Raw genomic sequence first — 115343 nt, 5'->3', positions numbered from 1 at the left:
AGTCGACCCGTCGCTCGGACCGGAGATGAAATCGACCGGAGAAGTCATTGGAACGGACCGGACACTCGAAAAAGCACTTTATAAAGGGTTGTTGGCGTCCGGCATGGCGATTCCGGAACACGGCCGGGTCTTACTGACTGTCGCTGATCAGGATAAACAGGAGATGCTGGATCTCGCCAAACGATTTACGGCACTCGGCTTTACACTTCTCGCAACTGCCGGAACAGCAAGTGTCTTGGCGGAGCACGGTCTGCGTGTGCAAATCGTCGGTAAGCTCGGTTCGGAACAAGGATCGATGCTTGAATGGATTGAAAAAGCGGAAGTCGAATATGTCATCAATACGATGAGCCGGGATTCGCAAGTCACGAAAGACGGCTTCATCATTCGCCGGGCAGCAGCCGAAAACAATGTCGTCTGCCTGACTTCTCTTGATACCGCGGAAGCCTTGTTACGGGTCATTGAAAGTCTGTCCTTCGAAGCCAGCGCCATTCAACCGTTTGACTATATGAAAAAGGCGGTGACTCGATGATTCAACTCTTGACGGTCGTGACACGACGACAAATTGCTTCAGGCGCGACAGAATTAGTCTGTCGCCGGCCTGACGCGACGGCGATCGAACCAGGTCGGTTCATGCATTTACGGGTCGGTCCGTTGTTACGTCGCCCCATTTCAATCGCCAACGTCGAAGGAGATCTGATCACGTTTTTGTTCAAGGAAATTGGTCAAGGCACAAAAGAACTGGCTCGTCTTCGGGCAGGCGATCAAATCGATGCACTCGGTCCACTCGGAAACGGGTTTCCGGTCAAGCATGTCGCGAGTGATGCCAAGATTGTCTTGGTAGGAGGCGGCATCGGAGTTCCTCCTCTCTACTATACGATGCGTCAGTTGGTCGAACGGGGAATTTCCTGTGAAGCGATTCTTGGATTTGATACGGCGGAAAGCGTTTTTTATGAAGACGAGTTTCGGGAACTCGGTCCGACGACGGTGACGACCGTCGACGGGACAGCGGGAATCCAAGGATTCGTGACAGCAGCGCTCGACAGCAGCCGGTTCGATACGTTGTTCGCCTGTGGACCGGAACCGATGTTACGCTCCATCCAGCAAATTCCGATCGAACACAAGTTTTTATCGATTGAAAACCGGATGGGATGCGGCATCGGAGCGTGTTTCGCCTGTGTCTGCCCGACACCGGACGGACATTATGTCAAAACCTGTTCCGATGGTCCGGTCTTCCGGGCAGAAGAGGTGATCCTATGAATCGTCTGAACGTGACATTACCCGGTTTGAATTTAAAAAATCCAATCATCCCGGCGTCCGGGTGTTTCGGATTCGGGGAAGAGTTTGCCAAACTGTATGATTTATCGATGCTTGGCGGCATCATGATCAAAGCAGCGACCGGAGAAGAACGGTATGGCAATCCGACGCCGCGGGTTGCAGAGAGCGGGATGGGCATGCTGAATGCGATCGGTTTACAAAATCCCGGTGTTGACGGGATCATCGCGCAAAAGTTACCGTTTCTCAGTCAGTTTGATACAGAAATCATTGCAAATGTGGCCGGCTCGACACCAGAAGAGTATGAAGAAGTCACAAGACGGATCAGCCGGGATCCGGTCGTCAAAGCGATTGAATTGAATATCTCTTGTCCAAACGTCAAATCCGGCGGACTGCAGTTTGGAACGGATCCGAAGATGGCGGCTGAGCTGACACGACGCGTCAAAGCAGTTTCCGAAAAACCAGTCTACGTTAAATTGTCTCCAAATGTCACGTCAATTGTTGAGATGGCCCGAGCGGTTGAACAGGCGGGGGCGGATGGACTGACGATGATTAATACACTTGTCGGGATGCGGATTGACGTCCGGACAGGTCAACCGATTCTTGCCAATCGCATCGGTGGTTTGTCCGGACCAGCCATCAAACCGGTCGCCGTCCGGATGATTCATGATGTCGCTCAAGTCGTCACGATTCCGATTATTGGAATGGGAGGCGTCATGGAGGTCGATGATGTGCTCGAGATGATTTATGCGGGCGCGTCCGCAGTAGCGATTGGAACGGCAAATTTCGTGAATCCCTTCATCTGTCAGGAACTGATTGCGGCATTACCGAATCGAATGGACGAGTTAGGCATTGAACACATCTTGGACATTAGGGGGAGAGCATATGGAGCAACTTTACATCGCGCTTGATTTTCAATCAGCCGATCAGGTCGAACGGTTTTTAAAGAAATTGGCACCACACCGTCCGGCGGTCAAAATTGGGATGGAGCTTTATTATGCAGAAGGCCCCGCCTTTGTTCGTCATTTGGTAAGTCAAGGACATGATGTCTTTTTGGATTTAAAAGTACACGACATTCCGGAGACTGCCCGACGGACGATGCGTGTCATTGGTCAGCTCGGTGTTGAACTGACGAACGTCCACGCGGCAGGCGGGAAAGCGATGATGCAGGCGGCACTGGAAGGGTTGCGCGAGACTTCAACGGATACCCGGCTGATTGCCGTCACCCAATTGACATCGACGGATCAAGATATGTTAACTGATTTGATGATTCCACACGCGATGAACGACGTCGTCGTTCACTATGCACACGAAGCAGAACACGCGGGTCTCGACGGGGTTGTTTGCTCAGCCCTGGACACAGCACACATCAAGGCCATCTGTCGATCCGGGTTCGAATTGGTCACTCCGGGAATTCGACCGAACGGGACGGATGCGAACGATCAAAAACGGATTGCGACAGTAACGGATGCACGCTGGAACGGGGCAACGGATCTTGTCATCGGACGTGCCATCACTCAGGCAGAGGATCCAAAAGTCATCTATGAAGCATTGCTCTCAGAATGGAAGGGGATCAAACAATGAATCAACTCGCAAAGGCTTTACTCGAAATCGAAGCGGTCACGTTAGCACCGGCTACACCTTACACATGGGCGAGCGGACTCCGGTCCCCGATTTATTGTGATAACCGGCTGACATTATCCAATCCAACGGTCCGCACCATGATTGCTGATCAGCTGGCAGAGCGAATCCGACCATTGAACGTCGATGTCATCGCCGGGACGGCGACAGCCGGTATTCCGCATGCGGCGCTCGTCGCGGAACGACTAGCTCTCCCAATGATTTATATCCGGGGAAGTGCAAAGGGACACGGGAAAGGAAATCAGATTGAAGGACGATTGCAAGCCGGTCAACGCGTTGTCGTCGTAGAAGACTTATTGTCGACGGGGCGGTCTTCGATTGAAGCTGCACAAGCGGTCGAAGCAGCAGGTGCAACCGTCGTCCGGATTCAGGCCATCTTCTCTTACGGCATGACACGACTTAAGGAAAATTTGGCGGCGGCCGAGGTGGAGGCGGATGCTTTACTGACGTTTACGGAATTACTGGAGACTGCCGTCGAGACGGCTTACATTTCAACAGAAGAGCAGGACGGATTACGGACCTGGTCTGTCGATCCGGTAAAATGGAGTGAAGGGTTCCTGACAGGCACGAAGCAGAATTAATGGCAGAATACCGATTAAGTCATACGAGCATGGCGGAAACGATCAGAATCGTCCGTCATGTGTTCTTTTTTTTGATACACTGAAAACAAAGAAAAGGAGCTGTTTTCAGATGTTGACCCATTATCGTGATTACGAGAGTTTTAAGCAGGTTGCGGTTCCATTGCTTGAACGACGTCCAAATGTCCATCAGTTACCTCTTGGCATACTGGAGCGGGGAGATGTACCGATTTTGATGGCGATTGCGAAAGAGGATGACCGTACAATCGTCGTCCTGCAAACGATTGAAGAGCAGGCAATCCTGGCAGGTGATGCTTTTACATACGAAGGAATTCGACAGTTATCGCGGATTTTGAACTGTCCCGGATATGTCGGTGAACAAGCCATCATTGAGCCATTGCTTGCTTCTCACAGTCCGTTTCAAACGAAGATGGATCAAGGGATTTATGCGCTGACCACCGTCATTCCTCCGATGAGGCTCGACTACGAATTCCGCTTAATCGAGGAACGATTTGCAGAGCAGGCCGTTGCATTTGGATGGTCGTTCATCCAGGAGACCGGTGCCCTGCCGGCGACAGAACGAAGTCGCCTGAAAAATGAACAAACGATTCGAAAACATATTCAGGCAGAAACTTTGTTTGGTTTGTTCGACAATGATCAGTTGCTCGCAATGGCTTCTTCGAGTCGGCCGACTGCTTCCGGTGTGACGATTTCATATGTCTTTACCCCTCAAAAATGGCGGAAACAAGGGATTGCCTCTTACCTAGTAGCTTCTTTATCCGAACATTTGTTACAACATTATCCGATGGTGTCCCTGTACACGGATTGGTCGAATCCGACGTCGAATAAGATTTATCAAGCAGTCGGCTTTGAACTCGTCGGACGTTCGATGCAAATTACGAAACGTCCGAAATACCAATGACTTGCTGATTGCACGACAAAGCAGATGCGTTTTCCTGACTCACCAGGAAGCGCATCTGCTTTGTATTTGAAAATCGGATGATTTAAAACGTTGCAATGATTTTTCCGCGGACATGCCGCTTCGATAACAGTTCGAGGTACTCAGCAATCTCCGATCCGGCAACGACTTTTGTGACAAGCGGATCGAGTTGTTTGCTTGCGACAAGCTGTAACAGTTCCGATGCCATCAGCCCCAGATTGCGGATCGCGCGGTCATTTTCACTCGCATAGGCAGCAGCCAGTGCGACTTCGTGGATCGACGGCGACAACGTGAACGGTGTGACGACGGACAGATCGGGACCTCCGGCGATGTAAGCCAACTGACCGGAAAATGCGAGACGGTCCAAATCATCGGTTGCTTCCTGACGGCCGACCGTATTTAAGATCAAGTCGACCCCACGGCCGTTCGTCCAGTCGCGGATTACCTGCGTAACGTCTTCGTTCCGGTAATCAATCGCAAGATCGGCACCTAAACGTTTGACCCAGTCATGATTGTCAGCAGAAGCAGTGGTCGCGACCTGTAGCCCGAGGCGTTTCGCGAGCTGAATTCCAAAACCACCCACACCACCGGCACCGGCATGAATCAGGATCGTTTCTTTATCCGTCGTATTCATCTTTTGGAAAATCGCTTCATAAGCCGTCATCCCGGCACACAGAATGGCGGCTGCGTCCGTGAAACTGACAGCTTCTGGAATTTTAGCCAAAGCCCGGGCGTCAACGGTGACATACTCTGCGAAGGCCCCGTTTTTTTGCAAGTTTGTATGGATGGCCACACGATCTCCGACCTGAACGTCCGTCACGTCCGGTCCAAGTTGTTCGACGACACCGGTCAAATCAACGCCCGGAATATGCGGATAGGTCCAAGCGGGATTTTTTGTCGCTTTATAGTCGACTGGATTCAAGGCGACCGCTTGGACACGAATCAAGGCTTCGCCTGTCATCGGTGTGGGCGTATCGACGTCTGTGTAAATCCAGTTTTCGACCGTCGTTCCTGTTTCATTGAGCCATGCTTTCATGATTAATATGCTCCTTCCGAATACGTGAGTTCATACGAGTGGGAATAGAGTTCGACGAGATTGCCGAACGGATCTTCACAGTACACCATGCGGTATGGTTTTTCGCCCGGATAATATTCACGGATCGGCATCCGTTGTTTGCCGCCGTGTGCGACGATTTTTTCGACCATGCCTTCGATGTCCGGATCTTGGATGGCGTAATGGAAAATACCTGTTTTCCAGAATTCAAAGTTGTTTTCCGGCTGTTCATTGTTCGGGAACTCAAATAACTCGATCCCGACCCGGTCACCCGTCGCCATGTGCGCGATCCGGAATTTCTCCCAGCCTGCTCCGAATACATCCGTGCACATGACGCCGATCGGCGAATCATCCTCCACGACATCAGATGGTTCCATGATGATATACCAGCCCATCACCTCTGAGTAAAAAGAAATGGCTTGTTCTAAATTCGGAACGGACAGTCCGATGTGTGAAAAATTACGTGGATAGGTCATAACATCGATCTCCTTTGCATTTTGATTTACGACAACGATAACTTACGATACACTCGACTGCATAGTACGCACTTTGAAGTAACTACTTGAAGGAGAGACAGAAACAATGACGACAGAACAATTTCCAGTCAATCGGGCGCTCGCCATCATCGGCGGAAAATGGCGTCCACAATTATATTGCACGTTAGAGGACGGTCCGAAACGTTTTTTAGAGTTACAACGTGCGATTCCGGGTATTTCACGTAAAGTCTTGACCGATCAATTAAAGGAACTCGAACGGCTCGGAATGGTCGAACGGATTGAATTCGACGAAGCCGTCTTACATGTCGAGTACCGGTTGACAGACGCCGCTTACACGTTACAACCGGCGATGAAAGGTTTATGTGCGTGGGGAGAAGGGAACTAATCATTCTGTTGATATCATTAATCTCAGGAGGTTATTTCACATGAAGTTGACGTATCACGGGCAATCTACCGTCACAATCGAAACGAACGGACAACATATCGTCATTGATCCTTTTTTCAGCGGTAACGATCAAGCGATGACAAAACCGGAAGACGTCAAAGCGGATTTCATTTTGCTGACACACGCGCATGCTGATCATATGTTGGATGCAGAAGCGATTGCGAAAGCAACGGGGGCGACGATTGTCGCAACACACGAACTGGCGACCTATCTCAGTTTTAAAGGATTAAACGTCCATCCGATGAACCTCGGCGGACAGTTTGAATTTCCGTTTGGCAAGGTCAAGATGACACAAGCTTTCCATTCTTCGAGCATCATCGATGAAGAAAAGCAAACGATCACGTATATGGGGATGCCGGCCGGATTCTTATTAACAATCGAAGACAAAGTCATCTATCACGCGGGAGATACGGCACTATTTGGTGATATGGCGCTTTATGGTGCCCATTATGACATCGATCTCGCCTTCTTGCCGATTGGGGATAACTATACGATGGGACCTGAGGATGCGTTAGTTGCAGCGGACATGCTGCAGGCGAAAGCCGTCGTTCCGGTCCATTACGATACGTTTGATTTAATCAAGCAGGACGCTGAAGCGTTTTGTGCGAATCTCGAAGCGCAAGGACAGACGGGTCATGCGTTAAAAATTGACGCATCGATCGAGCTCTAACATACAGCGGGGGCTGCAACACGAAGGATCTTTGATTATCAAAACGGACACTTTTTCTGATGAAGCAGGAAGATGTGTTCGTTTTTTTGCTGTGCTCCATCTTCCGCCCGATGGCAATATGTGAACATTTTCGTATGATAGAGATGGAATGTTGACAGACGAATCCTATATTCGGAATAATGGGAGAGAATTGGATGGAGGTAAACCGATGGACGACAATACAAGCAGAACGGAACGAAAACGGAAACAATCATCATTTACACGCTTGAAGGATAAACGACGGAAAGTGGCCGCATCTTTCGACCGGATTGGGACGCGTAAACCGATCCGACGTCCGGTCATCGTGTATGGATCAGTTGTCTTAAGTCTTATCCTGTTATATACCGTGACATTATTTTTGACAACAGATTCTTTATCACGGGGAGAATCGTTTAAAACGACGAATCGGTATAAAACACTACAGATCGATGCCCCGAACGCAACGGTCACATTCGTCCGAAGCACGGACGGAAACGTTCAATTGAAGCTGATTGACAGTGCATCGAGTCAAAAACGGTTAAAAATCGGGACGTCCGGCAATACCTTGACGGTCACCGGCCGGGATGGATTCACGGCACGACTCGGCAACCGTCCAAGTGAAAAACCGGGAGATTATGCGATTCAAGTCGGCTTGCCGAGCTATATGAATCAGATCGATGTCGAAGCCGAGCGGTTAAAAGGGATGGGTCTCTTTGCCAAAACCATTCAGCTGACGGCTGAGGCGATGGAGTTAAATAAAATCGATGCCGATGAGATTACCTTGACCGGTCGAGGCGATGTGAAAGTCACCAATTTGAATGCTGTTCATGCCACAGTGACCGCTGACTCAGTTAATTTAGCAGAGTATGGCGCGAAACTCGATTTAGCGGTATCGACAATCGATGGAGCCATCCGGTTAAAACCAACAAAAGCAGCCGGAACGATTGCCGTAACGACAGAAGGGGACATCAAAGCATCAGACCGCTATACGAAACAAAAAGATGACGAAGTGGCTTTGTTTGAATTGTCCAAACAAGAAAAACCGGAAGTGACTGTCGAGAGTGAAGTCGGGCAGGTGACGCTCGAGTGAAATTTCAGTTTCGCATCGGTCTTCGGACGATAAAAACCGGAATTGCAGTCGCGATCGCGCTTAGTTTTTCGTGGTATGTGTTCGGAATTTACTCTGGGATGGGGGCCGTCGCGGCCATCGTCGCGATGCAACCAACGATTCACCGTTCGTTTAAAATCGTCTTCAATCGGATTTTAGGGACAATTCTCGGCTTAGTGTGTGGACTGGCCGTCGTCGCAACGCTCGGAGCCAATCCGTTGACGATTGGGCTTGCCGTCATCGTGTCGCTTGTGTTTAATTCGATGATTGGACGGACGGACATGTCGACGTTTGCGGCATTTGCGATTGTCTTGATGTTTGAAAGTCCGACGGCCGACTATGCGCATTATGCGCTGACCCGTTCTTTATTGACGGTCGTCGGTGTCTTATCCGCTGTCGCGGTCAACTATATCGTCTTTCCACCACACTACGAAGACCGTTTGTTGTTGTTCGTCAAAAAGACGACCAAACAATTGATGGAGGATTGGCGCAGCCTTGTCAAGGATGATTCGAAACTGCTGGCTGTTCGAAAACAAGTCTTAAAACATGAAGAAATGATCATCATGTTACAGGAAGATCAAAAATATCCACTTGTTGCAAGTGGTCAAAGTGAGGCTTTTATTCAATTGAAGCAGCTTGTGGACTTGGAAGATAAGTTGCTGTTGTTACTCGAAAGCATCGCCAGTCACCGGGACGTACCGATGGCAGAAGAACAAGAAAAAAGACTTGGACAAGAAATTGATTTTCTACTCAGTCATCATTATGATGTAATTTTTTCACATGACCGGACTCAACCGATGTTTACATTTGATGAAGAAGTCAGTGAGGCAAAGGACATCATTAATGGGCATCTGTTGGATTACCGGGAGCAACTCGAGAAAATGAAATAAAAATGTCGTCCCTGTCACTTCTTTTCAAAAGAAGCAAAGGGACGACATTTTTTCTTAAGTTGCCCGAAGAGACTGAACAAGATCAGCGTCTGGTGTGACGTAAAGCGTCGTTTGATCCGTGTAGATGACGAAACCGGGTTTAGCACCGCTTGGTTTCTTGACATAACGTAATTCGGTGAAGTCGACTGGAACCTGACTGGATTCACGTGCTTTCGAATAGTAGGCGGCAACGATTGCTGCTTCCTTTAATGTGGTCTCATCCGGTTGTTCGCTGCGGATGATGACGTGTGAACCGGGAATGTCTTTTGTATGAAGCCATGTTTCCGAACGTCGAGCAAACTTGAATGTCGCATAATCGTTTTGTTTATTGTTTTTTCCGACGAAAAACGGAATGCCGGTCGAAGACTGATACGCTTCAAGCTTCGGAACGACGGGTTTCTTTTTCTTTTTGCTCCGTTCCCGCACGTATCCTTCTTCGACGAGTTCTTCACGCATCTCACGGATATCATCCGGAGACGCGACGTCGAGTTGCGCGAGTAACGATTCAAAGTAATCAATTTCACGCTGGTTTTTCTCAAGTTGTTTGGCGACTTCAATCTTAGCCGTCTTTAGCTTATTGTAGCGTTTGTAATACCGTTGGGCGTTCTCGTTTGGTGAGAAGCGGGGATCAAGAGTGATTGTAATTTCTTTCCCGTCTTCATCATAATAATCGACGACTGTCGCTTCTTTCATACCGCGTTCAAGCTGGTACAGGTAAGTTGTCAACAGTTCCCCTTTGTGTTTCAGTTCATCCATCTTTTCCGTTGCGGCGAGATCACGTTCGAGCTTAGTTCGTTTGAGAATGTTTTTATCGTATTCACTTTTAATGAACCGTTCGACATCCGCTGCCTGCTGTTTCACTCGGTCCCGATTGGATTTCTGATGGAAAAAAGCATCGAGGACCTCGCCGCTCGTAGTGAAGGTTTTTTCATCGACGATTTCCCCGTGATGCAATGCGACGGGAGAAAATCGTTCTTTCCCATTCGCAAGGCGTTGGAAATAATAAGGCCCCGTCAATTCACCAAGAACGGATTGAATGGCCTGAGTGAGTGACGTCCGGTTTGCGAGACCAGCCCGGTGAACGATTTCTGCCGTAAGTTGGGGCGAGAAACCACTGAATAAACTCAGTAATTGACGATCGAGTTTTCCCGCATTCCAGTCAATCCGGTGAAGGGTCTTCTCGATGTCTCCAGTTAAGGGATCGACCTTATCTTGTTCCGGCGGCAACTGGTATTGGACCCCCGGCATGATTGTCCGAAACGTATTTTGACTGAGTGGAAGATGCTTGATGGCATCCAAAATTTTATCCTGTCCATCGGTTAACAGGATGTTGGAATGGCGTCCCATCAGTTCGATATATAGTTTTTTCGCTTCTTCATCACCGAGTTCATTACGTGAGCGGACGCGCATCAGAATGACCCGGTCTCGTCCCAGCTGTTCAATCGATTCGATGAAGCCACCTTCGAGATGTTTCCGGAGCATCATACAGAACATCGGCGGTTCGCTCGGATTGCTTGTTGACTCTGCTGTCAGATGAAGGCGGGCATACATGGCGTTCGCTGATGCGAGTAACATCACATTTTTCCGTTCCGCCCGAACGCTGAAAATTAAATCGAGTGCATACGGTTGATGTATTTTATTGATACGAGCTCCGACGAGCGGTTGGAGTTCGCGGACGACCCGTGTCGTCATTAGTCCATCAAAAGCCATGATATTACCTTCTTTCTTGATTTCGTTTCCACTTTCTAAAGGTAACAGAAAGTGCATGGATATGGTATGATTAAGCAGTCGAGCTGAAAAGACCACTTGCGAACTTCCTGTCTCTACTGCTAATATGAAACAATGTGAAGTTTGTTAGATGGAGGGGTTCTGAAGTGATTTTTAAAGAGCGTGGCTTATTACTCGTATTATCTGGTCCAAGCGGTGTTGGTAAAGGAACAGTTTGCCGGGCATTACGTGAAGATGAGGACAACAATTTACATTATTCCGTGTCATGTACGACACGAAAACCACGTGAAGGAGAAGTGGACGGTGTCCATTATTTCTTCAAGACACGTGAAGAATTCGAAAGCATGATTGCCAACAATCAATTGTTGGAGCACGCGGAATTCGTTGGAAATTATTATGGAACACCTGTCGAATGGGTCAATAAGATCTTGGATGAAGGAAAAGATGTCATCTTAGAAATTGAAGTGCAGGGTGCGATGCAGGTCAAGGAACATTTTCCTGAGGCTGTTTTTCTGTTCTTGGCGCCGCCAAGTCTACAGGAACTCCGCAATCGCCTCGTCGGACGTGGGACGGAATCGGAAGAAGTCATCAAACAACGTCTTCTCGTCGCTAAAGAAGAGATTGAAATGATGGATGCTTACGACTATGTCGTGACGAACGATGAAATTCATAAAGCATGTGACAGAATTCAAGCCATCGTCACAGCAGAACATTGTAGCCGGGAACGCGTTGCGTCCTTGTATAAAAAAGCCATGGAGGTCAAATAACATGTTATATCCATCAGTAGACAAGCTTCAAAAGACAATTCCTTCAAAGTACACAATCGTGACGGTCGCAGCGAAACGGGCGCGTCAACTCCAAGACGGGAAACGCCTGAAAGTCGCGAACCCGAAATCATACAAACCAGTCGGGAAAGCACTCGAAGAACTCTTTTCTGGTGAAGTCGTGGTTACGAACCAACCGCAAGACTAATTTTGAAGCAGCCACTCCTCATTGTGGCTGTTTTTTTCAATAAGGAGGAACTCATCATGCTAACGAATCGAAAAATCCTTTTGTGTGTTGGAGGAGGCATCGCCTCGTATAAAGCGGCGGCCTTAGCTTCAAAACTGGTTCAGGCGGGAGCGAGTGTTCAAGTCGCCATGACGAAGAATGCCCAACAATTCGTTGGGAAAACGACGTTTGCGGCACTAACACGCAAGCCGGTCTATGATGATGTCTTCATCGAACATGATGCATCTAAAATTGCCCACATTGATTTAGCGGATGAAGCCGATTTGATTGTCGTGGCACCCGCAACAGCCAATTTAATCGCAAAACTCGCTCACGGAATCGCGGATGACTTCATCACGACGACGATTTTGGCAGCAACCTGTCCCGTCGTCGTTGCGCCGGCGATGAATGTCAATATGCTCGAACATCCGGCGACGGTGCGAAACATGGAACGGCTGATGGCAGACGGAGTCCAGTTAATCGCCCCGGGAGTCGGAAACTTGGCATGCGGCTGGGTCGGAAAAGGCCGGTTGCCTGAACCGGAAGAACTTGTCGAAACATTATCCGGTTTGTTTCAAGTCAAACCACTTGTAGATCGACATGTCCTGATCAGTGCCGGACCGACCGTCGAACGTATTGATCCGGTTCGTTATTTGACAAACGACTCATCCGGTAAGATGGGTATTGCGCTTGCTGAAGCCGCCCGTGATGCCGGTGCGACCGTCACACTCGTCCACGGTCCGATCCGTGAGACTTTGCCGGCCGGTATGACAACGATTGCTGTCGAATCCGGAGACGAGATGCTCGAGGCGATGTTAGCAGTGTATGACAAGCAAAATCTTGTCATCATGGCAGCGGCGGTGGCGGATTACCGTCCGACCATTCAGTACGACCGGAAGCAGAAAAAAATCGATGGACCTTTACGAATTGAACTGGAAGAGACTACAGACATCTTACGGACGCTCGGCGAACGTAAAACACAGCAGATTCTTGTTGGGTTTGCCGCTGAAACGGAAAATCTGGAGAAACATGCCCAGCAAAAATTGGTGCGGAAGAAGGCTGATTTTATCGTAGCCAATGACGTATCCCGAGCAGATATTGGTTTTTCAAGCAATGAAAATCAAGTGACGGTTTACGGAAAAAATCAAGAAACTGTTCATTACGATCAACAGTCAAAGACACAGTTGGCTGTGGAATTGATTAAACAATTTACCGAGGCCATACGATGATTGCGGAAGTTATCGTCGACGTTGCCGCGGCAACGGTCGATCGTCCGTTTGATTATGAAGTTCCGGAACTTTGGCAAAATCTCGTCGTTCCCGGTATGCGTGTCGAAGTTCCATTCGGACCAAGGGCATTACTTGGAATCGTTGTCGGAGTCAAGCCGGAATCGGAACTGGACCGCATCAAGCCAATTGTCCGGGTACTTGACGAAACCCCGACCTATACGGAAGAGTTGCTCCGTTTGTCGTCTTATCTATCTGAAACGACACTATGTTATCAGGCGACTGCGCTTCTTGCGATGTTACCTGCTGCTCTGAAAGTCAGCTATGATAAACTGATTTTGACGGAAAGTCCGAAATGGGCAAACTGGAATCATAAGAAAATTAGCCAGTTTCCGAGTGAAGTCCAACAAAAGATTTTATTAGCTGCGCAAACAGGAGACATACACCTTCAACCGGTCGTCAAAGAAAAAAAGACGTCCAAAACCGATAAGCGAATCCGGTTACTGGACGCAACGATTGAATTATCAAAACAAGCAACAAAACAGATGATGCTTCGGGAACACCTGCTGGAACGACCGGAAGTGCTGTGGAGTGAAGTCATGCATGAACTTGACTTAACGGTCAGCATTCTGAACAGTCTCGAGAAAAAAGGTGTGATTACGGTTGAAACGATTGACGTGAACCGTAATCCGTACGAACATCTGGTTCAAGATATTTTTGTTCCTTCCACATTGACGACGCATCAGCAGGATGCTGTCGACGCCATTACGGCACCGGATGAGACAAACACGTTTTTACTGCACGGGGTGACCGGAAGCGGAAAAACAGAAGTGTATTTAGAATCGATTCACACGATGCTTGAACGGGGACGGCAAGCTATCCTGCTCGTACCGGAAATCAGTTTAACGCCGATGATGGTCAAACGGTTTAAAAGACGGTTTGGTGAACGGGTTGCTGTTCTGCACAGCGGTCTGTCCTTAGGCGAAAAATATGATGAATGGCGGAAAATTGCTCAAGGTGAAGTAGAGGTCGTCGTCGGAGCACGTTCGGCGATTTTTGCTCCACTGACGAACATTGGTCTCATTATTTTGGATGAGGAGCATGAAACAACCTATAAACAAGAAGAAAATCCGCGGTACCACACACGGGATGTCGCGACGTGGCGGGCCGCGTATCATCGCTGTCCTGTCGTGCTCGGCAGTGCGACGCCAATTCTTGAGACGTATGCACGTGCCCAAAAAGGGGTATACCGCTATTTGCCGTTGACCGAACGGTTTGGAGGCGAACTGCCTCCGGTCGATATCATTGATATGCGAAAAGAACTGGAACGCGGCAACCGAACTCCATTCAGTCTGCCGCTCATCGAAGGCATAAAACAACGGATTGAACGCGGGGAACAGACGGTTTTACTATTAAATCGCCGAGGGTATACGACGTTCGTTCTTTGTCGGGACTGTGGGGAAACACTTCAGTGTCCGCACTGTGCCGTCAATTTGACCTACCACCAGCAGCAAGATTGTTTGAAGTGCCATTACTGCGGATTTGAAGCGGCGATGCCGAAAACCTGTCCTTCCTGCGAATCCCAAAAGATTCGTCAATTCGGTACCGGTACACAAAAAATTGAAGAAGAATTGTCCCATTTGATTCCGGAAGCTAAAATCATCCGAATGGATCAAGATACCACGTCCCGTAAAGGGGCTCATGAGAAGTTGCTGAATGCCTTTGAACGGGGAGAAGGCAATATTTTGCTCGGGACACAAATGATTGCGAAAGGACTCGATTTTCCTAACGTGACACTTGTTGGTGTCATCGCGGCGGATGCCACTCTCGGAATTCCCGATTTTCGTGCCAGTGAACGAACGTTTCAACTGATCACACAGGTTTCGGGGCGTGCCGGTCGTGGAATCCTTGCCGGACAATCGATTATCCAAACGTATAATCCGGAGCATTACGTCATCCAAACTGCAAAGCGGCATGATTATGAAGCATTTTATCAGCGGGAAATGCAATTACGAAAACTCGGGGGGCATCCACCGTTCTGGTTTTTGGGGCTGGTGACCGTCTCGGCGGCACACCCACTCGAAGCCCAGGCGGAAGCCGAGGCAGTGGCGGATCAACTCCGCCATCTGGAATCAGATGATTTGGTCATCAATGGACCGCTCGAAGCCCCGCTGGCACGGCTGAAAAATATGTATCGATATCAAGTGATTTTGAAACATAAAGGACAGGAAGAAGTCCGGGAGGCGCTCCGGGCGATGCTTGCGTTACGCATCAAACAAAAAGTCCAAGTAACAGTGGATCTGAATCCATTTGTATTTATGTGAGGTGGCAAAAATTATGTATAAAGTAGTAGAGGTACCAAACGATGTGTTGCGTCAAACATGCCAACGGGTCACAAAATTTGATAAAAAACTCGGGAAGATGATTGACCGGATGTTCGATACGATGTACGAATATGACGGGGTTGGACTGGCGGCCCCGCAGATCAATCAGCCGATTCGTGTAGCGGTCGTTCATACAGATGACGAGACGGGACCAATCGAGCTGATCAATCCGGAAATCATCGAAGCAAGTGGTTCACAAATCGACGATGAAGGGTGTCTGAGCATGCCGGGTATTTTTGGACCTGTCGAGCGATTCGAACAGATTGTCGTCAAATCGCAGGATCGTCTGGGACGGAGTGTCAAAATCAAGGCAACCGGATTTTTTGCACGTGCGATTCAGCACGAGATGGATCATTTGGACGGTGTCTTATTTACGGATAAACTGGTCGACACTTCACGATCAACGCGTATTGTCTTCATGGGGACACCGGAGTTCGCCGCGAATACGCTCCGTGAAGTCATCGATGCCGGATATGATGTCGTTGGTGTTGTTTCGCAACCGGATAAACCAGTCGGGCGAAAACGTGAAATCAAGCCAACACCGGTCAAGGAAGTTGCGCTTGCGCATGACATTCCGGTACTGCAACCGGTTAAAATCCGTGAAGACTATCAAGAACTGCTCGACCTGAAACCGGATTTGATCATCACGGCCGCTTACGGTCAAATTGTTCCGTCAGCTGTACTCGAAGCACCCCGGTACGGTGCGATTAACGTTCATGCTTCCTTGTTGCCGAAATACCGTGGCGGTGCACCGATTCATCAGGCAATCATCGATGGTGAAACGGAAACCGGTGTGACGATCATGTATATGGTCGATAAGCTGGATGCGGGTGATATGTTGTCAAAAATCATTGTCCCGATTGAAGAACGCGATACAGTCGGATCGATGTTCGACAAACTCAGTGCAGCCGGTGCAAGATTATTAATCGAAACGTTACCACAGTTGATTGCCGGAACGTTGACGGCAGAAGCTCAACAGGAAGAGAATGTCACGTTCTCCCCGAACATCAGCCGGGAACGCGAACGGTTGGACTTTTCGCGACCAGGTGAAGACTTGTACAATCAAATCCGCGGAATGAATCCATTTCCAAGTGCGTATACGATGCTTGGTGCTGATCGCCTGAAAGTCTACTTTGCGGAAAAGGTGTCCGGTCGCGGAGCGGCTGGAGAAATCATTGCTCTTGAAGCGGACGGTCCGGTCATTGCGACAGGTTCAGACACTGCCTTGAAATTGGTGGATGTTCAGCCGGCAGGAAAAAAACGAATGGATGGTGCGACGTTTATGCGCGGTGTCGGACAAACTTTGACGATTGGACAGAAAGTGGGCGATGACGCATGAATGTCAGAGATGCAGCAGTAACGACCTTATTGAAAATTGGACAAGGTGGAGCATTCTCGACGATCTCGGTTCACCAAATGCTTGAAAAACGAGCCATCTCAAAGGCCGACATCGGTTTATATACGGAACTGGTCTACGGAACACTCAGTCGGGAATTGACACTTGATTACATTTTGGCACCGTTTCTGGCCTCACAAAAAAAATTAGAGCCATTTATGCGTCCGTTGTTACGCATGAGCGTCTATCAACTGTTTTATTTGGACCGGATTCCGGATCACGCGGTCATCAATGAAGCGGTCGAGATTGCGAAGACCCGGGGGAAACCGCATATTGCCAAAGTCGTCAATGGTGTACTGCGCAACGTGTTGCGAAAAGGAAAACCGGACTTTTCTATAATTTCATCCGTTGTCGAGCGGATCAGTATTGAAACGAGTCATCCGGTCTGGCTTGTCTCGCGTTGGATGGAACTGTTCGGAGAAGACGAGACATGGCAGATGTGTCGATTGAACAATGAACCGGCACCTGTCACGGTACGCGTCAACCGGACACGTACCGACAGACAAGAAGCGGTTAAGTTGTTAGAAGAACAAGGTGTCATCGCCAAACCGACGCCTACTGCACCGGATGGTTTAGAAATCATCAGTGGCAGTGTCCAGCAGACGGATTTGTTGGAGCGGGGTTATCTGTCGTTACAAGATGAAAGTTCGATGCTCGTGGCACTGGCTGTCGGCGCACAACCGACAGATCACATCCTAGACAGTTGTGCCGCACCGGGTGGTAAAGCGATGCATATCGCGGAAGGATTGACGACGGGATCCTTGCAGGCACTCGATTTACATGCACACAAAGTAAAGTTGTTGCAAAAACAAGCTGACCGGCTTGGTTTACAAACCGTTCAGGCTGAAGCACTTGATGCCCGGAAAGCCGGTGAACGGTTCGAAACCGGCTCTTTTGACCGGATTTTAGTGGATGCGCCGTGTTCCGGTCTTGGTGTTATTCGCCGGAAACCAGACATCAAATGGACGAAACGACCGGAAGATTTGACACATCTACCGGTGATTCAACGGGAAATCATTGAGTCGGTTCTTCCGCTTGTCAAATCCGGGGGCACATTCGTTTATTCGACCTGTACGATTGATCCGCTTGAAAATGAACAGCAAACTGATTATATCCTCAGTCAGGGATTTGTTTTTGACGAATCGTTTAAAACACGGATGCCGGAAATCGTCCAGTCTTTAATCGGAGAACGGGCAGAACTGAAGTTATTGCCGACAACCCTTGGAACGGACGGGTTTTATATCGCCGCTTTCAGAAAAAACGATTGACGAAACAGCAGCATCAAACACGGTAGAGGAGGACGGGTATGGAGTTAGCGTATTTGACGACGACCGGCAAGGTCCGTTCAAAAAACGAAGACACGGTCTTATTAGTAGGCGATGCGAAGCAAGGGTTGGCTGTAGTCGCCGATGGTATGGGCGGTCACGCGGCCGGAGAAACCGCGAGTGCCATCGTAAGGCAGCTTTTTGCCGAAGCGTATCCCGACATGCCGAACCGCCCGATGGAATTATCTGCGTGGATCGAGCACTTGGTGAAAGAAGCCAACACACAAATTTTACATTTTTCTCAGAGCGAAAATTTATCGATTGTCGGTACGACGATGGCCTGTGTCTGTTGGTCGGATGATTTACTGGTCATTGGTCACGTAGGAGACAGTCGGGTGTATGCGTTAGAAGAAGGACGCTTGACACAACTGACGGATGACCATTCGTATGTCAACATGTTAAAACAATTAGGCGAATTGTCGGAAGCAGAGCTTGAAAATCATCCGCGACGCAACGTCATCACACGTTCAGTCGGCTCCAATGAATCTGTTGACGTGGATATTCAAGTCCGGGATGCACCGGATTATGATATCGTGTTAGTGTGCAGTGACGGTTTGTCGGATGAAGTCCCTCATGATGTCATGCAACGACTGCTTCAAGAAGACGCATCGCTTGATACAATCGTTGAACGTCTTGTAACCGAGGCAAATGACCGGGGGGGCGCAGACAATATTACAATTGCTGCAATCCGTTTTAAAGAAAGAGAGAGGATCTGAATATGCGATACGGAGATCGATTGAACGACCGCTACCGCATAGAACGGTTAGTTGGAAATGGCGGGATGGCAAACGTTTATCAGGCATATGATGAAATCTTGAACCGCATGGTGGCAATTAAAGTTTTACGCACCGAGTTTTCACATGATGAACAATTTATCCGTCGATTTGAACGAGAAGCCCATGCCGCAACAAGTTTAAACCACCCGAACATCGTTGCCGTGTATGATGTGGGAGAAGAAGAAGCGATTTATTATATCGTGATGGAATATATCGACGGTATGACACTGAAGACGTATTGTGAAGGCCGGGCATTACCGGTCACAAAAGCGATTGATATCATCAGTCAAATTTGTGATGCGATCGATCATGCCCATGCCCATCGAATCATCCATCGGGACATCAAACCGCAAAATATGCTGATTCGAGAAGACGGAACGGTGAAGGTAACCGATTTTGGAATCGCCGTCGCCATGTCGAATGCCACATTGACCCATACGATGTCTGTACTCGGATCTGTGCATTACTTTTCGCCGGAACAGGCAAAAGGAAAATTTGCAGACGAAAAATCCGATATTTACTCTCTTGGAGCAGTTCTTTATGAACTCGTGACCGGACAAGTTCCGTTTGAAGGTGATTCGCCGGTTGCGGTTGCCTTAAAACATTTACAAGATACAGCCCGTCGTCCGACGTCGTTAAACCCTGCCGTGCCACAAGCTTTAGAAAATTGTATCATGCAGGCACTTGCCAAGGCTCCTCACGATCGCCAACAGTCGGTAGCAGCATTTAAAGAAGATATGGTGACGGCAATGTCGACTGAACGTGCAAATGAAGGTATCCGTGGGGATGATCAGATGGAGCAAACGATGGTTCTCCGCCCTGTGTCGTTGCCGGATGAAATGATGGAACAAACTGCACCTGTCCCGAAAGTCGCGACGGTCACACCTAAACCGGAAAAGAAGAAGAAGCGGACTTGGTGGATCGTCTTGTTGGTACTTTTGGTGATGGGAGGAGCGGCGACGACTTTTGCGATGTGGCCCGATCCCACTGTTACGGTGCCGGATGTGACGGGAAAAGACGCAGATGCAGCGGAAACGTCGCTTGAAAAAATCGGTTTTGTCGTCGAAACGACGGAACGGGCAAGCGATACAGTAAACGAAGGACTGGTCATCAGTCAATCTCCGAGAGAACAGGCATCGGTCAAAAAAGGCTCAACAGTGGATTTGATCGTCTCGACAGGAAGCGACCCAGTCGAGGTGCCGGATGTATCGGATGAGACGGAGAAAAAAGCCATTGCCATCCTGAAGGACAGCGGATTTAAAAAAGTAGATGTTGAACGTGAAGATTCAGAAGATATCAGTCGCGGCAACGTCATTCGCCAGTCGATTTCGGCAGGAACGGAAGTCATTGCAAAAGAACAGACCATTACCATTACCGTCTCAAACGGATCATCGACGTTTGTGTTAAAAGATTTGACTGATTTATCGAGTGACGATGCCAAAGCATATTTGGATAAAATGGGTCTTGATGGAACATTTGAGCAAGAGTACTCAAGCGACGTTAAACTTGATCAAGTCATTCGACAGTATCCACAGGCGGGTGCTCAGGTGGAACCGAACGATTCCGTCACCGTCTTTATTTCTCGCGGGGAAGAAGAAAAAACCGTGACAGCGACTTTCCCGGAAAAAGTAGTCTATGACGGGGTTAGTGAGGACGAAGAACCTGCTCCGCGCCAAATTGTTCGGATCGAGACGGAAGATGCGAAAGGAAAGCGAACGGTTATCGAAGAATCGATTGATCAAGATGAGACATTTGATGTTCCGTTGACGATTGATCCCGGTGACGAAGGCAAGATTACGATTTACAAAGATGATGAAGTGTACCGGGCAAAAACGATTACGTATAATCAGGCAAAATCACAAGAGTAAGCAGCGTTATGCTGAAAAAAGGAGTGCACAGGATGGCAGAAAGTCGAATCGAAGAAAACCGGGACGGGACGATTATTCGTCTGCAGGGTGGATTTTATGATGTCATGACACCTCAAGGAGAAATTCGGTCACGCGCACGCGGTAATTTCAGAAAACGTGGGATCAGTCCTGTCGTAGGCGATGAGGTTGTGTTACACATCGAAAGTGAGACCGGCTACATCTTGGAAGTAAAGGAACGTCAAAATTTCTTGGTCCGACCACCGGTTGCGAATATCGATCAAGCGCTACTGGTTGTCTCAGCGGCGGAACCCGATTTTTCTGCCCATCTGCTTGACCGGTTTCTTGTACTGATTGAAGCGAAGGACATCCAACCGATCATTATTTTAACGAAAATGGATCTGTTGCAAGGGACAACCGAACAGGCGGTAAAAGAAGCTATCGCGGCGTACCGAAAAATCGGCTACCCCGTCGTTGAGACTTCGAGCGAGACGCTTGTCGGAGTGGAGCTCGTCCGCCCCTTGCTGAAAGATAAGACCAGCGTACTGGCGGGACAATCCGGTGTCGGGAAAAGTTCGTTGCTCAATGCGCTCGAACCCTCATTGGCTCTTGAGACGAGTCATATTTCGAAGTCACTTGGACGCGGTCGACATACGACACGTCATGTCACCTTGATTCCGCTCGGTGAAGGGTTGATCGCAGATACACCAGGTTTTTCAAATCTCGATTTCCCGCATGAAATGGAACTCGAAGAATTGCGTTGGTGTTTTCCTGAATTCGTCGCTTTGCAAGACGACTGTAAATATCGGGGATGTCTGCATTTGAATGAACCGGGATGTGCCGTCAAAGAATCGGTTGAAGCGAACGAAATCATGCTCTCACGGTATACGAATTATGGTATGTTTGTAGAGGAAATCAAGAATCGAGCCCGGAGGTATTGAGATGATTAAAATTGCACCATCAATCTTATCAGCAGATTTTGCAAACTTGGAGCGGGACGTCAAAGCCGTCGAGGCGGCAGGCGCCGACTATATTCATTTTGATGTCATGGATGGTCAGTTTGTCCCGAACATTTCCTTTGGTTTACCGGTCTTAAGCAGTTTACGCCAAAAAACAGACATGGTTCTCGACGTTCATTTAATGATTGATCGGCCGGAAAACTTTGTGGAAGCTTTTGTTGCAGCAGGTGCTGACATCGTGACCTTCCATGTTGAGGCGACGAACCATGTGCATCGTGTCCTCCAGCAAATCAAAGCAGCGGGTGCGAAGGCGGGGGTTGTTCTGAACCCGCATACACCGCTGACGACGATTGAACATGTCTTAGAAGAGGTCGATATGGTCTTGTTGATGACGGTTAATCCTGGATTTGGCGGTCAAGCCTTCCTGCCGGGTGTCATGACGAAACTGAAGCAACTTGCAGACCTAAAGGCAGAGCGTGGGCTGACATTTGAAATTGAAATTGATGGTGGTGTGAATGCGGAGACAGCGAAGCTGTGCATCGAAAACGGGGCGAACGTCCTTGTTGCCGGATCCGCCATTTACAATGCACCCGATTATACGGAAGCAATCACTAGTATTCGCAGTGCCGCTCACGTATAATAAAAAGGCAAACAAAACTTAATGAAGACCGCAAGGGGTGTCGCGTCAAGCGGCTGAGAGAAGTGATTGGACTTTAACCCTTCGAACCTGTTCCGTTCAGACGGACGTAGGGATGTGGCGCACGCAGGCAGTACGGCGTCCGTCGTACTGCCTTTTTGCCGTCCTGCGATTTTATTTTTAGGAGGAAACAAGTATGAAACGGCTACAAATGTTAATGGAAATTGCAATTTTTGCAAGTCTCGGGGTGGTATTTGATTTATTGATTCCCTTTAAGATGCCCCAAGGAGGTTCTGTCAGCTTAGCGATGCTGCCGATTTTTGTGATGGCGTTCCGTCACGGCGTCGTGGGTGGTGTCGTGACAGGAGCTCTCGTCGGAACGATTCAGCTGATGTTCGCGCCGCAAATCTTGACGGTCGTCCAACCGTTGCTCGATTATACGATTGCATTTGGTGTTGTTGGACTGAGTGGTTTATTTGCCCGTCAAGTCAAAAAGGCGGCAGCGGCTGGGAAAAACGGACGTTTGATGGCCATCGTTTTGATGGCAACGTTCCTTGGTGCCGGATTACGGTATGTCTGCCATGTCATCAGTGGAATCGTCTTCTTTGCTGAATACGCGGAAGGTAGTCCGGTCGTACCGTACTCCTTGATTTACAATGCGACGTACATGGTTCCATCGTACCTGTTATGCGGCATTGTCGCAGGGCTCTTATTCACGACGGCGCCACGACTCCTCCGGTACTCGGCGCGAGGTGTCTGATGCGCGCTGTAATCGTCGCAGCAGGACCGGTCGAGGACGTACCGTCCCTGACGCCGTTTATCGATGAGAATACGGTGGTCATCGCTGTCGACGGCGGTGTCGCTACGCTAGTGCAACAAGGTCTCACGTTTGACTTGGCAATCGGGGACTTTGATTCGCTCGGATATACGCCGGAAGGGGCGGTGATTCATCCGGCTGAAAAAGATGAAACCGATTTAGAACTCGCTTTGCGTCATGTCAGCGAACGGTATGAAGTGACGGACGTGTTGATTTTCGGGGCGACAGGTGGTCGACTGGATATGACCCTGCAAAACGTCTATCTATTGAAACAGTTCCCGACAGCGCGTCTTATGACGAAGCGCGAAGAGGTGCGTTTCTTACAGGAAGGACATTATCAAATCAAGGCGGATCAGTATCATTACCTGTCCTTCATCCCACTCGTTCCGACGCGTTTGACGCTTCGAGGTGTCAAGTATCCGCTGACCGATCATGACGTGCCCGTCGGCGGTTCCTTAACCGTCAGCAATGAATGGACGGATCAGCAGATCGCCGATGTCACGGTCCACACGGGTGAAGTAATCGTATTACGAAGTCTGGCTGATCAATAAAAAATGACTAAAAAAGAACGTGACGGCCAGGGAATCAATCCCGAAGCCGGTCACGTTCTTTTTGATTATGGCTCTAAGGTCGAACTGGCTGCTTGTCGTTCCGTTTGGGCAGCGAGATGTTTTCCTTTGACGAACCAATGATAAGACGCCCATGTCAAGAGGAAGAAGGGGACACCGATATATAAGGCGATCCGTTGATCCGCTTGGAAGGCAAGACTGATCAGGACAAGCATGTTTAAAGAAAACGAGATGATCGGTAAGACCGGGAAGAACGGTGTTTTGAACTTCAACTCGCTAACAGAGTGTCCGTCCTTGATGAATTGGCGACGGAAGGCGATCTGTGAAGCAGAAATCGAAATCCATCCGACCTGCGCCCCGAGTCCTGCGAGTGACAACAACCAGATGAAGACGGTGTCTTCCGCAAAAAAGGCGGTCAGGAGTGATAACATGGCGAATAACATCGTAAAGCACAACGCCCGCATCGGCACACCCCGCGAATTGACGATTGCCAGTTTTTTTGAGATCATGCCTTCTTGTGACATCGACCATAACATCCGTGTCGCCGCATACAATCCTGAGTTTCCGACGGATAATAGGGCAGTCAAGACAACGATGTTCATCAAGTCAGCCGCATAAGGAATTCCGATGGCATCAAATACCATGATGAACGGACTGCTGATTCCGCTTGCTGTTTCATAGGGAATCAAGGCACCGACGATTGTGATCGAGAGGACAAAAAAGATGAATGTTCGCCAGACGGTATTACGGATGGCTTTTGGAATTGATTTTTCGGGGTCGTTTGACTCGCCTGCAGCGACACCAATCAATTCCGTACCTTGAAACGCAAAGTTAACGGCGATCATTGTCGTCAACACCCCAATAGCACCATTCGGAAATAATCCATTTGAGGTAAAGTTGGCGAACAAACTCTCCGGACGGGCTGCCGTCATATCAATCCAGCCAAACCAAGCGGCTCCCCCGAGCACGATGAAAAAGAGAATGGCGAGAACTTTCAGACTCGAAAACCAAAATTCAGCCTCCCCAAAGGCTTTTGCAGATATAGCATTGAGACCAAACAAAATGATGGTAAAGATAGCACACCAAATGACGATGGGTGTATCCGGAAACCATCGATCCATCAGACTTCCGGCTGCCGTAATTTCGAGTGCTACCGTGACAGCCCAACCGAGCCAGTAAATCCAACCGACCGCAAAACCGATGCCTGGTCCGATGAACCGTGTCGTATACGTCTGGAATGATCCGGAGACCGGCATATGGACGGCCATTTCTCCTAAACATAACATCGTCAGATACATGATGGTCCCACCCACGATGTAACTGAGTACTGCCCCGAGCGGTCCAGCTTGTGATATCGTCAATCCGGAACCGAGGAACAGTCCCGTTCCGATGATGCCGCCGAGCGAAATCATGAAGAGATGCCGGCTTGTCATTTCTCTTTTTAACTGCATGTTGACCCTTCCCCCTTGAAAAAAATAACTGCTCACTCATTGTAAGCGTTTTCAATTATTCAGACAATTAGTTTAGAAGAAAAATAAAAAAAGAACAAAAAAAAGAACCGGAAGGGAAGATTCCCATCCGGTTACTGCGCCTTATACGCGTTCGACTTTACCTGATTTGAGCGCTCGAGCTGAAACCCAAACCTTTTTAGGTTTACCGTCAACGAGAATACGTACTTTTTGTACGTTGATTCCCCAAGTGCGTTTCGTTTTGTTCAATGCGTGTGAACGGTTGTTTCCCGACTTCGGCGATTTCCCAGTAACGTAGCATTTACGTGCCATGTGTTCCGCCTCCTTTTATGTTGTTTTGCGTTCGTCCTAATAGACACTTTGCTATCTTAGCATGCTGTTAAGACGGTTGCAACATAAAAAAAGTAGCTGACAAGAAAAAAACTTGACAGACAACCTCAAAATTTAAAATAATATATGAGGATGATGGTAAAAGTTCATTTGACCGCTACTATTTTTCACATATTCATTGTATAGTCAGTACGGCGACTTTTCAATAGTAGGTCCTTATAGTAGAATTATGAGAAGAACACAATTAATAAAGGGGGCTACTCAAGTGGCGATCGAGATGAAAACGACTTATGGAAAAATTGATGTAGACAATGATGTCGTTGCGCAACTTGCAGGCGGAGCGGCAATGGAATGTTTTGGTGTCGTTGGTATGGCATCCCAGTCGCAAATCAAAGACGGACTGGCTGAACTGCTCAAACGTGAAAACTTTGCGCGTGGCGTTATCGTTCGACAAGCGTCGGAACAGGTTCATATCGATATGCATATCATCGTGAGTTACGGTACAAAAATTTCAGAAGTCGCAAACAATGTCCAGAGCCGTGTGAAATACTCACTCAGCCAGGCACTTGGTTTAGAAGTAACATCTGTGAATATTTTTGTCCAAGGAGTCCGCTTGACGAATGTCTAAGGCGGGAATAGAGGAGGAAACTTTAGTGAGCGTAGATCGTTTAACAGGAGCGCAACTGGTCAAGATGATCCAGAACGGCGCAGCGAATCTCTATCAAAATGCGGATTTCGTTGATTCGCTGAACGTTTTTCCGGTCCCAGATGGTGACACGGGAACCAACATGAATTTGACGATGACTTCGGGTTCAAAGGAAGCATCGAAAACAACATCCGATTCTGTCTCAGAAGTTGCCACGGTGTTTGCACGTGGTCTTTTAATGGGCGCACGAGGAAATTCAGGTGTTATCTTAAGTCAATTGTTCCGCGGTTTCTCAAAATCAATCGAAGGAAAAGAAACGATCGATACACAGGAATTTGCGGATGCCTTACAAAAAGGAGTCGACACAGCCTATAAAGCGGTCATGAAACCGGTAGAAGGAACAATTTTGACGGTGGCACGCGAGACGGCTGTTGCAGCCATTGCCCAATCAGAAACGACGACGGATTTACTCGAGTTGATGCGCGGTATCGTCGAAGCATCAAAAGTATCACTCGAAGGCACACCGGATTTACTGCCTGTACTTAAAGAAGTCGGCGTCGTCGACTCCGGCGGTCAAGGACTCGTCTGCATTTATGAAGGATTCCTCGCGACACTTGAAGGCAAAGAGTTAGAGAAGCCCCACGCGCCGGTCATGGAAGCGCTCGTCGAAGCAGAGCATCATAAATCGGCTCAGAGCTTCATGTCGACAGAAGAAATCCATTACGGTTACTGCACGGAAATCATGGTTCGTTTCCAAGACGATAAATTGGCGGACACACCATTCAGTGAAGAAGCATTCCGCAATGAATTGGCGGAATTCGGTGATTCCTTACTCGTCGTCGCAGACGAAGAATTGTTGAAAGTCCATGTTCACGTTGAAACACCGGGCGAAGTCATCACCAAAGGACAACGTTTTGGTGAACTTGTAGCGGTCAAGATTGAAAACATGCGTCAACAGCATTCGACGATTCTTGAAGAAGAGGGCGTTAATCAAGTGGCCGCCCCGGTTGCAAAAAAAGCAAAAGCCCAGTCGGCACTTGTCACAGTAGCGATGGGCGAAGGGATCAGTGAGCTCTTCAAATCGCTCGGCGTCAGTGTTGTCATCGAAGGCGGACAAACGATGAACCCGTCAACGGAAGACATTGTCAAAGCCATTGAGGATGCGCACGCGGAACACGTTTATGTCTACCCGAACAACTCAAACATCATCATGGCGGCAGAACAAGCGGCATCGGTTGCGTCTTGTGGTGTAACTGTCGTGAAATCGAAGACAGTTCCCCAAGGATTGGCGGCGACGATCGTCTACAATCCGGAAGCGACCGTCGAAGAAAACGAACGGCATATGATGGATGCAATCGCAGCCGTCAAATCCGGTCAAGTGACATATGCCGTCCGTGATACAAGCATTGATGGTGTCGAGATTAAAAAAGACGATCACATGGCGATTGCCGAAAAACAAATTATCGCAACGGATCGTTCGAGTCTTGGTGCTGTCAAGAAATTGGTTGATACACTGGTTACACCAGACGATGAGATCATCACTGTCTTGTTCGGTGAAGGTGTGGCTCAAGAAGAAGTCGACGAACTGGTCGCCTATATCGAATCAGTCAACCCGGACGCAGAAGTAGAAGTGCACGATGGCAAACAGCCGCTCTACTCGTATATCTTAAGCGTCGAATAATATAAAACGTGAACGTACCTTTTCACACATCCCACCATCTGCGATAATAGAGGTGGGATTTTTGTTTGATTTGGAAAGAGAGGGGAAAAAAGATGAAGTACCGAAGTGTATTTGATATCATCGGTCCGATCATGGTCGGACCATCCAGTTCGCATACGGCAGGGGCGGCGCGAATCGGATTAATGGCAGGGAAATTGTTTGGTGAACAGCCAACGGATATTACGATTACGTTTTATGGGTCATTTGCCGACACGTACCGGGGACACGGAACAGACGTCGCCATCATCGGCGGCGTTCTCGGCTATGATACGTTTGACGACCGGATTCCGGAATCGATTAAGATTGCGGAACAACAAGGAATCCGGATTCATTTTGAAACAAGCGAAGCGCTGACAGACCATCCGAATACGGCACGCGTTCATTTGACGGATGGACAGGCGGAATTTGAGTTGGTAGGCATCTCGATTGGCGGGGGAACGATTGAGATTACCGAACTGAACGGAGTACCATTACGTTTGTCCGGCGGAGGTCCCGCATTGATCGTCTTGCATCATGACCGCTTCGGGGCAATTGCGGCAGTCACGAGCATCTTGGCCGATTATGAAATCAACATCGGACACATGGAAGTATCGCGTCATGAAAAAGGTAAGCAGGCATTAATGGCCATTGAAATCGATGACCGGATGCCAACTGCCGTACTTGAAGAAATTAACCGGTTACCACAAGTCGAGCGTTCTGTCATGATGGGAGAGTGAAGAGATGTTTAAATCCGTAAAAGAACTTGTCGCACTGGCGACTGAAAAAAAGGTACCGATTTCAGAAATCATGATTGAGCAGGAAATGACGGTTCGTCACCTCGAACGGGACGAAGTACTCGGGATGATGGAACGAAATTTAGAAGTGATGGAAGCGGCAGTCGAACGTTCTTTGACAGGGGACGGGGTCGAATCGGTCACCGGTTTGACAGGCGGTGATGCGGTCTTGTTACAACGTTACCGCGCGAGTGGTCGGGGATTGTCCGGTGATTTGTTGTTGGACGCTGTCAGCAAAGCGATTGGAACGAATGAAGTCAATGCCGCGATGGGTAAAATCTGTGCGACGCCAACCGCTGGGAGTGCCGGGGTCGTACCGGGAACACTATTCGCTGTCAGAGAACGCTTAAATCCGAGCCGAGAGCAGATGCTGCGTTTCTTGTTTACTTCCGGAGCATTCGGTTTCGTTGTCGCGAACAATGCTTCGATTTCCGGTGCAGCGGGCGGATGCCAAGCAGAAGTCGGCTCGGCAACGGCAATGGCTGCTGCCGCAATCGTTGAAATGGCAGGTGGAACACCGGATCAATCTGCCCACGCCTTCGCCATCGCGCTTAAAAATATGTTGGGGCTCGTGTGTGATCCTGTCGCTGGACTGGTCGAAGTACCGTGTGTGAAACGAAATGCCATGGGTGGGGCAAATGCGCTGGTCGCTGCTGATATGGCACTTGCCGGAATTACATCACGAATTCCGTGTGATGAGGTCATAGGGGCCATGTATGAGATTGGACAGATGATGCCGTCCGCCTTACGGGAAACGGCAAAAGGTGGTCTTGCGAACACTCCAACGGGGCGCTGGCTGGAATCTAAAATTTTTGGGGAACTCTCGAATGAATCCATCAAGTAACGTAACGACTTTAAAAGGAATCGGGCGTGATTTAGCCCGTAAACTTGAAGAAATGAATATTTTGACGATTGCGGACGTGCTTGAGCACGTCCCGTTTCGTTATGACGACTTCGTGACGGGCAGTTTAACAGAAGCGATCCACGAGGATAAAGTCAAGTTCACCGGTCAGGTGCAATCGGAAGCCTTGGTCCGCTATTACGGAAAAGGAAAAAACTGGTTGACGTTCCGTTTGCTTGTTGAAGACCGGTACAGTGTTACCGTCACGATGTTTAATCGTGCTTTTTATAAAGACCAGTTGAAACTGGGAGAAGAAGTGACGGTCAGTGGAAAATGGGACCTGCACCGGATGACGATTTCCGCGACGGAACTCCAATTCGGAGCAATCGAAGGCGAATTAACACCGGTTTATTCGTTAAAGGGAGACATGCGGATGAAAACGTTCCGACGTGTCGTCGAACTGGCTTTCGCGGAAAGTAAGCCGCTTGACGAACGGATTCCGGAGCCGATTCGCAAGACATACCGTTTACTGGATCGGATGACGATGTTGAAACGGTTACATTTCCCGGCGACCCGTCAAGACCTGACGACGGCACGGCGCAGTTATGTGTATGAAGAATGTCTGTATTTTCAATTGAAGTTACAGACGTTACGCCTTGGAAAACGTAAAGGACAAGGGATTGCTTTACCGCTCTTTCAACCAGAAATGGAGCAATTCATTCAAAACCTGCCTTTCCCTTTGACAGGCGCCCAACAGCGTGTGACGGAAGAAATCTTAAACGATATGCACCGTGCGGAACGAATGAACCGACTCCTTCAAGGAGATGTCGGGAGCGGGAAAACGGTCGTTGCGGCGATTGCCTTATACGCCACAGTTCGTGCGAACAAACAAGGCGCATTAATGGTCCCGACTGAAATTTTAGCCGAGCAACATGCGTCGTCGCTTGCACCGTTGCTTGAGCCGCTCGGCATCAAGGTCGGCTTATTGACAAGTTCCGTCAAAGGGAAAAATCGGGTTCTATTGCTCGAAGCCCTGCGGCAAGGCGAAATTGATGTGTTGGTCGGAACACATGCGTTGATTCAAGACACGGTCGTCTTCAAGGATCTTCATCTCGTCATCACGGATGAACAGCATCGGTTCGGGGTCGAACAGCGGAAACGACTCCGGGCAAAAGCCGATCAGGCAGACGTGTTATACATGACGGCTACACCGATTCCGAGAACACTTGCCATTTCCGTTTTTGGTGATATGGATGTCTCAATCATTGACGAGATGCCGGCAGGAAGAAAAGAAATTGAAACATACTGGGCGAAACCGGAACAGATGGAACGTGTTTTCGGCTTTGTCGAAAAAGAGTTACTGCTCGGTCATCAAGCTTATATCATCACGCCGTTGATTGAGGAATCTGAATCACTGGATGTGCAAAATGCGATCGAACTGCACCAGCTTTTGACGGAACGCTTTTCGACACATCAAGTCGGTCTGATGCACGGGCGACTCAGTTCGTCTGAAAAAGAGGATGTCATGCAGGCCTTTAAAGAAAATCAAGTCCAGATTCTCGTCTCGACGACTGTCGTCGAAGTCGGGGTCAACGTCCCGAACGCGTCGATCATCGTCATCTATGACGCGGAACGGTTTGGTTTAGCCCAACTGCACCAATTAAGAGGTCGTGTCGGACGGGGAGATGCCCAGTCTTTTTGTATTTTAATTGCCGATCCTTCTTCTGATACAGGGAAAGAACGCATTAAGACGATGACAGAGACAAATGATGGCTTTAAGTTGGCTGAAAAAGATTTGGAATTACGAGGAGCAGGGAACTTTTTCGGAACGGAACAGAGTGGTCTGCCCCGCTTTGTGCTGACGGATCCGGCACTCGACATTCACGTGATGGAAACCGCACGAAATGACGCGGTCCGTCTATTGCGTTCAGATGCCTTTTGGCAACATCCGGAGTACATGGTTTTACGGCAATACATCGAACAGCAAGGACTGCTTGATGGAGAAAGAATTGAATAATACTTGAAAGTGAACAACAGGGGATATATACTACTATTAGTACCAGGTAATAATGGTAGTTATCCTTCTTGTAGGAGGAACGTACATGCGGGTACCTAAAAAGGAACGACAAACAGAATTACAGCATACAATTGAACAAAATCCTTTCATCACCGATGAAGCGCTGGCGACACATTTCAACGTCAGCATCCAGACGATTCGATTGGATCGAATGGAGATGAAGATTCCCGAATTACGTGAACGCATTAAACATGTGGCGACGGAACGACTGGACGATGTGCGTACATTGACTGAAAATGAAGTCATTGGTGATATGATTGACCTGAAACTCGATACATCAGCCATTTCCATTTTGGAAATTTTACCGGAACACGCATTCAGCCGAAATGCGATTGCTCGTGGACACATCTTGTTTGCGCAAGCCAACTCACTTGCGATTGCCTTGATTGACGACGAATTGGCCTTAACGACAAAAGCCAATGTCCAGTTCACACGGTCTGTTCACGTCGGTGAACGTGTCGTGGCGAAAGCCTTCGTCAGTTCGCACCGGCAGGATGGACGCTCGGACATCAACGTCGAAAGTTTTGTTGGCGATGAGTGTGTATTCATTGGTGAATTTACGGTGTACCGAAGTAGTAAGGAGGAGTCAAAATGATTTTAGCAGTAGACGCAATGGGCGGCGATCATGCACCGCGCGCCATCGTGGAAGGTGTCGTTCAGTTTTTGGCGGAACGTCCAACTGAACAATTGGAGATTCGTCTGGTTGGTGATGAATTAAAGCTCCGTTCGTATGATATCAAAGACCCGCGGGTGACGATTGTGCATGCGGCATCCGTCATTACCGGAGAAGACGAACCGGTCCGGGCAATCCGTCGCAAGAAAGACAGCTCACTTGTGGTGGCTGCAAACCTGGTGAAATCAAAAGAAGCAGATGCTCTGATTTCAGCAGGCAACACAGGTGCTCTCATGACAGCAGGATTGTTCGTGATTGGTCGAATCGAAGGAATTGACCGTCCGGCATTAGCGCCGACTTTCCCAACACGAAATGGAAAAGGGGTCGTCATCTTAGATGTCGGTGCCAATCCAGATGCAAAAGCAGAACATCTTTTGGATTATGCAATCATGGGATCGGTCTACGCAGAACAAGTCAGAGGAATTAAACAACCGAAAGTGGCATTACTGAATATCGGATCAGAAGCCGGCAAAGGGAATGCCCTGACGAAAGAGACGTATCCTCTGCTTGAGACCGCTCCAATCCATTTTGTTGGGAACGTCGAGGCGCGAGAAGCGATGAGTGGTGAAGTAGATGTCATCGTGACAGAAGGTTTTGCTGGAAATACGCTGCTAAAGAGTACAGAGGGCGCTGCCAGCATGATCATGGGTGTCATGAAGGAACAATTCATGAGTTCGTTCAGTTCCAAAATCGCGGCATTGATTTTAAAGCCGAAACTGAAGAAAATGAAACAATTGCTTGCCTACGAGGAATATGGCGGAGCCGGGTTGTTCGGGATTGCCGCTCCAGTCATCAAAGCGCACGGCTCAAGCAACGCCTATGCGTTCAGTCGGGCGTTGGCACAGGCGCAATTGATGGTCGACCAACAAGTCGTCGCCAAAATCATTGAGGCGAAGGCAACAAAAGAAATCTAAAGGAGTGAGGCGGATGGGTAAAACAGTTTGGATGTTTCCTGGTCAAGGCTCACAAATGCCGGGCATGGGTCAAACACTCGTACAACAGGACGATACGCGTCAGGCATTGAAGGATCTAGGTACACGGATCGGACTCGATTTGACGGATTTATTGACGACGGGTACAAAAGAGGACTTGAAGCCGACCGAAATCGCGCAACCGGCCATCGTTGCTCACAGCACGTTGTTAGCAGAGCGTTACGCATCACTTGGTCACCGACCGGACTTCGTACTCGGACACAGTGTCGGAGAGTACAGTGCACTCGTTGCGGCTTCCGTTTTGACTGCCAGTGAAGCAGTATATTTGGTGCGTGAACGTGGAAATCTGATGAATCAGGTCACCGGCGGAACGATGGCGGCTGTCATTGGTTTAAACGATGTCGAAGCCGCACATCATGCCGTTGAGTCCATTGCGGCGACCGGAGAAATCGTTCAAATCGCAAACTACAACTGTCCGGGACAATTCGTCATTTCGGGACAAGTTGCTGCGGTAGAGACGGCAACTGCGAAATTAAAAGAGTTGGGTGCTAAACGTGTCTTGCCGCTTGATGTATCCGGGGCATTCCATTCGTCCTTGATGACACCATTCGCTCCCCGTTTTGAAGACATCTTAGTTTCGTCCCCTTTTCAGGCGGCGAAAACGAAATTTATTTCAAATGTCGACAGTGATTTTCACGATCAGCCGGACGAATTGATTCGTTTGCTTGTCCAACAGTTGTATTCACCTGTCCGGTTTGAAGCATGTGTGGAGAAACTGATTGCAGAAGGTGCCGATACATTTATTGAATTCGGACCGTCTTCGCCACTCAGCGGACTCGTCAAACGGATTAAAAAAGATGTCAAGATCGTCAGTATTACGACGCTTGAACAATTAGAAGCGGAGGCCGTTCAGTGAGTAAAGTAGCCCTTGTGACCGGCGCTTCACGCGGAATCGGAGCTGCGATCGCCAAACGTCTTGCGGCAGACGGGTTCCGGATCGTTGTGAACTATGCCGGTAATACAGCAAAAGCAGAAGAAGTCGTTTCAACCATCGTTGATGCGGGTGGTGAAGCCATCGCCGTTCAAGCAGATGTTGCTGATGCGGATCAAGTAAAAGCGTTATTGAAAACGACACTTGATACGTACGGACAATTGGATTGTGTGGTCAACAATGCGGGGATTACGCGTGATGGTTTATTGATGCGTATGAAAGAGGCAGATTTTGACGCTGTTCTGAATACGAATCTAAAAGGTGCGTTTCTTGTGACACAAGCAGCGACGCGACCATTGTTGAAATCGAGCGGCCGTATCATCAATATTGCTTCTGTCGTTGGAATTACCGGAAATCCCGGTCAAGCCAATTATGTAGCCGCAAAAGCGGGTCTGATCGGATTTACGAAGTCGGTGGCACGTGAGCTGGCAAGTAAAGGTGTGACGGCAAATGCGATTTGTCCTGGTTTCATTGAAACCGATATGACGGATGAATTGACAGAAGCACAACGCAATCAGACATTGGATCAAATTCCGTTAAAACGATTTGGTCAAACGGAAGATATCGCATCGTTAGTTAGTTTTATCGCGTCAGACAATGCTCGTTACATCACGGGTCAAACCTTGGCTGTTGATGGCGGCATGACAATGTAATTAAACAGTGGTAGTACTTTGCCAAATTGGCAATCATCTTATATACTCAACTCATGGAGGGATTTTCAAATGACAAAAGAACAAATTTTAGTAGACGTGCAAGAAGCAATCGCAGAGAAGTTAGGCAAAGAACAAAGTGAAATCACACTCGACAAATCGTTTAAAGACGATCTCGGTGCAGATTCACTTGAAGTCATGGAACTCGTTATGGATCTCGAAGACAAATTCGAAATCACAATCGAAGATGACCAAGCAGAAAACCTAAAAACAGTCGGCGATGTCGTCAGCTACATCGAAACACAAGTCTAATACATGAAGCTGGACCCACCGCTGTTTTTGCGGTGGGATTTAGCTGTTTAGGAGGCATTATGACGAATCAAAAAGGGCGTCGTGTCCGAAAAGGACCCTATGTAAAGCGACGTAAAGACTCTCGGGCTATGGCGCAGATTGAACAAAAGTTTGAGCAGCTTCAGGAGCGTCTTGCTATTCATTTTTCCAATGTGGAGCTACTGAAGCAAGCGTTTACGCATTCTTCTTTTGTGAATGAACAACGTGAATCAGATGGAGATAACGAACGTCTTGAATTTTTAGGCGATGCGGTACTTGAACTTACTGTCTCCCGCTATCTCTTTCAGCACTATCCGGAACGTTCCGAGGGGGAATTAACAAAGCTGCGTGCGGCCATCGTGTGTGAGCCGTCACTGGTCCAGTTCGCGAATCATTATCAGTTCTCTGAAATGATTCTACTTGGTAAAGGGGAGGAACTGACAGGGGGAAGAAATCGTCCGGCACTATTAGCGGATGTGTTTGAAGCCTTCATCGGTGCCTTGTACCTCGATCAAGGGATCGAAGCTGCAGAACAATTCCTCGCCGAAGCGGTTTTTCCGAAAGTGGCATCCGGATTTTTTGAAGAACAGACAGATTTTAAAAGTCAGCTCCAAGAAGCAATTCAGCGTGTCGGACTGGGACAAATTGAGTATGAAATCATTGAAGAACGCGGTCCGGCACACAGCCGGGAATTCATCTCGCGTGTCCATGTTGCGGATAAATTAGAAGGCATTGGGACCGGCCGGTCAAAAAAAGAAGCCGAACAGCAAGCTGCAAAGCAAGCCTTACTCGTCCTAAAAAACAGTGTATGAAAAAAAGGCATCCATTTTAAATGGAGTGCCTTTTCCTGCGTTTTAGACGGTTTTTAAGGATTTTAACTCGTCGACAATCGCATCCACTTCTGCAAGGGATAAAGAATCGCGCATCATGACAAATTCATAAATCTCTTTTAAGTCGTCATTTTTTGTACCGTCAAATTGATCCGCCTTGATGACACCTTTGTTAATAATGTTTAATTTATCCAAAATTGCTTCAATCATTTGTTCAATCGTCATGTCTGATATGCTCCTCTTCAGTTCTTTATGCTTAACATTACCATAAAAGCTACCATTTTGTAGACCTCTCGGCTATGGTAAACTAAAAGAAAATCAAAAGAAATTTAAACATATGGGTGGTCAAGATGTACTTAAAACGAATTGAAATCAATGGCTTCAAGTCATTCGCCAGTCGGACGGAGCTCGACTTCCTACCGGGAGTCACGGCCGTCGTTGGTCCGAATGGCAGCGGGAAGTCGAATATATCGGATGCAGTCCGCTGGGTGCTCGGTGAGCAGTCGGCTAAATCATTACGTGGTGCGAAGATGGAGGATGTCATCTTTGCCGGCAGTATATCGGAACAACGGAAACAATTTGCGGAAGTCACCCTTGTGCTCGACAATGAGTCGGGAACGGTCGCTTTGCCGTATCAAGAAATCAGTGTGACACGACGTGTGACGCGAAACGGGGACAGTGACTACTTTTTAAACAAAAAACCATGCCGTTTAAAGGATGTGCTTGATTTATTTCTCGATACTGGATTATCACGTGACGCGTTTGCCATCATCGGTCAAGGCCGGGTCGAACAAGTCATTTCCGGAAAACCGGAAGAACGACGTTCCGTTATCGAAGAGGCGGCTGGTGTCTTGAAATACCGGAATCGCAAAAAACAAGCTGAACGAAAATTAACGGATACGGAAACGAATTTATCGCGTATCGACGATATTTTGTTTGAACTCGGCGGGCGAATCGAGCCGTTACGGGAACAAGCATCACTGGCAAAGGAATTCTTAGTCGCACGGGAGCGTTACGACTTTTTGGAACGCGGTATCATCGCAACAGAAATCCAACACTATATGACGCAGCTTGCTGACGTGTCGACGGAGATTGAAGCATGCCAAGCACAATTGCTGGCAGAACAGGACCGGTTACAAGGTACGATCGATACACGGGAAACGCAAGAAGCGTCATTAGAAGAGACACGACGGCTAGAGACGGAGATGCAAGATCGTTTACGGCATGTATCAACGAAACTCGTTGAGATCGAAGGGGCTTTGAATCTGGCCAAAGAACGGGAAAAACACGGGACGGAAATGAAAGAGCGTCTTGAGCAAGAAGTGACGGTTGCGGAACAACGGGTCGCGCAAATCGAGCAAGAGGAACAGACGATACTAAAACAACAGCAACAGACACACCAACTGTACCTTGATACTGTCGCGCAACGGGAAAAAGCTGATGCTGCCTTATCTTACTCTGACCGGGATTTTGAAAAAGAAGCGGAACAATTGCGTTCGGAAGCCTTTGAAGTAGCCAGCCGTTTGGCGGCGACGACCAATGCGTACCACCGTGCCAAACAAGATCTTCTTCATGCAGAAGAACAGCAACACAGCTTTTCGGAAAATGTCGGTTCAAAACAAACGGACCGTTCAACGTATGAAGCTGAAACGATCCGTCTAGGGCAACAAGTGGAAGAGTTGCGCGATCGTTTGGAAACATTGCGTCAAGAAGAACAAGCACAACAGGAACGGAATCGGCAACAACAAGAGACATTACGCCAAATGGAACAATCCATCCTGGATCTGCACCGGCGTCGTGATAAGACAGAAGACCGGATTGAGTTTTTAGAATCCGTCAAAGCCGACTACAGTGGTTATTTCGGTGCCGTCAAAACAGTCTTGAAACAACGGGACCGGATGGCAGGCATCCACGGTGCTGTCGCGGAACTGATTACCGTTCCGGCCCGTTTTGAGGCGGCGATCGAAACCGCATTAGGCGGAGCGATGCAAAATATCGTCGTCGATACAGATGCGACAGGACGAAAACTGATTCAAGAACTGCGTCGATTAAACGCCGGGCGGGCGACATTCATGCCGCTCTCATCCATTCAGCGTCGTGAACTGAGTACGTCCGTTCAAGAAAGTCTGTCAAGTATGCCGGGCTATCTTGGCGTCGCGAGTCATCTGGTCACGACACGAGAAGACTTCACAAAGCTGAAAGATAACCTACTGGGCACGACACTCGTCGTCGAATCGCTTGAGCAAGCCAATACGATTGCCCGTTCAACAGGGCATCGTTACCGGATCGTGACGCTCGAAGGTGACGTCGTCAACGTCGGAGGATCGATGACGGGAGGCAGCCGGAAGAAAGGAACACCTCTCTTCAGCCAGTCTCGTGAACTGGAAGAATTAAAAACAGGCTTAAAGCAAGGTCAGGCCGTCATTCGTGAACAAGAGCGACGTCGTGATGAAATGAGAACAGCGGTCAAACAACTCGGCGAATCGCTTGAAGAAAACGTCCGCGACATTCAACTTGTCCAGGCGCAATTGGAAAGTGTTCGTGAAGCCTTTACAGAGGCGAAGCGTAGTCTCGCCGTCACCTCCTCTGAATTATCGGTTAATGATGGTCAATTGAACCGTCTCGCGGAACAAGCGGCAGAAGCCAAAACCATCATCGCGACATCGGAGCAGGACATGGAACTGTTGACGAACCGTCAAGGGGAACTGCGGCAGGCACTCGATCAGCTGAAAGAAGCGCAGTCACGCGGAGCGGTTGCGGTTGAAGAATTGAAACAACAACAAGCGGAAGCGTTACTTGAGGAACGGACCGTCAGTATGACACGGGATCAAATTGACCGTGAAGTTATGCGTCTGCGGGAGACGCTGAGTCATGCGAAATTAGAAAGAAGTCATAAACGACGTGACTTGAAGCACGTTTTGGAAGGATTCGACGAAGCGAAGATAGATGCCCTGCACGCAGAAAAAATGCAGATGGAGCAAGAACAAACTGCAGTTGAACGTGAGTTAACGCTTGTGACGAACAAAATCAAGCAGGCAGCGGAATCTCTACGTCTGCTACGGATTCAGGAAGCGAAGTTGACGGAAGCACGTCAGGGGACGACGCAACGTCTCGATCAAGCCCGCCTTGCCCAAGGACGACTCAGTACACGTCTTGAGACGCGTCATGAAATACTGGAGGAAATGGGACTGATCGTGGACTTGATTCAACCGTTGACGACCTCATTCGAGGAAGCCAAGGAAGAATTGCATCTCTTAAAGCGCCAACTCGAGGAAATTGGGATTGTCAATCTCGGTGCCATCGAGGAATTTGCCGAAGTTGATCAACGCTTTACGTTTTTATCGGCGCAACGTGACGATTTAGTCAATGCGAAAACGGATTTGTATGCCGTCATCGAAGAAATGGACCGGGAAGTCATCCGATTGTTCAAACAGACATATACAGCCGTCCGGGAACATTTCCGGGAGACTTTCCAGGAACTGTTCGGCGGTGGGGAAGCTGATTTGATTTTAGTGGATCCAACTGATCTCTTGACGAGCGGTATCGATATCGTTGCCAAACCACCCGGGAAGAAGTTACAAAATCTGTCCTTGTTGTCCGGTGGGGAACGTGCTTTGACTGCGATTGCTTTATTATTTGCCATCTTAAAAACCCGACCGGTTCCCTTCTGTGTCCTCGATGAGGTCGAAGCAGCGCTCGACGAGGCGAATGTCGCCCGATTCGGAGAATTTGTCCATCAACTGGCACGCGAAACGCAGTTCATCATCATCACACACCGAAAAGGAACGATGGAATCCGCCGATGTCCTTTATGGTGTTACGATGCAACAAAACGGGATTTCTGAAGTATTGTCCGTTAAACTGGAAGAAGCAAGACGGACACTTAATGAAGAAGCAGAACCAAAGGAGATAAAAAAATGAGTTTCTTTAAAAAATTAAAAGATCGTCTGACGACATCCACGCAAGAAGTGACGTCGAAGTTTACGGAAGGATTATCGAAGACACGGGATGGATTGGCAAACGCTGTCAACGATCTCGTCTACCGTTTCCGGGAAGTGGACGAAGATTTCTTTGAAGAGTTGGAAGAAGTATTGATTCAGGCAGATGTCGGTGTCACGACGACGATGGATCTTGTTGAGAAGTTAAAGGTCGAAGTCAAACGTAAAAACGTCAAGGATACAAAAGAAGTTCGTGACGTACTGGTAGAAGTCGTAGCCAACATGTTAATCGAAGAAGAGGAGACAGAACTGGATCTCAGTCATGAACTCAATGTTATCTTATTCGTCGGTGTCAACGGTGTCGGAAAAACGACGACAATCGGCAAATTGGCGAACCGGCTAAAAAACGAAGGGAAGACGGTCATGCTCGCAGCCGGAGATACGTTCCGGGCTGGGGCGATTGACCAACTTCAAGTTTGGGGCGAACGCTCCGGCGTTCCCGTCATCCGTCAAGGCGAAGGGTCGGATCCGGCTGCTGTGATCTACGATGCCGTTCAAGCCGCTAAAGCACGGAAAGTCGACGTCTTGATTTGTGATACGGCCGGACGTCTGCAAAACAAAGTTAACCTCATGAACGAGCTCGAGAAAGTCAAACGCGTCATCGAACGGGAAATCCCCGGGGCGCCGCATGAAGTGTTACTCGCGCTTGACGCGACGACGGGACAAAATGCAATGGTTCAAGCAAAAGCTTTTAAACAAGCGACCGATGTCAGCGGCATCGTGTTGACGAAGCTGGACGGAACAGCGAAAGGTGGAATCGTCCTTGCGATTAAGAACGAGTTGGATTTACCGGTGAAATTCGTTGGTCTCGGTGAAAAAATCGACGACCTGCAACCGTTTGATGCGGAACAATTCGTCCACGGATTATTCGGGGATGTCTTTGAAGAAAAAGAAACAGTCGAAGAAGTCCGAGAAGAGGACTGACCACGATTTCCTTGTAAAGAAAAAAACTTGACAACACACTGTGAGGGCTGTACTATACTATCTGTAAAGGAATTTCACTTAACAACCGTGGAGGTGTTCAAATGACACTTGATAAGACGAACCGGATGAATTATCTGATTGACTTTTATCAGGAGCTTTTGACGCCGAAACAACGGAATTATATGTCACTCTATTATTTGGATGACTTTTCGTTAGGTGAAATCGCCGATGAGTTTGAAGTCAGCCGACAAGCAGTCTACGACAACATAAAACGTACGGAAGCGATGCTTGAACAATATGAAGAACGACTGGGTTTGTTCGAAAAGTATGAACAGCGAAAGTTACTTCTTGATCAGTTGAAGCAACTAGACCTTCCGAGCGAAGCTCACGTGACCATTACGGCACTCGAGCAATTAGAGTAGGGGGCAATTTCATGGCATTCGAAGGATTATCGGAACGGCTTCAAGCCAGTCTCGCTAAAATGCGGGGTAAAGGTAAGATTTCTGAAGCGGACGTAAAAGAAATGATGCGTGAGGTTCGCCTTGCGTTATTAGAAGCTGACGTCAACTTCAAAGTCGTCAAACAATTCGTAAATGATGTGAAAGAACGTTCAGTCGGGCAAGATGTCATGACGTCTCTCACGCCAGGTCAGCAAGTCGTCAAAATCGTCCATGACGAATTGACGAAACTGATGGGGTCAGAAGTTTCTCCATTGACGTTATCGAACCGTCCGCCAACCGTCATTATGATGACCGGTTTGCAAGGGGCAGGTAAGACGACGACGGTCGGAAAACTTGCGAATCATTTACGGAAGAAACAAAATCGCAGTCCACTGCTTGTTGCAGCGGATATTTACCGACCGGCTGCGATCAAACAGCTCGAGACGTTAGGGAAACAACTCGAACTGCCTGTTTTCTCGATGGGAGATCAGGTCAGTCCACAAGAGATTGTCACTAACGCCCTCGACTATGCAAAAGAGCATCACCACGATATCGTGTTGATCGATACGGCGGGACGCTTACATATCGACGAGGACCTCATGCAGGAACTGGTTGATGTGAAAGAAATCGCCAAACCGAATGAAATCTTCCTTGTCGTCGATTCGATGACGGGTCAGGATGCCGTCAATGTCGCGGAAAGCTTTAATGAAAAGCTCGGCGTGACAGGTGTCATCTTGACGAAGCTCGACGGGGATACTCGAGGCGGAGCAGCACTCTCCATCAAGGCAGTCACCGGAGCACCGATTAAGTTCGTCGGTCTTGGAGAGAAGCTGGACGCAATCGAGCCATTCTATCCGGAGCGGATGGCGTCACGAATTCTCGGCATGGGAGATATGCTGACGCTGATTGAAAAAGCGGAGTCTCAAATGGACGCGACACGCGCCAAAGAGCTCGAAGGCAAAATGCGCGATGCATCGTTCACGTTTGACGATTTCATCGAGCAGTTACAGCAAGTGAAACAGATGGGTCCTTTGGATGAGTTGTTAGGAATGATTCCGGGTGCCGGTAAAGGAAAGATGAAGGGTCTGAAAAATGCCCAAATCGATGAAAAGCAACTTGTTTATGTCGAAGCGATTATTCAATCGATGACAAAACGAGAGCGGACTGAACCGGAAATTCTCAATGCGAGTCGTCGGAAACGGATTGCGCGCGGCAGTGGTCGTAGCATTCAAGAAGTGAACCGATTGATCAAGCAATTTGAAGACATGCGGAAGATGATGAAACAATTCTCCGGCCAAATGGGCAAAGGGAAAAAGAAAGGCGGCTTTGGCCTCCCATTCTTCTAAAAGTCTTTTCACTTTTGCTGGAACGTTGTATACTAGTGAAGTTGTCAATTTGACTAAACGAAAAAAAATTATTTATTATCTGGAGGGACTTACGAATGGCAGTTAAAATTCGTCTTAAGCGCATGGGCGCAAACAAATCACCTTTCTACCGTGTGGTAGTAGCAGACTCACGTGCACCACGTGATGGTCGTTTCATCGAGCAAATCGGATACTACAACCCGGTTGCTAAACCAGAAGCAGAAGTAAAACTTAACGAAGAGCTCGCTCTTAAATGGCTCGCTGAAGGTGCTAAACCTTCGGACACAGTTCGTAACCTCTTCTCAAAAGCTGGTATCATGGAGAAATTCCACAACGCGAAACTCGCGAAGTAAGACGATTGGAGGTGGGCGAAAGCTTACCTCCTTTTTTCTATGGCAAAATAACGAGGAAGAAAGTCAGTAAAAAGAGAAGGAAGTGAAACAAATGGAATGGTTGGAAGTTGCTAAAATCGCCAATACCCATGGTTTAAAAGGAGAACTCAAACTTCTGGCGAGCACTGATTTTCCGGAAGAACGGTTCAAAGTCGGACATGATGTCTTTTTGGAGTCAAACGGGACATATACACCGTTTACAATCAGCAGTTATCGGAAACATAAACAATTCATCATGGTGACGTTCAAGGGAATGCACCACATCAATGATGTCGAGAAATATAAAGGCTTGAAACTGTATGTTCAGCCGGAAGCCTTACAGGAGCTTGGGGAACATGAATTTTATTATCATGAAATCATCGGCTGCACGGTCTTCGACGGTGAGGACGAAATCGGTGTCGTCTCTGATATTTTAGAAACCGGAGCCAATGACGTCTGGACGATCAAACGTCCCGGCAAAAAAGATGTCCTGATTCCATATATCGAACAAGTCGTTGCCTCGATCGACGTCGAAGCGAAACGGATTCAAATCACACCGTTGCCGGGTTTGATCGAAGGATGAAGATTACGGTCTTGACGTTGTTCCCGGAAATGTTCACGGCGCTCAATCATTCGATTGTCGCCCGGGCCCAAGAGGAGAAGCGAATCGAGTTGAACTATGTCAATTTTCGCGATTATTCCACCAATCGCCATGGTCGGGTCGATGATACTCCATACGGTGGGGGCGCAGGCATGTTACTTACGCCGCAACCGGTGTTTGACGCGGTCGCTGCATTACCTGAAGCGAACCGACGAATCATTGCGTTGACACCGACCGGACGCCGGTTTGACCAACGTCTTGCGGAAGAATGGTCACAAGAAACGGAACTTGTTTTTTTATGCGGTCATTATGAAGGATTCGATCAACGGATTCATGATGAACTGGTGACGGATGAAGTTTCACTTGGTGACTTTGTTTTGACCGGAGGAGAGCTTGCGGCGATGACAATGATTGATGCGACCGTCCGTTTATTGCCGTCGGTTCTAGGCAAAGCAGCCAGTCATGAAGACGATTCTTTTTCAACGGGATTGCTCGAATATCCTCATTATACGCGTCCCGCCGACTTTCGCGGACTTGTCGTTCCGGAAGTGTTATTGTCCGGCAATCATGCCCGGATTGAAACGTGGCGACGCGAGCAGGCATTGAAACGAACGCTTGAGCGGCGACCGGATCTGCTCGAAGAGGCCGACTTGTCCGATGCTGACCGTCGTTACTTACAATCAATTTCAGGATTGTCAAACGACTGAAACTGTGATAAGTTAAAACATGTGGCAAAAGCCACCTATTAACGATGTTCCGCTGTTGGATGCCAAGGGCAAATGAAGATACGAACATTGGTGAAAAAAGGAGAAATCATTCATGAACACACAACAATTGTTCCGTGAAATTACACAAGAACAAATCAAGTCAGACGTCCCTGCATTCCGTCCTGGTGATACAGTCCGCGTCCACGTTAAAGTCGTCGAGGGAACGCGTGAGCGGATCCAGCTTTTCGAAGGCGTAGTCATCAAACGTCACGGTGGCGGCATCAGCGAAACGTTTACAGTTCGTAAGATCTCTTACGGAGTTGGCGTTGAGCGTGCATTCCCGCTTCACTCACCACGTGTTGCGCAAATCGAAGTCGTTCGTTACGGTAAAGTCCGTCGTGCGAAACTTTACTACCTCCGTAACCTTCGTGGTAAAGCGGCTCGTATTAAAGAAATTCGTCGTTAATCATGTGAAAAAGTGGCTTGTCTCCGGACAAGCTTCTTTTTTTTAGCGTTTATGCGTATACTAGGCATAGGCAAGAGATTGAGTTGAAGGAGTGGAACGTGTGAAGGAGTTATTTAGTTGGATTAAGGCATTGGTCGTGGCGCTTGTCATTGCGTTCATCATCCGGACGTTTTTATTTGTTCCGGTCATCGTGGACGGTGAATCGATGATGCCGACCTTACACAATTCTGACCGCATGATTGTCAATAAGGTTCCTTATTATTTTAACGAGCCGGAACGCGGCGATATCGTTGTTTTCCATGCGACGGAGACGCGGGACTATATTAAACGTGTCATTGCTGTTCCAGGAGATACGATGTATTACAAGGATGACACATTATATGTCAATGATAAAAAAGTCGAAGAGCCGTATCTGAATGAGTTCAAGGCACAGATGAACGGTGTTCCCTTAACAGAAGATTTTACGTTGGAAGAAAAAACGACGCAAACGACCGTCCCGACAGGAAAAGTATTTGTTATGGGCGATAATCGTCAAAATTCAAAAGACAGCCGCGATATCGGTTTCGTGGATGAAGATCAAATCGTCGGTACGACGAACTTCGTCTTCTATCCTTTTAGTGACGTCCGGTCTGTTGATTAATCTGATCTAACGAGGAGCGAGGTTCACACATACGTGAGCTTCGTTTTTTCGTTCCTGCCGAGACAGGGTTCTTTTCTTTCCGGAAGTTGCGTATACTAGAAAGTGGATCGTTTCTCTCGAACAAACAGTGTACCGGTCCTTCCGGATATACGTTGAAGCAATCGTTCATTATTAGCAGTCCAAGCACTATGAAAATTTGAGGTGGAAGAAATGACAATACAATGGTTCCCGGGACACATGGCGAAAGCCCGCCGTGAAGTGACGGAAAAATTAAAATTAATTGATGTCGTCATCGAGTTGGTGGACGCTCGCTTGCCGATGTCGAGCCGCAATCCGATGGTCGAACAAATTACGGCAGGGAAACCGCGTTTGATTGTCTTAAACAAATCAGACATGGCAGATGCCCGACTGACCGAAAAATGGATGCAGGCACTGCGCAAGGATGGCGTTGACGTCATTGCCGTCGATGCGAAACACAATAAAGGACTCGGTCAGATTCATGAGGGTGCTTTACGCCTGATGAAAGACAAGCATGACCGGATGCGGGACAAGGGACGTAATCCAAGCGCGATCCGAGCTTTGATCATCGGGATTCCAAACGTCGGGAAATCGACATTGATCAATCGCTTGGCAGGTCGAAACATTGCGATCACCGGTGACCGTCCGGGTGTGACGAAGCGTCAACAATGGATCAAGATGAAGACCGGTGAGATGGAGTTGCTTGATACACCGGGTATTCTCTGGCCGAAGTTTGACGATCAGCTTGTCGGATACCGTTTAGCTGCGACAGGTGCCATCAAAGATGACATTTTAAACATTGATGATATTGCTTTATTTGCGATTCGAGAGCTGAAATCGCGTTATCCGGAACAGTTGAAAGCACGTTACCGTATACAGGACGTATCAGGTGAGGCTGTTGAGGTGCTTGAAGCGATTGGAAAAAACCGTGGATTCGTTACGGGAGGATATGTCGACTTTGAACGGACAAGTGAAATGTTGCTACATGAACTCCGGACAGAAAAGATTGGTCGTGTGACACTTGAAACCGTCGAAGAATGGGCGACGGTAGCAGAATAAGACAGGCTTGGACTTCTCAAAGATGAGAATTCCAAGCTTTTTTCAAAAAGGAGTTTGAATATGAAGATTACAGAGTTAAAAGAACAATTAGCTGATGTATCTAAACCGGAATTCGATGCGTTGAAAGCTGCCTTTTCCGACGATACCCGAAAAGGTGTCGAGGTCGCCTTTTTACAAGCCGAACGACGATTGCAGCTCGAAGCACAGCAACGTATCGATTTTCAAGAACGGATGTTGTTCGAAAATCAGTACCGGGCACAAGGATATGACCGGATTGCAGGTGTCGATGAGGTCGGTCGGGGACCGCTGGCCGGTCCTGTCGTCGCAGCAGCCGTCATTTTACCGGTCGACTTTTATCATCCCGGGTTAACGGATTCGAAACAGATGTCGAAAAAACAGCGACTCGTTGCCTATCAGCATATTCAGGAGGTCGCAGAAGTCGCAATCGGCATCATCGAACCGGAGGAAATTGATCGGATTAACATCTATCAGGCATCCAAACAGGCGATGCAGCAGGCAGTCGCTCAGCTGAGACCGGATGCGTTATTGGTGGATGCCATGACACTCGCTGTTGAGCTCCCGCAAGAATCATTGATTAAAGGGGATGCCCGCAGTGTTTCGATTGCGGCCGCGAGTGTAATTGCCAAAGAAACGCGGGATACGATGATGGAGCAATACGCCCGTCTCTATCCGGAGTACGGCTTTGAAAAACATGCCGGATACGGAACGGCGCAACACCTACAGGCGCTTGACAGTGCAGGGGTGACGCCGATTCACCGGAAAACATTTAAACCGGTCCTGGACCGACTTTAGGAGGTGAACCGTCGTGCAGATTGAGCATCGTGCTTTGTTACCCTTCAAAATCATTGATCCAACCAATCAACCGTTACGTGAAGGGGCGAATGTCATCGGGAAAGTGTTGAAATTACTTCCGGATGGTCTGATGGAGTTGCAGGTCGGACAACGTGTTTTAACGGCAGGGACAACCGCTGAACTAAAGGAAGGGGCGACTTATCGGTTTCTCGTCACGAGTACAGATGGACAGCCTGTTTTAAAAATCGTCTCACAAGAAACCAATCTTCCGAAATTACCGGCGCTTCCGACATTTGATCGAATCGCTCAACTTTCAACGGAATCCGTTCCACAAACGACACGCGATCTGTTGCAACAAGTTGGTCAAAAAATGCTGGAAGGGTCGGGTCCGGCATTAAAACAGGCCATCTTGGACATTGTTCAACTCGCCCGACAAGCAGACGGGACGGCGGAGGGACAACTGGATCGGAAGACGAGTGATCAAGTACTTACCCAACAGATTGTGCAAGCAACAAATGAAACGGGTCGTGGTGTGTTTTTGTTTCAATTACCGCAATTCGGTCCATTTGAAGAAGTCGATGTCACGATGGAGGGACCATTTGATCAAAAAGAATTTAATCCAGATCACGCCCGGATGGCCTTTTACTTAAAACTGCCGCAACTTGGTGAAATTGCACTGGATATTTTAATTACAGATCGGAAAATTGCCATTTCTGTTTTTCATCCGGATGAACGGATTGCATCGTTCATGTCATACTATCAACCGACGATTGAACATCGTCTGCAAGAGCAGGGGTATGATTTGATTCGATTCGAACAAGTGGAATCCGAAAAAGAACGCATTGCCTTTCAGCCGACGGATCGAAACGGAAGGGTGGACTATCAAATATGAAAAAAGCGATTGCTTTATCGTATGAAGAACAGATGCAGGCCCCTAAAGTCGTCGCCAAAGGATCAGAGCGGGTTGCGGAACGAATTCTCGAAGAAGCCTTACAGCACGATATTCCGATCCGTGAAGATGCGACGTTAATCACGTTGCTTGATGCCGTTCAAGTCTCGGAACAAATTCCGAACGAATTATACGGCGTCATCGCGGAGTTATTTGCCTTTTTGTATCAACTCGATCAAAACGGCATTTCGAAGAAATAAAATGCTTTCGGTCGATAACGATAGACAGCGCTTCCAATTTTAACTACAATGAAAGAGCCGAAACTAAAGGGGTTAAGGGGGATTTTTTCATGAATGTACATGAATATCAGGCAAAAGAGTTACTTCGTTCGTACGGTGTACCCGTTCCGAACGGAATCGCAGCATTTACGGTTGAAGAAGCAGTCGATGCAGCAGAACAATTGTCAGGTCCAATCAAAGTCGTAAAAGCACAGATTCACGCAGGGGGGCGCGGTAAAGCCGGTGGTGTTAAATTGGCGAAATCGCAAGAAGAAGTGAAAGAATTCGCGACAGAGTTACTCGGCAAAACACTCGTCACGCATCAAACAGGTCCAGAAGGTAAAGTCATCCAACGTCTTCTTGTTGAGGAAGGTTGTGCGATTGACAAAGAATACTATCTCGGAATTGTCCTTGACCGTGTAACGGGACGTGTCGTCATCATGGGTTCAAGTGAAGGCGGAATGGATATTGAGGAAGTAGCAGAAGCAACTCCGGAAAAAATCATCAAAGAAGTGGTTGATCCGGCAGTAGGTCTTCAAGCCTTCCAAGCCCGTAAACTGGCGTTTGCAATGGGTGTTCCGGTTAAGCTTGTCAATAAGTTCGTCGGTATGGTCACGAAATTATATACATTCTTCGTCGACAAAGACTGTTCAATTGCTGAAATCAATCCACTCGTCACAACAAAAGACGGGGATGTCTTGGCACTTGATGCGAAACTCAACTTTGACTCAAACGCCTTATACCGGCATGCGGATGTCGTCGCACTTCGTGACGAATCAGAAGAAGATCCACGTGAAGTGGAAGCTTCTAAAAATGACTTAAACTATATTGCTCTTGACGGTAACATCGGATGTCTCGTCAACGGTGCAGGTCTCGCGATGGCGACGATGGATATCATCAAGCATTTCAGTGGTGATCCGGCAAACTTCCTTGATGTCGGTGGTGGTGCGACGAAAGAGAAAGTAACAGAAGCCTTCAAACTGATTTTATCGGATGAGAACGTCAAAGGAATTTTTGTTAACATCTTTGGTGGAATCATGAAATGTGACGTCATTGCAGAAGGTATCGTTGCAGCAACAAAAGAAGTGGGCTTAGAATTGCCACTCGTCGTCCGTCTCGAAGGTACAAATGTCGATGCCGGGAAACAAATTCTCAAAGATTCAGGTCTAGCGATTACAGCAGCTACATCAATGGCAGACGGCGCAGAAAAAATTGCTGCGCTCGTGAAGTAAGGGGGAGCTAAGGATGAGTATTTGGGTAAATGAATCAACAAAAGTCATCATTCAAGGAATTACAGGGAATCAAGGGATGTTCCATGGCGAACAGATGATTGATTACGGAACAAACCTCGTCGGTGGTGTGACACCAGGTAAGGGTGGAACTGAAGTATTAGGTGTGCCGGTCTTCGATACAGTCGCTCAAGCGGTTGAAAAAACAGGTGCTAATGCTTCAATCATCTACGTACCGCCTGCATTCGCAGCTGATGCGATCATGGAAGCGGCTGATGCGAACATCGCATTGATCATTTGTATCACGGAAGGGATTCCGGTTCTTGATATGGTCAAAGTCAAACGTTATTTGGATGGAAAACCAGTCCGCTTGATTGGACCAAACTGTCCGGGTGTCATTACGCCAGGCGTTGCGAAACTTGGTATCATGCCAGGATACATTCATACACCAGGTCACGTCGGAATCGTTTCGCGTTCTGGGACGTTGACGTATGAAGCAGTTCATCAATTGACGACAGCGGGAATTGGTCAATCAACAGCAGTCGGAATTGGTGGCGATCCAGTTAACGGAACGGATTTCATTGATACGCTCAAAGCGTTTAATGAAGATCCGGAAACAAAAGCTGTTATCATGCTTGGTGAAATCGGTGGAACGGCAGAAGAAGAAGCGGCAGAGTGGGTCAAAGCCAACATGACGAAGCCGGTCATCGGATTCATCGGTGGACAGACAGCACCTGAAGGCAAACGGATGGGTCATGCCGGTGCCATCATTTCAGGTGGTAAAGGAACAGCAGCAGAAAAAATTAAAACACTTCGTGCCAACGGGATCGAAGTGGCTGAAACACCAGCTATCATTGGTGAGACGTTGATTCGTGTCATCAAAGAAGCCGGTATTTACGACGAATGTGTTACAGGTTCGACTGTAAAATAAACAAGACGTCAGCTGTCCTGATATAATCAGGACGGCTTTCTTCTATATAAAAGGAGCGTAATGAATGGACAGAGAACTGTATGCACGTTTTGCGACTTGCCGGGTTCCGTATTCAATCGTTGTTTTGATCGAGCAGTACGGTCTTTTGCCGGTAGAGGATTTACCTGTGTCAAGGTCCATCAAAAACCGTTATCAGCATGCCTTACAATTGGATCAAGTTCCAACGAACCTCCTTGTTCCCGGAGATCCATATTTCCCAATGCAGTTACTTCAGATTCCTCAGCCCGTCTATGGTCTCTTCTTCCGTGGTGATCCTTCCTTATTGAAACAGCCGATGATCAGTATCATCGGAAGTCGTCAACCCTCTCCTTCTTATTCCAAGCGTTTGTCTTTTTTACGTCCGTTTTTCCAATCTCCGTTCGTCACTGTGTCGGGCGGTGCCCGTGGTATCGATTCTCTGGTACATCGTCTTTCCCTGAAACATCATCAAGCGACGATTGCCGTTTTAGCGAGCGGATTTGATTCGCTGTATCCTGCTCAGCATGAAAAACTATTTCAGCAGATCCAGCAAGCAGGGCTGCTTTTATCCGAGTACGCTGCTCCGACACCCGTCAAAAAACATCAATTTTTGGAACGAAACCGGATTATTTCTGGGCTGACGTCAGGACTGATCATCGTCGAGGCAGCACATAAAAGCGGGACGATGAATACGGCCGGTCACGCGTTGGAACAGGGGAAAGATGTGTATTGTATCCCGGGTTGTCCGACGGAAAAACACTTTCAAGGAACAAATCAACTGATTGCGGAAGGGGCGATTCCGCTCTTGAATCCGCAAGAAGTTTCAAAAAGTATCTTGATGAACGTTGACAAATGGGAATCGAGACTACTATGATAAGTGAGATTAAAATACGAGTACGCCTCTAATAGGGAGCGATTGTAATGGCAAAATATTTAGTAATTGTCGAATCACCTGCAAAGGCAAAAACCATCAAACGTTATCTCGGTTCAAACTATACCGTGAAAGCTTCGATGGGGCATGTCATCGACTTACCGAAAAGTCAAATGGGTGTTGACGTAGAACATGATTATGAACCAAAGTATATTACGATTCGTGGTAAAGGTCCGGTTTTAAAAGAATTAAAAACGGCCGCTAAAAAAGCACAAAAAATCTATCTCGCAGCCGACCCGGACCGCGAAGGGGAAGCGATCGCCTGGCATTTAGCGAAAGCCCTCGGTGTCGATGAATCGACAGAATGCCGGGTTGTCTTTAATGAGATCACAAAAGACGCCATCAAAGATTCGTTCAAGAGACCCCGCAAGATCAACTACGATCTTGTCGATGCACAGCAGGCACGGCGTATCTTGGACCGTCTCGTCGGCTACAGCATGAGTCCATTGCTTTGGAAAAAAATTAAAAAAGGATTGTCAGCAGGACGTGTTCAATCGGTTGCTGTGAAGATGATCATTGACCGCGAACAGGAAATCAATGCGTTTTTACCGGAAGAGTACTGGACGATCAAACTCGAGTTGGACGCAAATGGTGAAAAGCTCGAAGCAAACTTTTACGGGATTGACGGAAAAAAACGTGAACTGCATTCAGAAGAAGAAGTCAACGAAGTATTGGCAAAACTCTCCGAGTCCTTCACTGTCGATTCTGTTACGAAAAAAGAACGACGCCGGAATCCGGCTCTGCCGTTTACGACGAGTTCTTTGCAACAAGAAGCAGCCCGTAAGCTGAACTTCCGTGCGAAGAAGACGATGATGATTGCCCAGCAGTTATATGAAGGAATCGAGCTCGGAAAAGAAGGGACAGTCGGTTTGATTACGTACATGAGGACCGATTCGACCCGGACATCCGAAACCGCCAACATTGAAGCACAAGGATTCATCGAAAATGCGTACGGGAAAGAATACATCGCTGTTGAAAAACGGAAAGAGAAAAAATCAGCGAATTCACAAGATGCCCACGAAGCGGTTCGTCCGACATCGACAATGCGTGACCCGCAACTCGTCAAATCATATTTATCCCGCGACCAGTTCCGATTGTACAAATTGATTTGGGAACGGTTCGTCGCCAGTCAGATGGCTCCGGCTATTCTGGACACGGTAAAGGTTGACTTGATCTCAAATGATGTCATGTTCCGGGCAAACGGTTCGACGGTCAAATTTGCCGGATTCATGAAAGTCTACATCGAAGATACAGATGATGAGACGGTAACGGACGTCAAAGACGGGTTGTTGCCGCCGCTTGAAGATGGTGAAGTTTTAGAGCAGGAAATGATTGAGCCGAAGCAACACTTTACGCAACCACCGCCACGGTATACAGAGGCCCGCCTCGTCCGGGCGATGGAAGAACTCGGTATCGGTCGTCCGTCGACCTATGCACCGACACTGGATACGATTCAAAAACGTGGATATGTGACGCTCGAAGAGAAAAAATTCCTGCCGACTGAACTCGGGGAACTGGTCATTGACATGATCAGTGATTACTTCCAAGAATTTATTACGGTTCAATTTACGGCTGACATGGAAGCCTTGCTTGATGCGATCGAAAAAGGAGACATGCAGTGGACGGAAGTCGTCGATCCGATTTATAAATCATTCGAAAAACGTCTGACACGTGCAGAAGCTGAAATTGAAAAAATTGAAATCAAAGATGAACCGGCTGGAGAAGATTGTGAAGTCTGTGGTCACGCGATGGTCATCAAGATGGGGCGTTATGGAAAATTCATGGCGTGCTCCAACTTCCCGGAATGTCGGAATACCAAACCGATTCAAGTTGAAATCGGGGTTAAATGTCCGACGTGTGGAACAGGTGAAATTGTGGAACGCCGGAGCAAAAAAGGACGCTTGTTCTACGGCTGTTCGAATTATCCGGAATGTGAATTCGTTTCTTGGGATAAACCAGTGGAAGAACCATGTCCGGTTTGTAGCAGTATGATGGTACAAAAGAAAATTAAGAACGGTGTGAAAGTAGAATGTACGTCGTGCGGACATCATGAAACACGCATCGATCAGGAGCAAGAGGAGGAATGACCGATGAAACGGGTAACCGTAATCGGCGCCGGACTCGCAGGTTCAGAAGCAGCATGGCAACTTGCGAAACGCGGTGTACAAGTAGATTTATATGAAATGCGACCAGTCAAGCAGACACCTGCTCACCATACCGATCAATTTGCAGAACTCGTCTGTTCGAATTCACTTCGAGCCAATCAACTGACAAATGCAGTCGGTGTATTAAAGGAAGAGATGCGTCAACTCGACTCGCTGATTATGAAAGCAGCCGATCTTGCCAGTGTACCAGCTGGTGGAGCACTGGCTGTCGATCGGCATGACTTTGCCGGATACGTGACGGAAACGTTAAAAAACCATCCGAATGTCACTGTGCATCATGAGGAACTTGAAGCGATTCCAGATGGTCCGACCATCGTCGCGACGGGTCCGTTGACAAGTGCTGCGTTATCCGAGTCACTCAAGCAGTTCACCGGTGAAGATTATCTGTACTTCTTCGATGCAGCAGCACCAATCCTCGACGGTGATACGATTGACCGGGAGAAGGTGTACCTGAAATCACGGTACGACAAAGGCGAAGCCGCTTACTTGAATTGTCCGATGACCAAAGAGGAGTTTACACATTTCCATAACGAATTGATTCAAGCGGAAGTCGTTCCTTTAAAAGAGTTCGAGAAAGAAATCTACTTTGAAGGCTGTATGCCGTTTGAAGTGCTCGCATCACGCGGACCGAAAACTCTTTTATTTGGACCGATGAAACCGGTTGGACTTGAAGATCCGAAGACTGGTGAACGTCCTTATGCCGTCGTTCAACTTCGTCAAGATAACTCAGCAGGGACACTGTTTAATCTCGTTGGATTCCAGACCCATCTAAAATGGGGCGAGCAAAAACGGATCATCCGGTTGATTCCAGGTCTTGAGAATGCTGAAATCGTCCGTTATGGTGTCATGCATCGCAACACGTTCGTCAATTCCCCGAATCTGTTGCAACCGACCTATCAGACACGGACGCGCCATGACTTATTCTTTGCCGGTCAGATGACCGGTGTCGAAGGATACGTCGAATCAGCCGCATCCGGTTTGACGGCAGGAATCAATGCGGCACGCCTCGTCAATGAGGCAGAGCCGGTCGCGTTTCCGAAAGAAACAATGATGGGTGCGATGGCACATTACATCACGACGACGGAAGGCAAGAACTTCCAACCGATGAATGCGAACTTTGGTCTTGTACCGACATTGGTCGGTCATCCGGTTCGAATGAAGAAACCGGAAAAATATGCCTTGCTGGCCGAGCGGGCATTGGAAGCAATCAAAGACTTTACCGATATGTAAGGCGAGATGGGAGAGAAGGCGCGATTTCGCGTTCTTTTCTCCCATTTCTTAATTTGTCATAAAAGCGTGATAATTTTGTTATTTTTCCGGTTTTTGGTCTATTGTCAGACTACTTACGGTGTGCTATGCTAAGGGCGATTCGAGTATGAAATGGTTAGAAGGGGGCTCACTGATGGGAGTAGACTCAGAGTTTGACGTACTGCGAAAATCTTTTTTACGGTATGTACACATCGAACGTCAATTATCTCCAAACACAGGCCGCTCTTATGATCAAACACTTCGACAATACGCCGCTTTTTGCCTCGATCATCAGTTGAGATCGATTGAATTGGCAACTGCACGGCGTTATTTGTTTGCTCTTTATGATCAAAAAGCTTCTAAATCGACGATTGCTCAAAAAGTTTCCTGCTTAAAACAGTTCGGGCGATTTGTGACACGTGATACGGATGAGCTGAATCCGTTTGAAGGATTAAAAGCACCGAAACGCGATCACACATTGCCGACGTTTCTAGTCCCTTCAGAGTATGAGCGGTTTTTGGAAGTATTTCGGACAGCAGATGCGTTCGGTACACGAAATGTGGCTTTGATCGAGGTTCTATATGCGACAGGAATGCGCGTCAGTGAACTGGCAGGACTGAATCTTTCAGACTTGGATTCAGATTTGGAATACGTCCATGTGTATGGAAAAGGGAGAAAAGAGCGGATCACGCCAATCGGTTCGTTTGCACGTAAGGCGCTGGCTTGTTACTTGGATGAACGGTGTCCATTTGAAGACGGTGAACAAGCCGTTTTCCTATCGCGATCAGGTCGTCGCTTGACGACAGATGGAATCCGGAAGATTTTAAAAAAGAGTGATCCGTATGTATCAAAACATGTGACACCACATGCCTTACGACATAGCTTCGCAACAGATTTGCTTGAGCGGGGAGCTGATTTGCGGGCAGTCCAAGAGCTGCTCGGACACGCTTCGCTCTCGACGACAGGACAGTACACACACGTCACGACGGAGCGGCTACGACATGTTTACCAACAAGCGCATCCGCGTGCCTAAGGGAGGAAACAGCATGTTTCATGCAACGACGATTTTTGCGATTCAACATAACGGACAATCCGCGATGAGCGGGGATGGACAGGTGACCTTTGGAAATCAGGTCATCATGAAGAAAAGTGCGAAAAAAGTACGACGTCTCTATGGCGGCAAGGTAATTGCCGGTTTTGCCGGAAGTGTGGCTGATGCGTTCACCTTATTTGAGAAATTTGAAGCGAAACTCGAAATGTACAACGGAAATCTTCAACGGGCAGCTGTCGAACTGGCAAAAGAATGGCGCGGGGACAAGATGTTACGGCAACTCGAGGCACTGTTACTTGTAATGGATGGCTCACATCTGTTGCTCGTATCAGGAAACGGTGAAGTCATTGAGCCCGATGATGGAATTTTGGCCATCGGTTCAGGCGGGAACTATGCACTCGCGGCAGGTCGTGCGCTCGCCCGGCATGCCAGCCAGATGACAGCAGAAGAAATTGCCCGTGCAGCTCTTGAAACAGCCGGAGAATTGTGTGTATTTACGAATGATCAAATTATTTTGGAAACGATTGGGGGAAGTGCAGATGCATGAATTTACACCGAGACAAATCGTGGAGAAATTAAATGAACATGTCATTGGTCAAGCAGACGCGAAACGTGCCGTTGCCATTGCGCTTCGAAACCGTTATCGCCGTCAACTGCTCGATCCGAGTCTACGTGATGAAGTCACACCCAAAAACATTCTGATGATCGGGCCAACAGGTGTCGGAAAAACGGAAATTGCGCGCCGACTGGCGAAACTCGTCCGGGCTCCATTCGTCAAAATTGAAGCAACCAAATTTACGGAAGTCGGTTATGTCGGTCGAGATGTTGAATCGATGGTCCGCGACTTGGTTGAAGCGTCGCTTCGTCTCGTGAAAGATGAGAAAAAGGAAGCTCTCCGGGAACGGGCTGAAGCCGTCGCGAACGAACGAATCGTCGATGCGCTGGTCGGTAAAAAATCTTCCGCAGGTTTAGGGGGAGGGAATCCGTTCGAGATGCTGTTTGGTGGAAACCAAAAACCGCCTGAACAAGAAACTGCCAATGATACAGCAGACCGTTCGGTGATCCGTCAGCAGTTATTCCAAGGTCAACTAGAAGACCGCATGATTGATGTTGATATCGAAGAACGGCAAATGGATCTGTTCTCCGGACAACAAGGGATGGAAGGACTGGCTAATCTGCAGGACATGCTTGGACAGGTCATGCCGAAAAAAACGAAAAAACGGCAGTTGACCGTTAAAGAAGCACGTCCGATTTTAACAGCGGAAGAAGCGGAACGATTACTTGACTTAAATGAAGTCCATGATGAGGCCGTACGGCGTGCAGAACAGATGGGGATCATCTTCGTCGATGAGATCGATAAGATCGCAACGAAAGGTCAGGACAGTGCCGGTGTGTCCCGTGAAGGCGTACAGCGTGATATCTTACCTATTGTCGAAGGATCGACGGTTGTCACGAAATACGGTCCTGTGAAGACGGATCATATGTTATTCATTGCAGCAGGAGCATTTCATATGGCGAAGCCATCCGATTTGATACCGGAATTACAAGGACGTTTCCCGATCCGTGTGGAACTCGACAGTTTGACAGAAGATGATTTCGTCAAAATTTTGACTGAACCGAATCAAGCCTTGCTTAAACAATACAAAGCGTTGCTTGGGGCAGAACAAGTTCATGTCACCTTTACAGAAGATGCGATTCGTCAAATCGCACGAATCGCAGCACAAGTAAATGATGAGACGGATAATATCGGTGCCCGTCGTTTATATACAATCATGGAACGTGTGTTAGAAGAATTATCGTTTGAAGCGGCAGAGATGCCGGAAACAGATGTCACCATTACACCACAATATGTTTTGGAACGCGTCGGAAAAGTAGCAGATGATCGTGACTTAAGTCAGTTCATCTTATAAGTGGAGGAAGAAAATCATGAATTTACTGGCAAAAACACGAAAGCTCAACACGATGTTACAACAAGAAGCAAGCACACATGTCGACTTTAAGGTCATGGCGGATCGCTTAAGTGAAGTCATGGAATCAAATACTTTTATCGTCAGTCGCCGTGGGAAGCTGTTAGGGATCGCCATTAAACAACAAATCGAAAATGCCCGGATTCGCGGCTTCCTCGAAGAGCGTCAGTTCCCGGAAGATTACACAAAAAAATTGTTCAATGTTACGGAAACAACAGCGAACATCGCAATCGACAGTGAACATACCGCGTTTCCAATCGATAACCGTGATATGTTCGAGACGTCTAAAACGACGATTGTTCCAATTATCGGTGGCGGAGAGCGGCTCGGGACACTTGTTCTTGGTCGGATGATTGAAGATTTTAATGAAGAAGATTTAGTTTTGGCGGAATACGGAGCAACGGTCGTCGGAATGGAAATTTTACGTGAAAAAGCGCATGAGGCAGAAGATAAAGCACGTAAAAAAGCTGTTGTCCAAATGGCAATCAATTCGCTTTCCTACTCGGAACTTGAAGCAATTGAGCACATTTTTGAGGAATTGGATGGAAACGAAGGATTACTTGTCGCTTCTAAAATCGCCGATCGTGTCGGGATTACTCGTTCGGTCATTGTCAACGCATTGCGTAAATTGGAAAGCGCTGGAGTCATTGAATCACGTTCACTTGGTATGAAAGGAACGTATATCAAGATTTTAAATGACAATTTCTTGTATGAATTGGAACGAATTAAATCAAACTAAAAATAAAATGTTAAAATTTTGAAGGAGATCTGGCGGAATGCTAGTTCTTCTTTTTTTTATAGGTAATATTTATCATTTTTATCAAAAAAGGGTTTGAAAAGCAAAAAAACAACATCTCATTACCCTCATTTTCAAAAAACTTCTTTTCAAACATTGACCTATTTGTTTCAATTATTTCAGATATGTTACTAACCGCTTACGATATAATAATAAGTTTTCTAGATAATGTATGTGGAGGTTGAAAAAAATGAATTGGCTTGGATCAGATTATGCAACAATGACACAGGCAGTTAATCGAACAGTGGCAGCTCAAAAAGTCATTTCAGCAAATATCGCGAATGTCGATACGCCCGGTTATAAAGCAAAGCGTCTTGTTTTTGGTGATGTACTGGATTCAGAGATGAAAATGAGTTTAAAACGGCATGCGACCATCGGTTCTTCCGGCAGTGTCGTCGAGCAATCCTCCACGATGCGCAACGATGGAAACGGAGTCGATATTGACCTTGAGATGTCTGAATTATCGCGCAATCAAATCGAATATGAAGCATTGGTTGAGCAACTGAACCGGAAATTCTCCGGTATTCAATCTGTTATCCGGGGAGGACGGTAATCGATGAGCATGTTTTCAGGCTTTCATACATCAGCAACAGGATTAACGGCACAACGCTTACGTTTAGATACGGTCTCAGCTAATATCGCAAACGCGCAAACCACGCGTGGTGAACTCGTCAATGGAGAATGGCAACCGTATGCACGTAAACTCGCTGTTTTAAAAGAAACGGGTAATGGTGTGACGGTCAGCGAGATTCGGAAAGATCAAGAACCGTTTAAATTAGAATACAATCCGAATCATCCGGACGCCGACGATTTAGGGTACGTTAAGATGCCGAATGTCGATCTCTTAAAAGAGATGGTAGATATGATGGGGGCGACCCGTTCTTACGAAGCCAATGTCACGGCATTGAATGCAACAAAAGCTATGTTGGTCAAAGCGATGGAAATCGGTAAATAACGAGGAGATGGAAAAATGGCGATTCAACCGATACAAAGTATGCAGATGGTCCTGCCATCTCAATCTGTAGCCAAAACGACACCAAGTGACTTCAGTGAAGTATTAAGTCAAGCTATGAACGGTTTAAATGAGGCGCAACAAGCGTCATCGCAAGCCCGTGTGGATCTTGCGACGGGAAAAACGACTGACTTGCATAACATCATGATCAAAACAGAAGAAGCATCGCTTTCTATGCAACTCGCTATCGAAGTTCGTAACAAAGGCATCGAGGCATACCAAGAAATGATGCGTATGCAACTGTGATTGTTAAGGAAAGCGTGGGAGATGTTGAATGAATGAAGGTCTTAAAACGCGTTTTGGCGCTGTAAAAACAACTTGGCAAGAGTGGTCACTGACAAAAAAAGCAACCATCATCGGACTTCTGCTTTTAGTCATTGCAGCTATCATTGTAGCTGCGATTTGGTTAAGTAAACCAACGATGACACCACTGTATTCAAAACTTTCTCCGCAAGAAGCGGGTCAGGTTACGGAGAAGTTAAATGAAGATGGGGTGAAATCGGAAGTCGTCAGCAATGCGGATGGTGTCACCATCCTTGTTCCGGAAGAAAGTTCAGAAAACTTAAAAGTTGAACTGGCGACAGCCGGTATTCCGAAATCCGGTCAAATCGATTATTCATTTTTCAGTGAAAATGCCGGTTTCGGAACAACGGATAAGGAAATGAATATTTTAGAACGCGATACGATGCAGACAGAACTTGAAAATTTAATTACACAAGTGAATGGAATTGATGCAGCGAAGGTCATGATTACCTTACCGGAAAAAAGTGTTTTCTTGTCTGATCAAGAAGAGACGTCAACCGTGTCAGTCGTTTTGACATCAAGTGCCGGCAGTGACTTAAATCAACAGACTGTTCAAGGGTTATACCACTTGATTGCAAAAAGTATTCCGAACCTAAAAGAAGAAAACATTACCATCATGGATCAATACTTTACGTATTATGAGCCGGGTAAAGGGGCACAGACTGCGGGTGGAAGTGATCCAATGCAGTTGAAGAAAACAACCGAGACAGACTTACGCAAACAAATCCAGCAAATGTTATCAGTTGTACTCGGACCTCAAAAAGCACTTGTTTCGGTTACGGCGGATGTGGATGTCACGCAACGTCAAGAAGAACAGAAGTTGGTTGAGCCTGTAGATGAAGATAAGATTCAAGGAATTGTCACGTCAGCAGAAAAAGTGGCGGAAGCATACACCGGAGCAGCCAACGAAGGAACGGCTGGAACAGGCGAAAATGAAACCGTCAACTTCCCACAAGGTACTGGAACGACGGGAGATACAAGTGAAAAAACACATGACATCATCAATTACGAAGTCAATCGAATTACAAAACAGATCAAAGGGGCGCCTTACGAAATTCGTGATTTAGGAATTCAAGTGATTGTCGAACCACCTAAAGGACAAAATCAAATTGACCCTCAACTGCAAACAGATCTGCAGACGATGATGTATTCGATTATCCGGACATCCTTAACAAAAACGGATGCGAAGACGACCTTAACCGATGCCGAGCTGGCAAACAAGGTAGTAGTCATGTCACGTCCGTTTGCTGAAACACCAAAACAAACCGTAACGACAGAAACAACACCGATGTGGGTCTGGTTCGCACTTGGAGCAGCAGGATTGGTTGTTGCGATTGCCGTCTTCCTCTTAGTACGACGGAGACGTCGGACCGATGAAGTCGAGGAGCTAGAGGAATGGACACCGATTGAAACGGATATTCCTGAACTGTCAACGGAAGACACAAGCGAAGGTGCAGTGAAACGGAAACAGCTTGAGAAGCTTGCCGCATCTAATCCTGATGAATTTGCTAAATTATTACGCACCTGGTTAGCGGAGGATTGATGACATGAAGAAACTAGAGATGAACAGTCGCGAAAAAGCAGCGATTTTAATGATCTCACTTGGACCGGAAGTAGCGGCGAGTGTATACAAACATTTATCAGAAGAAGAAATGGAATGGTTAACGTTACAAATTTCAAGTATGAAGCGGATTGATCCGGAAGAAAAACTTGAAGTAATGGACGAATTTCATGAACTGGCGACAGCCCAAAACTACATCACGCAAGGTGGAATCGGATTTGCGAAATCAGTGCTTGAAAAAGCGCTTGGTGAAGAAAAAGCCATGGAACTCATCTATCGTTTGACATCGACTTTACAAGTCAGACCGTTTGAATTCGCAAGAAAAGCAGATCCGAAACAGTTGCTGAATTTCATTCAAAATGAACACCCGCAGACAATTGCGTTAGTACTAGCCCATCTGGATCCGGCTAAGTCCGGACAGATTCTATCAGAACTTCCGGCTGAAGCACAATCCGATGTCGCGCGACGTATTGCGACGATGGACCGGATGAATCCGGAAATCATCAGTGAGGTTGAGCAAATTCTAGAACGGAACCTCTCGCAGGCCGGCATGCAGGATTATGCACAGTCGGGTGGTATCGAAGCTGTCGTTCAAGTCTTAAACGGTGTAGACCGGACAACAGAACGAACAATTTTGGATACGCTCGAAATTCAGGATCCGGAATTGGCAGAAGAAATCAAGAAACGGATGTTTGTCTTTGAAGATATCGTTACGCTGGATGCCCGAGCGATTCAACGTATTATTCGCGAAGTTTCGAATGAAGACTTGTTGCTGTCGCTTAAAGTGTCTTCAGACGACGTAAAAGAAATGGTTTACCGCAATATGTCCCAACGAATGGTCGAATCGTTCAAAGAGGACATGGAGTTCATGGGACCCGTGCGATTGCGTGACGTCGAAGAAGCTCAAAGTCGAATCGTCGGCATCATTCGTCGCCTAGAAGATATGGGAGAAATCGTCGTTGCCCGCGGTGGAGGAGATGATATCGTTGTCTAACGTCATAAAACGTCAAATTGTTTTTGAACGGGATCACCGGACAATCGTTCATCGTACTCCAGAACAGACTGTTGATCCGGAGCCACTTACGACATACGATGACATGATGAATGAAGGTCAAAGACAATTAAAACAACAGCAGGAGTTGTTGGAACAACGTGAACAATCACAACGGCTGGCTTTGGAACAAGAACGGATAACGGTATTAGAAGAAGCAAGACAACAAGGATATCAAGAAGGGTACCAAACGGGTCAACATGACGGTCAAGCCTCGTATCAACAACGAATCGAGGAGATCAATCAATTCGCAAGTCGTCTCGAACAGATGTTTTCTGACCGGATCGAAATGATGGAAGACGAATTGTGTGCTCTGTCACTCCAATTGACACATCAATTTTTAGAGCATTTACATGATACGGATGAAGAAGCGTTGTATCAAACGATTCATAAACTGATACTTCAATTCCGGGACCGTGAAAAATTAGTCGTGTATACATCAGCGGAAGACTTTGAACGGGTCGTATTATTGGATGAACGACTTCAAACGATTTTAGGTGGAACAGCGACAATCAGCTTCAGAATAGACGCTGAACTGGCAGCGCGTGATTTCCGTGTTGATTCAGAAAATGGAGCCATTACAGGCGGTCTGACTTCTAGTTATGACATGTTATTGAAACAGTTATCCGAGGTGCTGCAAGATGTATAAACTGAAACCACTGCAAGCCGCGATTCGGGATGTTCGTTCAGAAGATTTGGTTCAACATTCCGGGAAAGTCGTTCAAGTCATTGGTTTGATGATTGAATCACGTGGTCCGACAGCAGTCGCCATCGGAGAACGATGCTTGATTCGGATCCATCGTGGAGACGAAATCGAAGCGGAGGTCGTTGGTTTCAGAGAAGGACACGTCCTGCTGATGCCGTACGGTGAGACAACGGCAATCGCACCAGGATCGATTGTCATCGCAACCGGGAAACCACTTCACGTTCCGGTTGGGGATGAGTTGATTGGAAAAGTACTGGACGGTTTGGGACGGTCGTTAGACGGAGAGGGATTGACACATTTACGGACAACCTCGATTGTCCGTAAACCCCCAAGTCCACTAGATCGTCCTCGAATCGATCAAGTGTTGTCGACCGGGATTCGTGCCATCGATGGATTATTGACAGTGGGTCAAGGGCAACGGGTCGGATTGTTCGCGGGTTCCGGAGTCGGGAAATCGACATTGCTCGGAATGATCGCCAAACGTTCGACAGCCGACATCAACGTCATCGCACTGATTGGTGAACGGGGACGTGAAGTGAAAGAATTCATCGAGGCAGAACTCGGCGAAGAAGGGATGAGTCGATCGATCATCGTTGTCGCAACCAGTGACCAACCACCACTCGTTCGGCTTAAAGGCGCCTATACGGCAACAGCGATTGCGGAGTATTTCCGGGATCAAGGCAAAAATGTCGTCTTAATGATGGATTCCGTCACACGTTTTGCGATGGCTCAGCGCGAGATTGGTCTTGCGACCGGTGAACCACCTGCATCAAAAGGTTATACACCGAGTGTGTTCGCCTTACTCCCCCAGTTATTAGAACGAAGCGGGAAAACTACAGAGGGTTCCATTACCGCTTTTTATACGGTACTGGTTGATGGAGATGACATGAATGAACCAATCGCAGATGCGGTGCGTGGGATTTTAGACGGTCACTTTGTTTTAGATCGAAACCTAGCTAATAAAGGGCAATATCCAGCCATTCACGTATTACGCTCCATCAGCCGGGTAATGAATCAAATTACATCGATGGAACATAAAGACAGTGCCATCACGTTTCGTCAATTGCTTTCCACGTATCTCGATGCAGAAGATTTAATCAATATCGGGGCTTATAAAAGCGGGACAAACCCTGAAATCGATCGAGCCGTTGAAAAATATCCGGAGTTAATTGGTTTCTTGAAACAGCGTGTCGAAGAAAAAACGCATTTTGAAGAAGGTATGGAACGATTGATCTCAACAATCCGTTAAAGGAGGTTCATCTGTGAAAACGATATACGAACGCATCATTCCTTTAGCGGAAGCGGAGAAGGATCGTGTTTCAAAGCATACTGCTGAAAAAAAGAAACAATATGAAGTGGAAGTCGAGAAATTGTACCATTTACTCGTCCGATACGAAGCTTTTTTGAAAGCTCAAAATGAGACCGGCGATGTGGAATTACTGGCATCCCAATACCGGGAACGGGCACGGGATGTCGTCAAACAGCAAATTGAACGTCAACAACTGTACGTGACACAAGCAAAAAATCAATATGAGCGTGCGCAGGTGGACTTAAAAGAAGCTTTGATTGAAGAAAAGAAGTTTACCCGCCTTCAATCGAATCAATTGGAAGAAAATCGTCGGTCCCTTGCACTGGTCGAGCAAAATCAAATGGATGAATTGGCTTTATTACAGTTTGGAAGAAGGCGAACAACATGAGTGATCAAAAATCATCAAAACAATGGATCTTACCTTTGCTGATCATTCCATTATTATTGTTATTATTTACGGCTTATTTGGTCTTAAACTATGCAAATGGTCGTCCGATTTTTTCGTTACCGTTTTCGTCGGAAAAGCCGGCTACACAAGTAGGAAAAACAAGCGAAACGACAGACTTAGAAAAACGTTTGAAGTTGGCAAACGAAGAAATTAAGAAATTACGGTCACAATCGACTGAACAAACAAATACGTTAAAAGCCAAGGAACAAGAAGTGACGCGTTTAATCGCGGAACGTGACCGCTTGAAGAAAACACCTGCTACACCGGCTGCGACAAGCAGTGAGACAGAAAAGAAAAAAAAGACGGCGAACGTGACGGATGTATACGCAGAGATGCCGCCAAAAGAAGCAGCTAACATTTTAAATGAGTTGAGCCCGACGGAAGTAGTCGCAATCATTCGGGACATTGACGCGGAACAACAGGCAGCCATTATTGCGAAAATGGACCCTAAAAAAGCAGCCGCATTGACTCAGCTACTGGCAGTGGAATGAGGGGTGAAAAAACGAAATGAATTTGATGGATATCCAGCAATCACAGTCACTGAAGGCTAATACGAAGATAAACGGGAAAGACGTTTTAGGAAACGGCGGAGATTTTGCGGCGTTGCTTCAATATTTAGTGCAACCTAAAACGGATCTTTCTCAAGACGCCCTATTGGCCGACACCGGAATTCTCAATACAGGAGAAAATCAAGTCGATGTGAAACCAATCGTCGAACAGTTACTGGCACAACCGGAAAAAATCCTTCAGCTGTTAGATCAACCGGAAATTGAAAAATTAACAGATGATCCTAAGAAGGCGATGGAAGTGATCCAGTTCATCAAAATCATTCAAGCCGGACAGGTGGAACAGGCGGTCGATGCTTTTCAACAATTGCCGACAACTGTCCAGCAAACGATTGTCACGTCAGTAGCTTCCGTACTCGGAGTTCCGAAAGAAAACTTTTTATCAGCAGTAGATGTGACAGCAAAGAAAACAGCAACGGCTGATCCTTCTGATGTCACCAAGCTAATATCACAGAAGCCACTCGCCGGTTCTTTTAATACAGCACGAACCGAAACAGTGGGAACGGTTGCGAGACCGGAAAGTGGAAGTGACTTTAAAAAGAATCTGGAGCTGTTGAAAGTACCGTCTGAGCCGGAAGGAAAAGAACTGGTCGCAGCATTAAATGGATTGAAATTGAATCGCTTAAATAGTGCGATGCCGGTCCTGTCCCGTGCCTCTCATCCGACTTCTGGTGTTGACGAACAATTAGCCAACCGGATCGAAGCAGCGCTGAAGCAAGCACCGTTCTTAAAAGGTGCCGACGGTTCAACCCGGATGTCGATTCGTCTGTATCCGGAGCAACTGGGAGAAGTGGTAGTTCAACTCGACCGGAAAGAAGGTGTGTTGACCGTCAAATTGTTTGCTGCGACAGAACAAGCCAGACAGCTGATTGATCAACAACTCGGTAAACTGCACACTTCGTTGCAACCACAAGCACCATTCGTCAAAATTGAGACAGGAATGCTCGCTGCCAGTCTGAAAGAGTTCGATCAGGGGCTGCCGCAAGAACGACAGGAGCGGCAGCAGGAAGAACCTGTGCCATACGAAGAAGAACCAGAGGAGGATGAAGATGACTGATTCAATCAAAAATGATACATCGTCTTTCCAATTACCGGAGAAAACCAAAACACCTTCCAGTAATTCGATGGATAAAGACATGTTCATGAAAATCTTAATCGCCCAACTCTCCAACCAAGATCCGACGGCACCGATGGAGGATAAAGAATTCATTTCTCAGATGGCTCAGTTTTCTTCCCTTGAGCAAATGCAAGCAATCGGCAAAGGGATCGATACGATGATGTTGAACCAACATGCAGGTGCATTGATGACATACAGTAATTTGATTGGAAAAACAGTCAGTTATGAAAGTGAATCGACGGAAAAGGATGCATCAGGAAAAAACGTGTCTTCCACTGTGAAAGAAACGGCAAATGTCTTGAGTGTCAAACGAGACGGAGCAGACGTCATCGCTGAATTGTCAAACGGGAAAAGCGTCAGTGTCTATGAATTGACAGAGATTAAAACAAAGGAGGAAAAATAATGTTACGTTCAATGTATTCAGGAATCAGTGGGTTAAAGAACTTCCAAACGAAACTAGACGTCGTCGGGAATAACATCGCGAACGTCAATACGTTCGGTTACAAAAAAGGCCGTGTCACGTTCAAGGATTTAGTTAACCAATCGGTTGGTTCTGCTTCAGGTAATGGCGGCGGAGTCGGGGGAACAAACCCGAAACAGGTCGGTCTCGGGGCATCGATGTCGACGGTCGATAACGTCTACAACCAAGGCGCACTTCAAAATACAGGCCGGACACTCGATGTCGGGATTTCCGGTGAAGGATTCTATCAGGTGATGACTGCGGAAGGCGTTCGTTATTCCCGTTCAGGAAACTTTTATACAGATTTACAAGGGAATCTCGTTACTGGAGATGGAAACTATGTAATTGGTAGTACAACGGCTAATGCAAATTTAGGGGCAGTACCCGCTACTCTACCAAATGGTTCGTATAAAGTGCTTAACATTCCTCCAGGAGCAAGAAACTTGGCTATTGGAAAAGATGGATTAGTTACTTATATAAATCCAACAGGTAACTTGGAAAATGTTGGATATATCACGTTATCAAACTTTGCTAACCCGGGTGGTCTTGAAAAGTCAGGCGTAAACTTATTTTCCGCTTCGCAAAACTCAGGTCCAGCAGTAAACGGAACGCCTAGTTTGAATGGTCTCGGTCAATTGACATCCGGGACACTTGAGATGTCAAACGTCGATTTGTCGGAAGAATTTACGGAAATGATCATTGCGCAACGTGGATTCCAGGCCAATACGCGGATCATCACAACATCTGACCAAATTTTAGAAGAACTCGTCAATCTCAAACGATGATTACCTTAACGACATTACGTGATGCACCGCTCGTCTTGAATGCGATTTTAATCGAAGCGGTCCGGTCGACACCTGATACGACGATTCAGTTGGTCGGTGGACAGACATATGTCGTAAAGGAAACGTTGGAAGAGGTAAAAGCAGCGACCATCGACTTTTACCGACAAGTCGGATTAACGGGCTTGAACAGTGTTAGGAGGCTCGAAGATGGAAGAAGAAAAGAAAAAGAGTAAATTAAAACTCCCGATCATCATGATTGTAGTCGCATTGATGATGGTCGGAGCGGGCTATATGCTCTCGAAGTATCTACTGGCGAGTGACCCGACGGAAGCCAAAGTCGAACAGCCGACCGGTGCGGAGCTGGAAGAGCGAAGTTTTCAAACGGACGACCTAACGACAAATATCGCGGACGAACGGTTCTTAAACGTCCAGTTCACGATCGTGACGGATGACGTCACAACGCGGGAAGAACTCGAATTACGGAAATTCCAAATCAACAACATCATCTTAGGCGATTTGGCTTCGATGAAAAAACAAGATTTGGATTCTAAACAAGACATGGCAAAGCTGGAAGAAAAATTACGGGGGCAATTCAAAAAGCTTCTGCAAGAAGGCGATGTTCAACGTGTCTATACAACGAAAAAAATCATCCAGTGAGGTGGGCGCATGAGCGAAGTATTATCACAACATGAAATTGACGCCCTGCTATCAGCCATTTCAAGTGGAGATATGGAAGTTGAAGAAATACGCAGTCAGGAAGAGGAACGACGGGTAAAAGTATACGACTTTAAACGTGCGTTACGATTCTCGAAAGATCAGATGCGTAACCTGACGCGAATTCATGAACAATTCGCACGGGTTCTGACGACTCATTTCTCCGCACAGCTCAGAACATATGTCCAATTTACCGTCAATACAGTGGAACAACTACCGTACGACGAATTTATCCATTCGATTCCGAACATGACATTGATCAATCTTGTAAATCTTCATCCACTCGACGGACGGGTTATTTTTGAAGTAAACCCGAATATTGCCTATGCGATGCTGGACCGCCTGCTTGGCGGACCGGGTGAAGGAATGAACAAGATTGAAAATTTGACGGAAATCGAAACACGGATTTTGACACAATTGTTTAAACGCGCTTTTGTTCAATATGGGGCGGCATGGGAGTCAATCGCTGAGATTGAAGCCGAATATGACGATTTGGAAATCAATCCGCAATTTCTGCAACTCGTTTCACCGAATGAAACCGTCATTCTTGTCTCAATTTACGTGACGGTCGGTGAAGTGAGTGGCACGTTAAATGTCTGTTTGCCGTTTGTGACACTCGAACCGATCATTCCGAAATTATCGAGTCATTTTTGGATGCAACAGGAAAAAAGAAAGTCAGCCGATAACCAAGAGTCAGAACATATGCAAACACAGTTGATGGGATCAGTCGTCGATTTGAAAGCAGTGCTCGGCCAGACGGAACTGTCGTTTGGAGAATTGTTACACCTCGAGGTAGGCGATTGCCTGTCCCTCCAGACACGTACATCCGATCCGGTTGAATTGTTCGTCGATGATCGGAAAATGTTTAAAGCGCGACCTGGTCTGAATGGGAAGCATCTCGCTTTACAAGTCTTACAACGAATTGAGGAGGAATAACATGAGCGATATGCTTTCGCAAGATGAAATCGATGCGTTATTACGCGGGACCCCATCATCTGAAGAACCCATGGACACAGATTTGGAAGATGAACTTAGTCAATTAGACGATATGGAGATTGATGCGCTTGGTGAAGTCGGGAATATTTCGCTTGGCAATTCAGCGACAGCTTTGTCGGCTTTATTGAATCAAAAGGTTGAAATCACAACACCGCATGTCCGGATGATTTCGATGGAAGAGTTACGGAGCCGGTATCCGATTCCACACGTGGCTCTTCGTGTCGGGTATACCGAAGGGTTCAAAGGAGAAAATGTGCTGATCTTGACACAACGGGATGCGTCCATCATTGCGAATTTAATGATGGGTGGAGACGGTGTCATAGATGAAAGCTTAGAAATGGAACCGATTGCGTTATCAGCGGTTCAAGAAGCGATGAACCAAATGATGGGTGCAGCCGCAACGTCGATGTCGACGGTCTTCTCGATGCGCATCGATATTTCACCGCCCGCGGTTGAAATTTTTGATTTCTCTCAAGAAAAAAGTATCGTTGACAGCTTCTCTTTGTGGGAAAATATGGTTATTATTGAGTTTGATTTAAAAATCGGGACATTGATCGATTCGAAAATCGTCCAATTGGCTCCACTTGAGTTTTCAAAGCAGCTGATTCAAAAGTTGTTTAATGCGAGTACGACAACGACAGAGGCAGCACCAAGCGCACCAATCGAACCGGTACGGGAACAGCCGGCAGCACCTCAGCCGCAACCCCAACCGGAACCACGATACGAAGCACCACCGGCACCTAAAAAAGAACCGGTTGGAGTCAGTCCGGTTCAATTTGGTCAGTTTTCTGATGTGCAACAGGAAGGACCTCCCGGAAATATCGGAATGTTGTATGATGTTCCGCTAAACGTAACGGTTGAACTCGGACGAACGCGCCGGTCAGTCCGAGATATTTTGGAACTCACCCAAGGTTCCATCATTGAACTGGATAAATTAGCAGGTGAGCCTGTTGACGTATTTGTGAACAACACGTTGATTGCAACAGGAGAAGTAGTAGTCATCGAAGAAAACTTCGGTGTCCGGATTACAGAGATCGTCAATACAAAAGAACGTCTGCGGATGTTCTAAGGAGGAAATAGGATGAGTGCAAAAGTTTTGATCGTAGATGATGCAGCTTTCATGCGAATGATGATTAAGGAAATTTTATCGAAAAACGGATATGACGTAGTAGGAGAAGCGGAAAACGGTCGCGAAGCCGTTGCGAAGTATAAAGAATTATCACCGGATCTCGTTACACTGGATATCACAATGCCGGAAATGGACGGGATTTCTGCCTTAAAAGAAATTAAAGCCTTTAACCCGGCTGCTAAAGTCATCATGTGTTCTGCGATGGGACAACAATCGATGGTTATTGATGCGATTCAAGCCGGAGCAAAAGACTTTATCGTTAAACCGTTCCAAGCAGACCGTGTACTTGAAGCCGTTTCGAAAACTGTTTCGTCATGAAAAGACTGACCTGTTTGACCTGTCTTTTTCTGTTATTGCTGATGCATCATGTCGGTGCCGAAACAGTGGAAGAGAAGCTTAATCCATCTAAGAAAAATGAACCTACAACACAACAGGTCGACGGGTCATCGAATGTAGTCACGGGGATAAAAGTCGTCGTGTCTCTCGTAGTCTTAATCGGCGGATTTCTTTTGGTCGCCCGTTTCATCAATGAACGAACGAGAGGCGTCCGTCAATCAAGCCGTCTGTCTCATCTTGGAGGCATTCCGCTTGGAAAAGACCGATCCGTTCAGCTGGTAAAGGTTCAGGGCAAGATTTATGTCGTCGGTGTCGGTCAAAACGTTGAGTTGCTCGACACGATTGAAGAAGAGGATGAATGGGCATCGACAACTGATGTACCAGACCAATCACATACGTCACATGCATCTCCGTTTTTGGAATCGTTTAAGCAACAGCTTGACCAGTTCCAAAAGAATCGAGGGCAATCATGACAACGATTGAAAATCTGATTTCACTGGATACGCCGTCGGGAACGGCGACCTCGGTTAAATTATTAGTATTACTTACTTTATTATCGTTAGCACCGTCCTTATTAATTTTAATGACTTGTTTTACGCGTGTTATCGTCGTATTATCGTTTGTCCGTTCGGCACTTGGAACACAACAAACTCCACCGAACCAATTACTCGTGGGTCTTGCATTATTCATTACATTATTCGTCATGGCACCCGTTTTGACGGAACTGAATACGACTGCGTTACAACCGTATATGGATGAAAAGATCAGCCAAGACGAAGCGTTTGATAAAGCGGGTGGAACGATGAAACGGTTCATGTCTCAATACACACGAAGTGACGATTTGGAACTATTCCTGAAGTATGGAAATTATGAGAAACCGGAAAAGGTAGAAGATATTCCACTCGTCGCCCTTGTGCCGGCTTATGCAATCAGTGAACTGAAGACAGCTTTTCAGATCGGCTTCATGATTTTTATTCCGTTTCTTGTCATTGATATGGTAGTTTCAAGTGTTTTGATGTCAATGGGAATGATGATGTTGCCGCCGGTCATGATCGCCTTACCGTTTAAATTATTGTTATTCATTTTAGTGGATGGTTGGCATTTGATTGTCGAGTCACTGCTGGTCAGCATGCGATAGGGGGGGAAGACATGACGCAGGAAATGATCATTCAATTAGCCAGTTCGGCTGTTTGGACTTTATTAAAAGTTTCGGCGCCGCTCTTGCTGGTTTCACTCGTCGTCGGTCTTCTCGTCAGCATTCTGCAGGCGACGACCCAAATTCAAGAGCAAACCTTATCGTTTGTTCCGAAAATTGTTGCTGTTTTTTTAGCACTTGTCTTTTTCGGACCATGGATTATGGAAGAATTAAAAACGTTCACGATTGAGATTTTTAAACAGATTGCTGAGGTCTCAAGAAAATGACGTTACTGTCTTTTGTCAGTGTCTTTTTACTGGTATTTGGCCGGATTGTTGGATTTCTTGTCGCGGCACCTTTGTTTTCCTCGAAGCAATTACCAGCCCAACATAAGTTGGCAATTGCTGCCGGACTTGCGTATTTTGCCAGTTATGCCGTCAAAACTAGTGTTCAGGTGGATGATATCGATTTCTTCTTTCGGATGGGAACGGAAGTCGTCATCGGTTTAGCTCTCGGTCTGCTTGCGAGTTTCTTATTGTATGCGCCGCAAATTGCCGGATCCATCATCGATTTACAGATGGGGCTTGCCATGGCTTCTGCCTACGATCCGATGTTCGGTGGACAATCCCCGATTGTTGGGCGATTTTATTACATGCTGACACTGTTGGTACTACTTGCTTCCGATATGCATTTGATTTTACTGGACGGAGTCTATACGAGCTTTCAAATTTTCCCGCCTGGGAGCGCAATCGGAGTGTCGGGAGAAGCAGGGATGAGTCTAGTCGTCCAAGTAATCGGACTCGCGATGCTGACAGCATTGCAAATGGCCATGCCGTTGGTCGTGTCCTTGTTTTTAGTCGACTTAGCGCTTGGATTTTTAGCGAAAACGGCTCCGCAGTTCAATATCTTTGCGATTGGTTTTTCGGTCAAGCTATTGATGGGGTACGCTATTTTATTTGTACTCGCTGGGGCTACGATTACGGGGATTTCCCGATTCGTTCCTTTATTGCAGGAAGTATTGTCGGATGCGATTCAATTACTAGGAGGTTGAGATGGGAAAATACACTTTAACGCTTGACCTCCAGTATTTCGCAGGTGAAAAGACGGAAAAAGCGTCCCCGCGTAAACGCGATGATTCCCGGAAAAAAGGTCAGGTGGCAAAATCAGCGGATTTAACAAGCAGCTTGATGTTGTTTGGAATGTTTCTGATTTTATTTTTCTTTGGTCCCTTTTTAGGAAAACGTTTTGTCATGGTATTGGAAGAAGGATTAAGTGCACAAACCGTCCTAGTCGCCGTCGAAGAAGGACGGGTCCAAGAAATCATGGTCGAAATGTTGGTTCAGATGGGTATTCTTGTGGCACCGTTCTTTTTAACGGCGGTCGTCATCGGTATTCTAGGGAACTTTGTACAAATCGGGGCATTGCTCAGTTCGGAATCGATTCAACCGAAACTCGATCGTATCAATCCCCTGCAAGGTGTCAAACGAATCGTCAGTATGAAAGCGTTGATTGAATTTTTAAAATCAGTGTTTAAGTTACTTGTCATTGGTACGACAAGTGGCATGGTGTTATGGAACAACAAAGTTGAAATTTCGCGGCTGACGTCGGAGCCGATTGGTGACGCGTTGGCAATCATCGGTCATTTAACTTTTTTACTGGGTATCTCGGTCAGTATTGCGTTGATTGTTCTTGCCGTGCTCGATTTTGCTTATCAAAAGTTCGATTTTGAGAAATCCATTCGGATGAGTAAACAAGATTTAAAAGATGAGCATAAGAACACGGAAGGTGATCCGCAAATCAAAGGGAAAATCAAACAACAGCAACGGGAGATGGCAATGCGGCGAATGATGCAGGAAATACCAAATGCCGATGTCGTCATTACGAATCCGACTCATTATGCAGTGGCGATTCAATATGATGATGGAAAACATGCCGCACCGATTGTCGTTGCCAAGGGAGTGGATGCTGTCGCATTCCGAATTCGGGAGAAGGCGACAGCAGCTGAAATCCCAATTATTGAAAACAGACCGCTCGCACGAGCATTATTCGCAAAATCAGAAATAGGAATGGCAGTGGATGAATCATTTTATCAGGCACTCGCTGAAACACTCGCCTTTGTCTATCAAATGAAACAAGCGAAATGAAAGGATGAAGCATCATGACCATTTCAACACGAGATTTATCTGTCCTGCTAGGCGTCATTATGATTGTCTTCATGCTCGTCATTCCACTGCCAGGATTTTTACTCGATTTTCTCATCATCATTAATATCTTAATTGCTTTGATGGTCTTACTTGTCGCAATGAATGCGAAGGAAGCGTTGGAATTTTCCGTCTTCCCGACCCTACTCTTAATTGTGACCTTATTCCGTCTGGCACTGAACGTCTCGACGACACGGGCGATTCTCTCGAACGGGAACGGGGGAGAAGTCATTGAAGCCTTCGGCAGTTTCGTTGTCGGAGGAAATGCCCTTGTCGGATTCGTTGTCTTCTTGATTCTTGTATTGATTCAGTTCCTTGTCATCACAAAGGGATCGGAACGTGTTTCGGAAGTATCGGCCCGGTTTACGCTCGATGCGATGCCCGGGAAACAGATGGCAATTGATGCCGATTTGAACTCCGGTATGATCGACGAGCTACAAGCGCGGACCCGGCGGCAAAAGATCCAATCGGAAGCGGATTTTTACGGAGCGATGGATGGAGCTTCTAAATTCGTCAAGGGAGACGCAATCGCTGGGATCATCATCGTCATCATCAACTTGATTTTCGGAATGATCATCGGGGTTGTGCAACAAGGACTCCCGATGACAGAGTCGATCAAATTGTACACACTTTTGACCGTCGGGGATGGTCTTGTCAGTCAAATTCCAGCGCTGTTGATTTCTGTCGCGACGGGTATCATCGTCACCCGCTCGACCTCTGACGGGAATTTGGGAGAAGACATCGTCGGACAGCTCTCACGGACACCGTTGCTTGTCATGATCGGAGCCGGTGCGATCTTCTTGTTAGGGTTATTCACGGCGATTCCAGATTACGTGACGATTCCTGTCGCGGGGGCAGCAGCCTTCTTTGCTTGGCAATTGACACGAACGTCAAAAGCGACCAAAGAAGAGGTGGCGGTCGAAGAGGCACCAACCGAAAATCTCCGATCCAGTGAATCGGTCATTTCTCTTTTAAATGTCGACACGATTGAATTCGAATTCGGGTATGGATTAATCCCTTTGGCGGATGAGGCGCAGGGCGGAGACTTGCTCGACCGGGTCGTCATGATCCGCAGACAGCTAGCGCTCGAACTTGGGTTCGTTTTACCGACGGTCCGAATTCGAGATCACTTGCAACTTCCGCCAAATCATTACCGGATTAAAATCCGCGGTAGTGAAATGGCGACCGGTGAACTGTTGCTTGATCATTACTTAGCGATGAGTCCAGGGGTTGATGACCCGGAAATTCAAGGTATCGAGACGGTTGAACCAGCGTTTGGTATGCCGGCCCTTTGGATTGATGAGCGGACACGGAGCCGGGCTGAAATGTCCGGATACACAGTCGTCGATCCGCCGTCTGTCGTCGCGACGCACTTGACGGAGCTGTTAAAAAAACATGCGGCCGACTTATTAGGACGAGAAGAAACGAAACAGCTGGTCGATCACTTGAAGGAAACACATCCAATCTTAGTGGATGAAGTGACCCCACAATTGTTATCGATCGGAGAATTACAAAAGGTATTCGTTCAGTTGTTAAAAGAAAAAATTTCGATTCGGAATTTGCCGCTGATTTTCGAGACACTTGCCGATTATGCTGCTGTCACGAAAGACAGTGATTTGTTGGCAGAATATGTGCGTCAAGCCTTAGCGCGGCAAATTACCGAACAAGTCATGCAAGGCGAAGTCCTGCATGTCGTGACAGTATCCAGTGAACTGGAGCTCGATATTCAAGGCGCCATTCAAAAAACTGAATTCGGAAATTATTTAGCGCTTGATCCGGATAAAGCGACACAATTCATTGAATCATTAAACGAGTTGACGGCAGAGTTTGAACGTTATGGTGCGCAACCAATCGTCTTAGCATCTCCAAGCATTCGGATGTTCGTTCGTCAATTGACGGAACGTTATTTCCCAGATGTGCCTGTTCTGTCTTATAACGAATTAATTCCGACAATTGAAGTCAAGAGTATTGGGGTGATTTAACACATGATGGTCAAACGAATCATTGCGAATTCCGTCGGTGAAGCGATGGAATTGATTAAAGAAGACTTAGGTGAGGAAGCCATTATTTTAAATACACGCCATATTAAAGTAGGCGGATTTTTAGGAATGTTTGCTCAAAAAAAAGTGGAACTCGTCGCTTCAGTAGATGAGCATGCTGTACCGCAACCGAAGGAGGACGTATCGGTTAAACCGACACCTCACGTGCCGCGGCCGATTGCTCGGATTCAGCCTGATAAGAGCGGAACGAAGTCTGAACCATTACAGCCGACGATTGTGTCCTTTGCTTCTCGACGGTTACCGGAAGCGTTACGTCGGTATGAGTTTTTGTTAGCGGAACCGGCGTTGCATCTGCAGGCAGAAGCGTTGTACGAATTGATGTCTGCCACGTATTACAAAACAAATGATGTTGCGGAAGTCGAGCGACAATTGATCCAAGCCGTCGGAAACAACATTCACATGACGGCAACCGACTCGCGTTTTGTGATGGTAACAGGACCAACCGGAGTCGGTAAAACGACAACAATCGCAAAACTAGCAGCCCATTATCGGTTAACGGAGCAACAGACTGTTGGGTTGATTACGACGGATACATATCGGATTTCGGCTATCGAACAACTGCGGACTTACGCGGAAATCATTGATATTCCAATGCGGGTTGCGTATGACTTGGAAGGATTTGAACAGGCAAAAGTCGAGCTGGCTTCATGTGATGTCATTTTAATTGATACAGCAGGACGAAACTTCCTTGATGCAGGATATGTCGAACAATTAAAAGCACGGCATGACTTTTCCAATACGGATGTCTTTCTTGTTCTCAGCTTGACATCAAAATATCGAGATTTGGAACATATTCTGCAACAATTTGATCAAGTACCACTTACTGGTTTTATCTTTACAAAAGTAGATGAAACGACTGAACTATGGTCGATTTATGGTTTGACGGCAAAGTCACGTCTTCCTGTATTTTGTCTGACGACAGGGCAAGAAGTGCCTGAAGACATCATCTGGCCCACTCGTCCAGAAATTTCCCGAATGATTGTAGAAAGAGGGTTAAGATGATGTCAGAAGATCAAGCACGATCCTTACGTTCAAGATCGATCCTTCGACAGACTAAGACGATTGCAATCGTCAGCGGAAAAGGTGGCGTCGGCAAAACGAATGTGGCTGTCAACTTAGGTGTGGCCCTGTCGCTGCAAGATAAAAAAGTATTGATCATTGACTTAGATATCGGAATGGCGAATGTCGGTGTGTTACTAGGGAAATCGTCAAAAACTTCTTTGATGGATTGCGTCAAAAAACGTGAACCGCTAGTAAAAGCCATTGTTGAATCAACACCGGCATTACATTTTATCCATGGTGGAAGCGGATTTACAGAGTTGATGAATTTAACGGATCATGATGTTGAATTCATGATGAGTGAGTTTCGATTCTTTTATGACTATGATTTTGTCTTACTGGATTTAGGGGCAGGTGCCACGCATCAAACATTCGATTTTATCAGCAGTGCGGATGAAGCATGGTTGATCGTAACACCGGAACCGACTTCTATCATGGACGGATACGCATTTGTTAAATTAGCCCATCATCATGCAAAAGAATTGCCGGTTGCCGTTGTTGTGAACCGGGCGATAAATGGACAAGAAGCAATTGAAACATTTGACCGCCTTCAGAAGGTCAGTCAGAGTTTTTTAGAAAAATCCTTACGGTTCATCGGCTTTTTGCCGGACGATCCGACCGTCATGAAAGCGGTCAAAGCACAACGACCATTTTATTTAGTGGACCGAACGAGTGATGTCAGCTGGCGGCTCGATCATATTACGACTTCTCTTACAGGACTTCAGGTACAAGAACAGAAATTTTTAGACCGGTTATTGAATCGTTTGAAAAAACGGCATAACCGTGTCCGCTAATCACGAAGGAGGATGCGATTCATGGATTTAAATGAATACTTAGGATTGTTTTTAGATGAGTCGATTGAGCATTTGCAAGCGATTAACTCAAGTCTACTAGTGTTTGAACAACGTCTTGATGACGAAGCCGTAATTGATCAGATTTTTCGTTCAGCACATACGTTAAAAGGAATGGCCGGAACAATGGGATACGATGCCATCGCTGATCTAACACATGAGATGGAAAGCGCCCTTGATTTAGTTCGTTCAAAGACTCAACCGGCAACACCCGAGTTGATTGACGTTTTGTTCGTAGCAGCAGAACAACTTGAAACGATGGTCGAGGACATCAGCCAGGGTGGAACAGGAAAACTGGACGTGGCAACGACAGTCGTTCGTTTAAAACAGTTTATTCAACCTGACGCAGAAGTAAAAGCAGTCACAAAAGATCCTGAGCCAACCGTCGTGAAGAACTTTGAATGTGACGTCTACTCTGAATCGGTTGTCCGTCAATCGATGGCTTCCGGATACCAGGCATACGTCATCACAGTCGAGTTGTCGGCAGATGTCATTTTAAAGGCGGCCCGGGTGTATATGGTCTTTGACCGGTTGCAACACCTAGGAGACGTCATCTTATCAAACCCTACTTCAGACGAACTCGAACAAGAACAATTTGAAACGAGTTTTGATGTCTTATTTGTAACGATGAAGTCCGAGCAGGACATTCAAGAAGAAATTAAATCCGTTTCGGAAGTGGCACAAGTCTTGATTCAACCATTTGAAGTGTCAGTCGAACCGGCTACTGCGGCGACATTACTTGAGCCCGTCAAGAAAGCAGACGATACGCCAAGTACACCTGTCGAAACAGCAAACGAGTCACAAACACCCGTTGCAGCAAAAACAATCCGGGTTAATTTAGAACGAATTGACCGATTAATGAATTTATTTGAAGAGTTCATCATTGATCGCGGTCGTTTAGAGCGGATTGCGGCGGAAGTCGGTTCTTCTGATTTGACAGAAACGGTCGAACGAATCAAACGTGGGACAAACGAACTGCAATCCCTCGTCTTGACGTTACGAATGATGCCGATTGAACAAGTGTTTAACCGTTTTCCACGGATGGTGCGTTCTGTTTCAAAAGATGTCGGAAAAAATATCAAACTCCATATTACCGGGGCAGAGACGGAGCTTGACCGTACAGTCATCGATGAGATCGGCGATCCGCTTGTTCACTTGATCCGCAATGCTGTTGATCATGGAATCGAAAACAAAGCAGACCGGATTTTGGCAGGAAAACCGGTTGAAGGAAATCTGTCCCTTCGTGCATACCACTCAGGAAATCGGGTGTTCATCGAAATTGAAGATGATGGCGCGGGCATCAATCATGAACGAGTAACAAAAATCGCGCTCGAAAAAGGGTTATTGACAGAGGAAGAAGCTGCTTTGTTGACACCGGAAGAAGCTTCGATGCTGTTATTTGCACCAGGTTTCTCGACGGCAGAAACGGTAACTGACTTGTCAGGTCGCGGTGTTGGACTTGATGTCGTAAAATCAAAAATCGAATCATTGGGCGGGGAAGTTTTTGTTGAAACAAGACGAGGAGAAGGTACCATCTTCAGAATCAGTTTACCTCTGACGTTATCCATCATTTCCGCGATGCTCGTTAAACTAGGAGAAGAAACCTATGCGATTCCGTTGACAGCGATCATCGAAACGACAGCATTAAAACAAGATGTCATCTTACAGGCGCATCGCGAAAAAGTCTTTGATTTCCGCGGACAGTTGGTTCCGTTGATTTCTTTAAACGAAGTATACGGCTTACCGCAAGTTGAGTCGGAAGCATATTCAGTCGTCGTCGTCAGAAGCGGCGAAAAATTAGCCGGTTTAATGGTGTCCGAGCTGATTGGTCAGCAGGAAATCGTCATGAAACCGCTAGGCAGTTATTTGGAGGGAATCCGTGCCATTTCAGGCGCGACGATTCTTGGTGACGGGCAAGTCGCGTTGATTATTGACAGCAATGCACTGTTACGAAAGTGAGGGAATATAAATGGAACAAAAATGGGTCGTTTTTCAACTAGAGGAAAATGCGTACGGAATTGATGTTCAATCCGTACGTTCGATTGAACGTATTATCCCGATTACACGTATTCCAAATGCTGCATCTTATGTCAAAGGTGTTATTAATTTACGCGGTGTCGTCACACCGGTCATCGATTTACGGACACGTTTAGGTTTCGAAACGATTCAGGAAACAGAAGAAACGCGAATCATCATCGCAACGCTGGAACATGGAGATGCAGGTTTTATCGTGGATCGGGCAAATGAAGTCGTTGAGGCCGCGGACGTTCGAATCGAACCGTTAACCGATCAAAAACAAGATGAGACAAACTACTTGACGGCGATTGCCAAGGGTGAAGATCAATTGTTTTCACTGTTGGAACCAAACCGATTGTTTGAAGAGATTGTCCATGCTTGATCGAATGAAACAAGATATTTTCCGAGAAGTCGGGAATATCGGAGCCGCCCACGCAGCAACGGCACTGTCGACATTGTTAAATCAACCTGTCGAAATTGAAGTACCTTCGGCGGATTTGCAATCCTTTTCCACCATCATTGACCGTGTAGGTGGTGCTGAAGCCTATACGGCAGGTGCATTACTACGTTTTTCAGGTGATATTAAAGCGTGTCTGCTGTTTTTAATGCCGCTTGAAGATGCTGAGAAATTAGTAGCACAATTGATTCAACAACCCTTTCAATTTTTCTCAGACAACCATGCATTAGGTGTTTCAGCATGGGAAGAAATTGGGAATATCTTGATTGGAGCCTATGCACGCTCCATTTCAGATTGGCTGAATCTTTCTGTACACGTCACCGTACCTGCTTCTGCTTTCGATATGGTCGGAGCAATTTTGGAAGTAGCCTTACTAGAGTCGACAAAATTTGGTAATATGGCAGTATACATCGATACGCGTCTAACCAGTTCAGGTAATGATTTAAACGGTCATCTGCTTTTATTACCTGAAGAAGGCGCGTTTACATCCGTATTCGAACGATTGGGTGTGGATATTGATGGATGAGGTCGTTCGGATCGGAATAGCAGAATATGCCGTCAGTCAAAAACCGATCATTCTTCGAACAGCTGGTTTAGGATCTTGTGTTGGTGTCATTATTTACGATCAAGAACGGGGTCTTTCCAGTATGGCACACGTCATGTTGCCGGATTCGGCCATTAGTCGGAACATTGCACTTGAAGTCGGTAAATTTGCCGACACGGCGGTCGTTGAACTGACAAATCGTTTACGGGCTGGCGGTGCCGTCCGCCTGCGGGCGAAAATTGCCGGTGGTGCTCAAATGTTTCAGTTTAAATACGAGCATGAATCGATGCGAATCGGGGAACGAAACATTGCAGCCGTTAAACTAGCTTTACGAAAAGCGAACGTCCCACTCGTTGCGGAAGACGTCGGGGGAACTAACGGTCGGACGATCGAATTTCACTCCACTACTGGCCGACTGGTTATTCGGACAGTGAACGTCGGAACGCTGGAAATTTAGAGGAGGAATGGTCATGCGTGAGGAATTACAACAACTTTGGGATCAATGGCTATCGACGCGTGATATAGCGGTAGCTGACCGGTTACTTCTGAATTATGAACCTCTAGTTCAATACCACGTTCAACGTCTCAGTGCGACACTTCCAAAAAGTGTTGACCGTGATGAGTTAAAAAGTCTTGGCATGATGGGGCTGTACGATGCCTTACAAAAATTCGACCAAAATCATAATAATAAATTCGATACGTACGCCGCTTTTCGGATTCGTGGTGCCATCCTCGATGGACTTCGGAAAATTGATTGGCTGCCACGCTCGTTACGTGAAAAATCAAAACGGGTGGAAGCCGCTGTTGAAATTCTAGAGCAGAGCCTTCAACGGACACCAACGATTGATGAAGTTTCTTCCATCGTTGAAATGAGTCCGGAAGAAGTGAAAACGGCACTTGCTGAAAGCTATTTTGCCAATGTGCTATCCATCGATGAAGCGGTGACGCTTCAAGATGAAGGCAAAGCGATGGCGGTCTCTTATCTGGATCCGGACGCGGCAACACCAGAAGATACATTGTTGATGCGGGAACTGATTTCGAAACTGGCAGAAGAAGTGGAGCAATTATCTGAAAAAGAACAATATGTGGTATCGCTCTTTTACTTTGAAGAGTTGACGTTGACGGAAATCGGAGAAGTACTGGGGTTATCAACCTCACGGATTTCACAGATTCATTCCAAAGCCCTCAGAAAATTGAAACAAGCGCTAGGGAGCGCTTATCTTTCTGATCGTGTCGCGATGTGAAAGGAACTATCATGACAGTTTTTTATATTTTACTAGCTGCCCTCATTTGTTATGGTCTTCTATTATTGTTTAAACAACAGGCACTTTTGAAAGATCGTATTTCGCGTCTCGAGCGGCAAAAACAAGAAACGGAAGAAATGTTGTTACAGTTCATGCAACAAGTGAACGGTTTGACGAAAACCGATGAACCGCCATCGATCCTTCAGTCGAAAGAAAATAACGAGAATAAAGAAAATGCAGAACGGATCATTCTGGAGGAGAAAACAGAACGGTCCGTTCAACAAAGTATGCCAAAAGAACAAAATGTCCTAGAAGAACCGGTCATTCCTGTTCAGGAAACGGCTTTGTTGGACGTCAAAGATCAACTGGAGAATGGGGCCGATTTAGATGCATTGGCCCGTTCGTTAAACCGGGGAACCGGTGAAGTCGCATTGATCGCTAAACTTTCTCAAAAAACGAAGGTTGCCCGCCGGTAAACTTTATGCTATATTTGTCTACGGTGTTAATTACGCACGCATGTATCGCCGGCTGCGGTGCCTTTAATAGGTTAGCCGGAAGAACGATCATCGCGGAGGACATCCAAAACCCAAAAGGAGGAATTCATCATGGCAGTAATCTCGATGAAACAATTGTTAGAAGCTGGTGTACACTTCGGTCACCAAACACGCCGTTGGAACCCAAAAATGGCAAAATACATCTTCACAGAACGTAACGGAATCTACATCATTGACCTACAAAAAACGGTTAAAAAAGTAGACGAAGCTTACAACTTCATTCGTGAAGTAGCATCTGAAGGCGGAAACGTTCTTTTCGTTGGTACGAAAAAACAAGCTCAAGATACTGTGAAAGAAGAAGCGATCCGTGCAGGTCAATACTTCATCAACGAACGTTGGTTAGGTGGAACTCTCACGAACTTCTCAACAATCAAAAAACGTATCAACCGTTTAAAACAACTCGAAAAAATGGAAGAGAACGGTACATTCGAAGTTCTTCCTAAAAAAGAAGTCATCATTCTTAAAAAAGAAATGACTCGTCTTGAGAAATTCCTCGGCGGTATCAAAGATATGCCAGGCGTTCCAGATGCACTGTTCATCGTTGACCCACGCAAAGAGCGTATCGCGATTGCAGAAGCACACAAACTCAACATCCCAATCGTTGCGATCGTTGACACAAACTGTGATCCAGACGAAATCGACTACGTCATCCCAGCAAACGACGATGCGATCCGTGCAGTCAAATTGCTTACTGGTAAAATGGCTGACGCAATCCTCGAAGTTAAACAAGGCGAAGATAACGTAGCACCTGAAACTACTGAAGAAGTAGTAGCAGACGCTGAGTAATTCGTGATGCCAGGTGATAAAGGGAATCGACCTTTTATCACCTTTTTTTTGAAAATAAGGACGTTATAAGGAGGAATATCGAATGGCTATTACAGCAGCTATGGTAAAAGAACTTCGTGAAAAAACTGGTGCAGGGATGCTTGACTGCAAAAAAGCACTTGTCGAAGCAGATGGGGATATGAACGCAGCAATCGATTTCTTGCGTGAAAAAGGAATCGCGAAAGCAGCAGCTAAAGGTGACCGGATTGCAGCAGAAGGCTTAACAGCTGTCGCAGTTAACGGAAACAAAGCAGCACTTGTTGAAATCAACTCAGAAACAGACTTCGTTGCGAAAAACGAACGTTTCCAATCACTCGTTCAAAACATTGCGGATGCAGTACTCCGTAACGGTTCTGAAACGGCTGAAGCAGCACTTGCTTCTGAATACGAAGCAGGAAAAACAATCGACACATACATTTCAGAAGAAGCATCGACAATCGGAGAGAAAATCTCACTTCGTCGTGTAGCGCTCTTCGCTAAAGAAGACAACGCAGCATTCGGTTCTTACCTCCACATGGGTGGTCGTATCGGTTCTGTCGTCGTCATCGAAGGAACAACAGATGAAGCAGTTGCAAAAGATGTCTCTATGCACATCGCAGCAGCACGCCCACTCTACGTTGACCGTTCTTCTGTCACAGAAGAAGAAAAAGCACGTGAAGAAAAAGTCTTGACGGAGCAAGCACTCAACGAAGGAAAACCTGCTAACATCGTTGAAAAAATGATTGCTGGCCGCATGAACAAATTCTACGAAGAAATCTGCCTTGTTGATCAAACGTTCGTCAAAGATCCAGATTTCAAAGTCGGTAAATATGTAGAATCTAAAGGCGGAAAAATCGTTTCATTCGTACGCTTCGAAGTTGGAGAAGGTATGGAGAAACGTGAAGAAAACTTCGCTGAAGAAGTAATGAACCAACTTAAAAAATAAGAATCAGGATTTCCTGATGACAAGAGAAGGAACACGTATGCTTCAATCCACTTTCGCGTGGAAGTGGGTCGTGTTCCTTTTTTACGGAATTTAGCAAGGAGGACATAGTCATGCAAACGAAATATAACCGGATTGTGTTAAAATTGAGCGGAGAAGCGCTCGCTGGTGATCAAGGGTTCGGAATTAACCCCGCAATCGTCAATTCCATTTCCAAACAGATTCGTGAATTGATTGAATTGAACGTACAAGTGGCCGTTGTCGTAGGTGCAGGTAACATTTGGCGTGGTAAAACTGGGGCAGAACTTGGAATGGACCGAGCAAATGCCGATTATATGGGAATGCTTGCAACAGTGATGAACTCACTTGCCTTACAAGACAGTTTGGAATCGGTTGGTGTCGAAACACGTGTCCAGACGTCGATTGAAATGCGACAAGTGGCCGAGCCGTACATTCGTCGCCGGGCAATGCGTCATTTAGAAAAAGGCCGTGTCGTCATCTTTGCCGCTGGAACGGGTAATCCGTACTTCTCAACTGATACGACAGCCGCACTGCGTGCAGCTGAAATTGAAGCAGAAGTTATCCTCATGGCAAAAAATAACGTCGATGGTGTCTACTCTGCCGATCCAAACCTTGATCCGGAAGCGAAGAAATTTGAGACGTTATCTTATCTCGACGTATTAAAAGACGGTCTCCAAGTTATGGATTCGACAGCAACGTCGCTTTGTATGGATAATGATATCCCACTCATCGTCTTCTCATTAATGGAAGAAGGAAATATTAAACGTGTTGTCATCGGTGATGAAATCGGGACACTCGTAAGGGGGAAATAAGATGTCACAGGCAATCATGAAACAAGCAGAAGAACGGATGGAGAAAGCGCATCAGTCACTAAAAAAAGAATTAGCTACGCTTCGTGCAGGTCGGGCGAATGTTGCCATTTTAGATCCTGTTCAAGTCGAATATTACGGCGCACCGACTCCGCTTAACCAAGTCGCGAACGTCAACACACCAGAAGCACGTTTAATTTTGATCACGCCATGGGATAAATCAATGGTGACAGAGATCGAAAAAGCGATTCAACGCGCTGATTTAGGATTGGCACCATCTTCTGACGGAACGGTCATTCGATTGGCTATTCCACCATTGACGGAAGAACGCCGGAAAGAACTCGTGAAACTTGTCAAAAAGTACACGGAAGAAGGCAAAGTGGCACTTCGAAACATTCGTCGTGATACGAACGAACAGTTGAAAAAGCAAGAAAAAGACGGAGAGTTGACAGAAGACGACCTTCGCGGCTATACAGAAGACGTCCAAACATTGACGGATAAATTCGTGAAACTGATGGATCAAACAGCGACGGATAAAGAACAAGAAATCATGGAAGTATGACACAATACGTTGTCAGGTTGGGGACTCTTTGTCACACGAAGAGTCCCTTTCTTCTTAAACGAATCGAGGGGAGGAAGAGGTAAATGTTTCAATGGTTAAATCAGACGAAAGAAGTGATTGAACAACAAGCTCCTGCACACATCGCGATTATTATGGATGGAAACGGACGTTGGGCAAAAAAACGAGGCCTTCCCCGTATCATGGGTCATCGTGAGGGCATGAAATCTGTCCGGGAAGTCGTTCGGACTGCAAACGAATTAGGTGTAAAAAGTTTAACGCTGTACGCCTTCTCGACAGAAAATTGGACACGTCCCGAAGAAGAAATCAGCTTTTTAATGAAGTTGCCGGCTCAGTTTCTGGAATCCGATCTCAAAGACTTAAAAGAGCGCAATGTAAAGGTAGAAGTCGCAGGAGAAGTATCGCGATTACCCGTTTATACCCGGGAGGCCGTCCAGCAAGCAAAAGTAGATACTGCAGACAATACAGGATTACGTTTGATTTTTGCCCTGAATTACGGTGGTCGGGACGAAATGGTCCAAGTCATGCAAAAGATTGCTGAAAAAGTACAGGCAGGTGTATTGCGTCCGGAAATGATTACAAATGAGGTCATTGAACAGGAGCTGATGACCGGTTCCATGACGGATGTCGATTTGGTCATCCGGACGAGTGGAGAACAACGGCTCTCTAATTTTTTATTATGGCAAGCAGCCTATGCCGAATTTTATTTTACGGATGTCTTATGGCCGGAGTTCCGGCGTGACCAGTTTCTGGAAGCCATCGAAGACTACAATCAACGGACCCGTCGGTTTGGCGGCGTCTGACTAAACGAGGACATATCTTATGAAAACACGGATTATTACTGGGATTTGGGCAGGTGCCATCTTTTTAGGTTTGCTTTATCTAGGAGGACTGCCATTTCTTGCTTTCATGGCAATTTTGACGATCATCGGTTATACCGAATTGATTAAAATGCGGCAACTGTCGTTTAAATCGGTTCCGGTCCTGTTGTTTGGACTGGGCACGTTACTTCCGTTCGTCGGACTGTATGAACAGGCAAGCGATCAGTCGCTTTCACTGGGGTTAACGCCACTTGCGTGGGGGATGTCGATTGTCTTAATCGGGTTATTTTGGACAGTATTCTCTAAAAATGTCTTCACATTTGATGATGTGGCTTTTCTGCTGTTGACCGCTGTATATGTCGGAGTGGGATTTGCGTCATTTACGTACATCCGTCTGCTCGAAAACGGGTTGATTTTTTCCTTACTGATCATTTTGTTGATTTGGTTCACGGATTCGGGTGCCTATTTCATCGGGAAAAGTTTTGGGAAAACAAAATTATGGCCGGCAATCAGTCCGAATAAAACGGTCGAGGGCGCTGTTGGTGGAGTAGTTCTTGCTGTTGTGCTTGGTCTTGTGTTTGAATGGATCCATCCGACTGTTGGACTCGGTACCGTCATTTTATTAGCGGTTATCATTGCTGTCGTCGGCCAACTGGGCGATTTGGTCCAGTCAGCGTACAAACGACATTATGGCGTAAAGGATTCCGGAACATTATTGCCGGGACACGGCGGTATTCTTGATCGGTTTGACAGTATGATCATCGTATTTACTGTTCTGATCGTACTCGGTATATTCGGTTAAGGGGGAAGTAAAGATGAAACATGTCAGTATCATTGGTGGAACCGGTTCGATTGGTACGCAGACGCTTGATGTCATTGCGGCAAATCCCGATCGTTTTCAATTGGTCAGTTTTGCATTCGGTAAAAATATCGAAGTGGCATTACCCTGGTTAAATCGTTTGCGTCCTGAATTAGTTGCTGTTTTAGATGAGACGGTAAAAAAACAACTCGAGGCGGTTCTCGACTATTCTCCGACACTTCTCGTAGGAGAAGAGGGATTGATCGCCGTCGCGACGGCGGAAACTGCCGACATCGTGATGACAGCGGTCGTCGGGGCAGTGGGTCTTCGTCCGACACTTGCCGCGATTGAAGCCGGAAAGTCAATCGGATTGGCAAATAAAGAAACGCTGGTAACGGCAGGACATCTCGTCATGAAAAAAGCACGCGAAAAAGGGGTCGCCATCTTGCCGGTTGACAGTGAACATGCTGCGATTTTCCAATGTTTAAACGGTGAACGCCGTCAAGACGTTCGACAAATCATTTTAACAGCATCCGGTGGCAGCTTCCGGGATCAAACACGGGAAGAGTTGGCGAATGTGACTGTCGAACAGGCACTCAATCATCCGAACTGGTCGATGGGAGCTAAAATTACAATTGATTCAGCTACGATGATGAATAAAGGATTTGAAGTGATTGAGGCACACTGGTTGTTTGATGTCACGTATGACGAAATCGACGTCGTTCTTCACCGGGAATCCATCATCCATTCGATGGTTGAATTTAATGATGGCGCGGTCATGGCGCAGCTCGGAATGCCGGACATGCGTGAGCCGATTCAATATGCCCTTACATATCCGTCCCGCCTTGAAATTAAAGGGGGAGAACGGTTAAACTTAAAACAAATCGGACGCCTGAATTTTGCGGAAGCTTCATTTGAACGTTATCCTCTGCTCCGTCTTGCCTTTGAAGCCGGACGTGCGGGTGGATCGATGCCTTCCGTGCTGAATGCTGCGAACGAACAAGCTGTCGACCGTTTTTTAAAAGGGGAAATCAGCTTTTTAGAAATTGAAGCGAGCGTCGAGGCGGCTCTTCAAGCGCATGGAAACATCGAAGATCCGTCTTTGGAACAGATTTTAGAGGCGGATCGTTGGGCCCGTGCATTTGTTGTGTCCCTGTCATTCGCTAACTAAGGATGGGATAACATTGACGACCTTTATATCAATCGTATTGATGTTCGGTGTGCTTGTTGCCGTACATGAATGGGGGCATCTCGTCATGGCGAAACGGGCGGGCATTCTCTGCCGCGAATTTGCCATTGGATTTGGTCCGAAGATTTTTTCTTTTTTCAAGAATGAGACACTGTACACAGTCCGCTTGTTACCGATCGGCGGTTATGTCAAAATGGCCGGTGAAGAACCGGAGTTCGTCGAAGTCAAACCGGGTCAAACAATCGGTATTGCGTTACGTGACGGTGTTATTGAAACCATGTACCTGGATGCTTCCCGTCCGGAAGCCGATCAAGTCGTAACGGTCGAAAAAATTGATCTGTTGCACAAGTTGGAAGTCATCGCGTTACAAGACGAAGTGTCGACACGTTATCCCGTCTCGAAGACGGCTTTTCTAGTCGAGGGACAAACGAAAACACAAATCGCTCCGTATGACCGGACATTCGGATCAAAATCCGTTTGGAAACGTGTCCTTGCGATTGCCGCTGGTCCGGCGATGAACTTTGTTCTTGCCTTCGTTATCTTGTTTGGTTTAGCGTTATATAACGGTTCTCCAACAGGTGACAGTGTCATCGGAACGGTCCAAAAAGGCTCTCCTGCTGACAAAGCCGGTCTTGTTGAAGGCGACCGTATCGTATCCGTTAATGGTGATCAAACGAAACAATGGACCGATTTACGGGCAGGATTCCAAAATCAAGCTGGGAAAGAGACGACCGTCGTCTATGAACGAGACGGTCAAGAACAAACAACCTCGATCACGCCGAAAGTACAACAGCAGGGAGACCAAAAGGTTGGCATTATCGGTGTGACGAATGAAACTGAAAAGTCGTTTGGAACAGCTTTACAAACGGGTGTCTCAGAGACATGGCGGATGTCTACACTGATTGTCGGGGCCGTTGGGGATCTTGTGACAGGCGTCGTCGGTGTCGATCAACTATCTGGTCCGGTCGGTATCGTTAAAATGACCGATCAAGTCGCAGACAGTGGTTTTTCGATGTTATTGACATGGACAGCGTTACTTTCGGTCAATTTAGCGGTATTCAACTTATTGCCACTACCGGCTCTTGATGGTGGACGATTATTGTTCCTCTTCCTGGAAGCGTTACGTGGAAAACCGGTTGATCCGCAAAAAGAAGGGTTGGTCCACTTTGTTGGATTTGCGCTTTTGATGCTCTTGATGTTAGTCGTCACATGGAACGATATCCAGAAATTCTTTTAAATTATTAGTCAAAGGGGTTCACGACTCAAATGAAACAATCCAAACTATTTATGCCAACTTTGCGTGAAGTACCATCCGATGCAGAAGCCATCAGCCACCAACTCCTGTTACGGGCAGGCTTCATGCGTCAAAATGCTGCCGGAATCTATTCCTACCTGCCGTTAGCTAAACGTGTTCTCGCTAAAATCGAGACGATTGTGCGTCAGGAAATGGAAGCGGCTGGAGCGCAGGAGCTGTTGATGCCAGCGATTCAGCCGGCAGAATTATGGGAAGAGACAGGTCGTTGGGACATCTACGGTCCGGAACTGATGCGTCTGACGGATCGCCATGACCGCCGGTTTGCGCTTGGTGCTACTCACGAAGAATTGATTACATCGATTGTTCGTGATGAGTTGAACTCTTATAAAAAACTACCCGTTAACTTGTTCCAAATTCAAATGAAGTACCGTGATGAGCGACGTCCACGCTTCGGATTACTCCGCGGACGCGAATTCATCATGAAAGATGCGTATTCGTTCCATGCGACACAAGAAAGCCTCGAGGACGAGTATCAAAATATGTTTGATGCCTACACGAAAATCTTTACCCGCGTAGGACTTGAATTCCGTCCTGTCGTCGCGGACTCCGGTGCGATTGGTGGAAGCGGCACACATGAATTCCACGCTCTAGCTGCAATCGGAGAAGATACGATCGTTTACTCGGATCAGTCGGATTACGCGGCGAACTTGGAAATGGCGGAATCGGTTGATGCTTACACGAAACAAGATCAAACACCGGGAGCGCTCGAAGAAGTGCAGACAGGTGACGCGAAGACGATTGAAGCGGTCAGTGAAGTCTTGGGACTGCCTGCTGTTGAATCAATCAAAACGGTCATCTTCAAGACGGAACAAGGTCTCGTCATGGCGCTTGTCCGCGGTGATCATGAAGTCAACGACATCAAGCTGAAGAACTATCTCGGCGCTTTGGATATCACGATGGCATCCGATGAAGAAATCGAACAGGCACTCCACTCGACGCCAGGGACACTCGGACCAATCGGGGCAGACATGAAAATCGTTGCGGATTACGCGGTTCGGGCATTAACCAATGCCGTCTGTGGTGCCAACAAAGCAGAAACACATTACATCCATGTCGATCCAAGCCGTGATTTCGAAGCGGAGTATACGGACTTACGTTTTGTCGAAGAAGGCGATGTGTCGCCGGATGGTGCGGGACACGTCAAGTTTGCCCGGGGAATCGAAGTCGGGCAAGTCTTTAAGCTCGGGACACGTTATTCCGAAGGCATGAACGCGACGTTCCTCGACGAAGGCGGGAAAGCACAACCGTTGATCATGGGTTGTTACGGAATCGGTGTCTCGCGGACGATGTCAGCCGTCGTCGAACAACATTACGACGAACGTGGCATCATTTGGCCGAAAGCAATCGCACCTTTTGATGTTCATGTGATTGCCGTTAACGGTAAAAATGCCGACCAAATGGAAGTGGCGGAAGCCGTTTACCGCGAACTGATGGAAGCCGGATTCTCGGTGTTGCTCGATGACCGGAAAGAACGTGCCGGCGTTAAATTCGCCGATGCTGACTTGATTGGACTACCGGTACGGATCAACGTCGGGAAAAAAGCGACGGAAGGAATCGTCGAACTGAAGGCCCGCCGCGGCGGGGAATCGGAAGAAGTTCAACAAACAACGCTTCTTGAGGCTGTTCGTTCGCTTTATGAAGGTTTACAATAAGTAATGGGAACGGTCACTTTTTTGCAAAGTGACTGTTTTCTTGTCTCACACCCATTCGCCCCTTGGGCAATCTGCAAGAGGAGGAGGAGTGGCTGTCACGGTGTGAAGAAATAACGACAGCACAAATGCGAGTGGATACACAACAACGCATGTCGCTTTTGATGAGCGATTTAGAATTACCGACAGGAATCGTCGAAGAATTTTTTACCGATGCTTCTCTTGAAAAATTACGGGTTCAAAAAACAACCGCCGTTTGGACGTTTCATATCCGAATCGGACAAGTGTTACCCCAAAATGTTTATCAAATGTTTTATAGCCGGTTGAAAAGCCGTTACCAACAGTTTGCAGAAGTAAAATTACATCTGGAATCGGAACACCGCCCGGATGCCAAACTGTTTATCGATTATTGGCCGTACATCGTTGAAGATTTGGCCGACGCTTCGTCAGCCATGCGGAGCCACTTGAGCCGGGTTCTACCGGAATACCGGGACAATAAATTATTTATTCCTGTCCGCAGTGAACCGGAGGCGGGCTTCTTAAAAAATGATCTATGCGGTGAAATGCAACTCTTGTACGGGGCTTACGGTTTTCCGAAATTCAATTGCGAACCAGTCGTTCAAATGGATCAGACGGAGCAGGAAGAGTTGCGGAATCAAGTGAAACAAGAGGATATCGAGGAAGCAAAACGAATGCTTGAACTTCAATTCAAGCGGGAACAATCCCGTGACGATGATGAAGGACCCATCGATATCCGAATTGGAAAACCAATTCAAGACGAAGTGGTTCCGATTAAGACGATTCAAGACGAAGAACGCCGGATTGCGATCCGTGGTCTCGTCTTTTCAGCCGAGAGCCGCGAACTGCGGAGCGGAAAAACAATCTTTACGTTTAAACTGACCGATTATACGGATTCATTGGTTGTTAAAATGTTTGCCCGCGATGAAACAGATGTCAAAATCTTGTCGGCCATTAAAAAAGGGATGTGGATTCAGGTCGCAGGGCGTGTCGAGTTTGATACGTTCCTCCGTGATTTATGCATGATGATTGCGCAGTTATCTGAAGTCAAGATGGAACTTCCGGCTGATCCATGGGCGGGCGAGAAGCGTGTGGAATTGCATGCCCATTCCCAAATGAGTCAGATGGATGCGGTCATGAATGTGACAAAATACGTCGAACGTGCGGCAGCGTGGGGACACCCGGCTGTTGCCATTACGGATCATGCCGGGGCACAGAGTTTCCCGGATGCGTATTATGCCGGAAAGAAAAACGACATTAAGATTTTATACGGCATTGAAGCGAACGTCGTCAATGATGGCGTACAAGTCGCGTATCATCCGGTTGATCAAGAACTAGAGAAAGCGACGTTCGTCGTGTTTGACGTCGAGACAACCGGATTATCTGCCATGTACAACAAAATCATTGAGCTCGCGGCGGTCAAAATTTACGATGGCGATGTCATCGATAAGTTTGAAGCGTTTGCTGATCCGAAACATTTGTTGTCGGCGACGACGATTGATTTGACCGGCATCACGGATGAAATGGTACGCGGGAAACCGGATCCGGAACAAGTCGTCAAGGAATTCATGGACTGGGCGGGTGATTCGATCCTCGTTGCCCACAATGCTTCGTTTGATATCGGTTTCTTGAATGCGACACTACGATCGGGTGGTCATGAGGAATCGATGTTACCCGCCATCGATACGTTGGAACTCGCACGTGTCTTAATGCCAAGCCTTAAAAATCACCGATTGAATACGCTCGCGAAACGATTCGACATTGAGTTGACCCAACATCACCGGGCGATTTATGATGCGGAAGCGACGGGATATTTGATGCTCAAATTGCTGCAGATGGCGGATGAGATGTTCAATATGAAGACCCATCTTTCGCTGAACCGGGAAATGGGAAAAGATATTTCACGGGCCCGCCCGTACCATGCGACAGTCTATGCCAAAAACCGGACGGGTCTGAAAAACTTGTATCAGCTGATTTCGCTGGCGCATACGAAACACGTCCATCGTGTCGTTCGGACACCACGTTCCCAACTTGTGGCACACCGAGACGGTTTGATCATCGGATCAGCCTGTGATAACGGGGAAGTGTTTGACGCGGCACTCAATAAATCGGATGAGGATTTAGCGAAGGTGATGCGGTTTTATGACTTTATTGAAATTCAGCCACCTGCGATGTACAGTCATTTGATCGAACGGGAAATCGTTCAAAATGAGTTGGAATTGCGGGAATTGATCAAAAAAGTGATTCGCGTGGCAGAAGAAAATGACATTTTGCCGGTCGCGACAGGGAACGTTCACTATTTGGACCAACATGACGCGACATATCGGGAAGTATTGATTCGAACTCAGGGCGGCGCGAATATGCTGAATATGCGTAAACAACTGCCGCCGGCTCATTTCCGGACGACACAGGAAATGATGAGTGATTTTAAATTTTTAGGACCTGACGTATCGGAACGACTGGTCATTACAAACAGTCAGCAAGTCGCCGACTGGTTTGAAAATATCGATATCATTCCGAAGGACTTGTTTACACCTAAAATTGAAGGAGCGGATGAAGAAGTCCGGTCATTATCGTACGACATGGCCCATCACATTTACGGGGATGTCTTACCGGAAATCGTCGAAGCACGCCTTGAAAAAGAGTTAAAATCAATCATCGGTCACGGTTTTGCCGTCATCTATTTGATTTCGCATAAACTCGTTAAAAAATCACTTGACGACGGATATCTCGTCGGTTCACGTGGTTCCGTCGGTTCAAGTCTCGTGGCGACGATGACAGAAATCACGGAAGTCAATCCGTTGCCGCCACATTATGTTTGTCCGAATTGTAAAGAATCGGAATTCTTTGATGACGGATCGGTCGGTTCTGGATTCGATTTACCGGATAAATCATGTAAGACATGTGATATACCGCTGATTAAAGACGGGCATGACATTCCGTTCGAGACGTTCCTTGGATTCAAAGGAGATAAAGTACCCGATATCGATTTGAACTTCAGCGGAGAATATCAACCGAAAGCCCATGCCTATACAAAGGTGTTGTTTGGGGACGACTATGTTTACCGAGCAGGGACGATCGGTACGATTGCCGAAAAAACAGCGTATGGGTACGTCAAAGGGTACCAGTCTGAAAATGATCTCAACTACCGGAATGCCGAAGTGGACCGGCTTGTCAGCGGTGTGACCGGTGTCAAACGGACGACGGGACAACACCCGGGTGGAATCATCGTTGTCCCGGACTACATGGACATCTATGACATCAGCCCGATTCAGTTTCCGGCGGATGATATGGGATCCGAGTGGAAAACGACTCACTTTGATTTCCACTCGATTCACGATAACTTGTTGAAGCTCGATATCCTCGGACACGATGATCCGACGATGATCCGGATGTTGCAAGATTTGTCGGGGCGCGATCCGAAAACGATTCCCGTCGACGATGCGGAAGTCATGAAGATCTTCAGTTCGACGGAATCGATTGGTGTCACACCGGAACAGATTGACTCGAAAACCGGTACGCTCGGAATTCCGGAGTTTGGGACAAAGTTTGTCCGGCAGATGCTTGAAGAAACAAAGCCGACGACGTTTTCGGAGCTGGTTCAGATTTCCGGTCTGTCCCACGGAACCGATGTCTGGCTTGGCAATGCGAGTGAATTGATTTATAACGGCACGTGCGAACTGAAAGACGTCATCGGATGCCGGGATGACATCATGGTCTATTTGATTTATGCCGGACTTGAACCATCACTCGCCTTTAAAATCATGGAGTCGGTCCGTAAAGGGAAGGGTCTTTCGATTGAGATGGAAGAAGCGATGCTTGAAAATCATGTGCCGCTTTGGTACATCGATTCATGCAAAAAAATCAAGTACATGTTCCCGAAAGCCCATGCGGCGGCATATGTTTTGATGGCTGTCCGGATTGCTTATTACAAAGTCCACCATCCGATGTATTATTACGCGTCGTACTTCACGGTCCGGGCCGGTGATTTCGATATCGGCGCAATGAACAAAGGATCGGCTGCCGTCCGCAAAGTTTTACAGGATATTAAGGATAAAGGATTTGAAGCGACGGCGAAGGACAAAGGACTTTACACGGTACTTGAGATTGCGCTTGAGATGATTGAGCGCGGGTTTACCTTCAGTAAAGTTGACTTGTACAACTCGAGTGCCTCGGAGTTTTTAATTGACGGCGATACGTTGCTGCCACCGTTTGATGCTGTCACCGGACTTGGGACAAACGCGGCGAAACAAATCGTCGAAGCCCGAAAAGGTGGCGAGTTCCTGTCGAAAGAAGATTTGCAAAAACGGGCAAAACTCTCGAAATCGATTATCGAAACGCTGGATAATCTCGGGTGTTTAGAAGGTCTTCCAGATGAGAACCAACTCTCGTTATTTGACCTCTAAAGCCTTGTGGATGCTTGCTTAAGACGGTGCATTATGCTATATTGAGTGAGGAAATGTTTTTTATACTACGACTTGGAAGGAGTAGGGGGACCTGCTCCTTTCTTGTTTGTTTTTTGAAGGAGGATGAAGATGACGAACGTAACTGAGAAGGTCGAACAACTCGCAAAACCGATCGTAGAACGTGAGGGGATGGAGCTTGTCGACGTCGAATTCGTCAAAGAGGGGGCGGATTGGTTCCTACGTGTCTCCATCGATAAGGACGGTGGCGTTGACCTGGAAGACTGTGTCAACATCAATGAAAAGTTATCGGAAGCATTAAATCAAGATGATCCGATTGACGAACCCTACTATTTAGATGTTGCGAGTCCAGGTGCCGAACGACCACTCAAAAAAACTGAGGATTTCGAAAAGGCAATCGGGAAACATGTGTACATCAAGACACATGATCCGGTCAAAGATGCGACGGAATTTGAAGGTACATTACTGGCTTATTCTGAAGAAATGCTTGAGCTCGAAGTCCGTGTGAAGACACGCAAATTGAAAATTGAAATACCGGTGAACAAGATCGCGATGGCGCGGCTTGCGGTAGTGTTCTAAGGAAAGGAAGAGAACGATGGGACCACAGTTACTCGAAGCAATCGAACAGATCGCAAAAGAAAAAGAGATTGATAAAAATATCATCATCGATGCGCTGGAACAGGCATTGATTTCCGCTTACCGTCGCAATTTTGGAAAAGAGTCGGAGGCTGTAAAGGTCGAGTTCGACCAGAAGACAGGAGACATCCGTGTCTTTGCGCTCAAAGAAGTCGTCGAGCGGTTAACACAGCCGGAAGAACAGCTGTCACTCGAAGAAGCGCATGAAATCGATCCAACGTATGAGTTGGGAGATTTCCACAAAGTCGAAGTCACACCAGGTGATTTTGGACGTGTTGCGGCACAAACGGCCAAACAAATCGTCACACAAAAAATGCGTGAAGCAGAGCGGGAACGCATTTACAATCACTTTGCTGACCGTGAAGACGAAATCATGACGGGAATGGTCGAACGTCAAGATGCACGTAATCTTTACGTCAACCTCGAAGGTATTGAAGCCGTATTGACGACACATGAACAGATGCCGAATGAACGCTTTGGAATTCGGGAATACATTAAAGTGTACGTCACGAAAGTCGATCCGATGGTCAAAGGATCAGGCGCATCGATTCTCGTCTCGCGGACGCATCCAGGTTTATTAAAACGTCTGTTTGAAATCGAAGTGCCGGAGATTGCAAGCGGTGAAGTCGAAGTGAAATCGGTGGCACGTGAAGCCGGTGACCGTTCGAAAATCGCGGTGGCTTCAGAACAAATCGATCCAGTCGGCGCATGTGTCGGTCAAAAAGGAGCACGTGTTCAACACATCGTGGATGAGTTGAACGGTGAAAAAATTGATATCGTCCGTTATTCAGACGATCCAAGAGAGTATGTCGCCAATGCCCTCAGTCCGGCACAAGTCGTTGCGGTATATGTCAATGAACCGGCAAAAGCAACAATCGTTGTCGTACCGGACTTCCAATTGTCACTCGCTATCGGAAAACGTGGTCAAAATGCACGTCTTGCAGCGAAATTGACAGGGTGGAAGATCGACATTAAGAGCGAGACAGAAGCCGAATCGATGGAATTGAAGGATGTTTTCTCAAAAGTCGAACCTGTAACAGAAGCAGTTGACGTGGAAGCGGTCCAAGTCGAAGGCGAGGAATAATTCGTGCAAAAAAAGGTACCATTACGAAAATGTGTCATCACACAAGAAATGCGTCCTAAAAAAGAGTTAATTCGGGTCGTCCGAACACCTGACAGTGAGGTTGTCGTCGATCTTAATGGTAAAATGAATGGGCGGGGCGCCTATTTGACAAAGGATGCCACGGTTATTGCGACAGCAAAAAAGAAACGCACACTCGATCATCATCTGAAAGTGAAAACGACAGATGCATTATACGATCAATTGCTTGCGATCGCGGGAGGTACACATGAGTAAATGGGAATCGCTCCTTGGTCTCGCGAACCGAGCGCGGAAAGTGACGACTGGAGAAGAACTCGTACTGAAAGAAGTACGGGGGGGACAAGCCAAACTCGTCCTCTTAGCAGCAGATGCGGGGGCTGCCACGCGTAAGAAAGTGACGGATAAGTGTACAAGTTATCGTGTTCCGTACATTGAAGTCGGGGATCGAAACATTCTTGGACATGCACTTGGGAAAGACGCGCGTGTTGTCGTGTCAGTCAACGAAGCCGGATTTGCGAAAAAGCTAACGGAACTCCTCTCGAACGATTAACTGGAGGTGGATCTTTTGGGTAAACGTGTATACGAATTCGCGAAAGAACAGAACGTAACGAGTAAGCAGGTCATCGCCCAGCTCGAAAAGCTGGAAAAACCGGTCAAGAATCATATGGCGGTTTTAGATGAACAGACAGTACAGCAACTCGACAAAGTATTTAATCCCGAGAAACATCGGGTCCAAAAAACGGAGGCTCCAAAACAAGTGAAATCAGACAATAAACCGAACAGACCAGGAACATCTAACAAACCAGCAGGGAACCAATCACGCAATACAAAAGGCGGACGTCCGGAATTCGGAAACCGCAACAACCGTGGCGGTAAACGCCGTCCACAGAAAAAAGTAGAACCACGCAAATTAGAAGTAGCCGATCCGAACTCGAAATCAAGTCAACGAAAAGCAGCACGTCGGGCACAAGAAGAAGCAATGGCGAACGTTGTTCAATACGCAGACAACTTAACAGTCGGCGAATTGGCTGAAAAAATGGACAAAAAGCCAAACGAACTCATCATGAAATTAATGGGAATGGGTGTCATGGCGACAATCAACCAAGATCTTGATGATGAGACCGTTGAATTGCTTGCGTCTGACTTCGGATTTGAAGTTGAGAAGACGGTAAAAGTCGATGAAACAGACTTTGATGCGTATGAACTGAATCTCGATAACTATGAATTGTCAGAACGTCCACCGGTCGTTACGATCATGGGACACGTTGACCACGGTAAAACGACGTTGCTTGACTCAATCCGAAACACAAAAGTCACTGCAGGCGAAGCCGGCGGAATCACGCAGCACATTGGTGCGTACCAAGTTGAAATCGAAGGAAAGAAAATTACGTTCCTCGATACACCAGGTCACGCCGCCTTTACAACAATGCGGGCACGTGGGGCAGATGTCACGGATATCGCTATCATCGTCGTTGCTGCAGATGACGGTGTCATGCCACAAACAGAAGAAGCAATCAGCCATGCGAAGGCAGCCGGCGTTCCTATCATCGTCGCTGTCAACAAGATGGATAAAGAAGGCGCTAATCCGGACCGTGTCAAACAAGAATTGACTGAGTTTGAACTCGTTGCCGAGGACTGGGGCGGTGACACGATCTTCGTACCGGTTTCAGCACTTAAGGGAGACGGCATCGATGAGTTGCTTGAGATGATTCTGCTTGTCTCAGAAGTTCAAGAATACAAATCAACACCTGACATGCACGGACGCGGAACAGTCATCGAGGCGAAACTCGACAAAGGTCGTGGACCGGTCGCAACATTACTCGTTCAACACGGAACACTCCGTGTCGGAGATCCAATCGTTGTCGGTCATACATTCGGCCGGATCCGGGCAATGGTCAACGATATCGGTCGTCGTGTCAAAGAAGTTGGTCCGTCGACACCAATCGAAATCACGGGCTTAAACGATGTACCAAAAGCCGGAGATCAATTCTTTGCGTTTGAAGATGAGAAAAAAGCCCGTCAAATCGGGGAAGCGCGTTACCAACGTGAAATCGAGGCGCAACGCCGCGATTCAGCGAAAGTCAGCTTAGAAGACCTCTTCGACCGGATCAAAGAAGGCGAAGTCAAAGACCTCAACATCATCATCAAAGGTGACGTTCAAGGGTCTGTCGAGGCACTTGCCGGTTCACTCAAGAAAATTGATGTCGAAGGTGCTAAAATCAACATCGTCCACTCAGGTGTTGGTGCCATCACAGAAGGTGACGTCATCTTGGCTTCAGCAGCCAATGCGATCATCATCGGCTTTAACGTCCGTCCGGATGGGAATGCTAAATCGATGGCCGATCAAGAGAAGGTTGAAATTCGCCTTCATAAAATCATCTACAACGCGATTGAAGAAATCGAACAAGCGATGAAAGGTCTTCTTGACCCTGAATTCGTTGAGAAAATCATCGGTCAAGCAGAAGTTCGTGACGTCATCAAAGTCTCGAAAGTCGGCACGATTGCAGGTGGATATGTCACTGAAGGTAAACTGACACGTGCAGCAGGTGTTCGTGTTGTTCGTGACAGCATCGTTATTTATGAAGGAAAGCTCGATACGTTGCGCCGCTTCAAAGACGACGTCAAAGAAGTAGCAGCCGGTTACGAGTGTGGAATCAAGATTGAACGTTACGACGATATCAAAGTAGACGATGTCATCGAAGCGTTTGTCATGGAAGAAGTTAAACGCAAGTAACAGAACGGATCAGAATCCGAACTGGAGGGATATAGAATGAGCGTACGTTCCAATCGTGTAGCAGAGCAAGTGCGTAAAGAAATTACGCAAATGTTGATTAAAGATGTGAATGATCCGCGCGTCAAGGCGGTTACGGTAACTGGTGTTGAAGTCACCGGTGACTTACAGCAAGCAACGATCTTTTATTCGGTGCTCGGTGATGAAACAGTGCGTGAAGAAGCGCGCGTTGGTCTTGAAAAATCAAAAGGGTTCATGCGTAAGGAAATCGGATCACGGATTCGTTTACGGAAGACACCTGAACTGTTATTTGAGATTGACACATCAGTCGAGTACGGATCACGGATTGACGAGTTGCTCCGGAACTTGAACAAGGATTAAACAGGACAAGGGCAACCACAGGCGTGGTTGCCCTTTTTTAGAAGGGAAGGAAGCGATTAAAATGGAACCAATAGGTGTATTACCTTTAGATAAGCCGGCCGGCATGACGAGTCATGATTGTGTGTTTCGACTGCGTCGCCTTTTTCAGACAAAAAAAGTCGGACATACCGGAACACTTGATCCGGAAGTCACAGGTGTCTTACCGATCTGTCTCGGACGAGCGACAAAGCTTGCCCGTTTCATTACAGACGAAGGAAAACGATATGCGGCAGAAGTGACGATTGGATATGCGACGACAACGGAAGACGCGCATGGTGAGACGGTGCAGGAAACTCCGGTCGAACCGGACAGCATCTCACGGGAAGCCATCGACGAGATCTTACAACAACTGACGGGTCAGTTGCAGCAGACACCGCCTTATTACTCGGCCGTCAAAGTGAATGGGAAAAAATTGTACGAATACGCCCGTAAAGGGATCGAAGTGGAACGACCGACTCGAATCGTTCAAATTGATACGCTGGAACGAACGTCCGGACTGACTTTTGAAAACGGGATCTGCCGTTTTCGCATCGAGATTGCATGTGGAAAAGGGACATATATCCGGACGCTTGCCGTTGAAATCGGTCAACGTTTAGGTTATGCGGCTCACATGAGTGAGTTGCGCCGTACGAGTTCGGGTGCGATGTCTGAAACAGAAGCTGTGACGCTTGCTACGCTTGAAGCATGTGAGACTGTGGAAGAGCGCATGCAATATGTTTTGCCGATTGAACAAGTCATTCAAAAGTGGCCGCGCATGACAGTAAACGCTGAAACGGCAGCCCGAGTGTTGAATGGGGCAAAATTACCAGGCATTCCGGTCGAATTTGAACGATTTACTGTCTATAATGAAGAAGGCATCCCTTTGGCGATCTATCGACTGGATTCCGAGATCAATATGGGACGCGTCGAAGTCATGTTACAAATCGATTAGGATCGGAGAGATCAGGAATGGACATCATTCATTTAACATATCCAGAACAACCAGTAGAAGATCCGGCTGTCATCGCACTCGGCTTTTTTGATGGTGTTCATCTTGGACATCAGCGTGTTTTACAGGCGGCAATCGAAAAAAGCCGCGAACTGCATCTGCCAGTAGCGGTTATGACGTTTGATCCTCATCCCAAACAAGTACTTGGTAATGGAACGGAACAAATCCTCTACATTACACCGCTTGACCGAAAACTTGAAAAGATGGCGCAACTTGGTATTGACCGCGTTTATGTCATCGAATTCACAGTCGCTTTTTCAGAGTTATCCCCGCAGGACTTCGTCGATCATTATTTAATTGCCGCCGGAGCCCGTCATATCGTCGCCGGTTTTGACTATTCGTATGGTCGGTTCGGCGCAGGAAAAATGGAAACACTTGATTTTCACAGCCGGGGACGATTTGAGCACACGATTGTTTCGGAACATCAAGCACAGAATGAAAAAATCAGTTCGACGCGTATTCGTCAGTTGCTCGCTGCGGGTTCTGTCACGGAAGCAGCTAATTTATTAGGAGAACCGTATCAAACGAAAGGAATCGTCATTCATGGTGATGCGCGGGGCAGACAAATTGGTTTTCCAACGGCTAATATTCGTCCCGAATTTGCCTATGTCATTCCAAAGTTAGGTGTCTATGCGACGTTTGTTCATTTAGAAGACGGACGAAAATTTCCGGCAATGACAAATATCGGACGCCGTCCGACGTTTTATGAAACGGGAGAAGTCAGCATCGAAACACACCTGTTACAATTTGATGAAGATCTGTATGGACAAGAACTAAAACTCGAATGGATGGCGTACTTACGGGACGAACAAGCGTTTGACGGTATTGAGAGCTTAAAAACCCAGCTCGCACACGATAAAATTGAAGCGATGCAGGCATTAACGGTTTGACAGACGGTCAGCGGTTCGATATGATGAGTCAGTACGAATACGTACAGCCGGTTGGCTTGGCATCAGGTCTCACCATCCGATGCTCGGCAACACGGTCATTCAAAAGATGGAGGTGGAGTGACAATGGCACTCACTAAAGAACGTAAAAACGAAATTATCGAAGCTTATGCTACGAAACAAGGCGATACTGGTTCGCCGGAAGTACAAGTTGCTGTTTTAACTGAACAGATCACAACTTTGAACGATCACTTACGTACACACAAAAAGGATCACCACTCACGTCGTGGTCTCTTGAAAATGGTTGGTCGTCGCCGTAACTTGCTCACATACCTTCGTAACAAGGATGTTTCACGTTACCGTTCATTGATCGAGCGTCTTGGTCTTCGTCGCTAATCGGAACAGATCAACAAGGAAGCAGGAGCATCGTCTCCGGCTTCTTTTTTTTTGCCGATTCATGGACATTTGACGTCAGAACATCCATAATTAGATTTGAATGAAAAAACGGATAGAAGTGAGAGGGGATTTGTGCATGTCACAAACAAAACAGACGTTTTCGACCGAGCTCGGTGGACGTCCTTTAACAATTGAAATCGGTCAACTGGCCAAACAAGCAAACGGAGCAGCGTTGATCCGCTACGGTGAGACGGCAGTTCTCGCAACGGTTGTTGCATCTAAACAACCAAAAGACTTGGATTTCTTCCCATTAACAGTGAACTATGAAGAAAAATTATATGCTGCCGGTAAAATTCCAGGTGGCTTCCTAAAACGTGAAGGGCGTCCAGGTGAAAACGCGATTTTGACATCACGTTTGATCGACCGTCCAATCCGTCCATTGTTCCCGGATGGATTCCGTCATGATATTCAAGTCGCAACAACGGTCTTGTCTTCTGATGAAGATAACTCGCCGGAAGTCGCAGCAATGATCGGGGCATCAATCGCGTTGTCGATTTCAGACATTCCGTTTGACGGACCGATTGCCGGTGTAACGATTGGGCGTGTGAACGGTGAGTTCATCATCAATCCGACGATGAGTCAAGCGGCTGAAAGTGATATTGACCTTCAAGTTGCCGGAACGAAACATGCGGTCAACATGGTTGAAGCCGGTGCAAAAGAAGTTTCGGAAGAAGCGATGCTCGAAGCGATTCTCCTCGGACATGATGTGATCAAGACCTTGATTGCGTTCCAAGAAGAAATCGTCGCAGCGGTCGGTCAAGAAAAATTCGCCTATACGGTCTCTTCGTTTGACGAGACGCTTGTCAACCGTTTAAAAGCAGACGCACTGGCAGAAGTGACGACGGCCGTTCAAGTCGAAGAAAAACAAGCACGTGATCTTGCGATCAACGAAGTCATTTCGAAATACATCGATCAATATGCAGCAGACGATTCTATTACGGAAGCGCAATTAGCGGAAGTTTCAGGAGTCTTGAATAAATTCGTCAAAACCGAAGTGCGTCGATTGATCACAGAAGATAAAGTCCGTCCAGATGGACGAGGACTTGCTGAGATTCGTCCACTCGATTCAGAAATCGGGCTGTTGCCACGTGCACACGGTTCAGGTCTCTTCACTCGTGGTCAAACACAGGTCTTGTCTGTTGCGACGCTTGGTGTTGCAGGAGATGCGCAAATCATCGATGGTCTTGGTTTGAAAGCGGAGAAACGTTTCATGCACCATTACAACTTCCCGCCGTTCTCAGTCGGGGAAGCACGTCCGATGCGTGCGCCGGGTCGTCGTGAAATTGGTCACGGAGCACTCGGAGAACGTGCCTTGTTACCGGTTCTTCCTTCAGAAACAGATTTCCCGTACACGATCCGTCTTGTTTCAGAAGTTCTGGAATCAAACGGTTCGTCTTCACAAGCATCAATTTGTGGTTCGATTCTTGCCATGATGGATGCTGGAGTCCCGTTGAAAGCACCAGTTGCCGGTATCGCGATGGGCTTGATCAAAGAAGGCGAAAATTACTCAATCTTAACTGACATTCAAGGAATGGAAGACCATCTCGGCGATATGGACTTTAAAGTCGCAGGAACAAAAGATGGTGTCACTGCCCTTCAAATGGATATGAAGATTGGTGGCATTACACGTCAAATCTTAGAAGAAGCACTCGAACAAGCACGCCTTGGTCGTTTACACATCCTCGAGCACATGAATTCAGTGATTGCTGAACCACGTGTTGAGTTGTCTAAGTACGCGCCAAAAATCGTTACATTGAAAATCAATCCGGATAAAATCCGCGATGTGATTGGACCCGGCGGTAAAGTCATCAACGGTATCATTGATGAAACAGGTGTCAAAATTGATATCGATCAAGACGGAACGGTCTTCATCGCGTCGACGGATCAAGACGGCATCAACCGGGCACGTCAATTGATTGAAGAGATCGTCCGTGAAGTCGTCATCGGAGAAGAATTTGACGGAACGGTTCGCCGCGTTGAAAAATTCGGTGCGTTCGTTGAATTGTTCAAAGGCAAAGATGCACTCGTACACATCTCGGAACTGGCACTTGAGCGTGTCGGTCAAACCGAAGACGTCGTTAAATTGGGTGACAAGTTGAAAGTCCGTGTCACGGAAGTGGATGACAAAGGACGTGTTAACGCGTCGCATAAAGTATTGCTTGTCGAAGGTATGAATGCTGAAGATCGTGCGGCATACGAAGAAAAGAAAAAAACAGAGCGTGAAAACCGCCCGCCGCGTCGGGATACCGGATCTCGCCCACCACGTGACGGACAGCGTCCACCACGTCGTAACTAATGAAAACAAAGGTGGCTCAACGGTGCGAAAATGTGCACCGCGGGCCACCTTGTTTCATATTTAAAGGAGGAGTAAACCATGGTCGAAAGACTTGTATTAGATAATGGCGTTCGAATCGTCAGCGAACGAATTGAGAATGCCCGAAGTGTAGCCACCGGTATTTTTATTAAAGCCGGTTCACGGACTGAAACCATTGAAGAGCATGGAATCAGTCATTTAATCGAACATATGATGTTCAAGGGGACGAAAAAGCAATCGGCAAAAGAAATAGCCGTTTATTTTGACCGCTTGGGTGGTAATATTAATGCATTCACGAGTAAAGATCAGACCTGCTATTACGTTAAGACGTTGGATGAGCATGCGATCACGGCATTTGATGTCCTGGCAGACATGTTTTTGGAATCGACGTTTGACGAAGAGGAACTCGAGAAAGAAAAACGGGTCGTGATTGAAGAAATTAAAATGTACGAAGATACCCCGGATGATTTAGTACATGAGTTGCTAGCAGTGGCGGCCTACGGAGACGATGTCATGGCACGGCCCATTCTTGGAACAGAGGAAAGTGTGAAACGCATCAACCGCCAAATGATTGTGGAATATCTTCAAGAAGCCTACGCACCGGAACAAATCGTCATTTCTGTTGCCGGTCACGTGACAGATGAGTTAATTACACAAATCAAACATCGATTTGAGCAATTACAGGCAAGCGGAGCAGTCCGTCAAATTGAAGAACCTGTTTTAAAAAGTGACGCCTTACGCAAGGAAAAAGATACGGAACAAGTGCATGTCTGTTATAACTTCCGGTCAATTCCTTCTGCAGACGATCGTTTACCGACGTTGGCTTTGCTTAATAATGCGTTCGGTGCAACGATGTCAAGTCGACTGTTTCAGTCCATTCGGGAGGACCGTGGATTAGCCTACTCTGTCTTTTCCTACTATACGACGTTTGATGACCATGGAACCTTTACGATTTACGTTGGAACATCGAAAGAAACGTTGGCTGAAGTCGAGACGGTTCTTGCGTCTGAAATCAATCAATTGCTCGAACATGGTTTGACGGAAAAAGAACTAGAGGACGGAATCGAGCAGTTAAAAGGCTCTTTAATTTTAGGGAACGAGAGCACTTCAAGTCATATGAATCGGAATGCCCGAAATGAACTCCATTTAGGTATGCATCCGACTCTGGAAGACGTCATAAAAGAAGTGGAGCAGATAACACCCGCTCACGTTCAGGAAATGATTGCGTATATTTTTAGTGAACCGCCGGCTAAAGCCTATATCTTGCCGGAACTTGATGAGGCAGACCTTGAAACCGAGTAAGCCTTACCCTACACTGAAATAGCAGGTAACTGAAAAACAAGTTGTTGAGAAAGAAGGAATACCTTTGAAATTAACTGAATTAATCGAAGTCATTCAGACTCAGAAAACGGAACGTATGGTAGAGGTGGACGTAACCTCTTTAACAACGGATTCGCGCGATGTGAAGCCTGGTACATTATTTGTTGCCATTAAAGGATACACAGTGGACGGACACGATTATGCCAAACAAGCCGAAGCACAGGGAGCTGTTGCCATCGTGTCAGAACGTCTGCTTGATGTGACGATTCCTGTTATTCTTGTTCGAAGTACGACACGTGCAATGGCAGAACTGGCCGGTAAATTTTATGATTATCCTTCGGAAAAGATGCGGATGATTGGAATTACGGGAACAAACGGGAAAACGACGACAACGACCATCGTACGTGATGTGTTGGCGCAATTAGGGCGAAAAACAGGCATCATCGGGACTGTTGAAGTTAAGATCGGTGACCGGGTGATTCCAAGTCGGAATACGACTCCTCAAAGTTCGGAACTGCAGGCCTTTTTCCACCAAATGCGCCAAGAAGGCGTCGAAGATGTCATCATGGAAGTTTCTTCGCACGGACTAGAACTGGGTCGCGTGGCGGGGACAGACTTTGATATTGCTGGATTTACGAACTTGACACACGATCATCTTGATTTTCATAAGACGATTGAAAACTACGCGCGGGCCAAAGGATTGCTTTTTGCCCAATTGGGACAACGGCTGTCGGACAAAAAAGTAGCCGTTTTAAATGCGGATGATGAAACGAGTGACTTGTTTGAGATGATGACAGGGGCACGTGTCCTGACATACGGGATTGAGAAGCCGGCTGATCTGCAAGCCAAACACATTACACAGACGCTTCAAGAAACCACGTTTACGATGGAGTATCAAGAAGAATCCATTGAATTGACGGTTCAATTCATCGGTCGATTCAATGTCTACAACTTACTGCTTGCGACCGGTATTTTACTGTCGTCAGGATACAGCTTGACTGAGATTTCGAATGCGATCACTCAGATTCAACCGGCAAAAGGACGAATGCAGCGTTTACCGATTGACGGTTATAATATTTACGTCGACTACGCCCATACGCCGGACGGAATTGAACAATGCTTAAAAGCTTTAGTGGATGTTCCGAAAGAAAACATCGTCTTTTTGATCGGAACAGGTGGAAATCGCGATGTAACGAAACGACCGATGATGGGTCAACTCGCGTCGACGTATGCCGGAACCGTCGTGATCACGACCGACGATCCCCGGTTCGAATCATATGAGTCGATTACATCCGGTATCGCGTCGGGGATGCTCCACGATCAATTCGTTGAGATCGGTGACCGGGAAGAGGCGGTCCGCTACGCAGCGCGCCTTGCTCGTCCGGACAATATCGTCATCTTAGCAGGAAAAGGGCATGAAAAATATCAAATCATTGGGGATGAGAAGACGCCCCTCGACGAAGAACAACTCGTCAAAGAGATGATACGCCAATTGGAGGAAAAGAAGTGACTTACCAACAACTTGAAATTGAACAGACGCAGTTTGAACAGTTTGTAAAAACTCATACGAAAGGAGATCTTTTGCAATTGCCTGCTTGGGGATCCGTTAAGGCAGCGACCGGTTGGACACATGAACGGATTGCGATCGGAACGGCAGATGGACAAGTAGCAGGAGTCGCACTTTTGCTGTTTAAAAAAGTTCCGAAACTGCCGTTCACGTTATGTTACGCACCCCGTGGATTCGTCGTTGACTATACGGATCTAGAAGCGGTTGCCGCTTTACGGGATGTTGCTGTTCGTGTCGCCAAACAACGGAAAGCCATTACGATTAAACTGGATCCGAACGTCAACCGGACGGAATATCCGAACTTACTGCAGGATATGAAGACTTTAGGATTTAAGCATAACGGATTCGGAGGCGGATTTGATTATGCGCAACCACGTTTTACGATGGAAACAAGTCTGGAAGGATCGGAAAAAGAGATCTTTGACCGCTTTCATTCCAAGTTCCGCTATAATGTCCGTTTGGCAGAACGAAAAGGGATTGTCTGTTATGAAGCATCACGTGAGGAACTCAAGACATTTGCGAACCTGATGGTCGAAACGGGCGAACGTGATGGTTTCTCGATCCGTGGTCTTGATTATTTTGAAAATCTGTATGATCATTTGCGCCCGACTGGAGACGCGGCATTGTTTTTGACTAAACTGGACGTTGTCCGGGCACTTGAAAATACAGAAGCGGCTCTATTACAAGCAGATAAAGAATTAACGAAAATTCATCGTCAGCTTGAAAAAGAAACGATTGAGAAGAAAATCAACAGTTTAAATAATCGACTCGAACAGACGACGGCTCAGATTGAAAAGGCAGAGAAGTCGAAAACAGAATTGATGGCGATTGCGGCTAAACATCCAGACGGTGTGATTCTTTCAGGCGGCTTATTGACTCTAGCCGGTCGACGGTCGTATTACCTGTACGGTGCCTCGTCAAACGAATACCGTGAGTTTATGCCAAATCATTTAATGCAATGGACAATGATGCGTCATGCGAAAGCACATGGAGCCATCTCATATGATTTTGGTGGTGTGAGTGGATCGACGGATCCGGACGACCATTATGCTGGATTGTATGCTTTTAAATCCGGCTGGGGGAGCGAGATGATTGAAAAAATCGGTGAGTTTGACTATGTTCTGAACAAACCGCTATCTATCTTGCTGGAAACTGGATTACCGATTCTTCAAAAAATTCGGAAGAAGCTGCGCCGCTGATGAAACGGGGAACAATCTTCGGATGGATTTTGTTCCTGCTTGCCATGTTTGCCATCGGATTGTTTCTTGCAGCTTTTATGAACCGGATGCCGAGCATTTTAATTGATCAGCCGGAACTCGGCATTGAAAGCTGTCCGAGGGATTTTGCTGGTGAAGAGCGGCTCATCAATGACAGTGCAGATCAGTTGAAACAGCTTCACCCGGCGGTTAGTGCGGGGGCGAAAGATTTAATACGCCTCAGTCATTCCTGCTATAACATCGATATTCGAATCACCCAAGGCTATCGAACGAAAAAACAGCAGGATGCTTTGTACGAACAAGGACGTTCCCAAGCAGGAGAAGTCGTAACCAATGCACGTGGCGGAGAATCGATGCATAATTATGGTTTAGCCATCGATTTTGTTCAAATCATAGACGGGGATATTTCCTACGATTTAGACTATGACGGTAATCAATCAGGTAAAAGTGACTGGCGAGAAGTCGCTGCTGTCGGAAAAGCACTCGGGTTCGAGTGGGGTGGTGACTGGAAACGATTCGTGGATTATCCGCACTTTGAGATGACATTTGGTTATTCCTTGGACGAACTTCAAGCAGGTGAGCGACCAAACCGTCAGGAAATAGCAAAGCGAACAGAAGAAATCGAGAAACTGTTGAATCCGTAAAACGAACATCGTGTGGACCGAAAGAGTGGTCACACGATGTTTTTTTTCGTTTTCACCATCCCTGTTGTTGGCAGAACGGCAAAGTTCGGCTAGAATAGTGATAGTGATAAGTGGACGGCTCACGAAAAGTGAATATAAATAGGAGGTCATATTGTGTCAAAGAAAAAGACGGAAAAGGTAAGCGTCTTTGCTCTTGGTGGCGCCGGTGAAATCGGTAAGAACATGTACGTCGTCGAACTCGACGAGGACATCTTCGTAATCGATGCCGGATTAATGTTCCCAGGAGATGAGATGCTTGGAATTGATAAAGTCATTCCAGACATTAGTTATTTAAAAGAGAATAAAGAGCGGATTCAAGGGATTTTCATTACCCATGGACACGAGGATCACATTGGTGCTCTCAGCTATGTGTTACGTGACTTAAAAGTACCGGTTTATGGAACACGCTTAACGCTCGGTTTGATTGAAATTAAATTAAAAGAAGCCGGTTTATTGAAAAAGGCAGATCTTCGTCCAATTGATGCCAAGACGAAATTAACCGTAGCAGGTCATTTCATTACATTTTTCCGTGTCAATCACTCGATTCCGGATGCAGTCGGGGTATGTATCCAAACGTCACAAGGGGCAATCGTACACACGGGAGACTTTAAGTTCGATTATACGCCGGTTGACGGAAAACAAGCTGATTTCGGGAAAATTGCAGCGATTGGTCAGCGTGGTGTTCTCTGCCTCTTATCGGACTCGACGAATGCAGAACGTCCCGGAATGTCCGGTTCAGAATCAACGGTTGGTTCAGAACTAAATGATGTCATCTACGAGGCACCGGGTCGTGTCATCGTTGCTTCATTCGCATCAAACGTGCACCGTTTGCAACAAGTATTTGCAGCGGCAGAAGCCAACAACCGAAAAGTGGCGGTTGTCGGTCGCAGCATGGTCAATATCGTTGAGGTCGCTCAACGTTTAAACTACTTACGGTTTAAACAAAAAACGTTGGTTGAACTGTCCGATATCAATCGCCTCGATGACAATCAAGTCGTCATTTTGACGACTGGTTCGCAAGGTGAACCGATGGCAGCCCTCACACGTATGGCGCGTAATGCCCATAAACAGGTCAACATTCGTCTGAATGATACGGTCGTTGTCGCGGCTTCACCGATTCCGGGAAATGAAAAATCTGTCTCGAAAACGATTGATCTCTTGTTCCGCGCGGGAGCGAATGTCATTTACAATCAGCGCAAAGTCCACGTGTCCGGTCACGGACATGCAGAAGACTTAAAATTAATGCTGAACTTGATTAAACCGAAATTCTTCGTTCCGATTCATGGGGAATTCCGGATGCAGAAGGCACACAGCCGCTTAGCACAAACAGTTGGTGTCAATGCGAACAACATCTTTATCATCGAAAACGGAGATGTCGTTGAGTTCGAAAAACGAAAAGCCCGGATGTCGCGCAAAGTGAATGCCGGAAACGTCTTGATTGACGGTATCGGTGTTGGAGATGTCGGGAATATCGTGTTACGGGATCGCCGCCTGTTGTCACAAGATGGCGTCGTTCTCTGTGTCATAACGATCAGTCGTAAAAATAAAACGATTGTCTCCGGACCGGAAATCATTTCACGTGGATTCGTCTACATGCGCGAATCAGAAGACATGATCAACGAAGCCAACCGAATCGTTGCAAAACAATTGCAAGGAAAACTGACGGGCGAGTTGGACTGGACAGAAATGAAATCATTGATTCGTGACAAGTTAAGTTCGTATTTATACGAACAAACAAAACGTCGTCCGATGATTTTACCGATCATCATGGAAATTTAACAAAAGGAGCGACTCAGGGAGGCCGGATAGATGGTCAGCTGAGTCGTTTTTTTATCAGGAGGTCAGAGAAAGATGGCAACGACAAAAAAAGGACCGGTCCGGAAAACACCAGCGCGAAAGCGGCCACCGGCAAAAAAACGTCCATCTGTGAAAAAGCAGCGACAACCCATCCAATACCGTACATATGCAGCAATCATCGCGGTCCTGTCTTTGTTGGCCTATATCCTGTCACTTGGACAGTTTGGACGTGTCGGCGAAGTGTTGGCTCAATTCGCCAAAGATCAGGTCGGACAGTTTGGTTCACTCCTTTACGGTTTGATCGGGGGGGTACTGTTACTCTTGTTGTCGAATCAAGAACGTGTAGCCAAATGGGCCTGGTCCTCCTTGATTTTGGGTGGTTTGATCTGGATTGATTTGCTGCTCGGTCAACCGCGAGGTGCACTGAATGCCTGGTTGTATCAGGGTTCTTCTTACTATATCTCAAGTTTTGGCGCATTTATGATTGGCTTATTTTTGATTATGACGGGTGTTCATTTACTGCAACCAACATTTTTCAGTGAATTACTCTTCGGTATCAAAGAACGAATTCAGGAATTCCGCCAGCGTGAACGATCGGTCACGACAAACGAGCGTCCTGCAAGAAAAAGACACCGTCAGTCAGAACCGACTGAACAGCCGGTTGAAAAACAAAAAACACTAAAAAATCAAGTTCTTCAAGAAACGGTGCAGGAAGAGCCCCCTGTTAATCTTCAGGATGTGCCAATCATCGGATTTGCAGATCATGTCGAACCGCAAGCGAAAGAGACACAAGGACCGTTGACGATGACCGAGACACCGGACGGTTATCAATTGCCATCGCTCGATTTATTAGCGGAACCTGTCACCAAAGATTTGTCTGGTGAAAACAAACGCTTAAAAGATAATGCCACAAAATTGATTGCCACTTTGAAATCATTTGGGATTGGAGCAAAAGTCTTAAAGATCCATCTTGGGCCAAGTGTGACAAAATATGAGATTGAACCGGATCAAGGTATCAAGCTGAGTCGGATTACCGGACTGGCTGATGATTTGGCACTTTCTCTCGCAGCAAAGGATATTCGGATTGAAGCACCGATTCCCGGCAAGGCTGCCGTCGGGATCGAAGTACCGAACCGGGAAGTTGCCATGGTCTCGTTGCGAGAAGTACTCGGGGCAGAGAGTGTTCAAGCGGACCCCGACCGTTTACTCGTTGCACTTGGTCGAAGCATCTCCGGTGAGACGGTCACCGCGAAACTGAATAAAATGCCGCACGTTTTAGTCGCAGGTTCAACCGGTTCCGGGAAATCTGTGTGTATCAACGGGATGATTGTTTCGATTTTGATGCGGGCCCGACCGGATGAAGTCCGGTTGATGATGATTGATCCGAAGATGGTCGAATTGAATGTCTACAATGGCATTCCTCACCTGTTGGCGCCGGTCGTGACTGATCCTAAGAAAGCGGCACAAGCCTTAAAGCAAGTCGTTTCAGAAATGGAACGGCGCTATGAAATCTTCAGTCAGAATGGAGCACGCAACATCGAAGGATATAATGCTTTGATCGATAAGATGAACGCAGAGGAAAAAGTCCATCAACGTCTGCCGTACATCGTCGTCATCGTCGATGAGTTAGCCGATCTGATGATGGTCGCTTCAAATGAAGTCGAAGATGCTATCATGCGGCTCGCCCAGATGGCCCGGGCAGCCGGGATACACATGGTCATTGCGACACAACGACCAAGTGTCGATATCATTACTGGTGTCATCAAGGCAAACATCCCGTCGCGGATTGCCTTCAGCGTTTCCAGCGGGACGGATTCCCGGACGATTCTCGATACAAGCGGTGCAGACAAGTTGCTCGGGCGAGGAGATATGTTGTTACTTGGAAACGGAATGAATAAACCGGTTCGCGTCCAAGGTGCCTTCTTGTCGGATGAAGAAGTCGAAACGATTGTTAACCATGTCATCTCCCAACAAAAAGCACAATATGTCGAAGCGATGATTCCAAAGGATATTCCGGAAGGGGAGACGGAAGTCGACGATCCGTTATATGACGAAGTCGTTCAATTCATTTTGACGCAAGAAACAGCATCGACCTCGATGATTCAACGTAAATATCGGATTGGCTACAATCGAGCCGCCCGATTGATCGATGCATTAGAAGAAAATGGATTAATCGGTCCATCTGAAGGATCTAAACCGAGACGTGTCATGGGACGTTAAACGAAAAAGGGAAGAAGACCGATTGTGGTT

The 115343-nt window shown here is 47.0% G+C and carries 118 protein-coding genes and 1 riboswitch (1 of these 119 running past the window's edge); of the genes, 112 read left to right on the top strand and 6 right to left on the bottom strand.

Translation table 11 applies throughout. The features are described 5' to 3' along the window. The 6 genes from carB to ACHA8N_RS01375 form a co-directional block, all read left to right on the top strand. Positions 1-529 carry the 3' end of a carbamoyl-phosphate synthase large subunit gene (gene carB, locus ACHA8N_RS01400; RefSeq protein WP_393964505.1) on the top strand. The gene continues 2684 nt to the left of window position 1, outside the view, so only the last 529 of its 3213 coding nucleotides appear in the window; its start codon lies off the left edge, out of view; it ends in the stop codon at positions 527-529. Beyond that, positions 526-1257, top strand: coding sequence for a dihydroorotate dehydrogenase electron transfer subunit (locus ACHA8N_RS01395; protein WP_147510823.1), 732 nt, complete (start codon positions 526-528; stop codon positions 1255-1257). The genes carB and ACHA8N_RS01395 overlap by 4 nt, the downstream gene beginning before the upstream one ends. Next, on the top strand, positions 1254-2183 hold the full coding sequence (locus ACHA8N_RS01390) for a dihydroorotate dehydrogenase (RefSeq protein ID WP_147510824.1): 930 nt from the start codon (positions 1254-1256) through the stop codon (positions 2181-2183). The genes ACHA8N_RS01395 and ACHA8N_RS01390 overlap by 4 nt, the downstream gene beginning before the upstream one ends. Next, positions 2158-2856 (top strand): orotidine-5'-phosphate decarboxylase, encoded by a 699-nt coding sequence (gene pyrF / locus ACHA8N_RS01385; protein ID WP_393964504.1) that lies wholly within the window; start codon positions 2158-2160, stop codon positions 2854-2856. The genes ACHA8N_RS01390 and pyrF overlap by 26 nt, the downstream gene beginning before the upstream one ends. Beyond that, entirely contained in the window at positions 2853-3494 is a 642-nt protein-coding gene (pyrE, locus tag ACHA8N_RS01380) for an orotate phosphoribosyltransferase (protein WP_147510826.1), read from the top strand. The genes pyrF and pyrE overlap by 4 nt, the downstream gene beginning before the upstream one ends. Positions 3495-3603: 109 nt before the next feature. Next, positions 3604-4413: a GNAT family N-acetyltransferase gene (locus tag ACHA8N_RS01375; protein WP_393964503.1), complete on the top strand. Its 810-nt coding sequence runs from the start codon at positions 3604-3606 to the stop codon at positions 4411-4413. 82 nt (positions 4414-4495) lie between these two features. On the opposite strand, the gene ACHA8N_RS01370 is transcribed toward ACHA8N_RS01375, so the two are convergent. Beyond that, positions 4496-5467, bottom strand: a complete 972-nt coding sequence (locus ACHA8N_RS01370) for a zinc-binding dehydrogenase (protein WP_393964502.1) — start codon at positions 5465-5467, stop codon at positions 4496-4498. 2 nt (positions 5468-5469) lie between these two features. After that, positions 5470-5961: a lactoylglutathione lyase family protein gene (locus tag ACHA8N_RS01365; RefSeq protein WP_026832582.1), complete on the bottom strand. Its 492-nt coding sequence runs from the start codon at positions 5959-5961 to the stop codon at positions 5470-5472. A 106-nt stretch (positions 5962-6067) separates the two neighbouring features. Here ACHA8N_RS01365 and ACHA8N_RS01360 point away from each other — a divergent pair, with 106 nt between their 5' ends. From ACHA8N_RS01360 to ACHA8N_RS01345, 4 genes are all read left to right on the top strand, one after another. Further along, positions 6068-6367, top strand: coding sequence for a winged helix-turn-helix transcriptional regulator (locus ACHA8N_RS01360; protein WP_026832583.1), 300 nt, complete (start codon positions 6068-6070; stop codon positions 6365-6367). 40 nt (positions 6368-6407) lie between these two features. Beyond that, positions 6408-7097 carry a metal-dependent hydrolase gene (locus ACHA8N_RS01355; protein ID WP_026832584.1) on the top strand — a complete coding sequence of 230 codons (690 nt, stop codon included), beginning with the start codon at positions 6408-6410 and terminating at the stop codon, positions 7095-7097. 208 nt (positions 7098-7305) lie between these two features. Continuing rightward, complete coding sequence (locus ACHA8N_RS01350; RefSeq protein ID WP_147510829.1) at positions 7306-8205, top strand: DUF4097 family beta strand repeat-containing protein; 900 nt, start codon at positions 7306-7308, stop codon at positions 8203-8205. Continuing rightward, positions 8202-9113 (top strand): FUSC family protein, encoded by a 912-nt coding sequence (locus ACHA8N_RS01345; protein ID WP_147510830.1) that lies wholly within the window; start codon positions 8202-8204, stop codon positions 9111-9113. Before ACHA8N_RS01350 ends, ACHA8N_RS01345 begins: the two co-directional genes overlap by 4 nt. Before the next feature lie 54 nt (positions 9114-9167). Here the strand turns inward: ACHA8N_RS01345 and ACHA8N_RS01340 are convergent, their stop codons facing one another. Further along, on the bottom strand, positions 9168-10862 hold the full coding sequence (locus ACHA8N_RS01340) for an Rqc2 family fibronectin-binding protein (protein WP_147510831.1): 1695 nt from the start codon (positions 10860-10862) through the stop codon (positions 9168-9170). A 167-nt stretch (positions 10863-11029) separates the two neighbouring features. Here ACHA8N_RS01340 and gmk point away from each other — a divergent pair, with 167 nt between their 5' ends. The 12 genes from gmk (at position 11030) to ACHA8N_RS01280 (ending at position 23806) form a co-directional block, all read left to right on the top strand. Further along, entirely contained in the window at positions 11030-11647 is a 618-nt protein-coding gene (gene gmk, locus ACHA8N_RS01335) for a guanylate kinase (protein WP_234944616.1), read from the top strand. A 1-nt stretch (position 11648) separates the two neighbouring features. Next, complete coding sequence (gene rpoZ, locus ACHA8N_RS01330; RefSeq protein ID WP_147510832.1) at positions 11649-11852, top strand: DNA-directed RNA polymerase subunit omega; 204 nt, start codon at positions 11649-11651, stop codon at positions 11850-11852. Positions 11853-11908: 56 nt separating this feature from the next. Next, a complete protein-coding gene (gene coaBC / locus ACHA8N_RS01325) occupies positions 11909-13099 on the top strand; it encodes a bifunctional phosphopantothenoylcysteine decarboxylase/phosphopantothenate--cysteine ligase CoaBC (protein WP_393964501.1) in 1191 nt (396 codons plus the stop codon). Next, positions 13096-15420, top strand: coding sequence for a primosomal protein N' (gene priA / locus ACHA8N_RS01320; protein WP_393964500.1), 2325 nt, complete (start codon positions 13096-13098; stop codon positions 15418-15420). The genes coaBC and priA overlap by 4 nt, the downstream gene beginning before the upstream one ends. Before the next feature lie 13 nt (positions 15421-15433). Beyond that, positions 15434-16819 carry a methionyl-tRNA formyltransferase gene (gene fmt / locus ACHA8N_RS01315; protein ID WP_393964499.1) on the top strand — a complete coding sequence of 462 codons (1386 nt, stop codon included), beginning with the start codon at positions 15434-15436 and terminating at the stop codon, positions 16817-16819. Continuing rightward, positions 16816-18144: a 16S rRNA (cytosine(967)-C(5))-methyltransferase RsmB gene (gene rsmB / locus ACHA8N_RS01310; protein WP_393964498.1), complete on the top strand. Its 1329-nt coding sequence runs from the start codon at positions 16816-16818 to the stop codon at positions 18142-18144. Before fmt ends, rsmB begins: the two co-directional genes overlap by 4 nt. 38 nt (positions 18145-18182) lie before the next feature. Continuing rightward, on the top strand, positions 18183-18917 hold the full coding sequence (locus ACHA8N_RS01305) for a Stp1/IreP family PP2C-type Ser/Thr phosphatase (protein WP_147510837.1): 735 nt from the start codon (positions 18183-18185) through the stop codon (positions 18915-18917). Positions 18918-18919: 2 nt separating this feature from the next. Continuing rightward, positions 18920-20845 carry a Stk1 family PASTA domain-containing Ser/Thr kinase gene (gene pknB, locus ACHA8N_RS01300; RefSeq protein WP_393964497.1) on the top strand — a complete coding sequence of 642 codons (1926 nt, stop codon included), beginning with the start codon at positions 18920-18922 and terminating at the stop codon, positions 20843-20845. 32 nt (positions 20846-20877) lie between these two features. Continuing rightward, positions 20878-21783: a ribosome small subunit-dependent GTPase A gene (rsgA, locus tag ACHA8N_RS01295; protein ID WP_147510839.1), complete on the top strand. Its 906-nt coding sequence runs from the start codon at positions 20878-20880 to the stop codon at positions 21781-21783. 1 nt (position 21784) lies between these two features. Then, complete coding sequence (rpe, locus tag ACHA8N_RS01290; RefSeq protein WP_028106004.1) at positions 21785-22441, top strand: ribulose-phosphate 3-epimerase; 657 nt, start codon at positions 21785-21787, stop codon at positions 22439-22441. Positions 22442-22464: 23 nt separating this feature from the next. Further along, a riboswitch (TPP riboswitch) is annotated at positions 22465-22571 on the top strand. A 63-nt stretch (positions 22572-22634) separates the two neighbouring features. Then, positions 22635-23198 (top strand): energy-coupled thiamine transporter ThiT, encoded by a 564-nt coding sequence (gene thiT, locus ACHA8N_RS01285; protein WP_393964496.1) that lies wholly within the window; start codon positions 22635-22637, stop codon positions 23196-23198. Further along, positions 23198-23806 carry a thiamine diphosphokinase gene (locus ACHA8N_RS01280; RefSeq protein ID WP_393964495.1) on the top strand — a complete coding sequence of 203 codons (609 nt, stop codon included), beginning with the start codon at positions 23198-23200 and terminating at the stop codon, positions 23804-23806. The genes thiT and ACHA8N_RS01280 overlap by 1 nt, the downstream gene beginning before the upstream one ends. A 65-nt stretch (positions 23807-23871) precedes the next feature. On the opposite strand, the gene ACHA8N_RS01275 is transcribed toward ACHA8N_RS01280, so the two are convergent. Continuing rightward, positions 23872-25275: an amino acid permease gene (locus ACHA8N_RS01275; RefSeq protein ID WP_147510843.1), complete on the bottom strand. Its 1404-nt coding sequence runs from the start codon at positions 25273-25275 to the stop codon at positions 23872-23874. A gap of 141 nt (positions 25276-25416) precedes the next feature. Next, on the bottom strand, positions 25417-25605 hold the full coding sequence (gene rpmB, locus ACHA8N_RS01270) for a 50S ribosomal protein L28 (RefSeq protein WP_012370787.1): 189 nt from the start codon (positions 25603-25605) through the stop codon (positions 25417-25419). 283 nt (positions 25606-25888) lie between these two features. On the opposite strand from rpmB, the gene ACHA8N_RS01265 reads away from it, so the two are divergent. The 11 genes from ACHA8N_RS01265 to rnc all read left to right on the top strand — a co-directional run bounded on the left by ACHA8N_RS01265 (position 25889) and on the right by rnc (position 36068). Then, a complete protein-coding gene (locus ACHA8N_RS01265; protein ID WP_014970720.1) occupies positions 25889-26251 on the top strand; it encodes an Asp23/Gls24 family envelope stress response protein in 363 nt (120 codons plus the stop codon). Positions 26252-26276: 25 nt separating this feature from the next. Next, entirely contained in the window at positions 26277-27950 is a 1674-nt protein-coding gene (locus ACHA8N_RS01260) for a DAK2 domain-containing protein (RefSeq protein WP_393964494.1), read from the top strand. 92 nt (positions 27951-28042) lie between these two features. Continuing rightward, entirely contained in the window at positions 28043-28705 is a 663-nt protein-coding gene (gene sdaAB / locus ACHA8N_RS01255; RefSeq protein ID WP_147510845.1) for an L-serine ammonia-lyase, iron-sulfur-dependent subunit beta, read from the top strand. A 4-nt stretch (positions 28706-28709) separates the two neighbouring features. Next, complete coding sequence (gene sdaAA, locus ACHA8N_RS01250; protein ID WP_393964493.1) at positions 28710-29606, top strand: L-serine ammonia-lyase, iron-sulfur-dependent, subunit alpha; 897 nt, start codon at positions 28710-28712, stop codon at positions 29604-29606. Next, positions 29590-31620, top strand: coding sequence for an ATP-dependent DNA helicase RecG (gene recG / locus ACHA8N_RS01245; protein ID WP_393964492.1), 2031 nt, complete (start codon positions 29590-29592; stop codon positions 31618-31620). The genes sdaAA and recG overlap by 17 nt, the downstream gene beginning before the upstream one ends. Before the next feature lie 85 nt (positions 31621-31705). Beyond that, positions 31706-32275 carry a transcription factor FapR gene (fapR, locus tag ACHA8N_RS01240; RefSeq protein ID WP_012370781.1) on the top strand — a complete coding sequence of 190 codons (570 nt, stop codon included), beginning with the start codon at positions 31706-31708 and terminating at the stop codon, positions 32273-32275. Continuing rightward, positions 32272-33267 (top strand): phosphate acyltransferase PlsX, encoded by a 996-nt coding sequence (gene plsX / locus ACHA8N_RS01235; protein WP_147510847.1) that lies wholly within the window; start codon positions 32272-32274, stop codon positions 33265-33267. The genes fapR and plsX overlap by 4 nt, the downstream gene beginning before the upstream one ends. Positions 33268-33280: 13 nt before the next feature. Next, a complete protein-coding gene (gene fabD / locus ACHA8N_RS01230) occupies positions 33281-34201 on the top strand; it encodes an ACP S-malonyltransferase (RefSeq protein ID WP_393964491.1) in 921 nt (306 codons plus the stop codon). Next, a complete protein-coding gene (gene fabG, locus ACHA8N_RS01225) occupies positions 34198-34929 on the top strand; it encodes a 3-oxoacyl-[acyl-carrier-protein] reductase (protein ID WP_147510849.1) in 732 nt (243 codons plus the stop codon). The genes fabD and fabG overlap by 4 nt, the downstream gene beginning before the upstream one ends. A gap of 69 nt (positions 34930-34998) precedes the next feature. Then, positions 34999-35238 (top strand): acyl carrier protein, encoded by a 240-nt coding sequence (acpP, locus tag ACHA8N_RS01220; protein ID WP_012370777.1) that lies wholly within the window; start codon positions 34999-35001, stop codon positions 35236-35238. A gap of 59 nt (positions 35239-35297) precedes the next feature. After that, positions 35298-36068 (top strand): ribonuclease III, encoded by a 771-nt coding sequence (rnc, locus tag ACHA8N_RS01215; protein ID WP_393964490.1) that lies wholly within the window; start codon positions 35298-35300, stop codon positions 36066-36068. Between the two features lie 42 nt (positions 36069-36110). Here the strand turns inward: rnc and ACHA8N_RS01210 are convergent, their stop codons facing one another. Next, positions 36111-36311 (bottom strand): DUF1128 family protein, encoded by a 201-nt coding sequence (locus tag ACHA8N_RS01210; protein ID WP_147510850.1) that lies wholly within the window; start codon positions 36309-36311, stop codon positions 36111-36113. A gap of 125 nt (positions 36312-36436) precedes the next feature. Between ACHA8N_RS01210 and smc the strand changes: the two genes are divergently transcribed. The 79 genes from smc to ACHA8N_RS00815 all read left to right on the top strand — a co-directional run bounded on the left by smc (position 36437) and on the right by ACHA8N_RS00815 (position 115313). Next, positions 36437-40006 (top strand): chromosome segregation protein SMC, encoded by a 3570-nt coding sequence (gene smc, locus ACHA8N_RS01205; RefSeq protein WP_393964489.1) that lies wholly within the window; start codon positions 36437-36439, stop codon positions 40004-40006. Continuing rightward, positions 40003-41007 carry a signal recognition particle-docking protein FtsY gene (ftsY, locus tag ACHA8N_RS01200; protein ID WP_147510852.1) on the top strand — a complete coding sequence of 335 codons (1005 nt, stop codon included), beginning with the start codon at positions 40003-40005 and terminating at the stop codon, positions 41005-41007. The genes smc and ftsY overlap by 4 nt, the downstream gene beginning before the upstream one ends. 101 nt (positions 41008-41108) lie before the next feature. Then, complete coding sequence (locus ACHA8N_RS01195) at positions 41109-41429, top strand: putative DNA-binding protein (RefSeq protein WP_147510853.1); 321 nt, start codon at positions 41109-41111, stop codon at positions 41427-41429. 11 nt (positions 41430-41440) lie between these two features. Next, positions 41441-42793 (top strand): signal recognition particle protein, encoded by a 1353-nt coding sequence (gene ffh / locus ACHA8N_RS01190; RefSeq protein WP_147510854.1) that lies wholly within the window; start codon positions 41441-41443, stop codon positions 42791-42793. A 95-nt stretch (positions 42794-42888) separates the two neighbouring features. After that, positions 42889-43164, top strand: a complete 276-nt coding sequence (rpsP, locus tag ACHA8N_RS01185) for a 30S ribosomal protein S16 (protein WP_012370770.1) — start codon at positions 42889-42891, stop codon at positions 43162-43164. 91 nt (positions 43165-43255) lie between these two features. After that, a complete protein-coding gene (gene rimM, locus ACHA8N_RS01180; protein WP_147510855.1) occupies positions 43256-43765 on the top strand; it encodes a ribosome maturation factor RimM in 510 nt (169 codons plus the stop codon). Further along, positions 43762-44490, top strand: a complete 729-nt coding sequence (gene trmD, locus ACHA8N_RS01175; protein WP_147510856.1) for a tRNA (guanosine(37)-N1)-methyltransferase TrmD — start codon at positions 43762-43764, stop codon at positions 44488-44490. The genes rimM and trmD overlap by 4 nt, the downstream gene beginning before the upstream one ends. Positions 44491-44602: 112 nt before the next feature. Continuing rightward, positions 44603-44956 carry a 50S ribosomal protein L19 gene (gene rplS / locus ACHA8N_RS01170; protein ID WP_012370767.1) on the top strand — a complete coding sequence of 118 codons (354 nt, stop codon included), beginning with the start codon at positions 44603-44605 and terminating at the stop codon, positions 44954-44956. Positions 44957-45056: 100 nt separating this feature from the next. After that, complete coding sequence (gene lepB, locus ACHA8N_RS01165) at positions 45057-45596, top strand: signal peptidase I (protein ID WP_147510857.1); 540 nt, start codon at positions 45057-45059, stop codon at positions 45594-45596. Positions 45597-45806: 210 nt separating this feature from the next. Then, complete coding sequence (gene ylqF, locus ACHA8N_RS01160; protein WP_147510858.1) at positions 45807-46673, top strand: ribosome biogenesis GTPase YlqF; 867 nt, start codon at positions 45807-45809, stop codon at positions 46671-46673. A 60-nt stretch (positions 46674-46733) separates the two neighbouring features. Continuing rightward, entirely contained in the window at positions 46734-47486 is a 753-nt protein-coding gene (locus ACHA8N_RS01155) for a ribonuclease HII (RefSeq protein WP_393964488.1), read from the top strand. Between the two features lie 13 nt (positions 47487-47499). Then, entirely contained in the window at positions 47500-48378 is an 879-nt protein-coding gene (locus ACHA8N_RS01150; protein ID WP_393964487.1) for a hypothetical protein, read from the top strand. Then, positions 48375-48635 carry an EscU/YscU/HrcU family type III secretion system export apparatus switch protein gene (locus tag ACHA8N_RS01145; RefSeq protein ID WP_147510861.1) on the top strand — a complete coding sequence of 87 codons (261 nt, stop codon included), beginning with the start codon at positions 48375-48377 and terminating at the stop codon, positions 48633-48635. The genes ACHA8N_RS01150 and ACHA8N_RS01145 overlap by 4 nt, the downstream gene beginning before the upstream one ends. An 89-nt stretch (positions 48636-48724) precedes the next feature. Further along, on the top strand, positions 48725-49885 hold the full coding sequence (gene sucC / locus ACHA8N_RS01140; RefSeq protein ID WP_026827995.1) for an ADP-forming succinate--CoA ligase subunit beta: 1161 nt from the start codon (positions 48725-48727) through the stop codon (positions 49883-49885). A gap of 13 nt (positions 49886-49898) precedes the next feature. Continuing rightward, entirely contained in the window at positions 49899-50813 is a 915-nt protein-coding gene (gene sucD / locus ACHA8N_RS01135) for a succinate--CoA ligase subunit alpha (protein ID WP_147510862.1), read from the top strand. A gap of 64 nt (positions 50814-50877) precedes the next feature. Next, complete coding sequence (gene dprA / locus ACHA8N_RS01130; RefSeq protein WP_393964486.1) at positions 50878-51705, top strand: DNA-processing protein DprA; 828 nt, start codon at positions 50878-50880, stop codon at positions 51703-51705. 47 nt (positions 51706-51752) lie between these two features. Continuing rightward, entirely contained in the window at positions 51753-53849 is a 2097-nt protein-coding gene (gene topA, locus ACHA8N_RS01125; RefSeq protein WP_393964485.1) for a type I DNA topoisomerase, read from the top strand. 3 nt (positions 53850-53852) lie between these two features. Beyond that, positions 53853-55157: an FADH(2)-oxidizing methylenetetrahydrofolate--tRNA-(uracil(54)-C(5))-methyltransferase TrmFO gene (gene trmFO, locus ACHA8N_RS01120; RefSeq protein WP_393964484.1), complete on the top strand. Its 1305-nt coding sequence runs from the start codon at positions 53853-53855 to the stop codon at positions 55155-55157. Positions 55158-55329: 172 nt separating this feature from the next. After that, a complete protein-coding gene (locus ACHA8N_RS01115) occupies positions 55330-56208 on the top strand; it encodes a tyrosine-type recombinase/integrase (RefSeq protein ID WP_393964483.1) in 879 nt (292 codons plus the stop codon). Then, positions 56177-56773 (top strand): ATP-dependent protease subunit HslV, encoded by a 597-nt coding sequence (gene hslV / locus ACHA8N_RS01110; RefSeq protein ID WP_393964482.1) that lies wholly within the window; start codon positions 56177-56179, stop codon positions 56771-56773. Before ACHA8N_RS01115 ends, hslV begins: the two co-directional genes overlap by 32 nt. Next, on the top strand, positions 56760-58136 hold the full coding sequence (gene hslU / locus ACHA8N_RS01105; RefSeq protein ID WP_393964534.1) for an ATP-dependent protease ATPase subunit HslU: 1377 nt from the start codon (positions 56760-56762) through the stop codon (positions 58134-58136). The genes hslV and hslU overlap by 14 nt, the downstream gene beginning before the upstream one ends. A gap of 16 nt (positions 58137-58152) precedes the next feature. Then, positions 58153-58932 carry a GTP-sensing pleiotropic transcriptional regulator CodY gene (gene codY, locus ACHA8N_RS01100; protein WP_147510869.1) on the top strand — a complete coding sequence of 260 codons (780 nt, stop codon included), beginning with the start codon at positions 58153-58155 and terminating at the stop codon, positions 58930-58932. A gap of 247 nt (positions 58933-59179) precedes the next feature. Then, the gene (gene flgB / locus ACHA8N_RS01095; RefSeq protein WP_147510870.1) at positions 59180-59542 is read left to right on the top strand and encodes a flagellar basal body rod protein FlgB; all 363 of its coding nucleotides are present in this window, start codon (positions 59180-59182) and stop codon (positions 59540-59542) included. A gap of 3 nt (positions 59543-59545) precedes the next feature. Continuing rightward, complete coding sequence (gene flgC / locus ACHA8N_RS01090; RefSeq protein ID WP_026832628.1) at positions 59546-59944, top strand: flagellar basal body rod protein FlgC; 399 nt, start codon at positions 59546-59548, stop codon at positions 59942-59944. Between the two features lie 15 nt (positions 59945-59959). Continuing rightward, on the top strand, positions 59960-60247 hold the full coding sequence (fliE, locus tag ACHA8N_RS01085; RefSeq protein ID WP_026828005.1) for a flagellar hook-basal body complex protein FliE: 288 nt from the start codon (positions 59960-59962) through the stop codon (positions 60245-60247). 28 nt (positions 60248-60275) lie between these two features. Continuing rightward, positions 60276-61847 (top strand): flagellar basal-body MS-ring/collar protein FliF, encoded by a 1572-nt coding sequence (gene fliF, locus ACHA8N_RS01080; protein ID WP_147510871.1) that lies wholly within the window; start codon positions 60276-60278, stop codon positions 61845-61847. A gap of 4 nt (positions 61848-61851) precedes the next feature. Continuing rightward, positions 61852-62859 (top strand): flagellar motor switch protein FliG, encoded by a 1008-nt coding sequence (gene fliG / locus ACHA8N_RS01075; RefSeq protein WP_147510872.1) that lies wholly within the window; start codon positions 61852-61854, stop codon positions 62857-62859. After that, positions 62843-63565, top strand: a complete 723-nt coding sequence (locus ACHA8N_RS01070; RefSeq protein WP_393964481.1) for a FliH/SctL family protein — start codon at positions 62843-62845, stop codon at positions 63563-63565. The genes fliG and ACHA8N_RS01070 overlap by 17 nt, the downstream gene beginning before the upstream one ends. Beyond that, positions 63558-64871, top strand: coding sequence for a flagellar protein export ATPase FliI (gene fliI / locus ACHA8N_RS01065; protein WP_147510874.1), 1314 nt, complete (start codon positions 63558-63560; stop codon positions 64869-64871). The genes ACHA8N_RS01070 and fliI overlap by 8 nt, the downstream gene beginning before the upstream one ends. A 13-nt stretch (positions 64872-64884) precedes the next feature. Beyond that, complete coding sequence (locus ACHA8N_RS01060; protein ID WP_147510875.1) at positions 64885-65319, top strand: flagellar export protein FliJ; 435 nt, start codon at positions 64885-64887, stop codon at positions 65317-65319. Further along, positions 65316-65870 carry a MotE family protein gene (locus ACHA8N_RS01055; protein ID WP_147510876.1) on the top strand — a complete coding sequence of 185 codons (555 nt, stop codon included), beginning with the start codon at positions 65316-65318 and terminating at the stop codon, positions 65868-65870. The genes ACHA8N_RS01060 and ACHA8N_RS01055 overlap by 4 nt, the downstream gene beginning before the upstream one ends. A 25-nt stretch (positions 65871-65895) precedes the next feature. Then, positions 65896-67002: a flagellar hook-length control protein FliK gene (locus tag ACHA8N_RS01050; protein ID WP_393964480.1), complete on the top strand. Its 1107-nt coding sequence runs from the start codon at positions 65896-65898 to the stop codon at positions 67000-67002. Beyond that, positions 66995-67465 carry a flagellar hook capping FlgD N-terminal domain-containing protein gene (locus ACHA8N_RS01045; RefSeq protein ID WP_147510878.1) on the top strand — a complete coding sequence of 157 codons (471 nt, stop codon included), beginning with the start codon at positions 66995-66997 and terminating at the stop codon, positions 67463-67465. Before ACHA8N_RS01050 ends, ACHA8N_RS01045 begins: the two co-directional genes overlap by 8 nt. Beyond that, positions 67465-68307, top strand: coding sequence for a flagellar basal body rod protein FlgG (flgG, locus tag ACHA8N_RS01040; protein ID WP_393964479.1), 843 nt, complete (start codon positions 67465-67467; stop codon positions 68305-68307). Before ACHA8N_RS01045 ends, flgG begins: the two co-directional genes overlap by 1 nt. Beyond that, entirely contained in the window at positions 68304-68540 is a 237-nt protein-coding gene (locus ACHA8N_RS01035; RefSeq protein ID WP_147510880.1) for a flagellar FlbD family protein, read from the top strand. Before flgG ends, ACHA8N_RS01035 begins: the two co-directional genes overlap by 4 nt. Beyond that, complete coding sequence (locus tag ACHA8N_RS01030) at positions 68515-68964, top strand: flagellar basal body-associated FliL family protein (protein WP_147510881.1); 450 nt, start codon at positions 68515-68517, stop codon at positions 68962-68964. Before ACHA8N_RS01035 ends, ACHA8N_RS01030 begins: the two co-directional genes overlap by 26 nt. 9 nt (positions 68965-68973) lie before the next feature. Beyond that, positions 68974-69957, top strand: coding sequence for a flagellar motor switch protein FliM (gene fliM / locus ACHA8N_RS01025; protein WP_147510882.1), 984 nt, complete (start codon positions 68974-68976; stop codon positions 69955-69957). A gap of 1 nt (position 69958) precedes the next feature. Next, positions 69959-71086 carry a flagellar motor switch phosphatase FliY gene (gene fliY, locus ACHA8N_RS01020; protein WP_147510883.1) on the top strand — a complete coding sequence of 376 codons (1128 nt, stop codon included), beginning with the start codon at positions 69959-69961 and terminating at the stop codon, positions 71084-71086. 12 nt (positions 71087-71098) lie between these two features. Then, a complete protein-coding gene (locus ACHA8N_RS01015) occupies positions 71099-71464 on the top strand; it encodes a response regulator (protein ID WP_147510884.1) in 366 nt (121 codons plus the stop codon). After that, positions 71461-71955, top strand: coding sequence for a flagellar biosynthetic protein FliO (locus tag ACHA8N_RS01010; protein ID WP_147510885.1), 495 nt, complete (start codon positions 71461-71463; stop codon positions 71953-71955). The genes ACHA8N_RS01015 and ACHA8N_RS01010 overlap by 4 nt, the downstream gene beginning before the upstream one ends. Then, complete coding sequence (gene fliP, locus ACHA8N_RS01005; protein WP_147510886.1) at positions 71952-72620, top strand: flagellar type III secretion system pore protein FliP; 669 nt, start codon at positions 71952-71954, stop codon at positions 72618-72620. The genes ACHA8N_RS01010 and fliP overlap by 4 nt, the downstream gene beginning before the upstream one ends. A gap of 11 nt (positions 72621-72631) precedes the next feature. Beyond that, positions 72632-72904: a flagellar biosynthesis protein FliQ gene (gene fliQ / locus ACHA8N_RS01000; protein ID WP_012370733.1), complete on the top strand. Its 273-nt coding sequence runs from the start codon at positions 72632-72634 to the stop codon at positions 72902-72904. After that, positions 72901-73668 (top strand): flagellar biosynthetic protein FliR, encoded by a 768-nt coding sequence (fliR, locus tag ACHA8N_RS00995; protein ID WP_147510887.1) that lies wholly within the window; start codon positions 72901-72903, stop codon positions 73666-73668. The genes fliQ and fliR overlap by 4 nt, the downstream gene beginning before the upstream one ends. A 1-nt stretch (position 73669) precedes the next feature. Continuing rightward, positions 73670-74761, top strand: coding sequence for a flagellar biosynthesis protein FlhB (gene flhB, locus ACHA8N_RS00990; RefSeq protein ID WP_147510888.1), 1092 nt, complete (start codon positions 73670-73672; stop codon positions 74759-74761). A 14-nt stretch (positions 74762-74775) separates the two neighbouring features. Then, positions 74776-76800, top strand: coding sequence for a flagellar biosynthesis protein FlhA (gene flhA / locus ACHA8N_RS00985; protein ID WP_147510889.1), 2025 nt, complete (start codon positions 74776-74778; stop codon positions 76798-76800). Positions 76801-76803: 3 nt separating this feature from the next. Continuing rightward, positions 76804-77880, top strand: a complete 1077-nt coding sequence (locus tag ACHA8N_RS00980; protein ID WP_393964478.1) for a flagellar biosynthesis protein FlhF — start codon at positions 76804-76806, stop codon at positions 77878-77880. Beyond that, complete coding sequence (locus tag ACHA8N_RS00975) at positions 77880-78731, top strand: MinD/ParA family protein (RefSeq protein WP_393964477.1); 852 nt, start codon at positions 77880-77882, stop codon at positions 78729-78731. Before ACHA8N_RS00980 ends, ACHA8N_RS00975 begins: the two co-directional genes overlap by 1 nt. Before the next feature lie 21 nt (positions 78732-78752). Next, positions 78753-80747, top strand: coding sequence for a chemotaxis protein CheW (locus tag ACHA8N_RS00970; protein WP_147510892.1), 1995 nt, complete (start codon positions 78753-78755; stop codon positions 80745-80747). Between the two features lie 10 nt (positions 80748-80757). Further along, positions 80758-81186, top strand: a complete 429-nt coding sequence (locus ACHA8N_RS00965) for a chemotaxis protein CheW (protein WP_147510893.1) — start codon at positions 80758-80760, stop codon at positions 81184-81186. 4 nt (positions 81187-81190) lie between these two features. Then, complete coding sequence (locus ACHA8N_RS00960; RefSeq protein WP_393964476.1) at positions 81191-81787, top strand: chemotaxis protein CheC; 597 nt, start codon at positions 81191-81193, stop codon at positions 81785-81787. Next, positions 81780-82262 carry a chemotaxis protein CheD gene (locus tag ACHA8N_RS00955; RefSeq protein WP_147510895.1) on the top strand — a complete coding sequence of 161 codons (483 nt, stop codon included), beginning with the start codon at positions 81780-81782 and terminating at the stop codon, positions 82260-82262. Before ACHA8N_RS00960 ends, ACHA8N_RS00955 begins: the two co-directional genes overlap by 8 nt. A gap of 13 nt (positions 82263-82275) precedes the next feature. Then, a complete protein-coding gene (locus ACHA8N_RS00950; RefSeq protein WP_147510896.1) occupies positions 82276-83049 on the top strand; it encodes a FliA/WhiG family RNA polymerase sigma factor in 774 nt (257 codons plus the stop codon). A gap of 11 nt (positions 83050-83060) precedes the next feature. Further along, positions 83061-83525 (top strand): hypothetical protein, encoded by a 465-nt coding sequence (locus tag ACHA8N_RS00945; protein ID WP_393964475.1) that lies wholly within the window; start codon positions 83061-83063, stop codon positions 83523-83525. Positions 83526-83654: 129 nt separating this feature from the next. After that, complete coding sequence (gene rpsB, locus ACHA8N_RS00940) at positions 83655-84389, top strand: 30S ribosomal protein S2 (RefSeq protein WP_012370721.1); 735 nt, start codon at positions 83655-83657, stop codon at positions 84387-84389. 82 nt (positions 84390-84471) lie between these two features. Then, positions 84472-85353: a translation elongation factor Ts gene (gene tsf / locus ACHA8N_RS00935; RefSeq protein WP_147510898.1), complete on the top strand. Its 882-nt coding sequence runs from the start codon at positions 84472-84474 to the stop codon at positions 85351-85353. 110 nt (positions 85354-85463) lie between these two features. Then, entirely contained in the window at positions 85464-86183 is a 720-nt protein-coding gene (pyrH, locus tag ACHA8N_RS00930) for a UMP kinase (protein WP_147510899.1), read from the top strand. A gap of 1 nt (position 86184) precedes the next feature. Then, complete coding sequence (frr, locus tag ACHA8N_RS00925; protein WP_147510900.1) at positions 86185-86742, top strand: ribosome recycling factor; 558 nt, start codon at positions 86185-86187, stop codon at positions 86740-86742. An 83-nt stretch (positions 86743-86825) separates the two neighbouring features. Beyond that, a complete protein-coding gene (locus tag ACHA8N_RS00920; RefSeq protein WP_147510901.1) occupies positions 86826-87563 on the top strand; it encodes an undecaprenyl pyrophosphate synthase in 738 nt (245 codons plus the stop codon). A 19-nt stretch (positions 87564-87582) separates the two neighbouring features. Next, complete coding sequence (locus ACHA8N_RS00915; RefSeq protein WP_393964474.1) at positions 87583-88383, top strand: phosphatidate cytidylyltransferase; 801 nt, start codon at positions 87583-87585, stop codon at positions 88381-88383. Positions 88384-88396: 13 nt separating this feature from the next. Then, a complete protein-coding gene (locus ACHA8N_RS00910; protein WP_393964473.1) occupies positions 88397-89551 on the top strand; it encodes a 1-deoxy-D-xylulose-5-phosphate reductoisomerase in 1155 nt (384 codons plus the stop codon). A gap of 13 nt (positions 89552-89564) precedes the next feature. Continuing rightward, entirely contained in the window at positions 89565-90806 is a 1242-nt protein-coding gene (gene rseP / locus ACHA8N_RS00905) for an RIP metalloprotease RseP (RefSeq protein ID WP_147510904.1), read from the top strand. Between the two features lie 29 nt (positions 90807-90835). After that, positions 90836-92536, top strand: a complete 1701-nt coding sequence (locus tag ACHA8N_RS00900; RefSeq protein ID WP_393964472.1) for a proline--tRNA ligase — start codon at positions 90836-90838, stop codon at positions 92534-92536. Between the two features lie 161 nt (positions 92537-92697). After that, on the top strand, positions 92698-96957 hold the full coding sequence (locus ACHA8N_RS00895; RefSeq protein WP_393964471.1) for a PolC-type DNA polymerase III: 4260 nt from the start codon (positions 92698-92700) through the stop codon (positions 96955-96957). A gap of 129 nt (positions 96958-97086) precedes the next feature. Next, positions 97087-97554, top strand: coding sequence for a ribosome maturation factor RimP (gene rimP, locus ACHA8N_RS00890; RefSeq protein WP_147510907.1), 468 nt, complete (start codon positions 97087-97089; stop codon positions 97552-97554). Between the two features lie 16 nt (positions 97555-97570). Continuing rightward, the gene (gene nusA / locus ACHA8N_RS00885) at positions 97571-98695 is read left to right on the top strand and encodes a transcription termination factor NusA (RefSeq protein ID WP_147510908.1); all 1125 of its coding nucleotides are present in this window, start codon (positions 97571-97573) and stop codon (positions 98693-98695) included. Between the two features lie 3 nt (positions 98696-98698). Further along, positions 98699-98968 carry an RNase P modulator RnpM gene (rnpM, locus tag ACHA8N_RS00880; protein ID WP_012370709.1) on the top strand — a complete coding sequence of 90 codons (270 nt, stop codon included), beginning with the start codon at positions 98699-98701 and terminating at the stop codon, positions 98966-98968. Continuing rightward, on the top strand, positions 98961-99263 hold the full coding sequence (locus tag ACHA8N_RS00875; protein WP_012370708.1) for a YlxQ family RNA-binding protein: 303 nt from the start codon (positions 98961-98963) through the stop codon (positions 99261-99263). The genes rnpM and ACHA8N_RS00875 overlap by 8 nt, the downstream gene beginning before the upstream one ends. A 15-nt stretch (positions 99264-99278) precedes the next feature. Then, the gene (gene infB / locus ACHA8N_RS00870; RefSeq protein ID WP_147510909.1) at positions 99279-101447 is read left to right on the top strand and encodes a translation initiation factor IF-2; all 2169 of its coding nucleotides are present in this window, start codon (positions 99279-99281) and stop codon (positions 101445-101447) included. 36 nt (positions 101448-101483) lie between these two features. Then, positions 101484-101825 carry a 30S ribosome-binding factor RbfA gene (gene rbfA, locus ACHA8N_RS00865; protein ID WP_012370706.1) on the top strand — a complete coding sequence of 114 codons (342 nt, stop codon included), beginning with the start codon at positions 101484-101486 and terminating at the stop codon, positions 101823-101825. A 61-nt stretch (positions 101826-101886) separates the two neighbouring features. Continuing rightward, complete coding sequence (truB, locus tag ACHA8N_RS00860) at positions 101887-102795, top strand: tRNA pseudouridine(55) synthase TruB (RefSeq protein WP_147510910.1); 909 nt, start codon at positions 101887-101889, stop codon at positions 102793-102795. A gap of 17 nt (positions 102796-102812) precedes the next feature. Further along, the gene (locus tag ACHA8N_RS00855) at positions 102813-103742 is read left to right on the top strand and encodes a bifunctional riboflavin kinase/FAD synthetase (protein ID WP_147510911.1); all 930 of its coding nucleotides are present in this window, start codon (positions 102813-102815) and stop codon (positions 103740-103742) included. A 123-nt stretch (positions 103743-103865) separates the two neighbouring features. After that, positions 103866-104135, top strand: coding sequence for a 30S ribosomal protein S15 (gene rpsO, locus ACHA8N_RS00850; RefSeq protein ID WP_012370703.1), 270 nt, complete (start codon positions 103866-103868; stop codon positions 104133-104135). A gap of 136 nt (positions 104136-104271) precedes the next feature. After that, entirely contained in the window at positions 104272-106491 is a 2220-nt protein-coding gene (pnp, locus tag ACHA8N_RS00845) for a polyribonucleotide nucleotidyltransferase (RefSeq protein ID WP_393964470.1), read from the top strand. A 78-nt stretch (positions 106492-106569) separates the two neighbouring features. Beyond that, complete coding sequence (locus tag ACHA8N_RS00840; RefSeq protein ID WP_393964469.1) at positions 106570-107811, top strand: M16 family metallopeptidase; 1242 nt, start codon at positions 106570-106572, stop codon at positions 107809-107811. A gap of 64 nt (positions 107812-107875) precedes the next feature. Beyond that, positions 107876-109339: a UDP-N-acetylmuramoyl-L-alanyl-D-glutamate--2,6-diaminopimelate ligase gene (locus ACHA8N_RS00835; protein WP_147510914.1), complete on the top strand. Its 1464-nt coding sequence runs from the start codon at positions 107876-107878 to the stop codon at positions 109337-109339. Next, entirely contained in the window at positions 109336-110595 is a 1260-nt protein-coding gene (locus ACHA8N_RS00830; protein WP_393964468.1) for a lipid II:glycine glycyltransferase FemX, read from the top strand. The genes ACHA8N_RS00835 and ACHA8N_RS00830 overlap by 4 nt, the downstream gene beginning before the upstream one ends. Beyond that, positions 110595-111257, top strand: a complete 663-nt coding sequence (locus ACHA8N_RS00825; protein ID WP_393964467.1) for a M15 family metallopeptidase — start codon at positions 110595-110597, stop codon at positions 111255-111257. Before ACHA8N_RS00830 ends, ACHA8N_RS00825 begins: the two co-directional genes overlap by 1 nt. A gap of 153 nt (positions 111258-111410) precedes the next feature. Then, positions 111411-113075 carry a ribonuclease J gene (locus ACHA8N_RS00820; protein ID WP_026828051.1) on the top strand — a complete coding sequence of 555 codons (1665 nt, stop codon included), beginning with the start codon at positions 111411-111413 and terminating at the stop codon, positions 113073-113075. A 72-nt stretch (positions 113076-113147) separates the two neighbouring features. Continuing rightward, positions 113148-115313 carry a DNA translocase FtsK gene (locus ACHA8N_RS00815; protein ID WP_393964466.1) on the top strand — a complete coding sequence of 722 codons (2166 nt, stop codon included), beginning with the start codon at positions 113148-113150 and terminating at the stop codon, positions 115311-115313. The last annotated feature ends 30 nt before the right edge of the window (positions 115314-115343 follow it).

This window comes from Exiguobacterium sp. S22-S28 (assembly GCF_043359615.1).
Lineage (GTDB): Bacteria > Bacillota > Bacilli > Exiguobacteriales > Exiguobacteriaceae > Exiguobacterium_A.
This window is presented reverse-complemented; position numbering and strand designations above follow the sequence as displayed.

What these genes read in the sequence shown, in the direction of transcription:
- ACHA8N_RS00975 (WP_393964477.1), top strand. Translation starts at nt 77,880, where the DNA reads ATGTCAGAAGATCAAGCACGATCCTTACGTTCAAGATCGATCCTTCGA.
- fabD (WP_393964491.1), top strand. Translation starts at nt 33,281, where the DNA reads ATGGGTAAAACAGTTTGGATGTTTCCTGGTCAAGGCTCACAAATGCCG.
- ACHA8N_RS01275 (WP_147510843.1), bottom strand. Translation starts at nt 25,275, where the DNA reads ATGCAGTTAAAAAGAGAAATGACAAGCCGGCATCTCTTCATGATTTCG.
- pknB (WP_393964497.1), top strand. Translation starts at nt 18,920, where the DNA reads ATGCGATACGGAGATCGATTGAACGACCGCTACCGCATAGAACGGTTA.
- recG (WP_393964492.1), top strand. Translation starts at nt 29,590, where the DNA reads ATGAATCCATCAAGTAACGTAACGACTTTAAAAGGAATCGGGCGTGAT.
- flgB (WP_147510870.1), top strand. Translation starts at nt 59,180, where the DNA reads ATGAATTGGCTTGGATCAGATTATGCAACAATGACACAGGCAGTTAAT.
- ylqF (WP_147510858.1), top strand. Translation starts at nt 45,807, where the DNA reads ATGACAATACAATGGTTCCCGGGACACATGGCGAAAGCCCGCCGTGAA.
- ACHA8N_RS00955 (WP_147510895.1), top strand. Translation starts at nt 81,780, where the DNA reads ATGGATGAGGTCGTTCGGATCGGAATAGCAGAATATGCCGTCAGTCAA.
- ffh (WP_147510854.1), top strand. Translation starts at nt 41,441, where the DNA reads ATGGCATTCGAAGGATTATCGGAACGGCTTCAAGCCAGTCTCGCTAAA.
- ACHA8N_RS01305 (WP_147510837.1), top strand. Translation starts at nt 18,183, where the DNA reads ATGGAGTTAGCGTATTTGACGACGACCGGCAAGGTCCGTTCAAAAAAC.
- fliI (WP_147510874.1), top strand. Translation starts at nt 63,558, where the DNA reads ATGTATAAACTGAAACCACTGCAAGCCGCGATTCGGGATGTTCGTTCA.
- fmt (WP_393964499.1), top strand. Translation starts at nt 15,434, where the DNA reads ATGTATAAAGTAGTAGAGGTACCAAACGATGTGTTGCGTCAAACATGC.
- sdaAA (WP_393964493.1), top strand. Translation starts at nt 28,710, where the DNA reads ATGTTTAAATCCGTAAAAGAACTTGTCGCACTGGCGACTGAAAAAAAG.
- hslV (WP_393964482.1), top strand. Translation starts at nt 56,177, where the DNA reads ATGTTTACCAACAAGCGCATCCGCGTGCCTAAGGGAGGAAACAGCATG.
- fliQ (WP_012370733.1), top strand. Translation starts at nt 72,632, where the DNA reads ATGACGCAGGAAATGATCATTCAATTAGCCAGTTCGGCTGTTTGGACT.
- truB (WP_147510910.1), top strand. Translation starts at nt 101,887, where the DNA reads ATGGAACCAATAGGTGTATTACCTTTAGATAAGCCGGCCGGCATGACG.
- ACHA8N_RS01340 (WP_147510831.1), bottom strand. Translation starts at nt 10,862, where the DNA reads ATGGCTTTTGATGGACTAATGACGACACGGGTCGTCCGCGAACTCCAA.
- fliE (WP_026828005.1), top strand. Translation starts at nt 59,960, where the DNA reads ATGGCGATTCAACCGATACAAAGTATGCAGATGGTCCTGCCATCTCAA.
- pyrH (WP_147510899.1), top strand. Translation starts at nt 85,464, where the DNA reads ATGCAAACGAAATATAACCGGATTGTGTTAAAATTGAGCGGAGAAGCG.
- ftsY (WP_147510852.1), top strand. Translation starts at nt 40,003, where the DNA reads ATGAGTTTCTTTAAAAAATTAAAAGATCGTCTGACGACATCCACGCAA.
- ACHA8N_RS00950 (WP_147510896.1), top strand. Translation starts at nt 82,276, where the DNA reads ATGCGTGAGGAATTACAACAACTTTGGGATCAATGGCTATCGACGCGT.
- rnc (WP_393964490.1), top strand. Translation starts at nt 35,298, where the DNA reads ATGACGAATCAAAAAGGGCGTCGTGTCCGAAAAGGACCCTATGTAAAG.
- ACHA8N_RS00875 (WP_012370708.1), top strand. Translation starts at nt 98,961, where the DNA reads ATGAGTAAATGGGAATCGCTCCTTGGTCTCGCGAACCGAGCGCGGAAA.
- ACHA8N_RS01055 (WP_147510876.1), top strand. Translation starts at nt 65,316, where the DNA reads ATGAGTGATCAAAAATCATCAAAACAATGGATCTTACCTTTGCTGATC.
- ACHA8N_RS00910 (WP_393964473.1), top strand. Translation starts at nt 88,397, where the DNA reads ATGAAACATGTCAGTATCATTGGTGGAACCGGTTCGATTGGTACGCAG.
- rpoZ (WP_147510832.1), top strand. Translation starts at nt 11,649, where the DNA reads ATGTTATATCCATCAGTAGACAAGCTTCAAAAGACAATTCCTTCAAAG.
- ACHA8N_RS01280 (WP_393964495.1), top strand. Translation starts at nt 23,198, where the DNA reads ATGCGCGCTGTAATCGTCGCAGCAGGACCGGTCGAGGACGTACCGTCC.
- rimM (WP_147510855.1), top strand. Translation starts at nt 43,256, where the DNA reads ATGGAATGGTTGGAAGTTGCTAAAATCGCCAATACCCATGGTTTAAAA.
- priA (WP_393964500.1), top strand. Translation starts at nt 13,096, where the DNA reads ATGATTGCGGAAGTTATCGTCGACGTTGCCGCGGCAACGGTCGATCGT.
- ACHA8N_RS01010 (WP_147510885.1), top strand. Translation starts at nt 71,461, where the DNA reads ATGAAAAGACTGACCTGTTTGACCTGTCTTTTTCTGTTATTGCTGATG.
- ACHA8N_RS01375 (WP_393964503.1), top strand. Translation starts at nt 3,604, where the DNA reads ATGTTGACCCATTATCGTGATTACGAGAGTTTTAAGCAGGTTGCGGTT.
- flgC (WP_026832628.1), top strand. Translation starts at nt 59,546, where the DNA reads ATGAGCATGTTTTCAGGCTTTCATACATCAGCAACAGGATTAACGGCA.
- flhA (WP_147510889.1), top strand. Translation starts at nt 74,776, where the DNA reads ATGACCATTTCAACACGAGATTTATCTGTCCTGCTAGGCGTCATTATG.
- ACHA8N_RS01035 (WP_147510880.1), top strand. Translation starts at nt 68,304, where the DNA reads ATGATTACCTTAACGACATTACGTGATGCACCGCTCGTCTTGAATGCG.
- plsX (WP_147510847.1), top strand. Translation starts at nt 32,272, where the DNA reads ATGATTTTAGCAGTAGACGCAATGGGCGGCGATCATGCACCGCGCGCC.
- ACHA8N_RS00920 (WP_147510901.1), top strand. Translation starts at nt 86,826, where the DNA reads ATGTTTCAATGGTTAAATCAGACGAAAGAAGTGATTGAACAACAAGCT.
- coaBC (WP_393964501.1), top strand. Translation starts at nt 11,909, where the DNA reads ATGCTAACGAATCGAAAAATCCTTTTGTGTGTTGGAGGAGGCATCGCC.
- ACHA8N_RS01210 (WP_147510850.1), bottom strand. Translation starts at nt 36,311, where the DNA reads ATGACGATTGAACAAATGATTGAAGCAATTTTGGATAAATTAAACATT.
- ACHA8N_RS01015 (WP_147510884.1), top strand. Translation starts at nt 71,099, where the DNA reads ATGAGTGCAAAAGTTTTGATCGTAGATGATGCAGCTTTCATGCGAATG.
- ACHA8N_RS00970 (WP_147510892.1), top strand. Translation starts at nt 78,753, where the DNA reads ATGGATTTAAATGAATACTTAGGATTGTTTTTAGATGAGTCGATTGAG.
- sdaAB (WP_147510845.1), top strand. Translation starts at nt 28,043, where the DNA reads ATGAAGTACCGAAGTGTATTTGATATCATCGGTCCGATCATGGTCGGA.
- pyrF (WP_393964504.1), top strand. Translation starts at nt 2,158, where the DNA reads ATGGAGCAACTTTACATCGCGCTTGATTTTCAATCAGCCGATCAGGTC.
- ACHA8N_RS01395 (WP_147510823.1), top strand. Translation starts at nt 526, where the DNA reads ATGATTCAACTCTTGACGGTCGTGACACGACGACAAATTGCTTCAGGC.
- sucD (WP_147510862.1), top strand. Translation starts at nt 49,899, where the DNA reads ATGAGTATTTGGGTAAATGAATCAACAAAAGTCATCATTCAAGGAATT.
- dprA (WP_393964486.1), top strand. Translation starts at nt 50,878, where the DNA reads ATGGACAGAGAACTGTATGCACGTTTTGCGACTTGCCGGGTTCCGTAT.
- ACHA8N_RS01115 (WP_393964483.1), top strand. Translation starts at nt 55,330, where the DNA reads ATGGGAGTAGACTCAGAGTTTGACGTACTGCGAAAATCTTTTTTACGG.
- fliF (WP_147510871.1), top strand. Translation starts at nt 60,276, where the DNA reads ATGAATGAAGGTCTTAAAACGCGTTTTGGCGCTGTAAAAACAACTTGG.
- fliG (WP_147510872.1), top strand. Translation starts at nt 61,852, where the DNA reads ATGAAGAAACTAGAGATGAACAGTCGCGAAAAAGCAGCGATTTTAATG.
- ACHA8N_RS00960 (WP_393964476.1), top strand. Translation starts at nt 81,191, where the DNA reads ATGAAACAAGATATTTTCCGAGAAGTCGGGAATATCGGAGCCGCCCAC.
- fliM (WP_147510882.1), top strand. Translation starts at nt 68,974, where the DNA reads ATGAGCGAAGTATTATCACAACATGAAATTGACGCCCTGCTATCAGCC.
- ACHA8N_RS00825 (WP_393964467.1), top strand. Translation starts at nt 110,595, where the DNA reads ATGAAACGGGGAACAATCTTCGGATGGATTTTGTTCCTGCTTGCCATG.
- flgG (WP_393964479.1), top strand. Translation starts at nt 67,465, where the DNA reads ATGTTACGTTCAATGTATTCAGGAATCAGTGGGTTAAAGAACTTCCAA.
- ACHA8N_RS01355 (WP_026832584.1), top strand. Translation starts at nt 6,408, where the DNA reads ATGAAGTTGACGTATCACGGGCAATCTACCGTCACAATCGAAACGAAC.
- sucC (WP_026827995.1), top strand. Translation starts at nt 48,725, where the DNA reads ATGAATGTACATGAATATCAGGCAAAAGAGTTACTTCGTTCGTACGGT.
- rpmB (WP_012370787.1), bottom strand. Translation starts at nt 25,605, where the DNA reads ATGGCACGTAAATGCTACGTTACTGGGAAATCGCCGAAGTCGGGAAAC.
- ACHA8N_RS01145 (WP_147510861.1), top strand. Translation starts at nt 48,375, where the DNA reads ATGAAAAAAGCGATTGCTTTATCGTATGAAGAACAGATGCAGGCCCCT.
- rpsO (WP_012370703.1), top strand. Translation starts at nt 103,866, where the DNA reads ATGGCACTCACTAAAGAACGTAAAAACGAAATTATCGAAGCTTATGCT.
- fliY (WP_147510883.1), top strand. Translation starts at nt 69,959, where the DNA reads ATGAGCGATATGCTTTCGCAAGATGAAATCGATGCGTTATTACGCGGG.
- ACHA8N_RS00900 (WP_393964472.1), top strand. Translation starts at nt 90,836, where the DNA reads ATGAAACAATCCAAACTATTTATGCCAACTTTGCGTGAAGTACCATCC.
- ACHA8N_RS00980 (WP_393964478.1), top strand. Translation starts at nt 76,804, where the DNA reads ATGATGGTCAAACGAATCATTGCGAATTCCGTCGGTGAAGCGATGGAA.
- flhB (WP_147510888.1), top strand. Translation starts at nt 73,670, where the DNA reads ATGGGAAAATACACTTTAACGCTTGACCTCCAGTATTTCGCAGGTGAA.
- ACHA8N_RS01155 (WP_393964488.1), top strand. Translation starts at nt 46,734, where the DNA reads ATGAAGATTACAGAGTTAAAAGAACAATTAGCTGATGTATCTAAACCG.
- ACHA8N_RS00915 (WP_393964474.1), top strand. Translation starts at nt 87,583, where the DNA reads ATGAAAACACGGATTATTACTGGGATTTGGGCAGGTGCCATCTTTTTA.
- ACHA8N_RS00840 (WP_393964469.1), top strand. Translation starts at nt 106,570, where the DNA reads ATGGTCGAAAGACTTGTATTAGATAATGGCGTTCGAATCGTCAGCGAA.
- fapR (WP_012370781.1), top strand. Translation starts at nt 31,706, where the DNA reads ATGCGGGTACCTAAAAAGGAACGACAAACAGAATTACAGCATACAATT.
- ACHA8N_RS00855 (WP_147510911.1), top strand. Translation starts at nt 102,813, where the DNA reads ATGGACATCATTCATTTAACATATCCAGAACAACCAGTAGAAGATCCG.
- ACHA8N_RS01365 (WP_026832582.1), bottom strand. Translation starts at nt 5,961, where the DNA reads ATGACCTATCCACGTAATTTTTCACACATCGGACTGTCCGTTCCGAAT.
- fliP (WP_147510886.1), top strand. Translation starts at nt 71,952, where the DNA reads ATGACAACGATTGAAAATCTGATTTCACTGGATACGCCGTCGGGAACG.
- ACHA8N_RS01045 (WP_147510878.1), top strand. Translation starts at nt 66,995, where the DNA reads ATGACTGATTCAATCAAAAATGATACATCGTCTTTCCAATTACCGGAG.
- rpe (WP_028106004.1), top strand. Translation starts at nt 21,785, where the DNA reads ATGATTAAAATTGCACCATCAATCTTATCAGCAGATTTTGCAAACTTG.
- nusA (WP_147510908.1), top strand. Translation starts at nt 97,571, where the DNA reads ATGGGACCACAGTTACTCGAAGCAATCGAACAGATCGCAAAAGAAAAA.
- rpsP (WP_012370770.1), top strand. Translation starts at nt 42,889, where the DNA reads ATGGCAGTTAAAATTCGTCTTAAGCGCATGGGCGCAAACAAATCACCT.
- trmFO (WP_393964484.1), top strand. Translation starts at nt 53,853, where the DNA reads ATGAAACGGGTAACCGTAATCGGCGCCGGACTCGCAGGTTCAGAAGCA.
- rpsB (WP_012370721.1), top strand. Translation starts at nt 83,655, where the DNA reads ATGGCAGTAATCTCGATGAAACAATTGTTAGAAGCTGGTGTACACTTC.
- pyrE (WP_147510826.1), top strand. Translation starts at nt 2,853, where the DNA reads ATGAATCAACTCGCAAAGGCTTTACTCGAAATCGAAGCGGTCACGTTA.
- ACHA8N_RS01360 (WP_026832583.1), top strand. Translation starts at nt 6,068, where the DNA reads ATGACGACAGAACAATTTCCAGTCAATCGGGCGCTCGCCATCATCGGC.
- ACHA8N_RS01050 (WP_393964480.1), top strand. Translation starts at nt 65,896, where the DNA reads ATGGATATCCAGCAATCACAGTCACTGAAGGCTAATACGAAGATAAAC.
- rsmB (WP_393964498.1), top strand. Translation starts at nt 16,816, where the DNA reads ATGAATGTCAGAGATGCAGCAGTAACGACCTTATTGAAAATTGGACAA.
- trmD (WP_147510856.1), top strand. Translation starts at nt 43,762, where the DNA reads ATGAAGATTACGGTCTTGACGTTGTTCCCGGAAATGTTCACGGCGCTC.
- ACHA8N_RS00945 (WP_393964475.1), top strand. Translation starts at nt 83,061, where the DNA reads ATGACAGTTTTTTATATTTTACTAGCTGCCCTCATTTGTTATGGTCTT.
- pnp (WP_393964470.1), top strand. Translation starts at nt 104,272, where the DNA reads ATGTCACAAACAAAACAGACGTTTTCGACCGAGCTCGGTGGACGTCCT.
- smc (WP_393964489.1), top strand. Translation starts at nt 36,437, where the DNA reads ATGTACTTAAAACGAATTGAAATCAATGGCTTCAAGTCATTCGCCAGT.
- ACHA8N_RS01370 (WP_393964502.1), bottom strand. Translation starts at nt 5,467, where the DNA reads ATGAAAGCATGGCTCAATGAAACAGGAACGACGGTCGAAAACTGGATT.
- rplS (WP_012370767.1), top strand. Translation starts at nt 44,603, where the DNA reads ATGAACACACAACAATTGTTCCGTGAAATTACACAAGAACAAATCAAG.
- topA (WP_393964485.1), top strand. Translation starts at nt 51,753, where the DNA reads ATGGCAAAATATTTAGTAATTGTCGAATCACCTGCAAAGGCAAAAACC.
- tsf (WP_147510898.1), top strand. Translation starts at nt 84,472, where the DNA reads ATGGCTATTACAGCAGCTATGGTAAAAGAACTTCGTGAAAAAACTGGT.
- ACHA8N_RS00965 (WP_147510893.1), top strand. Translation starts at nt 80,758, where the DNA reads ATGGAACAAAAATGGGTCGTTTTTCAACTAGAGGAAAATGCGTACGGA.
- codY (WP_147510869.1), top strand. Translation starts at nt 58,153, where the DNA reads ATGAATTTACTGGCAAAAACACGAAAGCTCAACACGATGTTACAACAA.
- rsgA (WP_147510839.1), top strand. Translation starts at nt 20,878, where the DNA reads ATGGCAGAAAGTCGAATCGAAGAAAACCGGGACGGGACGATTATTCGT.
- acpP (WP_012370777.1), top strand. Translation starts at nt 34,999, where the DNA reads ATGACAAAAGAACAAATTTTAGTAGACGTGCAAGAAGCAATCGCAGAG.
- thiT (WP_393964496.1), top strand. Translation starts at nt 22,635, where the DNA reads ATGAAACGGCTACAAATGTTAATGGAAATTGCAATTTTTGCAAGTCTC.
- ACHA8N_RS01350 (WP_147510829.1), top strand. Translation starts at nt 7,306, where the DNA reads ATGGACGACAATACAAGCAGAACGGAACGAAAACGGAAACAATCATCA.
- ACHA8N_RS00895 (WP_393964471.1), top strand. Translation starts at nt 92,698, where the DNA reads ATGAGCGATTTAGAATTACCGACAGGAATCGTCGAAGAATTTTTTACC.
- ACHA8N_RS01195 (WP_147510853.1), top strand. Translation starts at nt 41,109, where the DNA reads ATGACACTTGATAAGACGAACCGGATGAATTATCTGATTGACTTTTAT.
- ACHA8N_RS01070 (WP_393964481.1), top strand. Translation starts at nt 62,843, where the DNA reads ATGATATCGTTGTCTAACGTCATAAAACGTCAAATTGTTTTTGAACGG.
- ACHA8N_RS01390 (WP_147510824.1), top strand. Translation starts at nt 1,254, where the DNA reads ATGAATCGTCTGAACGTGACATTACCCGGTTTGAATTTAAAAAATCCA.
- rimP (WP_147510907.1), top strand. Translation starts at nt 97,087, where the DNA reads ATGACGAACGTAACTGAGAAGGTCGAACAACTCGCAAAACCGATCGTA.
- ACHA8N_RS00815 (WP_393964466.1), top strand. Translation starts at nt 113,148, where the DNA reads ATGGCAACGACAAAAAAAGGACCGGTCCGGAAAACACCAGCGCGAAAG.
- ACHA8N_RS01030 (WP_147510881.1), top strand. Translation starts at nt 68,515, where the DNA reads ATGGAAGAAGAAAAGAAAAAGAGTAAATTAAAACTCCCGATCATCATG.
- rbfA (WP_012370706.1), top strand. Translation starts at nt 101,484, where the DNA reads ATGAGCGTACGTTCCAATCGTGTAGCAGAGCAAGTGCGTAAAGAAATT.
- fliR (WP_147510887.1), top strand. Translation starts at nt 72,901, where the DNA reads ATGACGTTACTGTCTTTTGTCAGTGTCTTTTTACTGGTATTTGGCCGG.
- frr (WP_147510900.1), top strand. Translation starts at nt 86,185, where the DNA reads ATGTCACAGGCAATCATGAAACAAGCAGAAGAACGGATGGAGAAAGCG.